Origin of the sequence: Leptospira dzoumogneensis, assembly GCF_004770895.1 — a bacterium.
In the GTDB taxonomy this organism is placed as follows: Bacteria; Spirochaetota; Leptospiria; order Leptospirales; family Leptospiraceae; genus Leptospira_B; species Leptospira_B dzoumogneensis.
In genome coordinates this window covers 229,932-345,274 of the sequence record NZ_RQHS01000019.1, presented here as the reverse complement: position 1 = coordinate 345,274, position 115,343 = coordinate 229,932, and the positions used below count along the sequence as shown (strand labels likewise).

General features: G+C 40.7%; 112 protein-coding genes, 2 rRNA genes and 1 pseudogene (2 of these 115 cut by a window edge). 72 read left to right on the top strand and 43 right to left on the bottom strand.

The genetic code is table 11. The features are described from left to right. Positions 1 to 1,445, bottom strand: the 5' portion of a protein-coding gene (locus tag EHR06_RS15200; RefSeq protein WP_135757777.1) for an adenylate/guanylate cyclase domain-containing protein. Its footprint begins 499 nt before the window's first position; the window shows 1,445 of its 1,944 coding nt (coding positions 1-1,445); its start codon is at positions 1,443 to 1,445; its stop codon lies off the left edge, out of view. A gap of 98 nt (positions 1,446 to 1,543) precedes the next feature. On the opposite strand from EHR06_RS15200, the gene EHR06_RS15195 reads away from it, so the two are divergent. From EHR06_RS15195 to fumC, 13 genes are all read left to right on the top strand, one after another. Continuing rightward, positions 1,544 to 2,800: a pyridoxal phosphate-dependent aminotransferase gene (locus tag EHR06_RS15195; RefSeq protein ID WP_135757776.1), complete on the top strand. Its 1,257-nt coding sequence runs from the start codon at positions 1,544 to 1,546 to the stop codon at positions 2,798 to 2,800. 131 nt (positions 2,801 to 2,931) lie between these two features. Next, on the top strand, positions 2,932 to 5,271 hold the full coding sequence (locus tag EHR06_RS15190) for a hypothetical protein (RefSeq protein ID WP_135757775.1): 2,340 nt from the start codon (positions 2,932 to 2,934) through the stop codon (positions 5,269 to 5,271). 9 nt (positions 5,272 to 5,280) lie between these two features. Further along, entirely contained in the window at positions 5,281 to 6,114 is an 834-nt protein-coding gene (locus tag EHR06_RS15185; RefSeq protein WP_135757774.1) for an Fpg/Nei family DNA glycosylase, read from the top strand. A 57-nt stretch (positions 6,115 to 6,171) separates the two neighbouring features. Next, positions 6,172 to 6,288 (top strand): 5S ribosomal RNA (rrf, locus tag EHR06_RS15180). Between the two features lie 142 nt (positions 6,289 to 6,430). Next, positions 6,431 to 6,592 (top strand): 50S ribosomal protein L34, encoded by a 162-nt coding sequence (gene rpmH / locus EHR06_RS15175; protein ID WP_008589899.1) that lies wholly within the window; start codon positions 6,431 to 6,433, stop codon positions 6,590 to 6,592. Positions 6,593 to 6,601: 9 nt separating this feature from the next. After that, positions 6,602 to 6,922 carry a ribonuclease P protein component gene (rnpA, locus tag EHR06_RS15170; RefSeq protein WP_135757773.1) on the top strand — a complete coding sequence of 107 codons (321 nt, stop codon included), beginning with the start codon at positions 6,602 to 6,604 and terminating at the stop codon, positions 6,920 to 6,922. Beyond that, positions 6,919 to 7,146 carry a membrane protein insertion efficiency factor YidD gene (gene yidD / locus EHR06_RS15165; protein ID WP_135757772.1) on the top strand — a complete coding sequence of 76 codons (228 nt, stop codon included), beginning with the start codon at positions 6,919 to 6,921 and terminating at the stop codon, positions 7,144 to 7,146. The genes rnpA and yidD overlap by 4 nt, the downstream gene beginning before the upstream one ends. A gap of 2 nt (positions 7,147 to 7,148) precedes the next feature. Beyond that, positions 7,149 to 9,002 carry a membrane protein insertase YidC gene (gene yidC / locus EHR06_RS15160; RefSeq protein WP_135757771.1) on the top strand — a complete coding sequence of 618 codons (1,854 nt, stop codon included), beginning with the start codon at positions 7,149 to 7,151 and terminating at the stop codon, positions 9,000 to 9,002. A 22-nt stretch (positions 9,003 to 9,024) separates the two neighbouring features. Further along, entirely contained in the window at positions 9,025 to 9,735 is a 711-nt protein-coding gene (jag, locus tag EHR06_RS15155; protein WP_008590199.1) for an RNA-binding cell elongation regulator Jag/EloR, read from the top strand. Between the two features lie 6 nt (positions 9,736 to 9,741). Beyond that, a complete protein-coding gene (gene mnmE, locus EHR06_RS15150; RefSeq protein WP_135757770.1) occupies positions 9,742 to 11,118 on the top strand; it encodes a tRNA uridine-5-carboxymethylaminomethyl(34) synthesis GTPase MnmE in 1,377 nt (458 codons plus the stop codon). Positions 11,119 to 11,177: 59 nt separating this feature from the next. Next, positions 11,178 to 12,440: a malic enzyme-like NAD(P)-binding protein gene (locus EHR06_RS15145; RefSeq protein WP_135757769.1), complete on the top strand. Its 1,263-nt coding sequence runs from the start codon at positions 11,178 to 11,180 to the stop codon at positions 12,438 to 12,440. Between the two features lie 136 nt (positions 12,441 to 12,576). Further along, a complete protein-coding gene (locus EHR06_RS15140; protein ID WP_135757768.1) occupies positions 12,577 to 14,682 on the top strand; it encodes a hypothetical protein in 2,106 nt (701 codons plus the stop codon). Positions 14,683 to 14,765: 83 nt separating this feature from the next. Then, positions 14,766 to 16,160: a class II fumarate hydratase gene (gene fumC / locus EHR06_RS15135; protein WP_135757767.1), complete on the top strand. Its 1,395-nt coding sequence runs from the start codon at positions 14,766 to 14,768 to the stop codon at positions 16,158 to 16,160. Between the two features lie 89 nt (positions 16,161 to 16,249). Here fumC and loa22 read toward each other — a convergent pair whose 3' ends face one another. Continuing rightward, the gene (gene loa22 / locus EHR06_RS15130) at positions 16,250 to 16,807 is read right to left on the bottom strand and encodes an OmpA family outer membrane lipoprotein Loa22 (protein WP_135757766.1); all 558 of its coding nucleotides are present in this window, start codon (positions 16,805 to 16,807) and stop codon (positions 16,250 to 16,252) included. Between the two features lie 148 nt (positions 16,808 to 16,955). Here loa22 and EHR06_RS15125 point away from each other — a divergent pair, with 148 nt between their 5' ends. The 4 genes from EHR06_RS15125 to EHR06_RS15110 are packed head-to-tail and all read left to right on the top strand — an operon-like array spanning position 16,956 to position 19,414. Beyond that, positions 16,956 to 17,894 carry an RluA family pseudouridine synthase gene (locus EHR06_RS15125; RefSeq protein ID WP_135757765.1) on the top strand — a complete coding sequence of 313 codons (939 nt, stop codon included), beginning with the start codon at positions 16,956 to 16,958 and terminating at the stop codon, positions 17,892 to 17,894. 33 nt (positions 17,895 to 17,927) lie between these two features. Further along, positions 17,928 to 18,269: a YkvA family protein gene (locus EHR06_RS15120; RefSeq protein ID WP_100767623.1), complete on the top strand. Its 342-nt coding sequence runs from the start codon at positions 17,928 to 17,930 to the stop codon at positions 18,267 to 18,269. Between the two features lie 12 nt (positions 18,270 to 18,281). Continuing rightward, the gene (locus EHR06_RS15115) at positions 18,282 to 19,097 is read left to right on the top strand and encodes an inositol monophosphatase family protein (protein WP_135757764.1); all 816 of its coding nucleotides are present in this window, start codon (positions 18,282 to 18,284) and stop codon (positions 19,095 to 19,097) included. Further along, entirely contained in the window at positions 19,094 to 19,414 is a 321-nt protein-coding gene (locus EHR06_RS15110; protein ID WP_135757763.1) for a DMT family transporter, read from the top strand. The genes EHR06_RS15115 and EHR06_RS15110 overlap by 4 nt, the downstream gene beginning before the upstream one ends. Before the next feature lie 2 nt (positions 19,415 to 19,416). Here EHR06_RS15110 and EHR06_RS15105 read toward each other — a convergent pair whose 3' ends face one another. Genes EHR06_RS15105 through EHR06_RS15090 form a run of 4 tightly spaced genes read right to left on the bottom strand, consistent with a single transcriptional unit; the run spans position 19,417 to position 23,867 of the window. After that, the gene (locus EHR06_RS15105) at positions 19,417 to 20,712 is read right to left on the bottom strand and encodes a glycosyltransferase family 4 protein (RefSeq protein WP_135757762.1); all 1,296 of its coding nucleotides are present in this window, start codon (positions 20,710 to 20,712) and stop codon (positions 19,417 to 19,419) included. After that, entirely contained in the window at positions 20,696 to 21,769 is a 1,074-nt protein-coding gene (locus EHR06_RS15100; RefSeq protein WP_135757761.1) for a glycosyltransferase family 4 protein, read from the bottom strand. The genes EHR06_RS15105 and EHR06_RS15100 overlap by 17 nt, the downstream gene beginning before the upstream one ends. Continuing rightward, on the bottom strand, positions 21,766 to 22,866 hold the full coding sequence (locus tag EHR06_RS15095; protein WP_135757760.1) for a glycosyltransferase: 1,101 nt from the start codon (positions 22,864 to 22,866) through the stop codon (positions 21,766 to 21,768). Before EHR06_RS15095 ends, EHR06_RS15100 begins: the two co-directional genes overlap by 4 nt. Beyond that, complete coding sequence (locus EHR06_RS15090; RefSeq protein WP_100708491.1) at positions 22,863 to 23,867, bottom strand: LIC_10202 family protein; 1,005 nt, start codon at positions 23,865 to 23,867, stop codon at positions 22,863 to 22,865. Before EHR06_RS15090 ends, EHR06_RS15095 begins: the two co-directional genes overlap by 4 nt. A gap of 150 nt (positions 23,868 to 24,017) precedes the next feature. Between EHR06_RS15090 and EHR06_RS15085 the strand changes: the two genes are divergently transcribed. After that, positions 24,018 to 24,962 (top strand): GDP-mannose 4,6-dehydratase, encoded by a 945-nt coding sequence (locus EHR06_RS15085; protein WP_135757759.1) that lies wholly within the window; start codon positions 24,018 to 24,020, stop codon positions 24,960 to 24,962. Here EHR06_RS15085 and EHR06_RS15080 read toward each other — a convergent pair. Beyond that, positions 24,959 to 25,684 (bottom strand): SanA/YdcF family protein, encoded by a 726-nt coding sequence (locus tag EHR06_RS15080; protein WP_135757758.1) that lies wholly within the window; start codon positions 25,682 to 25,684, stop codon positions 24,959 to 24,961. The two genes, EHR06_RS15085 and EHR06_RS15080, sit on opposite strands and share 4 nt — an antisense overlap. A gap of 510 nt (positions 25,685 to 26,194) precedes the next feature. On the opposite strand from EHR06_RS15080, the gene EHR06_RS19440 reads away from it, so the two are divergent. The 16 genes from EHR06_RS19440 (at position 26,195) to EHR06_RS15000 (ending at position 41,325) form a co-directional block, all read left to right on the top strand. After that, positions 26,195 to 26,449, top strand: a complete 255-nt coding sequence (locus EHR06_RS19440; protein ID WP_244288619.1) for a hypothetical protein — start codon at positions 26,195 to 26,197, stop codon at positions 26,447 to 26,449. Positions 26,450 to 26,459: 10 nt separating this feature from the next. Further along, positions 26,460 to 26,972, top strand: a complete 513-nt coding sequence (locus EHR06_RS15070; RefSeq protein WP_086447433.1) for an RNA polymerase sigma factor — start codon at positions 26,460 to 26,462, stop codon at positions 26,970 to 26,972. Positions 26,973 to 26,984: 12 nt separating this feature from the next. Next, entirely contained in the window at positions 26,985 to 27,365 is a 381-nt protein-coding gene (locus tag EHR06_RS15065) for a hypothetical protein (protein WP_135757756.1), read from the top strand. Positions 27,366 to 27,483: 118 nt separating this feature from the next. Then, positions 27,484 to 28,854, top strand: a complete 1,371-nt coding sequence (locus EHR06_RS15060) for a cytochrome P450 (protein WP_135757755.1) — start codon at positions 27,484 to 27,486, stop codon at positions 28,852 to 28,854. A 47-nt stretch (positions 28,855 to 28,901) separates the two neighbouring features. Beyond that, positions 28,902 to 29,879 (top strand): M23 family metallopeptidase, encoded by a 978-nt coding sequence (locus EHR06_RS15055; protein WP_135757754.1) that lies wholly within the window; start codon positions 28,902 to 28,904, stop codon positions 29,877 to 29,879. Between the two features lie 16 nt (positions 29,880 to 29,895). Next, entirely contained in the window at positions 29,896 to 31,983 is a 2,088-nt protein-coding gene (gene ligA / locus EHR06_RS15050; protein ID WP_135757753.1) for an NAD-dependent DNA ligase LigA, read from the top strand. Positions 31,984 to 32,091: 108 nt separating this feature from the next. Beyond that, the gene (locus tag EHR06_RS19435) at positions 32,092 to 32,280 is read left to right on the top strand and encodes a cysteine-rich CWC family protein (RefSeq protein ID WP_135757752.1); all 189 of its coding nucleotides are present in this window, start codon (positions 32,092 to 32,094) and stop codon (positions 32,278 to 32,280) included. Positions 32,281 to 32,427: 147 nt separating this feature from the next. Then, complete coding sequence (locus EHR06_RS15040) at positions 32,428 to 34,320, top strand: AMP-dependent synthetase/ligase (protein WP_135757751.1); 1,893 nt, start codon at positions 32,428 to 32,430, stop codon at positions 34,318 to 34,320. 21 nt (positions 34,321 to 34,341) lie between these two features. Further along, on the top strand, positions 34,342 to 35,958 hold the full coding sequence (locus EHR06_RS15035; RefSeq protein WP_135757750.1) for an acyl-CoA dehydrogenase family protein: 1,617 nt from the start codon (positions 34,342 to 34,344) through the stop codon (positions 35,956 to 35,958). Positions 35,959 to 35,985: 27 nt separating this feature from the next. After that, positions 35,986 to 36,417 carry a MaoC family dehydratase gene (locus EHR06_RS15030; RefSeq protein ID WP_135757749.1) on the top strand — a complete coding sequence of 144 codons (432 nt, stop codon included), beginning with the start codon at positions 35,986 to 35,988 and terminating at the stop codon, positions 36,415 to 36,417. Positions 36,418 to 36,435: 18 nt separating this feature from the next. Beyond that, positions 36,436 to 37,977, top strand: a complete 1,542-nt coding sequence (locus tag EHR06_RS15025) for a thiolase C-terminal domain-containing protein (RefSeq protein WP_135757748.1) — start codon at positions 36,436 to 36,438, stop codon at positions 37,975 to 37,977. A 331-nt stretch (positions 37,978 to 38,308) separates the two neighbouring features. Then, complete coding sequence (locus EHR06_RS15020) at positions 38,309 to 38,629, top strand: hypothetical protein (RefSeq protein WP_135757747.1); 321 nt, start codon at positions 38,309 to 38,311, stop codon at positions 38,627 to 38,629. A 144-nt stretch (positions 38,630 to 38,773) separates the two neighbouring features. After that, entirely contained in the window at positions 38,774 to 38,935 is a 162-nt protein-coding gene (locus EHR06_RS15015) for a hypothetical protein (RefSeq protein WP_244288618.1), read from the top strand. Between the two features lie 353 nt (positions 38,936 to 39,288). Next, complete coding sequence (locus EHR06_RS15010; protein WP_135757745.1) at positions 39,289 to 39,543, top strand: hypothetical protein; 255 nt, start codon at positions 39,289 to 39,291, stop codon at positions 39,541 to 39,543. Then, the gene (locus EHR06_RS15005) at positions 39,540 to 40,658 is read left to right on the top strand and encodes a suppressor of fused domain protein (RefSeq protein WP_135757744.1); all 1,119 of its coding nucleotides are present in this window, start codon (positions 39,540 to 39,542) and stop codon (positions 40,656 to 40,658) included. The genes EHR06_RS15010 and EHR06_RS15005 overlap by 4 nt, the downstream gene beginning before the upstream one ends. A 16-nt stretch (positions 40,659 to 40,674) precedes the next feature. After that, positions 40,675 to 41,325, top strand: a complete 651-nt coding sequence (locus tag EHR06_RS15000) for a hypothetical protein (RefSeq protein WP_135757743.1) — start codon at positions 40,675 to 40,677, stop codon at positions 41,323 to 41,325. A 418-nt stretch (positions 41,326 to 41,743) separates the two neighbouring features. On the opposite strand, the gene EHR06_RS14995 is transcribed toward EHR06_RS15000, so the two are convergent. From EHR06_RS14995 to EHR06_RS14945, 12 genes are all read right to left on the bottom strand, one after another. Then, positions 41,744 to 44,101, bottom strand: a complete 2,358-nt coding sequence (locus EHR06_RS14995; protein ID WP_135757742.1) for a PP2C family protein-serine/threonine phosphatase — start codon at positions 44,099 to 44,101, stop codon at positions 41,744 to 41,746. Continuing rightward, positions 44,098 to 45,348, bottom strand: a complete 1,251-nt coding sequence (locus EHR06_RS14990; protein ID WP_135757741.1) for a hypothetical protein — start codon at positions 45,346 to 45,348, stop codon at positions 44,098 to 44,100. Before EHR06_RS14990 ends, EHR06_RS14995 begins: the two co-directional genes overlap by 4 nt. Positions 45,349 to 45,379: 31 nt before the next feature. Next, on the bottom strand, positions 45,380 to 46,531 hold the full coding sequence (gene argJ, locus EHR06_RS14985) for a bifunctional glutamate N-acetyltransferase/amino-acid acetyltransferase ArgJ (RefSeq protein WP_135757740.1): 1,152 nt from the start codon (positions 46,529 to 46,531) through the stop codon (positions 45,380 to 45,382). A 133-nt stretch (positions 46,532 to 46,664) separates the two neighbouring features. Beyond that, positions 46,665 to 48,056, bottom strand: a complete 1,392-nt coding sequence (locus EHR06_RS14980; protein WP_135757739.1) for a HAMP domain-containing sensor histidine kinase — start codon at positions 48,054 to 48,056, stop codon at positions 46,665 to 46,667. Beyond that, positions 48,046 to 48,750: a response regulator gene (locus EHR06_RS14975; protein ID WP_135650161.1), complete on the bottom strand. Its 705-nt coding sequence runs from the start codon at positions 48,748 to 48,750 to the stop codon at positions 48,046 to 48,048. Before EHR06_RS14975 ends, EHR06_RS14980 begins: the two co-directional genes overlap by 11 nt. 238 nt (positions 48,751 to 48,988) lie before the next feature. After that, positions 48,989 to 49,402 carry a hypothetical protein gene (locus tag EHR06_RS14970; protein WP_135757738.1) on the bottom strand — a complete coding sequence of 138 codons (414 nt, stop codon included), beginning with the start codon at positions 49,400 to 49,402 and terminating at the stop codon, positions 48,989 to 48,991. Continuing rightward, entirely contained in the window at positions 49,399 to 49,767 is a 369-nt protein-coding gene (locus EHR06_RS14965; RefSeq protein WP_135757737.1) for a hypothetical protein, read from the bottom strand. The genes EHR06_RS14970 and EHR06_RS14965 overlap by 4 nt, the downstream gene beginning before the upstream one ends. Then, on the bottom strand, positions 49,748 to 50,335 hold the full coding sequence (locus tag EHR06_RS14960; RefSeq protein ID WP_135757736.1) for an RNA polymerase sigma factor: 588 nt from the start codon (positions 50,333 to 50,335) through the stop codon (positions 49,748 to 49,750). Before EHR06_RS14960 ends, EHR06_RS14965 begins: the two co-directional genes overlap by 20 nt. A gap of 50 nt (positions 50,336 to 50,385) precedes the next feature. Next, the gene (locus tag EHR06_RS14955; RefSeq protein WP_135757735.1) at positions 50,386 to 50,778 is read right to left on the bottom strand and encodes a hypothetical protein; all 393 of its coding nucleotides are present in this window, start codon (positions 50,776 to 50,778) and stop codon (positions 50,386 to 50,388) included. After that, entirely contained in the window at positions 50,775 to 50,948 is a 174-nt protein-coding gene (locus EHR06_RS19180; protein WP_167492305.1) for an LIMLP_16695 family PerRB-regulated protein, read from the bottom strand. Before EHR06_RS19180 ends, EHR06_RS14955 begins: the two co-directional genes overlap by 4 nt. 240 nt (positions 50,949 to 51,188) lie before the next feature. Further along, positions 51,189 to 51,833 carry an NUDIX hydrolase gene (locus EHR06_RS14950; RefSeq protein ID WP_135757734.1) on the bottom strand — a complete coding sequence of 215 codons (645 nt, stop codon included), beginning with the start codon at positions 51,831 to 51,833 and terminating at the stop codon, positions 51,189 to 51,191. Continuing rightward, positions 51,826 to 52,995: a ribonuclease D gene (locus tag EHR06_RS14945; RefSeq protein WP_135757733.1), complete on the bottom strand. Its 1,170-nt coding sequence runs from the start codon at positions 52,993 to 52,995 to the stop codon at positions 51,826 to 51,828. Before EHR06_RS14945 ends, EHR06_RS14950 begins: the two co-directional genes overlap by 8 nt. A 40-nt stretch (positions 52,996 to 53,035) precedes the next feature. On the opposite strand from EHR06_RS14945, the gene purF reads away from it, so the two are divergent. Next, the gene (gene purF / locus EHR06_RS14940) at positions 53,036 to 54,502 is read left to right on the top strand and encodes an amidophosphoribosyltransferase (protein WP_100708463.1); all 1,467 of its coding nucleotides are present in this window, start codon (positions 53,036 to 53,038) and stop codon (positions 54,500 to 54,502) included. A 30-nt stretch (positions 54,503 to 54,532) separates the two neighbouring features. Here purF and EHR06_RS14935 read toward each other — a convergent pair whose 3' ends face one another. Together EHR06_RS14935 and EHR06_RS14930 are read right to left on the bottom strand one after the other, a co-directional pair. Beyond that, on the bottom strand, positions 54,533 to 55,537 hold the full coding sequence (locus tag EHR06_RS14935) for a hypothetical protein (protein ID WP_135758068.1): 1,005 nt from the start codon (positions 55,535 to 55,537) through the stop codon (positions 54,533 to 54,535). Next, on the bottom strand, positions 55,521 to 55,994 hold the full coding sequence (locus tag EHR06_RS14930; RefSeq protein ID WP_135757732.1) for an LIC13259/LIC11441 family protein: 474 nt from the start codon (positions 55,992 to 55,994) through the stop codon (positions 55,521 to 55,523). The genes EHR06_RS14935 and EHR06_RS14930 overlap by 17 nt, the downstream gene beginning before the upstream one ends. 163 nt (positions 55,995 to 56,157) lie before the next feature. On the opposite strand from EHR06_RS14930, the gene EHR06_RS14925 reads away from it, so the two are divergent. The 11 genes from EHR06_RS14925 to EHR06_RS14875 are packed head-to-tail and all read left to right on the top strand — an operon-like array spanning position 56,158 to position 68,766. After that, the gene (locus tag EHR06_RS14925) at positions 56,158 to 56,478 is read left to right on the top strand and encodes a (2Fe-2S) ferredoxin domain-containing protein (protein ID WP_135757731.1); all 321 of its coding nucleotides are present in this window, start codon (positions 56,158 to 56,160) and stop codon (positions 56,476 to 56,478) included. Between the two features lie 12 nt (positions 56,479 to 56,490). Continuing rightward, positions 56,491 to 57,522 carry a zinc-binding dehydrogenase gene (locus EHR06_RS14920; RefSeq protein ID WP_135757730.1) on the top strand — a complete coding sequence of 344 codons (1,032 nt, stop codon included), beginning with the start codon at positions 56,491 to 56,493 and terminating at the stop codon, positions 57,520 to 57,522. Between the two features lie 26 nt (positions 57,523 to 57,548). After that, positions 57,549 to 58,091, top strand: a complete 543-nt coding sequence (locus tag EHR06_RS14915) for an LEA/WHy family protein (RefSeq protein ID WP_244288617.1) — start codon at positions 57,549 to 57,551, stop codon at positions 58,089 to 58,091. Further along, positions 58,081 to 58,410 carry an LIC13255 family lipoprotein gene (locus EHR06_RS14910; RefSeq protein WP_135757728.1) on the top strand — a complete coding sequence of 110 codons (330 nt, stop codon included), beginning with the start codon at positions 58,081 to 58,083 and terminating at the stop codon, positions 58,408 to 58,410. Before EHR06_RS14915 ends, EHR06_RS14910 begins: the two co-directional genes overlap by 11 nt. Then, entirely contained in the window at positions 58,410 to 58,901 is a 492-nt protein-coding gene (locus EHR06_RS14905; protein WP_135627742.1) for a hypothetical protein, read from the top strand. The genes EHR06_RS14910 and EHR06_RS14905 overlap by 1 nt, the downstream gene beginning before the upstream one ends. A gap of 21 nt (positions 58,902 to 58,922) precedes the next feature. Beyond that, positions 58,923 to 59,864 (top strand): DUF1175 family protein, encoded by a 942-nt coding sequence (locus tag EHR06_RS14900; protein ID WP_135757727.1) that lies wholly within the window; start codon positions 58,923 to 58,925, stop codon positions 59,862 to 59,864. A 10-nt stretch (positions 59,865 to 59,874) separates the two neighbouring features. Further along, positions 59,875 to 64,494 (top strand): alpha-2-macroglobulin family protein, encoded by a 4,620-nt coding sequence (locus EHR06_RS14895; protein ID WP_135757726.1) that lies wholly within the window; start codon positions 59,875 to 59,877, stop codon positions 64,492 to 64,494. Then, positions 64,472 to 65,146 carry a YfaP family protein gene (locus EHR06_RS14890; RefSeq protein ID WP_135757725.1) on the top strand — a complete coding sequence of 225 codons (675 nt, stop codon included), beginning with the start codon at positions 64,472 to 64,474 and terminating at the stop codon, positions 65,144 to 65,146. The genes EHR06_RS14895 and EHR06_RS14890 overlap by 23 nt, the downstream gene beginning before the upstream one ends. Position 65,147: 1 nt before the next feature. Then, positions 65,148 to 65,864, top strand: a complete 717-nt coding sequence (locus tag EHR06_RS14885; RefSeq protein ID WP_135757724.1) for a YfaP family protein — start codon at positions 65,148 to 65,150, stop codon at positions 65,862 to 65,864. 5 nt (positions 65,865 to 65,869) lie between these two features. Next, entirely contained in the window at positions 65,870 to 66,964 is a 1,095-nt protein-coding gene (locus EHR06_RS14880; protein ID WP_135757723.1) for a penicillin-binding transpeptidase domain-containing protein, read from the top strand. A gap of 2 nt (positions 66,965 to 66,966) precedes the next feature. After that, positions 66,967 to 68,766: a hypothetical protein gene (locus tag EHR06_RS14875; protein WP_135757722.1), complete on the top strand. Its 1,800-nt coding sequence runs from the start codon at positions 66,967 to 66,969 to the stop codon at positions 68,764 to 68,766. A gap of 51 nt (positions 68,767 to 68,817) precedes the next feature. Here the strand turns inward: EHR06_RS14875 and EHR06_RS14870 are convergent, their stop codons facing one another. From EHR06_RS14870 to murA, 4 genes are read right to left on the bottom strand one after another with little or no spacing between them, the layout of a single operon-like run. Next, positions 68,818 to 69,531 carry a hypothetical protein gene (locus EHR06_RS14870; protein WP_135757721.1) on the bottom strand — a complete coding sequence of 238 codons (714 nt, stop codon included), beginning with the start codon at positions 69,529 to 69,531 and terminating at the stop codon, positions 68,818 to 68,820. Further along, complete coding sequence (locus EHR06_RS14865) at positions 69,528 to 70,709, bottom strand: SpoIID/LytB domain-containing protein (protein ID WP_135757720.1); 1,182 nt, start codon at positions 70,707 to 70,709, stop codon at positions 69,528 to 69,530. The genes EHR06_RS14870 and EHR06_RS14865 overlap by 4 nt, the downstream gene beginning before the upstream one ends. After that, complete coding sequence (locus tag EHR06_RS14860) at positions 70,706 to 71,356, bottom strand: 4Fe-4S dicluster domain-containing protein (protein WP_135757719.1); 651 nt, start codon at positions 71,354 to 71,356, stop codon at positions 70,706 to 70,708. Before EHR06_RS14860 ends, EHR06_RS14865 begins: the two co-directional genes overlap by 4 nt. Beyond that, complete coding sequence (murA, locus tag EHR06_RS14855) at positions 71,353 to 72,651, bottom strand: UDP-N-acetylglucosamine 1-carboxyvinyltransferase (protein ID WP_135678621.1); 1,299 nt, start codon at positions 72,649 to 72,651, stop codon at positions 71,353 to 71,355. The genes EHR06_RS14860 and murA overlap by 4 nt, the downstream gene beginning before the upstream one ends. Positions 72,652 to 72,764: 113 nt before the next feature. On the opposite strand from murA, the gene EHR06_RS14850 reads away from it, so the two are divergent. Next, complete coding sequence (locus tag EHR06_RS14850) at positions 72,765 to 74,546, top strand: apolipoprotein N-acyltransferase (protein ID WP_135757718.1); 1,782 nt, start codon at positions 72,765 to 72,767, stop codon at positions 74,544 to 74,546. Here the strand turns inward: EHR06_RS14850 and EHR06_RS14845 are convergent. Both EHR06_RS14845 and EHR06_RS14840 read right to left on the bottom strand, forming a co-directional pair. Continuing rightward, positions 74,543 to 75,694, bottom strand: a complete 1,152-nt coding sequence (locus tag EHR06_RS14845; protein ID WP_135757717.1) for a hypothetical protein — start codon at positions 75,692 to 75,694, stop codon at positions 74,543 to 74,545. The genes EHR06_RS14850 and EHR06_RS14845 overlap by 4 nt on opposite strands. A gap of 115 nt (positions 75,695 to 75,809) precedes the next feature. After that, positions 75,810 to 76,244, bottom strand: coding sequence for an LIC_13246 family protein (locus EHR06_RS14840; protein ID WP_135757716.1), 435 nt, complete (start codon positions 76,242 to 76,244; stop codon positions 75,810 to 75,812). Positions 76,245 to 76,527: 283 nt separating this feature from the next. Between EHR06_RS14840 and EHR06_RS14835 the strand changes: the two genes are divergently transcribed. From EHR06_RS14835 to EHR06_RS14810, 6 genes are all read left to right on the top strand, one after another. Then, positions 76,528 to 77,061 (top strand): RNA polymerase sigma factor, encoded by a 534-nt coding sequence (locus EHR06_RS14835; protein ID WP_135757715.1) that lies wholly within the window; start codon positions 76,528 to 76,530, stop codon positions 77,059 to 77,061. 16 nt (positions 77,062 to 77,077) lie between these two features. Further along, positions 77,078 to 77,410 (top strand): hypothetical protein, encoded by a 333-nt coding sequence (locus EHR06_RS14830; protein ID WP_135757714.1) that lies wholly within the window; start codon positions 77,078 to 77,080, stop codon positions 77,408 to 77,410. A gap of 10 nt (positions 77,411 to 77,420) precedes the next feature. Beyond that, positions 77,421 to 77,774 carry a VOC family protein gene (locus EHR06_RS14825; protein WP_244288616.1) on the top strand — a complete coding sequence of 118 codons (354 nt, stop codon included), beginning with the start codon at positions 77,421 to 77,423 and terminating at the stop codon, positions 77,772 to 77,774. A 134-nt stretch (positions 77,775 to 77,908) separates the two neighbouring features. Beyond that, positions 77,909 to 78,484, top strand: coding sequence for a hypothetical protein (locus EHR06_RS14820; protein WP_135614406.1), 576 nt, complete (start codon positions 77,909 to 77,911; stop codon positions 78,482 to 78,484). Between the two features lie 68 nt (positions 78,485 to 78,552). Next, positions 78,553 to 79,749 carry an NADP-dependent isocitrate dehydrogenase gene (locus EHR06_RS14815; protein WP_135757712.1) on the top strand — a complete coding sequence of 399 codons (1,197 nt, stop codon included), beginning with the start codon at positions 78,553 to 78,555 and terminating at the stop codon, positions 79,747 to 79,749. Between the two features lie 21 nt (positions 79,750 to 79,770). After that, positions 79,771 to 80,403, top strand: coding sequence for a hypothetical protein (locus EHR06_RS14810; RefSeq protein ID WP_135757711.1), 633 nt, complete (start codon positions 79,771 to 79,773; stop codon positions 80,401 to 80,403). A gap of 9 nt (positions 80,404 to 80,412) precedes the next feature. Here the strand turns inward: EHR06_RS14810 and EHR06_RS14805 are convergent, their stop codons facing one another. Next, complete coding sequence (locus EHR06_RS14805) at positions 80,413 to 81,204, bottom strand: response regulator (RefSeq protein WP_135757710.1); 792 nt, start codon at positions 81,202 to 81,204, stop codon at positions 80,413 to 80,415. Between the two features lie 175 nt (positions 81,205 to 81,379). Next, a complete protein-coding gene (gene mazG, locus EHR06_RS14800) occupies positions 81,380 to 82,561 on the bottom strand; it encodes a nucleoside triphosphate pyrophosphohydrolase (protein ID WP_135757709.1) in 1,182 nt (393 codons plus the stop codon). 171 nt (positions 82,562 to 82,732) lie between these two features. Here mazG and EHR06_RS14795 point away from each other — a divergent pair, with 171 nt between their 5' ends. Beyond that, entirely contained in the window at positions 82,733 to 83,251 is a 519-nt protein-coding gene (locus EHR06_RS14795; RefSeq protein WP_135757708.1) for a DUF6580 family putative transport protein, read from the top strand. 57 nt (positions 83,252 to 83,308) lie between these two features. On the opposite strand, the gene EHR06_RS14790 is transcribed toward EHR06_RS14795, so the two are convergent. Then, positions 83,309 to 84,562, bottom strand: a complete 1,254-nt coding sequence (locus EHR06_RS14790; protein ID WP_135757707.1) for an LA_2444/LA_4059 family outer membrane protein — start codon at positions 84,560 to 84,562, stop codon at positions 83,309 to 83,311. 135 nt (positions 84,563 to 84,697) lie between these two features. Here EHR06_RS14790 and EHR06_RS14785 point away from each other — a divergent pair, with 135 nt between their 5' ends. Together EHR06_RS14785 and EHR06_RS14780 are read left to right on the top strand one after the other, a co-directional pair. Next, on the top strand, positions 84,698 to 84,949 hold the full coding sequence (locus tag EHR06_RS14785; RefSeq protein WP_135757706.1) for a cation transporter dimerization domain-containing protein: 252 nt from the start codon (positions 84,698 to 84,700) through the stop codon (positions 84,947 to 84,949). A 69-nt stretch (positions 84,950 to 85,018) separates the two neighbouring features. After that, positions 85,019 to 85,579 (top strand): LOG family protein, encoded by a 561-nt coding sequence (locus EHR06_RS14780; RefSeq protein ID WP_208757807.1) that lies wholly within the window; start codon positions 85,019 to 85,021, stop codon positions 85,577 to 85,579. Here EHR06_RS14780 and EHR06_RS14775 read toward each other — a convergent pair whose 3' ends face one another. The 4 genes from EHR06_RS14775 to EHR06_RS14760 are packed head-to-tail and all read right to left on the bottom strand — an operon-like array spanning position 85,580 to position 89,517. Continuing rightward, entirely contained in the window at positions 85,580 to 86,677 is a 1,098-nt protein-coding gene (locus tag EHR06_RS14775; RefSeq protein WP_135757704.1) for an ankyrin repeat domain-containing protein, read from the bottom strand. Next, positions 86,647 to 87,669: an AEC family transporter gene (locus EHR06_RS14770; protein ID WP_135757703.1), complete on the bottom strand. Its 1,023-nt coding sequence runs from the start codon at positions 87,667 to 87,669 to the stop codon at positions 86,647 to 86,649. The genes EHR06_RS14775 and EHR06_RS14770 overlap by 31 nt, the downstream gene beginning before the upstream one ends. A gap of 34 nt (positions 87,670 to 87,703) precedes the next feature. After that, a complete protein-coding gene (locus EHR06_RS14765; RefSeq protein ID WP_279633356.1) occupies positions 87,704 to 88,891 on the bottom strand; it encodes a M23 family metallopeptidase in 1,188 nt (395 codons plus the stop codon). Further along, positions 88,888 to 89,517, bottom strand: coding sequence for a DUF2889 domain-containing protein (locus EHR06_RS14760; RefSeq protein ID WP_135757702.1), 630 nt, complete (start codon positions 89,515 to 89,517; stop codon positions 88,888 to 88,890). The genes EHR06_RS14765 and EHR06_RS14760 overlap by 4 nt, the downstream gene beginning before the upstream one ends. A 116-nt stretch (positions 89,518 to 89,633) precedes the next feature. On the opposite strand from EHR06_RS14760, the gene EHR06_RS14755 reads away from it, so the two are divergent. Next, positions 89,634 to 90,431 (top strand): SDR family oxidoreductase, encoded by a 798-nt coding sequence (locus tag EHR06_RS14755; RefSeq protein WP_135757701.1) that lies wholly within the window; start codon positions 89,634 to 89,636, stop codon positions 90,429 to 90,431. Here EHR06_RS14755 and EHR06_RS14750 read toward each other — a convergent pair whose 3' ends face one another. Both EHR06_RS14750 and EHR06_RS14745 read right to left on the bottom strand, forming a co-directional pair. Then, positions 90,432 to 91,748 carry a formylglycine-generating enzyme family protein gene (locus tag EHR06_RS14750; protein ID WP_135757700.1) on the bottom strand — a complete coding sequence of 439 codons (1,317 nt, stop codon included), beginning with the start codon at positions 91,746 to 91,748 and terminating at the stop codon, positions 90,432 to 90,434. A gap of 96 nt (positions 91,749 to 91,844) precedes the next feature. Then, positions 91,845 to 94,439 carry a response regulator gene (locus EHR06_RS14745; RefSeq protein ID WP_135757699.1) on the bottom strand — a complete coding sequence of 865 codons (2,595 nt, stop codon included), beginning with the start codon at positions 94,437 to 94,439 and terminating at the stop codon, positions 91,845 to 91,847. Between the two features lie 223 nt (positions 94,440 to 94,662). Here EHR06_RS14745 and EHR06_RS14740 point away from each other — a divergent pair, with 223 nt between their 5' ends. The 7 genes from EHR06_RS14740 to EHR06_RS14710 all read left to right on the top strand — a co-directional run bounded on the left by EHR06_RS14740 (position 94,663) and on the right by EHR06_RS14710 (position 103,382). Continuing rightward, a complete protein-coding gene (locus tag EHR06_RS14740; protein WP_135757698.1) occupies positions 94,663 to 95,367 on the top strand; it encodes a 7-carboxy-7-deazaguanine synthase QueE in 705 nt (234 codons plus the stop codon). Between the two features lie 2 nt (positions 95,368 to 95,369). Then, positions 95,370 to 98,207, top strand: coding sequence for a DEAD/DEAH box helicase (locus EHR06_RS14735; protein WP_135757697.1), 2,838 nt, complete (start codon positions 95,370 to 95,372; stop codon positions 98,205 to 98,207). Between the two features lie 85 nt (positions 98,208 to 98,292). Continuing rightward, complete coding sequence (locus tag EHR06_RS14730) at positions 98,293 to 98,511, top strand: hypothetical protein (RefSeq protein ID WP_135757696.1); 219 nt, start codon at positions 98,293 to 98,295, stop codon at positions 98,509 to 98,511. A 5-nt stretch (positions 98,512 to 98,516) separates the two neighbouring features. Beyond that, on the top strand, positions 98,517 to 98,918 hold the full coding sequence (locus tag EHR06_RS14725; RefSeq protein ID WP_135757695.1) for a type II toxin-antitoxin system VapC family toxin: 402 nt from the start codon (positions 98,517 to 98,519) through the stop codon (positions 98,916 to 98,918). A gap of 212 nt (positions 98,919 to 99,130) precedes the next feature. After that, a complete protein-coding gene (pheT, locus tag EHR06_RS14720; protein ID WP_135757694.1) occupies positions 99,131 to 101,533 on the top strand; it encodes a phenylalanine--tRNA ligase subunit beta in 2,403 nt (800 codons plus the stop codon). A gap of 3 nt (positions 101,534 to 101,536) precedes the next feature. After that, complete coding sequence (locus tag EHR06_RS14715) at positions 101,537 to 102,094, top strand: gamma carbonic anhydrase family protein (protein ID WP_135757693.1); 558 nt, start codon at positions 101,537 to 101,539, stop codon at positions 102,092 to 102,094. Positions 102,095 to 102,227: 133 nt separating this feature from the next. Further along, on the top strand, positions 102,228 to 103,382 hold the full coding sequence (locus tag EHR06_RS14710; protein WP_135757692.1) for a bacteriohemerythrin: 1,155 nt from the start codon (positions 102,228 to 102,230) through the stop codon (positions 103,380 to 103,382). A 7-nt stretch (positions 103,383 to 103,389) separates the two neighbouring features. On the opposite strand, the gene EHR06_RS14705 is transcribed toward EHR06_RS14710, so the two are convergent. The 4 genes and pseudogenes from EHR06_RS14705 to EHR06_RS14690 all read right to left on the bottom strand — a co-directional run bounded on the left by EHR06_RS14705 (position 103,390) and on the right by EHR06_RS14690 (position 106,085). Beyond that, positions 103,390 to 104,016, bottom strand: a complete 627-nt coding sequence (locus EHR06_RS14705; RefSeq protein WP_135757691.1) for an LIC_13215 family putative lipoprotein — start codon at positions 104,014 to 104,016, stop codon at positions 103,390 to 103,392. A 28-nt stretch (positions 104,017 to 104,044) separates the two neighbouring features. After that, positions 104,045 to 104,140, bottom strand: a pseudogene (locus tag EHR06_RS19275) (DUF3052 domain-containing protein); the annotation flags it as partial. 81 nt (positions 104,141 to 104,221) lie between these two features. Next, positions 104,222 to 104,806, bottom strand: a complete 585-nt coding sequence (locus tag EHR06_RS14695) for a cytochrome C oxidase subunit IV family protein (protein WP_135757690.1) — start codon at positions 104,804 to 104,806, stop codon at positions 104,222 to 104,224. A gap of 94 nt (positions 104,807 to 104,900) precedes the next feature. After that, entirely contained in the window at positions 104,901 to 106,085 is a 1,185-nt protein-coding gene (locus EHR06_RS14690) for a hypothetical protein (RefSeq protein ID WP_135757689.1), read from the bottom strand. A gap of 83 nt (positions 106,086 to 106,168) precedes the next feature. Between EHR06_RS14690 and EHR06_RS14685 the strand changes: the two genes are divergently transcribed. The 3 genes from EHR06_RS14685 to EHR06_RS14675 all read left to right on the top strand — a co-directional run bounded on the left by EHR06_RS14685 (position 106,169) and on the right by EHR06_RS14675 (position 108,583). Then, positions 106,169 to 106,963, top strand: coding sequence for an LIC13212 family protein (locus tag EHR06_RS14685; RefSeq protein WP_135757688.1), 795 nt, complete (start codon positions 106,169 to 106,171; stop codon positions 106,961 to 106,963). 353 nt (positions 106,964 to 107,316) lie between these two features. Continuing rightward, entirely contained in the window at positions 107,317 to 107,874 is a 558-nt protein-coding gene (locus tag EHR06_RS14680; RefSeq protein ID WP_135757687.1) for a hypothetical protein, read from the top strand. A 136-nt stretch (positions 107,875 to 108,010) separates the two neighbouring features. Continuing rightward, the gene (locus EHR06_RS14675; RefSeq protein WP_135757686.1) at positions 108,011 to 108,583 is read left to right on the top strand and encodes a hypothetical protein; all 573 of its coding nucleotides are present in this window, start codon (positions 108,011 to 108,013) and stop codon (positions 108,581 to 108,583) included. Here the strand turns inward: EHR06_RS14675 and EHR06_RS14670 are convergent, their stop codons facing one another. Continuing rightward, positions 108,584 to 108,814 (bottom strand): hypothetical protein, encoded by a 231-nt coding sequence (locus EHR06_RS14670; RefSeq protein ID WP_135757685.1) that lies wholly within the window; start codon positions 108,812 to 108,814, stop codon positions 108,584 to 108,586. A gap of 58 nt (positions 108,815 to 108,872) precedes the next feature. Beyond that, positions 108,873 to 110,225: an MFS transporter gene (locus EHR06_RS14665; protein WP_135757684.1), complete on the bottom strand. Its 1,353-nt coding sequence runs from the start codon at positions 110,223 to 110,225 to the stop codon at positions 108,873 to 108,875. A gap of 225 nt (positions 110,226 to 110,450) precedes the next feature. Here EHR06_RS14665 and EHR06_RS14660 point away from each other — a divergent pair, with 225 nt between their 5' ends. The 5 genes from EHR06_RS14660 (at position 110,451) to EHR06_RS14640 (ending at position 113,390) form a co-directional block, all read left to right on the top strand. Continuing rightward, positions 110,451 to 110,678, top strand: coding sequence for a (2Fe-2S)-binding protein (locus EHR06_RS14660; protein WP_008589782.1), 228 nt, complete (start codon positions 110,451 to 110,453; stop codon positions 110,676 to 110,678). Then, the gene (locus EHR06_RS14655) at positions 110,675 to 111,343 is read left to right on the top strand and encodes a RibD family protein (RefSeq protein ID WP_135757683.1); all 669 of its coding nucleotides are present in this window, start codon (positions 110,675 to 110,677) and stop codon (positions 111,341 to 111,343) included. Before EHR06_RS14660 ends, EHR06_RS14655 begins: the two co-directional genes overlap by 4 nt. After that, positions 111,340 to 111,984, top strand: a complete 645-nt coding sequence (locus EHR06_RS14650) for a biosynthetic peptidoglycan transglycosylase (protein WP_135757682.1) — start codon at positions 111,340 to 111,342, stop codon at positions 111,982 to 111,984. Before EHR06_RS14655 ends, EHR06_RS14650 begins: the two co-directional genes overlap by 4 nt. Positions 111,985 to 112,111: 127 nt before the next feature. Then, positions 112,112 to 112,228: ribosomal RNA gene (gene rrf / locus EHR06_RS14645) — 5S ribosomal RNA — on the top strand. 613 nt (positions 112,229 to 112,841) lie between these two features. Further along, complete coding sequence (locus EHR06_RS14640) at positions 112,842 to 113,390, top strand: hypothetical protein (protein WP_135757681.1); 549 nt, start codon at positions 112,842 to 112,844, stop codon at positions 113,388 to 113,390. Positions 113,391 to 113,474: 84 nt separating this feature from the next. On the opposite strand, the gene gcvP is transcribed toward EHR06_RS14640, so the two are convergent. Then, positions 113,475 to 115,343: the 3' portion of an aminomethyl-transferring glycine dehydrogenase gene (gene gcvP, locus EHR06_RS14635; RefSeq protein ID WP_135757680.1), read on the bottom strand. 1,020 nt of this gene lie beyond the right edge of the window; the window shows 1,869 of its 2,889 coding nt (coding positions 1,021-2,889); its start codon lies off the right edge, out of view; it ends in the stop codon at positions 113,475 to 113,477.

Genomic DNA, 115,343 nt, shown 5'->3' with positions numbered 1-115,343 from the left:
AATTTTGTGGAGCCCACAATATCCGTGAACAAGATAGTCTGCACTCCGATATCCAATTGCAGATCCGTGGAAAGAGCCTCTTGGGAGAATAGATCTCTAAAGTCTTGGAAATTGAATAGATCGGTAGGTCTGAGGCAATCTTGGTCTTCTTTTCTTTCTTCGATCACAAAACCTTTTCTGGAAGAAGAAAGATTTTCCAAGATTAGTTTAGGATGGTCTGCGATCTCTATTTGTTCCGGGGTCTCGTCTGTTTTCCAAACTAAGGTTTCATTCGGGACTTCTTCTTTGATCTCTAATAAAGAATAATTTTTTTCTCCGTTCACTCTAAGTCTGTAAACTCCTGGAGAAAGTAGAAGTTTTGAATTATATGTTTCTCCGGAATCCAAATATTTTTGGAATCTGATATGGCTTTTGGTCGCCGGTTCCGCCGCGCAGAACATTCTTTTTTGCACTTCTCTGATAGAAGGATGAACATGAAAAGTGATCTCTATAGAATTCAATTGGTTAGCTTCGAATTGTATCTCACAAACTTCGCAGGTATCTCTTGTAGGAAGATCTCCTAAATGTTGTGCTTCTGTTCTGACTCCTCTACAATGCGGACACACCACATCCCAGCTCATTGTAAATAAACCCAATCTGCATCCGTGTAAAAATACGAGCAGTAGTTCTTTTTCGGGGATCTTCCAAGCTTTGGATAATGATTTGATCCTGATCCGATAAAGATCGGATTCGTCGGCGTCTAAAATATAATTTAAAACTCTATCAACTAGTTCCCTAGGTTGTCCTTCTCGAATATATCCGACTCGTATCTGCTGCATTCTGGCGGGAAAGACCGGATTTTTTTCCGATTTGGATTCTTTGATTATACTTAACGCACTCGGCCCTAGCCAACTATAAGATCTTGTTTTGATTACGTCTTCTACTACACCTTTTAAACCTTTGGCGTAGGCTTTTTCGAGTTGGATCATTCCGAACTTTAAAAGAGTTTTTCCGAGCCAACCTTTAGGGATCCAGCCGAAGTACACGAATAGTCTTGTGGAACCTTCTTCCAGCGGATAAACAAGATATCGGACTCTTACATAGTAAGCGAATCCTTTGGAATAAATGCGTGCGTTATTGAGTTGTTTGCAGTATTCCCACTCCCAGGGAACTTCTTCCCATTCGGCAGGGATACCTGCGTTTTTGGACTTACCGAAAAGTCGGCCGTTGATCTCCTGAAATTTCATTTCAGGAATATCTATCCTTTTATTAAAAGAAGAAGTGTCTATCAGCCAAGGCCATACTTCTTCAGGAGAAACTTCCAGATCGAATTTCCAAAGCTTTTCGATGGGCTCCGCCAAAGAGGTCCATTTTTCGTCCCAAGGATATTTTTCCAAGTAGGTCTGAAGGTCCAAGGTATTCGGATCCAACATATCATTGTAGTCGATGGAATCGATCGTTTGCATCGGTCTCTCCAGAGAGGTTGTTAGGAGAATAAAAAAATTCCTTCCTCTCTTAGATTATCTTTTCGGCAGTTTTGCAAAAAGAAAAGTGGAATAACCTTATGGGCCAAGATTTCCTTTTTTCTGAATTCGGTGCCAGATTCCGTAACCAAACAGGGATCGGCCAATTGATGGAGGACCTGGGCAATCTTTCTCCGGGGACCTCCATGTTGGGCGGCGGAAGCCCAGCCTTAATCCCTGAAGTAGAAGAAGTTTGGAGAAAGATCTTAAACAAATTCTCAGAATCCGGGGCCTGGGATTCTATTTTGGGAAAGTATGAAACTCCCACAGGAAAAGAGGAAACATTAGAAACACTTGCCTCCTTATTAAGTTCCGAAACCGGAACCCCAATCTCTAAGGACCGGATCGCGATCACTAGCGGTTCTCAAAACGCGTTTTATCTTTTGCTAAATTTTTATTCAGGAAGATTCGAGGACGGCTCTTTTAAAAAAATCTTCTTACCCGTTTTACCTGAATACATAGGCTACTTGGACCAGCCTATTAATCCTGACTCTTTCTCTTATTCTTTAGGCAAAGAAGTCGCCACTTCGGAAGACGGATTTCGTTATGAGTTGGACCCTTCTTCTTTTGATAATATAAAAGAGGATCTTGGATGTGTGGTATTGTCCCGTCCTACAAATCCAACCGGAAGAGTTGCGAAGAGGGAAGAATTAGAACAGATCCTTAAGTTTGCGAAAAACAAAAAGATCCCGTTCTTATTGGATAACGCATATGGGTTTCCTTTTCCAGGGATCATTTTTTCGGATGAGAAACTTTTTCATTCGGAAGGAATGGTCCAAAGTTTCAGTTTTTCTAAAATAGGCCTGCCTGGTGTCAGGACCGGTTTCGTTTTAGGAGATCCTGAAATTATAAAAGCATTAAATAAAGCGAATGCAGTTCTGAACTTGGCAGGAGGAAATCTGGGCCAATACATAGCTTTGGAATTTGTGAGATCCGGAGAATGGCTTAAACTCTCTCGAGACATAGTAAAACCGTATTACCTCAAAAAAAGGGAACTTGCAATTTCTTCTATCCGAAGAGAATGGAAGGGAAAGTTAAAGTATAGGATCCACGAAAGTGAGGGTGCCTTTTTTCTTTGGGTCCAATTCGCGGGACTTCGCAAAAAAATTTCCGAAATATATCCCCTATTGAAAGAAAAAGGGGTCATTATCGTACCAGGCAAATATTTCTATCCTGTTACGCGTAACCGAGATAGTTACGGTGAGGATTCCATCCGCATGAGTTTTGCCAGAGAAGATTCGGAAATCCAAGAAGGAATACGAAAAATAGGCGAAATTCTAGGTACTTATACGGATTGATCCGATCTAATTTCAGCCAATATTAAGCGGAATAAAATTGTTTCATTCTCCCTTTCTTTTAAAGATCTTGGTTGGAAGGAAACGATAGAAAATTTCCTAACTCGGATTGTTGTTCCGATACGGTGCAAAACATGGAAACCTTGGAGCAGGAAATATCCTTTGAGGAGCTGGCTTCTAGTCAGAACAAGGCCCCCGACTTGGAGGCCCTGGCACCGGATTATATCTTCTTAAACGATGGAGCCGTTGGACTGTCCGCCACTGCTCGTTGTATCCTGGATGAACTTAGAGACTGGCATAAAAAGACCGAAAAACACGGCTCTAAAAGTGTTCATCCATCTTATCTTCTTACCCTGGATAAACTAGGGGAACTTCTGAACAAATACAGGAACTTAAGCGAGCAGGCAAAATCTCCGCAGTCTGTTGATATGGCTCTTCGCCAAGTGATGGATCTAGAGAAGAGGGGAAGGAATAAATCCGCTCTGGTATATCCGTTCTTGGTCCGAAATGGGAACAAGGTTTTGGCAAGGATCTCGATCGCTTCTCCGCAAAAAGAAGCTAAGACCGATGTTACTCCGTACAGAAAGGCATGTTTTTCTTTTTCAGAAGAAACAATCGATCTTATCTTAAACAATAGAGCAAAGAAGCCCCGCGCATTGGAAGAAGATCGTCCTGGAGCAATGCTTCTTCATAAAAACAAAAGCGGACAGATCTGGTTATATCCTAAACTTGCTTCTTTACAATCCGAGATGGCTAGTCTTCTCAGACGAGGCTTCCAACCTTATAGTTATATTCCTATGAATGATTTCCTCGCCGATTTTGCGAACTATGCAAAGAATAAAGGCGCGGTAGTAGAGATCCTTCCGGACTATCATTTGATCTTGGATGATCTACAACTGAATCCGGACGGTACTTATGTAAATCAACCGGAAGTGATTGCACATTATAGGGCGCAAAGTGATGCTTTGGAAGTATTTGCTCTTACTTATCTCAAACAACTTTCTGAAAGAGCCGGTTATAATTTATTCCGGGCCCGTATCCAAGATTTTGAAACCCTGCATGGAAATGCAGAGCCTGGCAAAAAACAAAGCAGCGAAAAGGTAGAAGCTCTCATCCAACTCGTGGAAGATTTTCCTTTCGATAAGGAAAAAGACGATCTTGGAAAAAGAGTAGCGGAGACCTGCAGGCAGTCCATCGGGATCATCCGAAAATTGATCCAAGAAAAATCTCTATTAAGCGAGAGAAAGATAGAAGGCGCATTCAAAAGTTTGAAGAACCGCCTGAATATCCAGGTCAAGGATCATTCTCAAAACAATCTGACTCTTTATAGATTCGTACCTGAAAAACGTTTGGATGCAGTGGGCATCACAGATCCTGAACTAGTTTCCAAATATACGAACGAGATTATTGCGGACCTAAAAACTAAATTCGGTGTAAAAGAAACCAAAAAAGAAGACGGAACCACCGAGGTCTATGCAGTCGATCCAGGTTATATGGCTGCCGTCCTTCACAAATTAACAGCGGATGCAAAAGTAAGTCCTGCTGCCGAAAAAGAACTCACCATAGCAAAAGAGATCCATGCCTCTTTACTCAGTTCCAAGAACCCTGCGCTCAATTCAATGCTCAAGGCGGATTACGTAATAAAGCTGCAACAAGACGCAGCCCTAATGGAAAGAGAAGTAGAAGATCGCCAGAAAAGTGAAGCACTCGCTAAGAAGGTAAATCTTTCCATGGGACTCTTGGGTTTTGTGGGAACAATGTTATTCTTCTTGATTGCGAGTGTTCATTTTAATGCGGCCGGTGTGATCCTGGTTGGACTTCCTGTTGCACTTGTGATAGGAGGATTACTTGCAGTATTCTTCAGAGACAGAGATAAATCGGATATCGGTCCTGGTGGAGTTCCTAAATCTTCTGGCGGTGGTGGATTTGCAGCGAGTTATTCCGGGATTTCCACAGTAAGCGATTATTATTCCAGCGCAGATGATGACGATGCGGACGAACATTTCGGAAAAGCAGAAAGCCCTAAAGAAAAGAAAGTCAGTCTGATCGCAAAAGGTGCAGAACGTTTTGTATTCCCGAATCGATTCACTAAGATCCAAGATAAGATCCACGATTCCAAATCTATGCGCAAAAAGATCTGGGATAATATTGACAATATCCGACAATCAGTGGCTCATCTTAGAACTGAATCAGACGATGATAAGGTCGCGTCCACTGTAGAATATGCGCTTCTTCAAAACTCAGCTACGATCGCGATCCCGGATGAGATCGTTCCGGTAGGAATGCCAAGCACCATCATTCTAAGTCATACGGACTTAAAGGCTCCTTTGATCAGAGACCAAATCTCCGAGTTCTTAAGGAACGAAGCCCAAAAGAAAAAATACGATAAAAAACTGGTAAAATATTATACTTTCTTAATTAATACCATCGAAGTGGAATATTATAAATATCTTCCTAGCCGTAAAAAGAAATAGGGAATAATCATGCCCGAACTTCCGGATCTGGTTATCATTCGAGAACGTCTTTTAAAAGAACTTCCAGGCGAGATAATCCAAGAGATAGAGATCTTAGATCCTCTTGTGGTTCGTCATCTTAGCGGTGGAAAATCAGAAACTTCGTTTATAGGTTCTACTTTTGAAAGTCTGGAAAGAATCGGGCCCTTTCTGAATTTTAAATTCGGTCCCAGGAATATAGTCATCCATCCGATGCTTGCCGGCCGCTTCTCCTTAGATCCAAAATATAAGAAGAAGGACCTGGCAGTTCGGATCAAATTCCAAAACAAGATCCTGAACTATGCGGATGATGTTCATATGGGAAAAGTATATTTTACGGAACCTGAATACTTCTCCCAGATCCCTAAGTTTTCCGACCAAGGAGTGGACCTTCTTTCCGAAAATTTTACCCAGGAAGAATTTTTAAAAAGAATAGATAAGAATCGCCAGCAAACACGTGTCTTTCTCATGGACCAGACCAAACTCAGCGCCATAGGAAATGCTTACGCTGACGAGGTACTTTTTGATTCTAAGATCCATCCCAAAACTCCATGCAATAAACTTTCGGAAGAAGAAAAGATCCAACTCTATCAGAGCATCAAATCCGTCTTAAATGATTCTATAGATTATATCCGTAAGAAACAGGCCCCTCTGGATTTTAAGGTCCGAGACCATGTAAAAGTTCGAAATCGGAAGAATGAACCATGTCCTCGCTGCGGAACCACGATCCGCAGGGCGAATGTTTTGGGTCACGATTCCTTCTTCTGTCCAAATTGCCAGAGAGTGCCCGGAGAACAGTTCATAGATTGGAATAAAACCCTCTGAACCGGAAATAAATCGCGCTTGACAGTACAAGCAAATTTTTCAAACTGTCCTCAGATTCTCGGTGATTATAGAGAGAGGGTCACACCCGTTCCCATCCCGAACACGGAAGTTAAGCCTCTCATCGCTAATGGTACTGCATGGTTCGCTGTGTGGGAGAGTAGGACGTTGCCGGGTTGCCATTATTTATTCCATTATATTTAATAGTGAAAATCCGTCCAAGAAACGGATTGACCCTTGGTTCTCCGGCAAAAATGGTAACCGGTAAGACTTACCCAGGGTCTTAAGACGCAATCTTAGTAGAGATACAGGGAACCATATGAGAAGAACATACCAACCCAGCCGGATCAAACGTGCTCGTACCCACGGATTCCGCGCCAGAATGGCGACCACCGGCGGAAGAAAAGTCCTTTCCCGCAGAAGAGCTAAAGGCCGTTATAAGTTGACCGTTTCTGACGAAAGAACTGGTAAAAAATTCTAACGAACCCATATAGAAGAGACACTTACATCTAAGAAGGATATCCGGGAACTTTTTGCTTCCGGAAAACGGGTAACCAATTCTCCTCTCACGGTGATTTATCGGGGAAACGGCCTGGATCAAAACAGGTTCTTATACTGCCCCGAACGTTCGGTCGGTAAGGCCGTTCGTAGAAACCGGATACGGAGAAGATTAAGAGCCGCCGTGGCCGAAACGGCAGGCTTTTTTCCAAAGGGTTTCGATATCGCGATACTTGCGAAACCGAGCCTATTCGAAAAAGATCATACCGAACTTCTGGCTTGTTTGGGTCTATTAGCTCGTAGATTAAAATGAACCGACTAGCCATCTTCCTGATCCGATTTTATAAACGTTGGATCTCACCTATTCTTCCGCCTTCCTGCAGATTTCATCCAAGCTGTTCCGAATATGCAATGCAGGCCTTCCAAGAATATGATTTCTTGTCGGCGACTTATCTAAGCACAAAACGAATTTTAAAATGTAATCCACTATTCGCCGCCGGCGAAGACCCTTTACCACCCAACCCTAGAAGGAATTAGGAATGGAAGATAGACAAAACAGACTTTTTCTCGCGTTAATTTTATCCATGGGAGTTTGGTTCTTAGTAACCTATTACTTCAACCCGGAAGCAGGAAAACCGAAACAACAACAGAAGACCGAACAAACTCCTGTTGAAAATAAGGAAAACGTAAAACAGGAAACCAAGGTCGAACCTAAACCTGTTGCTGCGGCTACGAATCCAAAAGATGTAAGAACTTTTACATTCAAAACGGAAGCACATATAGTTGTTCTTTCCAGTTTGGGTGGAAGGATCGAAAAATTCTATATTCGAAACTATAAGAATGTAGAAGGGAACGAGATCAATATCACCAGAGCAGACTTCCAAGAGATCGAAGTAGAAGGTGAGAAGATCAAGGCGATCGAACTTTCCAGAGGAAAAGGTTTCGACTTCAACTTCTCCCATAGAAAAGAAGATGTAGCTACTTCAGAATGGAACCATCTGAATTTTAAAGCGGAAGAGAATAAAGAAGACCAAACTGTTACATTCACTGCTACAGAGAAAGGTGTTCTTCTTAAAAAAGTATTTAGATTCTTCCCTCACGAAAATTATTTCAAAACGGAGATCACAATCTCCAATATCGGAAAAGAAAAACTCTATTTCGGAAATCGCGAAAAACCGGCTTACTTAAGAACTTTCGGAAGTTTGGGACCTCTTCCATTGGAGAGAGAGGCGAATGCTCAGGAACTTTCTAAATTCTTCCGTGTGTATAGAATGGACGGAAGCGAAAAAGACTTCGCTGACGGTGGAGATGCTTGGGGATTCTGGGAAGGAATTCGTAACTTCATCTTCGGGCATCCGAACGGAAACGAGTTTTATAAAGAAGTTTGGAGCAGCGGAGAAGGTGTAGACTATATCGGTTCCGGCAGCCGTTACTTCTTAGCGGCAGCCGATACTTTGAATCACCCTGCAGAAGGAATTCTTTTAGATAATAGAAAGAAAAACGAAACAGGAACTGTTTTAGCTTATTCTAATATCACTTTAGATCCTGGAAAAGAAGAAACTCTTGAATTCGCAAACTATGTTGGAATTAGAGAATGGGACGGGATGTTGTTCAGGGATCCTAAATTGGATCCTTTCAAAAATCCTAAGTCCACTTTTATAGGTTTAAGTGCAGACCTGAACAAATCCTTCAACCAAGGTATTTTTACACCGATCCGAAACGGTATCGTTTGGTTCTTGCAGCAATCTTATAAATACACGATCCCAAGTTACGGTTTCGGTATTCTACTATTTGCATTAGTATTCAAATTAGTCTTCTATCCTCTCAACCAGAAACAGGCAGAGGCAATGAAGAAGATGAGTGCACTTTCTCCTGAACTTAAAAAGTTAAACGAGAAGTATGCGAACGATCCGGCTAAAAAACAAGAGAAGATGCTGGAACTTTACAAAAAGCATAATATGAACCCGCTCTCTCAATTGGGCGGATGTCTTCCTATGCTGATCCAACTTCCTATCTTCTTCGCATTATATGTTGCGTTTGCGGATACGATCGATCTTTGGAAGTCTCCATTCCTTTGGATCTCGGATTTGAGTGAGCCTGATTTTATCTGGACTTCTCCGGCAATTCCGTTCCTTTCTGCGACCGGACTTTCTATTAACTTATTAGTATTATTGATGGTCGGAACTCAGTTCCTTTCTATGAAACTGACATCGGTGCAAACTGACCCGAACCAAAAAATGATGATGTATTTAATGCCTGTTATGATGGTGTTCTTCCTCTGGAGTATGCCGTCCGGACTGACATTGTATTGGACTGTGACTAACGTCCTTTCCATTGCTCAACAGTGGGTAACCAATATTCGTAAGAAAGACGAAACCCCTGTAAAAGTGTGAATTCATATATCGAGGATACGATATGGAAAACTATATTTTCGAAGCCGAAGGAAAAACAAAAGCCGAGGCTGAAGAGATCGCGTTAGAAACCTTAAGACTAGAACCCGGAGACATTCGTTTCGAAACTGTCGAATCCGGTAAGTCTGGATTTTTAGGTTTAACACAAAAAAAACCGGCAGTGGTTCGAGCATTCGTTTCGAACTTCGATATTCCGGCTGAAAAGATCATCCACGGAGTAGTGCTTACACTTCTCCGCAAGATGGGAGTGGAAGCGGAAGTTGTCGGAATGGGAGACGTGGACGGAAAGATCTATATTGAACTTACCAGCCGCGAGTCCGGACTGATTATCGGAAAGAGAGGAGCTACTTTAGACGCTCTTCAATTTTTGGTAAACTTGATGGTGGATTCTAAGATCCGTCACGGTCGTAAGATCGTACTGGATACCGAATCTTACAGAGACAAAAGAGAACTGTCCTTGATCAGATTGAGCAAGTCGGTAGCCTCTTCTGTAGCAAAATCCGGTAAGTCCAAATTACTTGAGCCAATGAATCCTTTCGAGAGAAGGATCGTTCACATGGCTCTTCAAGAGAACGAAAAAGTTTTCACCAGATCGGAAGGGAACGGAACTTATAAAAAAGTTCGCATCATTCCGATGAAAGACAGACACAAGTACAAAGACGTCGTCGATAAAAGTCCTAACGGGGACTTACTCGAGGAAGTAAACGACTACTGATCGGTCGTGGCTGATACGATAGCGGCTATCTCCACAGCTTCCGGGGCCGGTGCCATTGGCATTCTTCGGTTATCCGGACCGGAAGCACTTCCTATCGCCTATAGGCATTTATCCTTTTTTGAAGGAGCCTTTCCACTTTCTTCCATCAAACCTCGTAACGCATACACCTGTCGTTTTGTAGATGGGGAGAAAAAATTAGACCAAGTAGTTTTTATCTATTTCGCAGGACCGAATTCTTTTACCGGAGAAGATCTATGCGAGATACATACTCACGGAAATCCGATCTTACTTAGAGAAGCTTTAGAATGTTTGTTTCGTTCCGGAGCAAGACCGGCCAAACAAGGCGAGTTCACTAAAAGAGCATTCTTAAACGGTAAAATAGATCTAAACGAAGCGGAAGCTATCGGAAGAATTATAGGCGCTCGTTCCAGATTCGAATTGGAGTTGGCCCAAAAGAATGCGTTCGGAGAAATTTCCAGACTCGCTTCGAATCTCAGAAGCCAACTCATCTCTCTCAAAGCGGAATGCGAAGCGGAGATCGATTTTTCCACAGAAGATCTTACATTCGAATCCCTTGAAGAAAGAAAAAAAAGAATTCGTTCTATTTCAGCGATTTGTTCCAACCTTCTCAAAAGATCCAGTGATACGGAAACTCTGCTGGAAAGAAGCAGAGTTGTATTGTATGGAGAACCGAATACCGGCAAGTCCAGTTTGATGAACCTGATCCTGGGAAGAGATCGTTCTATCATTTCCGAAATCCCAGGCACCACTCGAGATTATATCAGTGAGGACTTTTTACTCTCAGGAGTTCCTATCAGACTCATAGATACCGCAGGTGTGAGAGAGACCGGCGATAAGATAGAGAAGATGGGGATTGAAAGAAGTGAGAAAGAATTCTCCCAAGCGGATGTAAGACTTTTCGTGATCGATGTATCTCAGAAGAACGATTGGGACAAGTTTGCAGAAGAGAACAGATCTAAATTAGAAGGCGCCATAGTTGCAGCGAATAAATCGGATATAAGAGATCCAAGCTGGGATCCTGAATATATCTTAAAGAAAAATTATCCTGGCACCGTCCTGGTCGAAGTTTCCTGCAAGTCCAGACAAGGTCTCGATACCTTGGTCTCCGAAATTTCCTTCAAACTACAAGGTTTAGAAAGTTCAGAAGATTATGTCCTTTTGGAAGAAAGGAATAGATTTCATTTTTCTTCTATCACTCGAAGCCTGGAAAACTGTCTTACTTTAATGGAAGAAGGCGCTCCGGCTGAAATTTACATCAAAGAAATAGATTCCGCTTTGGAACAAATCGGAGAAGTAAATGGAAGAGTGGACACCGAAGAAATTTTAGGAAGAATTTTTAGTAAATTCTGCGTTGGGAAATAAGCTCTTTCAGAAATAGAATAGAACCTAGGCCCGATCGTCGAAAAATTGGTTTTATCGTTATGAGAGAAAAATCCCTCGAATATCATTCCCTTCATCCAAAGGGTAAAATACAAGTTGTTCCGACAAAGCCGACTAAAGATTCATTCGACTTATCCTTAGCATACTCACCGGGAGTTGCTTATCCTTGTCTGGAAATTAAAGAAAATCCGGATCTGGTGTATGAATACACCAATAAAGGGAATCTGGTAGGAATTATCACTAACGGAACCGCAATCTTAGGTCTGGGAGATATCGGACCCGCCGCAGGAAAACCTGTGATGGAAGGTAAGGCGGTACTTTTCAAAAAATTCGCTGGGATAGACGTTTTCGACATTGAAGTAGATGCCAAAGATCCGGACGATTTTATTAAAGCAGTCAAGATGCTTGAGCCTACTTTCGGCGGTATCAACCTAGAAGACATTAAGGCACCTGAAAGTTTTTATATAGAAGAAGAACTCATCAAAAGGATGAATATCCCGGTCTTCCATGATGACCAACACGGGACAGCAATTATCACTGTTGCGGGACTTTTGAATGCATTCGAGATCAACAAGAAACGTCCCAGCGATGTAAAGATGGTGGTCTGTGGAGCGGGAGCTGCAGGGATCGCGATCGCAGAATTAGTCCAACATATAGGTATCCGAAAGGAACATATATTCTTAGTGGATACAAAAGGTGTGATCCACACTGAAAGAACGGACCTAAATTCTACCAAACAAAGATACGCTCAGAAAACAAACGCGCGTACTCTTGCAGACGTTATGCAGGATGCGGATATTTTTGTGGGAGTTTCGGTAGCGGACATGGTTACCGAAGACATGGTAAAATCCATGGCTCCGAATCCGGTTATCTTTGCTTTGGCAAACCCTGATCCTGAAATTCCGTATGCAATCGCTAAAAAGGTTCGTCCTGATATTATCATGGGAACCGGAAGAAGCGATATGCCGAACCAAGTGAATAACGTATTAGGTTTCCCATTCATTTTCAGAGGCGCTTTGGATGTAAGAGCCAAACATATTACTCTGGAAATGAAATTGGCTGCGGCTCGTGCATTGGCGGAACTCGCTAGGATGGAAGTTCCGGATGCAGTTAGTCTTGCTTACGGCGGAGAAAAATTCGTATTCGGTCCTGATTATCTGATCCCGAAACCTTTTGATCAAAGGGTATTGTATCATGTGGCTCCTGCAGTTGCAGAAGCAGCAGTCCAAAGTGGAACTGCAAGAAGACCTTATCCAGGAAGGGAAAATTACGTTTCTTTCTTAGAAGGTTTGATGAGGTCTTAAAACGGGGAATCTTTAGAATTTGGCGTCTAAACCCTTAGAACTTGCTCAAGAAAGCATGTATTTGTTTCCGAAAATATTATACTAGCTCGGCTTAAACAAAAAGCCAAATCAAGATCGGAGCAAAAGGGAAGAATTTATGCCCGAAATGGAAAGTAATTCCACGCCCCCGGCTTCGAATCCGCTCTCGGAAGATGGCGTCATTCCGGTAGATCGTATCGATCTGATCCCGGAAGAGGAACTTCGTAACCTTCTTCTCCAAACAACTCCTAAAGCAATGAGGGATTTGGATCTGATCGAGAAGGGAGTGGAGAACTTCTTCTTATTCAATTATTCTCCTTTCGCTCTCGCAAAATTCGAACAGTTACAATTTCTAAAACCCGCGGATCTAAAATATTTCGAAGATAAGAACGGATTCGTTCTCTACCAATATCTATTCGTTTCGGAAGAAACAAAAGAATTAGGATTAGCTAATGTTGCTATCCGTCCAGCTTCCAGAAGAGCGGATCAGATCCAAAAGATCAAGTCGGCTTGTTTAGCTCAGTCTGCGGCCGCGTTTTTACAATTCATCCTCCGGAGAGATATGAATCTAGCGGATAGAAGGTCCGCTGGAGAGTTAAGGGATTGGGTAATAAGACAATACCTGAACACGGATGAGAAAGGAAATCTTTTGGATTTCCAAGATTCCAGAAATCTTCCTTATTCTATGAGGAATGTTAAAACTCTTTCTGTAGAATCTTTTCTACAAAGGAATTTTAAGGTCAGAGAAGATATACTCACTTCTTTAATTTCCCTTTTGAGCAAGAAGCCGAATGAGATCGTTGCATTTTTATCCCAGATCAAAGCGGTCCCGGACGCGTTACTTGCGTTAGAAAAAAGAGGGAGCCGTCCTCCTTTATTAAGACTTCATTTGGAATTCCATGTGATCCAACCTTCTTTAGAAGAACTCGTGGGTGAAACTTCTCTAGATACCAAAAAACCGAATGCAAATGAAGAGACCGAGTTAGAGATCATTTTCGAATTATTTATAGGTTTATCTAGAAAGATCTTAATCTCACTTCTCCCCGGGGAGCAGGTTGGATGGATCAAACCTTCCGGAACCGAACAAGGTCCGGACTATTTAAGAGAATTATCCAAACACCCTGCGTTTACTTCCGGTAAAACTTGGGAAGGCTCCGACATATTTTTACAATCTTTCGATATATTATTAAGTTCCATGTCTTCTCTTTCCAGTTTGAGAAAAGAGTCACTTATCAATTTAGCATTTAGTGATATGGTCATCCGTATCAGAGAATCCAAAGAACCGCTTGTTGTAGATGCCGGTGCTTTAAAGATCAAGGACTCTTCTATCCAAGCAGCAGGCCTGACTAAAACGGAAGTTCTGGATCAGGTGCTGGAAAGATTCAAAACTCGAAATGATATCCTTACTAGAGAAAAAGTAACTGGAGCAGGTCCCGGGATCGTGGCTCTCGCTTTGGAGAATGTGGTTTCTTCTTTTTTAAGTAATAAAGAAAGAAGGACTTCTATCCATACTTTGATCCGCAAGAACGGACAGCCTAAAGGAATTTACGCTTTTCTAAAGGATGTAGTAGAAGGTGTGGATTCCGAAATTGCGATAGATGAGCAGATACGTCTTTCTAAAGCGATTGCAGATTGGGAAAAAGAAACCGAAAAACAAAGACTGAAAGCGATCCAAGATTCCAAATCTATCTTGGTAAAACTTTTGGAATGGATCCTTGGTTTGTTTGGTGTGAATCTTTCTCCTTCTCCTAAAAAAGACATAGAGCCTGCTGACGAATTCCAATCTTCCAAACAAAGTAAGAAGTCTCCAAACAGCGGACCTTCTGCGGAGCCTGAAAAGGAAGCTCCTAAAAAGAAAAAGTCATTGGGAGTCTTAGTAGGTCCTAAGGAAAAATCCACTTTGATCCCGGCGAAAGTCCAGAAAGCGATAGATTACGTGGACCGCAAAAATAACGGAATAATATGGCTGGATGAAGTAGTGAATGCTAGTTCTTCTCCGGAATTCGGAAAAGACAAAGTAGCCGACCTTATGTATTATGACCAGAAGCGGAGATATATCGAGATTCGCTCCATGAATTCTATCCGGCATGTATTTATACGGAAAGAGTTGGAATCCGATTCCGCCTGGTTGGATTCTACCTTGGAATATTTGGAGAATGTCACCGCCAAAAAACCGGAGTTTGCAGCCCTAGCGGATACTCTTCGCAAATTCCGAGACGAGTGATCACTCCAAGTTCTGATTAGGACATTCGTTCCGATCCCGGAAAATCCAACCCGATCAATTCATTACTATTGAACGGAGGATTCATGAAAACTAGAATCGAAACCGACTCCATGGGAGAAATCCAGGTAGACGATTCCAAATACTGGGGCGCTCAAACCGAAAGGTCTCTTCATCACTTTCATATCGGGAACGATCGTTTCCCAAGGGAAATGATCCGTGCTCTTGGAGTTCTTAAAAAATCAGCGGCTATCGTAAACGCTCAGCTTGGTCTTTTGACTGATGAGAAAAAAAATCTGATCGTTCAAGCCGCAGACGAAGTGATCTCCGGAAAATTGGACGAACATTTTCCTCTAAGCGTTTGGCAGACAGGTTCCGGAACCCAAACCAATATGAACTCCAACGAAGTGATCTCCAATCGTGCGATTGAGATTGCAGGAGGAGTAAAAGGTTCTAAAAAACCGATCCATCCGAATGACGATGTAAATAAGGCACAATCTTCTAATGATACTTTTCCTACAGCTATGCATATTGCTGCTGCGGAACAATTAGTGAATAAACTTTTGCCTGCATTAGAACAATTGAAGAATACTCTAAAGAAGAAGTCTGACGAGTTCAAAGATATCATCAAGATAGGAAGAACTCACTTACAGGATGCGACTCCTTTAACTCTTGGACAAGAATTCTCCGGTTACGTAAAACAATTAGAATACAATATTGAAAGAGTGAAGTCCGTTCTTCCTTCGGTATATAGATTGGCTCTTGGCGGAACTGCAGTAGGTACTGGACTAAACACTCACCCTGAATTTGCTGTAAAGGCTGCCGCTCAAATCGCTAAGGAAACCGGACTTCCTTTTACTTCTGCTGAGAACAAATTCGAGGCTTTGGCTGCTCACGATTCTTTAGTAGAAACTCATGGAGTTCTAAAAACGATCGCAGCTTCTTTTATGAAGATCGCAAACGATGTGAGATGGTTGTCTTCAGGTCCTAGATGCGGGATCGGTGAGATCTCTATTCCGGAGAATGAACCGGGATCTTCTATCATGCCTGGAAAAGTGAATCCTACTCAGTCGGAACAAATGACCATGGTAGCTTCTCAAGTGATCGCGAATGATGTAGCTGTGAATATAGGCGGCGCTTCCGGAAACTTCGAGTTGAACGTTTTCAAACCTCTGATCATTCATAATGTTCTGAACTCCATTCGTCTATTAGCGGACTCTGCAGTCTCTTTCGAAGAACATTGTGCGAGAGGAATAGAACCTAATAAGGAAAATATCAAAGAACATTTGAAGAATAGTTTGATGCTTGTGACTGCTCTTAATCCGCATATCGGTTATGATAATGCAGCTAAGATCGCTAAGAACGCTCACAAAAAAGGAACTAGTCTGAAAGAATCCGGAATTGAACTTGGTTTATTGACTTCCGAGCAATTTGACCAATGGGTTCTTCCTGAAAAAATGATCTCTCCAGGTGTGGATTGATAAGGCTTGAAAGTTCTCAAAACCGTATAGGTATAAAAAAAGGCAGTGTTTTCACACTGCCTTTTTAATTCGGATCGAAACCCTACTGATTATTGTTGAACAAACTTGAAGGTTACTCTGCGGTTTTTAGGATCTTTTGCATCTAATCCGGAAACTGGAGAAGAAGAACCTGCGCTCTTAGTAACGATACGATTTGCAGGAATTCCTTGTTTCACTAAGGATTGTTTAACTGCTTTCGCACGAATTTCTCCGTAGAAAACGTTTCCTTTTTTATCGCCTTCTGCTTCTTCAGGTCCTACTTGGTCGGTGTGACCAGTGATCTCTAATGCCCAAGAATCTGGAAGTTTAGAAATTCCGTCTTTAAGAACAGAAATATTAACTTTTGCCCACTCGCTGAAATCTCCCGCGCTAACATCAGCTTTTTTGTAGCTGAATCCTGGACGAGTGATCCCGTCTGGATAGCGGAAGTCTTTAATTTGATTATTGATAGCGTCTGCAGGAGAGTCTACGTTGACGTTACGAGAAGCTGCGGAATTTTGTTCTCCAGGCTCAGGAGCCGCTTGGTCTTTGTTGTCTGCAGAAGAGCAAAGAGCTAAGGAAAAAACCGTTGCACCGATGAGCAGGATATTGAGAATTTTTTTTACCATGTTGTATTCCTTCCTTGATTAGGGTAGGGGTTTATTTCGATGAATTTATCCAAAATATACCTATTCTCGCAAAATGGGAAATCTTTTTTAGACCTCTGTGCGAAAGGGACAGGTTTTCCCTGCTTATATATTTCTTAGGAGAACTATTATGAATCTGGAACTTCATGCCGAAGTTAACGCAGACTCTGAGGGATCCAGACTCGATCGATTTTTAAAGGAGTATCTGGGTGATGAGATCTCCAGAGCTTCCATCCAACATTGGATCGATTCAGGTTGGGTCAAAGATGGATCTGGAAAAATACACCTGAAATCATCTTATAAGGTAAGTCCTGGAGAAAATTTCAATATCTCTGTTCCTCCTAAACCTCCATTGAATTTAACTCCCGTAAAAATGGAGATCGAAGTTTTAAAAGAAACTCCACAGTATCTGATCATTCGAAAACCGGCAGGTATCGCGTCTCATAGTGGACCTGGAGATAGATCGGCTACTTTGGTTAACGGATTGCTCTACAAATTTAGGGAGCTTTCGAGTATCGGAGGAGAGTCAAGACCGGGTATCGTGCATCGTTTGGATAAACCGACGGAAGGAATTATGATCGTTGCTAAGAATGATCAAGCGCATGCGAAACTTTCCGAGTTGTTTAGAAGAAGGAACATTACTAAGAAATATCTTGCCTGGGTCCAGGGCACACTTCCGGAAGGAGAAGGTACGATAGACAGACCTATCGGAAGACATCCAATCGAAAGATTAAAGATGACTGTGACTACTAAAGGTAGAGCCTCGGTTACTCATTATAGGATCTTAAAAACTGCGGTTTCCAAAAATGGTAGAAAGTTCTCTCTGATCGAAGCTGACTTAGAAACAGGAAGAACTCATCAGATCAGGGTCCATTTTCAGAGTCTAAGATGTCCTGTGGTTGGGGACCTTTTATATTCCAGGAACGCCGCACTTTTTGAGAATTATGGACTTTTACTTCTTTCTTATTGGTTAGAATTTAAGGATCCTTTTACGGGAGAAGAAGTGCAGGTTGTTCTAGATCCTCCCCAAAGATTCGAAAATTTCGAAAGTAATTTGGAGAATTTTTAACGGAATTCGGATCGTATATAATAAGTAATACTTATGGAAGAAGATAAAATAGAAAAGATCAAACAAGGTTTTTGGCCTAAAGTAAAGAAGGTCGCGGGAAAGGTCCCTTTTCTTGCGGATGCGATCTCTTTATACTATGCGATGTTGGATCCTTCTACACCCCTGAAAGCAAAACTTACGATCGCGGGTGCACTTGCTTATTTTCTTACACCTTTTGATGCAATTCCGGATATTTTATTTGGAGCAGGTTATATAGACGACGCGGGAGTGGTCGCAGCAGTTTTAGCAGCCGCTTCTATGTATGTAAAAGAAGAACATAAGAAGAAGGCAGCGGATTTTTTAGATTCCAATCCTAAGGGTACCCTGGAGAATTGAAAAACTTCTCCAATGAGCTACCAAAACGAAATCAAGATAAGATACCAACATTTCCTTAACTTCGCCCCGACCATCTCCGAGTTCCTGAAAAAAACTCATGAAAGAGAAGATCTACAAATCTCCTTTAAAGGAAATATAGAATCGGACCTAGTTACGATCGCAGACAAGGGTTCCGAAGAATTGATCGTCTCCGAGATCAGAAAGGCATTCCCTAACGATCATATTTTAGGCGAAGAAGGAAGTAACTACGAAGGAAATTCACAGTTCAAATGGATCATAGATCCGTTAGATGGAACCGTAAATTATTCTCATCGTATTCCTCTCTATTGTTGTTGTATCGGACTAGAAGATCTAGAAACAAGATCAGCAGTGATGGGAATCGTTCCGATGCCGGCATTAGGACATGTTTATCATGCAATGCTGGGAGAAGGTGCATTCAAAGATAAAACTCCTCTCAAAGTTACCCAAACCAAAGAGATCAAAAAAGCACTTTTATGCACAGGCTTTCCTTATGATAGAGAGGAGAAGATAGAACAACTCATGTTCAATCTGAAAAAATTCATCTTAAGATCCCGCGGTGTGAGAAGGACCGGATCCGCAGGTTTAGATATCTGTTGGGTGGCAGAAGGTAAATTCGACGCATTCTGGGAAGAAGATCTGAAACCTTGGGATATGACTGCTGCTGCAGCTATACTTCAGGAGGCAGGCGGAAAATTAAGTACTTATGCGAACAATACATTCCATCCGTACGTGACTAGTTTGATTGCGTCTAATGGAGTATTGCACGAAAAAATGGTGGAGACCTTGCAGGAGTATTTAGACATATGAGTTGGGTTTTCTTAGTATTAGCGGGATTTTTCGAAGTAGGATTTACTACTTGTATGAAACTATCCGACGGTTTTAAGGACTGGAGATACGGCCTAGGATTTTTAGTATTTGCGATTTTGAGCTTTTACTTTTTGAACAAAGCTACTCAGAATATTTCTCTCGGAACTGCTTATGCAGTATGGACCGGAATCGGCGCTGCAGGAACTGTGATCATCGGAATTCTTTCCTTCGGAGATTCAATCAATACTTGGAGGATCTTCTTCCTTTCGACTTTGATATTATCCGTGATCGGATTGAAGTTTTTAGGCGGAGATTGATCTTATTCCGAGTATCTTCTTCTGATACATCTTTCTACGATATGGGCGATCTTTTTTTCCACTATGTCCGGATTGAAGTTCGCCTGAACGTATCTTTTACCATTCAATCCCATCTCTTCTCTTTCTCTGCTATGATTTACTAAATATTCCGCGACCGCGCAAAAGCTGTCTAGATCCGAATAATATAAACCACCGTTACTTCTGAGACAATGCCCTCTTAAAACGTCCGATCTTCCGTTGACTAAGACGGCTTTTTTACGGATCCAAGCCTCCATAATAATAATGGAAAAACTTTCCATTGGAGAAGGATTGATCAGTATATCGGAAGAACGGATGATCTCGTCCTTTGCTTCTTCACTTACGAAACCTAAAGGAGATACATGAGAAAATTTTGATATTCTTTGAAGAAGTTTGGAATCTCCTCTTCCCGCTAGGAGTAGTTTGTCGTTTCGACCGCTTCTTTTCTGCCATTCGGAAAAGTATTGGGCCATCTCCAGCACACCTTTTCCTTCGTCTATTCTTCCCACGTACAAGAACTGGAATGAGTCTTGAGGATTTTTTCTTTCGGAAGTTTTTTTTTCAGTTTCTTCCGGAATTTCCAAATGCATTCCGATCACATTCCCAAGGCTTGGTTCGTATCCGTATAGTTTATGAAATAGATCTTTTTCTTCCGGAGTATTAAAACAATAAGCCGAGTCGTCTTTGAAAAGATTGGAATATACGGATAATTTTGCGGGAGGCTCGTCATGCAATGTTGGAATTACGACGGACTTTTTAGCAACCAAAGGAAGTCCATAGACCATTGGGTAATACAGATAAGAAACGAAAACGAATACATCGTAATCTCTTTCGTTTGTCTCTATGTATTGGATCAGATCAGGACAATATGGACCCTGCATATCCACCCAGATCCTTTCTTTTTCTTCTTGGGAACCTATAGTTTTTCCCGATTCGGAATTTCGAAATAGTTTGTTTGAAAATTTATTAAACTTAGAGATATTCCTTTCTTTATCTACTGAAAACCTTAAAACTCTGATCCGGTTTCCCGGTTCGGGTTCTATCCATTCTCTACTGACCTTCTTCTCTAGATCTTTTCCGAGAAGCACAGGTTCCAGATCTTTGATCGGGATCTGGTTTTTCCAAGTGATATAATCCAAGGAGCGGCTCGCAAGAACAGTCACCTCATAAAACTTGGATAATATTAGAGTATATTGATAGATCAGTTTTTCGGAACCACCTGAAATATGGTCCGAAAAAATAGGAGTAACTACCGCTAATCTTCTACGTGAGTCTAGCAAGGACCGGCCTCAATACTGTTTCTGCGTTGATCTGAGAGAAAGAAGATAAACGTCTTTGTTGGGTCTCAAGGATTAAGTCTTTCCAGCTTCGATCTGTTACCATTTTGTGGGCAAGCTCCACGATCATATCCATTCTTTTTTCTTTAAATAAGATCCCGGCGCCTGAAAGAGTTTCTCCTACCGCGCCGCCGTCGAATGCAAGGATCGGAATATTATGCACCATAGCCTCTAATAACGGAACACAAAATCCTTCATGCTCACTCATGGATAAGAAAAGATCGCAGTTTAGGTACATTGATTTTAATTCTTCGTCGGATAAAAAATCAGTGATGATCACATTCTTTCTCAATTTATAAAAATCGAGCATACGTTCCAATTCTTCTCTGTATAAATACAACTCTTTGGAACTGAATCCTACCATAAAAAGTTGGAATTCAGGACCGTAAGCTTTCAGATAATGGAATGCAAATCGGATCAGATCATCCTGTTTTTTGTTAGGGGCAATTCTTCCTACAAATAAGAAGCGTGGAATATTCGGTCTATTCTTAGGAAAATTTTCCTTAAGAGTTTGTCTTCCTTGGGGAAGTTGGTAAGTGATCGGAAGAACATCCACATTTTCGAAACCCAGATCTACGAGTTCCGATTTATTGTATTCTGAAACTGCGAATACCTTATCGAATTTGTTCCGTAACGATTCCAATTCTTCTCTTCCTTTGCGGAGAAGGTACGTAAGTTTTAGATCGTACTTTTCGAAAAAATGACCCGGTGTTACATTATGATATATTAGGATTTTAGAATTTTTCGGTTTTAGTACGGTTTCCAAAACATCGGAATGGATAGAGTGATGATAAACTATAATATCTTTGCTATTGGAAGAATATGCCTTATACTTTTTTACGAAAGCATCCGTTCCGGGGCCTGTATTCTCCGCATAAATTTCGGAAGAATATCCTATCTTTTTGAAAACGGATTTTAAGGAATTCATTTCATTCGAAATTGCATCCCCTAAATTAAAACCGGCAGCGAATTGATGAACTCCTCTTCTTCTGAAGATCATGAGGCAGCCGCTTCTTTGAATATGAATATTTGTTTTAAAACTCTTCCGTAAGGCATGGAATCATAGTCCATACAAACTTCTCTTCTTTTAGAAGATGCATGAGGACCATCTACAGGGCGGGAAGAAGATTGGGATTCCAATATAAAATGGATCCACTCCGCTAATTTTTCCAAACTGCTTAGGTCTTTTTTTCGGAAAAGATATCCTGCGTCTTTTAATGTTTCCGGAACGGCAGTGCAAGCATATGCAAAAACCGGAATATCATAACTCAATGCTTCCACAAGAGGGATCCCAAAACCTTCGTGTTCGCTCATGCTGATATAGGCATCCATCTCTTCCCAAAATCTGGGTAACTCGGAGTCTTGGACCCCCATTCTGAATTGAACGTTTCCGCCGATCCCAAGTTCTCTTGCCATCTGTTTTAAGTTGGTAAAATAATCTTCGAAAATGTTAGGAACATTTCCGATCAGTAAGATCCTATATTTAGGCTCTATTCTTTTCAGAAAATAAGATAGGAATAGAATATCTTCTATCTTTTTGCTCGGGACCAATCTCCCCACATAACCAAGAGTGTGGCCATTCTTATGATTTCGTTTTTCTCCCTTCCATCCATACTTTCTGACGATTGGAAGAACACTTGAATTTACTATATTCAGATCTTCCAGGTTGGATGCGCTGTATCTGGAACTGGGTAAAAAACGTTCCGTAAATCTTTTCAGTTTATGCAGTTCTAATATGGATTTTTTATAATCCAACTCGAAACTTCTGAAAATATCCTGAGAGACAAAAGGTTTGAAAAACTTAGGCGGGGTTATATTCTGATAACGAACAAATTTTCTGCCGGGAAAAGAAAGAAAAGAATCTATAGGATAACCTGAGCCTCCATATTCCAAAATGTGCATGGAATTAGAGGATAGATTGTTATCGTTACGAAGTTCTTCTGTTTGTAGGGTCTTGATGGAACCATCGCTCAGATCATTTTGACAAACGATCTCTGTCTTGATTCCGGAAGAATTTAGAACTTCCTTTAAACCCTTGATATCGTTCCCGATCCCGTCCTTATCTCTAAATTCGGAAATATGGAGATAAGCATTCATTTTCTGAAACTAAATACCGAGAAACCGTCTCCGGCCTTGGTATCCACTATATTCTTAAAACCTAATTTTTGTAAGAACTCTCTGAATGCAGACTCACTGATCTGAGTCAAAAGGATCGGTTGAAAAGGAGAGACCATTCTATTCGAATAATTGGAATATCTAAAGATGAACTCTGTCCCGCTGGAAGTTTTAGAAGCCAAGGATTTGAAAAGTTTTTCCAAAACCCAATTCGGCAAAAGACATAGATTCGTATTGGAAATAATTTTAGAAGGAAGAGGAGACTCAGGTAGAACTTCTTCAAAGGATAGAAGGGACACTGAATTCGTGATATTTTCTTTGATGTATGAATATTGGGACTTATTCCAAGTAACTGCTTTGAACTCTATCTGAGCCTTTAAGAGTTGTTTTAAGAATTTTCCCCATTCAGGATTGATCGCAAGAACGGAATCCCCGGGATTCAATCTGGAAAGAATAAGAGTTTCACTTTCTTCTAGAGTTTCTTCTTCGTATAAAAATTCGTTGGACCAAACGAATTCAGGGCTGATCTCTTTTTTGAGAGTATAATTTAATTCTACAAACTCGTTATAGAACTTCTCGAATTTACGTTTTAATTTTTCATGATCTCCTCTTAAGAGGATCAATTCATTCAATACGCTGTAGAATGCACGAGTTCTGTTCTCGGAAAGTTTTTTATCTAGAAAAGCATATAGCTCGATCAGTTTGATAAACAACCAACGGATCGGGCCGCGGATGTATTTAAATTTAGGATTAGTGAACTTAGGAGGGGAGATCCCTTTTTCGAATAAATGAGCTGTTTCTGCAGCGTCGAATTCTCTGTATCCTTCAGGGGATTGGGGAGAAAACTTCCAACGAGAAAGACGTTCCAATTCTTCCTTGGAAACTGGTCTTCTCGCAAGCCTGGATTCTATTTCTTCCATGAGCTCGCGGACATTGACCGAGCTGTCCTTGATTTCTATAATATCTGAAGATCTTTCTTCCATGGGGCCCGGACTTTTATTCGATTGTTTTTTTCTTATTCGACAAAACAATCGTATTTTTACTTCGATTTGTTATAGTCCGTCCTAAAACTTTGGCTATCGACAATCACTTAGTTTCGGGCTTCAAGAGCCTGAAAGGCTCTTATAACAAACATGAAATACTTGGTCACAGGAGCGGAAGGTTTTGTAGGATCTTATCTGGTCCGAGAACTTACACAAAAATCCGGGTCCGAACTTCTGGGCCTGGGAATGAATCCCAAAAACACAGAGTTTTCATTTCCTTATAAGGTTTGTGATATCCGAGATATCCAATCACTCCAACAAGTATTCGAGTCCTATTCACCGGATGTATTGTTCCATTTAGCAGGACAAACATTCGTTCCAAGATCCATTGAAAATCCGGAAGAAACATTACTCATCAATGTAGCCGGCACATTGAATATTTTAGAATGTTTTAAACGTTCCGGCAAAAAAGTGAAACTAGTATATGTATCTTCTTCCGAAGTATATGGAAATATAAAAGAAGAACAACTTCCGGTTTCAGAGAACCTTCTTCCAAGCCCTGTGAACCCGTATGCTTCTTCCAAACTTGCCGCAGAAACGTATTGTCTTCAATATTCTCGTTCTTATCAGAATATAGGAACCGTGATCGCAAGGCCTTTCAATCATATAGGCGTTGGGCAGAATCCGAACTTCGTAGTCCCAAACTTTTGCAAACAGGTATTGGAGAATATTTCTAAAAATGTTTCCTCCGAAATTTTAGTAGGGGATCTAACTCCCACTCGAGACTTCTTACATGTAACCGATGTAGTAAAAGCTTATATTCTTTTAGCAGACAAAGGAATAAGCGGAGAAGTTTATAATATATGTTCCGGAGCCGAAACTCCCATCTCCCAAGTTCTAGAATGGATCTTGGAATTTGCGGATTCTAAATTAGTTTCCAAACAAGATCCTGCAAGATTAAGACCTGCGGAAATGAAAAGATCTTTAGGAAATAATTCTAAACTTAAATCTTTAGGATGGGCTCCGGGAGTTTCGGTAAAAGAAGCAGTCCGAGAAATTTTCGAACATATTCGAAAAACAGAATATTCTTCTTAGATTACCGATCCCTTCCAGGTTTTGATCCCGCTTCCTTCTATCGGGAACGGTTTGCCTAAATATTTTGGTGCGGTGTTGGTCAGATTCATATCGATCCAAGCCAAGGTTCTTGCAAAAAATTCTCTGAATCTGCTTGTGGGTCCGCTGATATAGATCCTTCTATCCGATTCATAAGATTGAAGATCCAATCCTATCTTTTTAGAAATGAATGCCGCTCTAGGCTGATGAAATCTTTGGCTCACAAAAATCGCATCCTTGACTTGGAAAATTTCTTTTGCTCTCACCAATGTGTCCAAGGTCCTAAAGCCTGCGTGATCTACGAATACGTCTTTCTCATCCACTCCTCTTTCTAAAACATAAAGAAGCATCGGCTTCACTTCGTTGTAATAGCTGGTTCCGTTATCACCAGAGAGTAGAATTTTACGGACCTTCCCCTGTTTATAAAGTTCGATCGCACAATCCAGACGGTCCTGCAAAACAGGAGAAGGAATTCCTTTGTAAACGGATGCACCCGGAACGATTGCAACAGTTGCAGGTTTGAGAGAACGATAATTTCCCGCATGGGTGCTTCTATTTTCGTAATCCCATTCGATAGAAAGATCTATGGAAGCCGGGATCCCAATGCAGATTGCGGCGGCGAGCAAGAGTGCAAGTCTGATCCTTCCCCTGAAATAGACTCCGGGAGATTTTTGGATTTCCTGGTTTTTTAGTCCAAAGTCCATATTACTTTAAGGGGAGAATACGCCAAAGAACCGGTTCTGGAAAAGGAATTTTCCCTAAAATCCAGGTTTTGTACCAGATTATGTTCTCTTTAAGGAAGACCGGATTTCTTTTTTTCTCGGACCAAAAATTTCGATCGATATTTGGAAACGTGGCGGCTACCTTGGGGTCAAAGGATACACTAGGTTATGAACCGAGTAAGACTCATGAATCTCCTGAATTCATTCGTCAGAGTTGCTCTGGCCGGTGTGTTACTCACGCCGGCGTATCTTTTCTCGGAAGATACCAAAACTAGTTTTCATACTGCCCGACCTATTCGCACCATCTCCTTCTACCGTAATGAAAGAGCTGCCGGAGTAGTTTTCGGTGACCTAGATTCATTTAAAAATCGTTATATTCTTACAGACACACAACTCGAACGTATCGCTGAGCTGAACCGGAGATATAAAAACGAGCATGAAAGATGGCTTCGTAGACTTTCTCCGAAACAGGTCGAACTCGAATTGGTCCTCATGGATGAAAATCCGGACCTTGTCAAAGTTCGACTTCTTGTTAACGCGATTGCAAAGTATACATCCGAAATCCGGATGAATCAAATCGCGCATCGGCTCGCGATCGAAAGGGTTTTATCCTCAGAGCAAAAAAAGAGGGGAAAGGAAAAGGAAATCGTTACCCTACCCGAGGAGCATAGGGAAGCTCCAGGGTTCCCCTTGAATCTGTTTGTTCCCGAGAGAATAATTTTGCCTGTGCCGGGCATCCTGAGATAAGGAAACTAAAATGGACCAAAGAGAATTTGCCGGATTGATAGACAGTACGAAACATATCGTGCTCTCCGCGATTAAAAAGAATTTATACGAAGAGTTTTACGATACCATCGATGATGTTGTCCAAGAAACTTATATCCGTGCTTATAAAAGTTTAGCAGCCAATAAGTTTAGGGGAGATTCTTCCCATAGTACTTGGTTGTATACGATCGCAAGGAACGAGTCCTTGAGAATGAACCAGAAGCGTATGCGCCAGGCAAACCTTGCGATGAAGCTGAAGGAAAAAGCAACTCAAGATTCCATTTTAAACCCAAGAGAAGAATATAACGACTCTGGAATGGATATCGAGCTACAAGATTTGATTTCCAATCTTCCTTGGAAGTATAAGTCTGTGCTTGCATTAGTTTCCGAAGGATACAAAGAGCAACAGATTGCGGAGAAGTTGGGAATTCCAGAAGGAACTGTTAAATCCCGATCTTTCCGAGGCAAACAAATGCTTAAAAAACTTTTTTTTCAAGAGACCTAGAGATAATCCGAAATGGAAGATAAAAACAGAGAAAAGTTAGACCAAGAGATTTTCCGTCGTTTAGAAAGTTCCGAATGGAGTGATAATATCTCTGCAAAAATAATGAGAAGGCGCAAGGTCGCTAGCTTTAAGCGATTCTTTATCTTCTCCTTTAGCGGGCTTGTTATTGTGGGTCTTGGTTTATCTTCTTTTTATTTTCAGCCTGAGGGAGAATCCGAATCCGGAGACTGGCAGGTCTTGATAGAAGAGCAGATCGAAGGAACCTTCGAGGAAGCGGAGACTAGTATGCAGACTCCTGATTTGAATCAGGAGGATACTAGTTCTTCTACCGTACCCTCTTCTTCCTTAATGGACATGGATGCGTTGATCGAAACTTCTTTCGAACGCAGATAGGTTTTTAAAAATAAATACAAACTCAGCTTGCTAATATAGCGGTTGTTACATAGAATTGCGGCAAGGATTGGTTGGGTGAAACTAATCCAAATGTCCTTCTTGGACTAGGAGTACACTCTTGTTTTCCTTGCATGAACCGACTTCAGGTCGCACCAAAAAAAATAAACCGAATCTTCCTCCTGGAGTTTTCGGAATCCGGGCACTTCCTTACGTTTCTAAATTGGCAAAAGATCCTATCGGATTTTTCCAATTGATGCAGTCCAAATTCGGAAATTCAGCAAGATTCGGTTTGAGACAGGTTGTATTTCATTTAATTACTCAACCGGAAGATATTAAAAGAGTTCTTCAAGAGAATAACCAGAACTATCATAAGGGAGTTTTTTACAAAGAACTCGGAAGAATTTTAGGCAAAGGTTTATTGAATAGCGAAGGAGAATTTTGGAAGAAGCAGAGAAAGCTTATCCAACCTTCTTTCCATAAACAAAGGATCTCCGAGTTCGTAGAGATCATGGCCCAGGAAACTGAAAAAACTTCCGAGAGTTGGAAGAAGATTTCCAGTCTGGACATTTCCAAGGAAATGATGCGACTCACGTTTGCGATCGTTGGCAGGACTTTGTTCCGAACAGAAGTGGAAAGTTATGCTGCAAGGATAGAACATTCCTTAAAGATCGCGCTCGAACTGGTTACTAAAAGGATCACTCGTATTTTTCCATTCCCATTCAGTTGGCCTACTCCGGAAAATCTGAAACTCAAACGTGCATTGAAAGATATGCATTCCGTAGTGGATGAGTTGATTGCAGAACGCAAAAAAAATCCTTCTAACGATTTGATCTCTATGCTTCTGGAAGTCCGAGACGAAGAAACCGGGGAGACTATGAGTGAAAGCCAAGTTAGAGACGAGGCAATCACACTTCTTCTTGCAGGACATGAAACGACTGCAAACGCATTGTCTTGGGGATTTTATCTTTTATCTAAACATCCTGAGATCTGTGAAAAAGTAAGGGAAGAAGCAAATAGAGTTTTAGGAGATAAAACTCCCACTTTGGAAGATGTTCAAAAATTGACATACACTCGCAAAGTATTGGATGAGGTTTTGAGATTATATCCTCCTGCTTGGGTGATTGAAAGGACTGCAATGGGTCCTGACAATATTGGCGGTTATGATGTAGAGACAGGAACGAATATTTCCATCTGCATTTTTAATATTCATAGAAATCCGGATTTTTGGGAAAATCCTGACAAGTTTGATCCGGATCGTTTTGATGAAGAAAGATCTGCGGATAGACCTAAGTATGCATATCTTCCTTTTGGAGGAGGACCAAGGATCTGTATTGGCAATATTTTTGCATTAACGGAAGCTACGTTGATACTTGCAATGTTGGTCAAAGACTACAAATTCCAAACAGATCCAAGCCATCCTGTCGTGATGGAACCTTTAGTCACATTAAGACCGAAGTACGGAATTCTATTAAACATAGTTTCAACTTGACTTAGGTCTTTCCCGGCCGAAATCCTTCTATCAGAGGGATTTCGACCATGGAAAAGATGATAAAAAAACGCATCGACCAGGTAAAAGAAAAAGGTCACCAAAGGCTGACGGTTCTTTTGATCCCTCATGGATTCGATAAGTCATTCCACTTCCAAATTTCTATCTTCACAATCTTCTTCTTAGTAGGATTATTGTTTGCGATCGTTGGGATCGCAGTTTTAGGAATTGTTCGTTATAATAATACCAGGATACAGATCAACGCACTCGCTTCCGTTTACGGAAAATACTTCGATGAGTATATCGAATACAGCGAAAAGTTAGGAGATATCCGAGATGATTTCGCAAGTCTGAACGAAAATTTGCAGGAAGTTCATTCTTTGATCGATGGTGAGTCGGATGAATTGCTCAAACTTCCGGATGAGTCAGACTCAGAGGACTTGGCTGCTACCGAATTAAAGGTAGAAGAAGCAGTGGATAAGGATCTAATGCTCGGAAGATCTTATCTTTCCGAAATTTACGGATATCGCTCAGTGAGAGTGTCCATGGAGAAGAACAAGGCTCTTGTGGATTCAGTGTTCAACTTCTTGGATTCAAGATATGGGATCATGAATTCTCTCCCATTCGGTGAACCATTATTATCTTATAATTTAACTTCTTATTATGGAATGAGAAGGTCTCCTACTTTCGGATATATGGAATTCCATGACGGAGTGGATTTGGCAAATGTTCCTGGTACGGACATCACTGCGACCGGAGACGGAAGAGTTTATAGAGCCATTTATTCCAACAGAGGGTACGGAAATCATATAGTGATCGCTCATGCAAACGGATACTACAGTTTGTACGGTCACTGCACTTCTTTAAAAGTAAGAGAAGGTGAATACGTTCATAAAGGACAAAGGATCGCAACTGTGGGAGCCACAGGGAACGTAACAGGTCCTCACCTTCATTATGAAGTATGGATCGGAGAATCGAACCGCACCGATCCTATGGATTATATGAAAGTGGGTTTCGGCCAATATTAATTTTATATAATCTACTATGCCTAAAAAAGCCCCGGCTAAAAAGACCTCCTCTAAAAAAGAGGAGCCAACCGAAGTATCTAAAAAAGTTTTCCTAGATCTGCCAAAGGATCCCAAACAGGCCGCAAAAGAAATGCGTTCTTTGGAAGAACAGATCCGTCATCACCAATATTTATACTACGTTAAGAACACTCCTAAAATAACTGATTATGAGTTTGATCAATTATTTAAAAGGCTCCAAGCTTTTGAAGAAGCGTTTCCTAAATTAGCGGATCCTGCCAGCCCAACTTTGAGCGTTGGTTCGGATCTGGACAAAAACTTCGAAAAGTTTACCCATAAACTTCCGGTTCTTTCTTTAGAAAATACATATAACGAAGAAGAGCTTATGGAGTGGATCCAGAAAACGGGACCGGATGAACTGTATTCAGTCGAGTGGAAAATTGACGGCGCTTCTCTCATGCTATATTATGAAAATGGAATTCTTGCCAACGGTGTGACTCGAGGCACAGGAGGAATAGGAGACGATGTGACCGAGAATATCCGGACAATTCGTTCTATTCCACTCAGATTATCCGAGAAAGTTTCCATTTATTTAAGGGGAGAAGTTTATATGACTTTTCTCGAGTTCGATGAATTTAACGAGGCCTCGGAAGGAAGATATGCGAATCCTCGCAACCTATCCTCGGGCTCTTTGAAGCAGAAAAATTCTTCAGATGTCGCAAAACGACCGCTTAGGATCTTTACTTACGATGCTTTTTTTCCAGGCACGAAAACAAAATTCAAAACTCACCAAGAAGTAATGAAGAAGGCGGAAGATCTCAAGTTCCCTCTTCCGCCCGATACTAAATTACTGAAAGGTTCCGAGATTCCGGCTGCGATCAAAGACTTTAAGAAGAAAAAAGAAAAAGTTGGATTTCCTACAGATGGATTAGTGATCAAACTAAACGATCTTTCTAAAAGAGAATCCTTAGGCTATACGTCTCATTCTCCTCGTTGGGCCCGCGCTTATAAGTTCGATGCTTTGATGAAAGAAAGTAAGATCGTTGGAATCGATTATGCAGTGGGAAGAACAGGAAAGATCACTCCAAGAGCTCAAATCGAACCGATCAGCTTGGCGGGGACTACGGTAACATTCGCAACATTACATAACCAAGATTATATTGATGAGTTGGGAGTAGGGATCGGAGCAGTCGTAAGGATCTCCAAACGAGGAGAGATCATTCCTGCAGTAGAAGAAGTGGTCACTCCTGGAAAAGAAGTTTTTAAGATCCCTCTTCGTTGTCCTTGCTGCGGCACTAAGACTGAAAAGAAACAAGACTCGGTGGATTATTTCTGTCCGAACCCTGAATGTCCGGACAGAGTGAAGAATGGGATCATATTCTATTGTTCTCGCAAACAAATGGATATAGAAGGTTTAGGGGAGAAGCAGGTAGAATTTTTATACGACCAAAAGTATATTAAAGATATTGCAGATCTTTATTCCTTAAAAGGGCATAAAGAAAAGTTAATGGAGGAAGAAGGATACGGAGAAAAAAGCGTATCCATCATCTTAAATGGGATCGAAGAATCCAAGAAGAAGGATTTTAGATTTGTACTTTCTTCCTTAGGATTGAGAGAGATAGGCCCTAAGGTTGCGGAACTTCTGACGGAAAATGGATACGATACGATCGATTCGATCATCTCCGCTGCAAAAGATCCTAAGAAGTTGGAAAATGTATTAGAGATCCCCGGTATAGGCCCTTCTACGATTGAAGCCATCCAGGAGAATTTTACCGATAAAAGAATTCTTTCTCTTATTGATCGTTTGAAAAAAGCCGGACTTAAAATGAAGGCGGATCCGATCGAAAAATCGGACAAACAACCGTTTGCAGGACAAAGCTGGTGTGTATCCGGATCCTTTGAAAATTTCCAGCCTAGGGATAAGGCAATGGATCTGGTCGTTTACTATGGCGGCAAAAAAGTAGGATCTATCTCTTCTAAAACAACTCACCTTTTGGCAGGACCGGGTGCCGGTTCTAAACTGGACAAGGCACAAGAATTGGGAGTGCAAGTAGTCTCGGAAGATGAGTTTTTAAAAATTCTAAAACAAAACGGGATCAAGATCTAAAAGATCTCTTATAAAATTATACGTCGCGTATAGTTTTATCACCTTCTCTCTTTTTATATTCCTATCGCTAAAGGATTGAAAATTCTACACTTTCATTAGTATAGAACTATGACCCAAAAAAAATGCCCTCAATGTTCCGGCATTTTAGAATGCGGAGTGGACCAAGGAACTTGTTGGTGTTTCGATATTCGTTTAGATCAAGACGCCCTCAAGAATATAAGAGAAATGTATGAAGACTGTTTATGCAAAGATTGTTTAACTCGTTTTGAAACGAACGTAGTTAAGCAAAAAATTTGAATAACAGCCGTATAATATGTGAACAATCGTTCAACATATTTCAGTTTTTTTGATCTGAATAAAAATCGATTGAAGCATAGGTCCTTCAACGTAGAGTTTCCGCCGGAAGCAAAAAATCATAGTTTATAAGTGTTCTTAGGGGGAACTTTGGAAACGGATCAAAAATATTTTTATGACATGCTGGAAAGAACGGCATCTAAATTTCCGAATAAGGAAAGTTTTTCCCGCAGGACTAAAGATGGAATTAAAGGAAGAAAATATTCCGAGATCAAATCCTTAACTGATTCTTTAATTGCAGGTCTGATCGAAGAAGGGGTCAAAAAAGATGATAAGATCTTATACCTTTGTGATTCCAGCCAGAACTGGATCATAGGTGATATTGCGATCATCTCCGCCGGCGCAGTCTCCGTTCCGAGAGGAACGGATGTGGTAGACGAAGATATATTATATATTGTTAATCATTCCGAAAGTAAATACGCAATCGTCCAAAAAGAGAAAGATAAACAAAGATTAGTCAACTTAGGTCCTAAACTCCCGAGTTTGAAAAAAGTTTTCGTGATCGAAGACGATATAGGAGATCTAAAACCGGGAGCAGATACGATCCATGGTCTGATCGAAAAAGGAAAAGTTTATCTTTCCAAAGATCCAGGTATTGTTCGCAAAAGACTTCAGGAAAAATCTCCGAACGAACTTGCTACTTTGATCTATACATCCGGAACCACCGGCGCCCCTAAAGGAGTGATGCTCAACCAAACAGGCTGGATCTCTGCCGTGGAAAAAGTGATCGGATTTGTTCAGTTGACTTCCGAAGATTCGGGCGTTAGTCTTCTTCCTCCTTGGCATGCTTTTGAAAGAGCGATCGAATATTGTATTTTAGAGTTAGGTGCCGGGTTCTTGGTTTCCAATATCAGCAACTTGAAAGAGGATTTGAAGGAATTCCAACCTACATTATTCCCTTCCGTTCCAAGGATCTGGGAATCCTTATATAATGGAATTATAAATAAGGTCTCCAAGGAATCCGGTTTGAAGCGGGGAATATTCAATTTCTGTTTGAAGATAGGTAATCTTTGGGCGCTTCAAAAAGGAGTTTTGTTCGGTTACGATTTCAGGATCCAAAAGCCTAATTTTATCGTTGGGGCCTTCTCCAAATTATCCGCATTGGTCTTTCTAATTCTGTTATCACCTTTCAAGTTGCTTGCACTTTTGGTATTTAAACCTATTCATAATGCTTTAGGTGGAAAGTTGAGGGTTTCGGTTTCTGCGGGAAGTGCACTCCCTTCGGTAGTGGATAAATTTTTATCTTCTATAGGATTGATCGTGTTGGAAGGATATGGAATGACCGAAACTTCCGCTGTACTTTCCATTCGTAAGCCTAAGCAGCCTTCTCCTGGAACTGTAGGAACTCCGATCCAAGGATATGAATGTATTCTGAAAGATGAGCATGGCAATTTAGTTTCTCAAGGTGGAAAAGGAAGTCTTTGGGTAAAATCCAAACAGGTTCTTATGGGATATTATAAACGTCCTGAATTGAACGATGTGGTCTTTGATAAGAACGGTTTCTTTGATACCGGGGATATCATGCGTTTCAATTATAGAGGAGAATTGGTATTTGCAGGAAGAGCTAAAGATACTATAGTGCTTGCCGGAGGGGAGAATGTGGAGCCGGTCCCTATAGAGGACCAACTTTTAAATTCTCCTTATGTGAACCAAGTGATGGTAACGGGTCATGAGGCAAAACATTTGGTAGTTTTGATCGTTCCGGATTTCGAAAGATTGAAGGCTGAATTCCCGGATATACCTGAGGATTCAAATGTTTGGAATTCTCATCCTAAAATTAGAGAGATCTTTAAGAAGGAAGTTTCGGATCGAATATCCCGTAAGACGGGATTCAAAGCTTTCGAGCTAATTCCTCAAAATGCGTTCTATGTCATTCCAAGACCGTTTGATCCGGACAAGGAAATGACCAGGACCTTAAAGATAAAAAGAAACGAAATATTAGAAAGTTTTAAAAAAGAAGTTTCCGATCTAACTAAAAATTAGGATCGGATTGGGAGAAAGAACATGTTTTTAAATCCGTATTTAACATCCTCCGATCTGGAGTTTTACGAAACCGTAAAGGACTTTGCTAAAGAAAAAGTATTACCTTCCGTAGAAGATAGAGACGAACACGGTGAATGGGGAGACGGTATCTGGAAGGAAATGGGAAATATGGGCCTACTAGGCATTCCTGTTCCGGAAGAATTCGGAGGCCAAGGCGGGACTTGCCTTCAATGTTGTATTGCTCAAGAAGCGTTTAACGCAGGCTCCCTCGATGGAGGATTCGGACTTTCTTGGGGAGCTCATATGATCATCGGGACTCTTCCGATTCTTTTCCAAGGAACGGATGCCCAAAAGAAAAAATACCTTCCTAAACTTGCGTCAGGAGAATGGATCGCAGGTCTTGCATTGACCGAGCCTGATTCAGGTTCGGACGCTGCAGCGATGAACACATTCGCTACCAAAGTGGATGGAGGTTTCATTCTAAACGGAAGCAAATTATTCATCACCAACGGACCGAACGGACAAGTGTTCATCGTAATGGCAAGAACCACCAAGTCCAGAGGACCGATGGGAGTTTCCGCATTCATAGTTGAATCTCATATGAAAGGTTTTCATGTAAGTAAAGTTCTTAAGAAGTTAGGTCATAATACTTCCATGACTGCAGAACTTTCCTTCCAAGATATGTTCGTGCCTGACGAAAATCTTTTAGGACCTCTAAATTCCGGTTTTGTTCGTATCGGAAAAGGAACATTAGAATGGGAAAGAACGGTTCTAGTCGCTGCAGTTCCGGGCGGAATGGAATTCGGATTAGAGCTTTGTTTGGATTACGCTTGGAAGCGTCACCAATTCGGAAAACCGATCTTATCCTTCTTCGGAGTACAGGAGAAGATCGCACGTAACTGGGCATATCTTTGTGCTTCCAGAAGATTGATCTATTTCGTAGCGAATAAGAAGGATCAAGATCCGACTGCAAGCCTTCCATTCGAAAGTTCCGCATTAAAAGTTTTTGTTACCGAAACCGCAGAAGAGTTAGCAAGCGATGCAGTTCAGATCCATGGCGGAATGGGTTATATGAGAGAATGTCATGTAAGCCGCCAATACAGAGACGTAAGACTCGGTACAATCGGTGGAGGAACTACAGAAGTTCAAAAAAGTATCATATCTTCTACCTATAAAGGTTTTGAAAAGTTGATGGATGTATTACAACAATCCCAACCGGAAGAGATCAGAGCTAAGGCAGAAAAGATCCTAGCAGGTTCTCCGGAAGAAAAAGTATTAACTGCGGCAAAAGAATTACTCAAAGCGGCAGGAGAGCATTCTGATAGAAAGAAAAAACAAGCTTTAGAATTCGGATTTGCCGATCTTGCAGTATTCGTCACCACGGTTCAGTTGGGATTCTGGGACACTGCAAATTCTACTTCGGAATACAAATCGGAAGATAGACTAAGAGATCTAAAAATACTTACCTTCTACGCCGGTTGTAGATTTTTCAAAAGTGTACATTTCTTAAAAGAACTGGATGCGGAAAAAACTAAAAACCTGATGAGACTTTTTTCCGAACTTCCTTCTGTGGAAAAAGAAGTGGCTGATTGTGTAGAGTTCCTGAAAAACGGGGTCTTAGGCGCACAACTCGCTTAATCCACAAAAAAGAATAAGGAAATCGGAATGTACGAAAGAGGAAAAACTTACGACGAAATACAAATAGGGGATAAGGGCAGCTTCACAAAAACGATTACCGAAACGGATATCTATCTGTTCGCAGGGATCAGCGGAGATTTTAATCCTCTGCATGTGGACGAAGAATATGCAAAGACCACTGCGTTCGGAACAAGGATCGCTCACGGCGGGCTTGCTGCTTCTTTATTAGCTCCTGTACTCGGGATGAAACTTCCCGGGTTAGGAACAGTCGCTTTAGAAACATTAACAAAGTTCCGCAAACCTGTGTATCCTGGAGATACGATCACTTGCACAGTCACTGTGAAAGAGAAGATCCAAAGACTGAAAGCAGTCTCCATGAATATAGAGTGGACCAATCAAAAAAAAGAAATAATCGGCAAGGGAGAATGTAAAGTTCTACCTCCTTCTGCCCAAGCTTAGGATTTTCAGGAGTTATACATGAGTTTTCCCGTTCTATTAGGAGTCGCCGACAGTACTACCAAAGATTTTTCGGAAGAAGAATATAAATCGTGGAGCGGGTCTCAAAAAGTTTTTCAACACTATAAAAAATCCGTAAGTACTCTTTTGGATTTTCTTGGAATGAAGAATGAAACATTATCTTCCGAGATCACCGACTTTGTAAGTATAGAAGCAGCCTCTCTAGGAAAAGGAGGCTATGGTCATACGGTTCGTATCGCGAATGAACTCGGATACACCGGGATGAAAGCTCATGTGATAGACTTGGGAGGCGCGAGCGTTACCGGAGCAATCGGACAAGCAAGGACCATCTTAGTAGATAATCCGGATGCGGTAGTGTTAGTTGCAGCCGCAGATATTCCTAAATCGGCATTTCGTCAAATATCCGATCTAAAGATGGTAAACGAAACAGTATGTCATCCTGAATTCGAATTGGATAACGGTGCTACTCTAATCGCAATGTACGGACTCATGATGAAAAGGATGATGTTCGAAGATGGGATCAGCTTGGATGATCTGAAAGAGATCACTCAAAAATTCAGATCCAATGCGATCGGAAATCCAAGAGCATTCTATTATGGACAAGAGATCACGGAAAAACAAATGTCTCGTCCTATTTCCGATCCTTATCCGACTCCAATGATCGCAATTGTAACTGATCATGGATTCGCTACTATCTTAGTATCCGAAAAAAAAGCGGAAGAATGGAAATCAAAAGGCTGGATCAAAAAAGATCTTAAACCTTTACATTTAGTAGGAGCTTCTCACACGGCTCATAGTGAATATTTCATTTTGAAAGGTGGGTTCGATTCTCCTTCTAGGAATTCTGCAGAAAAACTTTTTGCTCAATCAGGTTACCAAAGAGAGGAAGTGGACTACGCTTGGATCTACGATTGTTTTCCCGGGCAGGTAATCCAACAATCCGCTCAATATTTTAAATTGAGCAAAAAAGACGTAGTTAGCGCTCTCAAAACTTCTTCATTAAAACTTTCTAATGGAAAACGGATACCTATCAATCAAATGGGCGGGATACTCAATTACCAAGCTGCAATGTCCATCTCTGCTGCTACAGGGCTCGTAGATATCGCTGTCCAATACGGGCTATATGCTCAGGCAGCAAATATAGGAAACGTTCCGGCACATTCTCCTAAGATATCACTCTTGGGAGGGAATGGTGGAATAGATAGTATCAATTCGATTGCGTTATTCTCATCGGAACGTCCTTCAAGCGATAGAAAATCCAGAACTCCGGAACTTTCTCCTCTCACTTTAAACAAACCGGGTGCGGATATTGGCGAAGAAGGTGTCGTCTGGTCTTCTACAACCGTTAACATGAATCCTGGATTCTCTTGGAAGCCTCCATATTCTTTGGCTCTGATCAAGTTGGCAGAAAATCGTTTCGTTCTTGCAAACATCCATGAGAAGGATGGGACGATCCGTAAGTCCGGGGATGAATTGCAATACGACAGAACTCGGGTAAAAATAGAAAAAGAAGGCCGAAGATGGAAGGCTGTACTTTTATAAACCGATCGTTCGTCTTGCAAAACTAAATAGATTTTTTCTAATATTCTTCGCAGAAATCTGAAAATAAATTGATTAGAATTGTTTTAAGAAGAAAAACTTTTACTTTGTTTTTGGAAAAAAATTTCCGAACTTGAAGTACGTTCCGATTCCATTCCGTCAGATTTTTTCTCGGAAAGTGAAAGCGGCTTCGGATCTAAATGTTCTGAAAACAAGGCAGTCAAAATTTCAGTCTAATACTTGAGGATGACTAGCCCCGGAAAAAACCGGATATCTGAAAAGAAAATGCGAGAACCGTTTCCATGATTTGATCTTTGTGTAAGGGACGATATTCTTGTTTATCACTGCGGAGAACATTCGAACTGGAGAAGTTAGGACCTTCCTTGGGAAAGAAAGGATCTTAGTGCCTGATTCCAAACATATTGAAGCGGCCCGTTCCCTTTCCGCGCATTGGGAAACGGTGGAAGAATGTTTAGACTTACGTAAATATTCCAAATTTTTCTATGTCTCCGAAACGGAAGGTAAATGGCAAAGGGGAGAAGAAGTTTTAATCTCCACAGAAAGACCTATTTCAGACAGACCAGGAAGTAAAAGCCTCTCTATGGATCACGTAGACAGCTACAGAGTACTCGGAATTTTTTTAGAAAAGGAATAAAATCCGAGTAGAATACGAATCGGGAGAAGATAAGGTACGGACCCGAAGTACTCATTAACAATGGTCCAAAAAAAGAAAAAGAAACCCTCGCCTAAAAAGAAGGTAGTTAAACGGGCAAAATCCTCTTCTACGGGGGCAAAAAACGTGCGTATCCCTAGAGATAACGACGTTAAAATGAGCGAAATGGTGGATTTGGCCGCCGAGATATTCGTTCAGACCTTAGAGATCTCCGCTAAAATTCCGGACAAGCTTAGAGCAAGACTGATCAAACAACTAAAGAACGCTGCAAAAGAAGCGTTATCCTGAACATATTCTACCCTGCCTCCAGGGATAGATTTCCGATTTGGACTGAAATTTTTTTCCAAAAACCCCGCTCGAACGAGGTGGGATTCCTTATTTATGTCCGTCGAAATTAATATGGAAACGATGTTTTTAGCAACAGCCCTTTTCTTGATTCTTTTCGAACAATATAAGGAAAGAAAGACCAGAGAAAAGGTTTTTGTAGAACCTTTACGTAACTTCCTTCACCGTTAACCTACGGTCCAAGCGCCGGGCGAAAGGATGCCCCGGCCTTCGTTTTTCTCGCCTCGTTAATGTTGGAACCGGCTTGAATCCTTCCGGATACCAGGGATAATGGCCTTGGGCGGATTTCAACTTCTATGAAGAACAAATTACTCACACCTATCAAAGCGATAGATACCTTCGTTAAATGTAAAAAAGAAGGGGAGCGTATTCCCATTCTGGTTTGGGACAGTTTAAGGACTTACCAAAGATGGAATCAGGTGGAGTTAACAGGACTTCTAAACGCCAGCGCCTATTTTCCTGATATTCTTTTTGAAAAGGATATGGAGAAGAAGATCCAGCACCGTCTGGACGAATTTAATTCCAGGATCGTGGACATTCCCATTAAATGAACCAAACTGCCGAACCTAATATTTTATACCAAGAAGCAAATCCTTACGGATCCTTAACCGCATACTTAGAGGACGACGGAAGAACCGTTTATCTTTATCTACAAGCGGAAGAAAGCCCTGACTTCGCGATCAAATCGGTTTGGGTATGTAATCGGATCGATGCGCCTAAAACAAGAACGGATCAAGATCTAAGATCAGGCCTCGCACCATTCTTAACGGAAGAAGAAGTTACAGATCCTAAAGGCCTGCCTGAGTTCGATCCCAAAGAGATCCATTTCATTTGGTCTGAAGAAGGAAACGGAGTCTCTTTATTTTATAAAGAAGAACTGATCGCATATCTTCCTCCTTGGTCCGGTATCAAAGGATTTCACGGATATTCTAAATTTGCAAAAATGGATACGATCACTGCGTATCCATTAGGTAACACTGAATACGGAGTAATTCCTGATCGTATCAACCAAGACAGAAATTTTTGGGAATATAGATCTACCAAAGGGATTTGGAAGAATATACAAGAGTCCAGACTCGCTTATCTAGAATATGTATTCGGTAAACATGATAAGTATTGGTCCGCTGACGGTGGAAAATATCCACAACTAGGCATCGTAAGATTCGCTCCTAAGAATATGCCCGGTGTTTATATATATTCTACAGTAGGAATGAGCGCACAAAATCTTCCTTCTGTAGAATTGTACAGAAAGGATTACGAAAACTACGCGAGAATAGAGTTAGTTTGCGCAGTGAAAGTTTCAGACGAGGATAGATCCGAAAGTTGGGTCCCGCATCAAATCGGAGAGATCATTCGTTATCCTTGGGTCATTGGTAAATGGTTCGGACATGGACATTCTATCGCAATGAGTAGAAGAGATCCGGAAGCTTTGTACTTAAGTTTTAGCTCACTTGTTATCAGAGAGATCGGAAAAGAAGAAGGTTTCCCTGAATTGACCGATCTGAAGTCAGAAAGAGGAAATCCGATCAAATTTCTGGCTATGATCCCTGTTTCAGAGGAAGAAAGAGTTTTTATAGAAGAAAAAGGCGCAGAAGAGTTCTTTTCCTTATTAGATTCCACTCAATCCAAGTGGATCCATAATCCGGAGAGACAATCTACGATCTGATCGGACAGTTTTTGGAATGAAGACCTTTATCTTTAAACGATCTCTAATTATTCTAGGCTTATTCTCAGCGTTTAGCTTTTTAAATCTAAGTTTAAACGCTCAAGATAAGACTTCTGCAGCGAATATCGAAAAAATTTGGGAGAATATATACTCTCAGGACTTCATCTCCGCTAAAAAACTAGTACAAAAGGAACTTCAATCATCTAATTCCGAGTCATTACAGCTTCTATCTTTAATGGAAATCTGTTTGAACGGTCTAGAAAGATATAAACAAGCGGATGAAAGCCGCAAAAAGATCCTAAACGTTTGGGAAAAGAACCATAAAAAGTCTTATCTAGAAGAGAATTATCCCTTAAATCTCGCTACTTGGACTAGAATGGCAGTGGTTACTCCGAATATTCTAGTATTAGGAGCCGAGTATTACCTTCCTTACCCCGTTAATGCTAAGAAAGAAGGCTTCTATTATCATAAATTCACCGCTTATAACCGCTATAGCAAGCATGCTATTAAGTTTTTTAAGCTAGAGAACTCTCCTAAAACTGAAAAAGAGTATAGATTATTCGAAATTTCAGAAGAAGGAGAGGCTAAACTAATTAAAAATTACGGAAATACACTGCCGGATTTCAGAGATGAGATGAAAGACGTGATGAAATCTCTAAATCTTTAAGAGATCAAACCTAAAGTGTTGTATTTTTACAACAGAATCCGTTAGAAAATCGGAAAATACTAATAAAGAAGGGCTATAAAAGAAAAAACCCGCCTCAAAGAAGCGGGTTTTAAGCTTCATTTCTTCCGTATCAAGTACGGAAGAGATGTTGTTGAAGTTAGTTATTTCTTTTTCGCAACTTTCTTCTTAGCAGCTTTTTTCTTAGCTACTTTTTTCTTAGCTGCTTTCTTGACTGCTTTCTTTTTTGCAACCATTGACGTCCTCCATGTATTAGAACTTTATTGCCCTTCATATAATATGAGAGATCAAGAAAGCTCTTGGATAGTGACATAATTAAGCAATTTACTTTTCATTGTAAAGTATTTTAATTAATTTTAGGAAAAAAATTTTAAGAAGTTGATTTCACACTAAGTGATACTTATTCGGAGACTTCTAGACAAACAAAAGAGATATCATCGCTAGGTTCTTTGTAATTTCTAAACTCTTCTAGTGTTTTTTTGATTAGATCAGCTAGTGATTGAGCATCTTTATCGTGATTTAAGGATAATATTCGTAAAAGATTCTCTTCTCCGAAGATTTCTTCGTTATCATCGAACGTTTCAGTCACTCCGTCTGTGAACAAAACTAATTTATCACCCGGGTTTAAATGAATAGTTAAGATTCTATAATCCGTTGGTAGAACACCTAAAACTCTTTGAGTTTCGTTTCTAAGTTCTATTCTTCCACCTTTTCGAATACAAATCGGAGGTGTATGACCTGCATTTACGAATGAAAACGCTCCGTCGCTAGCGTTATATATACCTGCGATGGAAGTCATGAACTCACTTCCTCTATATCTCTCGATCAAAAACAAGTTAATCGCTCTAAAAATATCAGGAAGAGAAGAAGAATTGCCCAATTGACGGCGAATAATTCCTCTTACCGCAGAAACTAGATAACCTGACCCAAGTCCATGTCCGGATACATCTCCTAAGAATAATAACTGCTTTTTAGGAGAAAGTTTGAGTATATCTAGATAATCTCCTGAAATTCCCACTGCAGGAAGAGTAAAATAGCCTACTTGAACCGATTTTATGGTCTCTAACTCGGGTAAATGAAGAGTTTTATCCAAGACCGCTGCCATATTCAGGTCTCTAACGATCCTTTTTTTCTCTACTTCATCAACTAGTAGAGAGTAGTTTCGGATGAGTAAAGATGCTAATCTAGTACATTCTTTTAAAAATCTAAGCTCACCTAGTGTAAAATTCTTACGATTGATCTTCTCTCCGACTAAAAATACTGCGATTACCTCTTTTCCTTTTTCAAAATTGAATAAAGGATACGCTAGTTGGACTTCCATCTGATTTAAAAATTTAAACACAGACTCTCTAATCCCTAATCCATACGCAAGGTGAGAAGTAATCGTAACCTCGGTATGATCTTCGAAATAGGTCCAGATCTCGGATCCGTAAGGAATTCGAATGAAGTTTAGATTTCTAAGGTCTGTTCCTGAAAATTTATCCGCTGGGATCAATATCTGGAGCTTTTTTACTTCCAAAGCATCCACTAGTCTTCGGATCAAACTATTGATCGTGGCTCTCATAGAGATCGGAGCGCCGATCATTACCGATAATTCTTCTAATGCGGTGTGAAGTTTCGGATTATTTCTAAAACTCCAATAATCTATCCACTTATACAATTTATTGTTCAATGAACCTAAAAAGTAAGCGGCGGCCACCACATAGAATAAATTCCATTCTCTTTGGTGTTTTCCTAAAAACCCTGGATTCCATCTTACAAAAAATTCCAGACCGAATAAATATCCGAAGGTCAGAATTAAAATAGAATATATAGAAGTTAAGGAAGAACTAAAAGCGATCTGGACCGGAACTAAAGAGTAAGTGTAAGTTCCGAATACGATCAAAACAGGGAACAAAATCAAAGCCGCCATCAGATAAGGACGGATGATGAAAAAACTTTTAGTGGATCCGAATTCCGCCATTAAGAACGGAACGATCGTAATTAAGAAGAATGCTAGAACGATACTTAACTTCTTAAAAACCTCCTGAAAAGTCCCTTTATTCCTAAATGTGTGAAATACCAACTGCAGGATACAGATCCCTGCAGAGAATACGTTGAAGTACATTCCGTTCACGGATAAGAATTGGAACAGATCCGGATTTCCTTTTTGAGAAAGGCCTACAAATCCCGCTACTAAGGAGAAAATTACCTGAGGAGCAAACCATCTGGATGGTATTTCTTTTCCTCTTAATCTAAAAGAAACATCTAAGATCAAAAATCCTGTGAAGTATAAGAAGAAGAAAAATGGAAATAGAAAATCGTGGAACGCTAATAAGAAGAAGTTAAATAAGAATAAGGAGGATAGAGATCCGAATAATAGGAAGATATATAAGTCTCTCGTATAAAAGAAAAACCAGATCGCTACTAAGAAATATAATAAAGATAGGAATATATCCGGTAGAAAATCCTTCAATACTTCGAAGGAGGATCTCATATCTAAAGAAAGACTTTTTACTATACTTCCTTCTTTTGCAAAAAAATGAAATGAGTGCCCTGATGATCCGTAATCTATTCCTAGTCGGACTATCTCGTATTCGATCAAGTCTATCCTCATTCCGACTAGATCCGTATGCGATCCGTCTGAAACTGCGATCTTTCCATTTGGATAAAAATAAAAAGGAAGTCTCGCTTCTTTAGAATAAGAGTTCAATAATCCCGAGAACAGGATCAAACTGAATAGGATTACTGAAAGAAATACGATCAGAATATTTCTCACGGCTGTATCCCCAAATGTTGGAATGAAATTATATTACGGTCATTCCAAGTTAAGAAGAGTGCATCTTTGCCTGGAGTTTCTATATTCTCCCAGCCGATAGACGCCAAATTCCTATCCGGTTTAGATGCATCGAATAATTTGAATTTTTTTCCTACGAATCGAAGAGAGATTTTGCCTGTTTCTTTCTCTACCATTCCTGCTGCGAGGTCATACCTTTCCGTCCAAGAAATCTCTTTTAAATTATCTTCTACCAATGATTTGATCTGAAGAACATTCTTTGACTCTCCGTTCAATCTGGAAGAATATAAGGTTCCTAATATATAACAAAGAGCTAAAACGGAAACCGCATTGGTTACACTTAAACGTAAGAATACGAAATAAAAATCTCCGGAAGGACTTTGGAAGAATTCCAGAAGTTCTCCGGGTTCTCTGGACAATAGATCTATTTTAATATCTCCAACCATAGGAGGTTCCGGAGATTCTAAAAACTTGCGGATCTTGCCTGCATTCTCCAATTCTTTTCTGTACTTTTTATTTTCCGCAATTTGAGAAGATAAAATCTGATTATGGACCGCTAATGCACATTTTCCGGCTAAAAAGCCAAGTTCATGTCTTACATTGTCTTTTGGAATATTAGAAACCGCTAAAAATCCAAAAAGTTTTTCTCTGAACACGAATGGAAGAATGAAATTCGCTCTTAAACTTACGAAGTCTTCGTTGATAATTTTGTTTTGGTCCGGTTCACCGATCATAGCTCCGGATCTTTTGTTCAATATATAAGTGAGAAGTGCCGCTCTAGGGTTAATTCCCTCGAATGTGTTTACCTTTCTTTGTTTTTTATGAGCGTATGTATATAATTCGTAATGGACCAGGTCGTTCTTTAAGATCGCTAATTTTCCGAAATTACTATTGGTTAATCTTACTAATTCAGGAAATACGTTTTTGATCAATCCTTCCGAGTCGAATCTTCTGTGAGCGAGCCTGGAAGAACCGGGATCGTCGCTTAAATATTCTGAAACGAATGTAGACTTTAAGAATCCGGAAATTTTTTCTTGGATAGGTAATATCCCGAAAACTCCAAAGACCAAACAGGTTAAGACTGCAATCTCACTAACGAATTCTATTTCCTTAGGAAGAATGTAAATACTGAGTTCATACAAACCTAGAATAACGAATACCGAAAGTAATCGTACAGCTACGGTAATAGCTGAAGAGATAAGTCGCAGATCGGAAAAATAGGTCTTCACGTTTCAGGGATTCGTTAAGGATTCGACAAACTTAGGTTGTGTAGTATGCGTTTTCCTTCACGTAACCTTCGGTAAGGTCGCATCCCCAGAACACCATCTCTTTGTTTCCGGTATTCAATACCACATCGACGAAGATCTCGGAATTCTTTTTTAGATACTCCGATAATTTTTTAAGAGTTTCCGTATCCGCACCTTTGACAGGAAGACCCCCGAAATAAATTTCCAAAGAGTCGAATGGGATAGGTTCATCAAAAACTTTACCTACCGCCATTACCAATCTTCCCCAATTCGGGTCGCCGCCATAGATAGCGGTTTTGATCAATGGAGAATTTAGGATGGATTTTCCGATCTTTCTAGCCTGGGATTCGTCTTTGGATTTTTTAATGCGGACTTCTATCAATTTGGTCGCACCTTCTCCATCTCTCGCCACCTCTTTGGCAAGATCGGTGCATATCTCTAAAAGTGCCGATTTGAATTCGTTTGCATCCACTTGGCCTGCAAGACCATTACTAAGTAAAGCAACCGTATCGGAGGTAGAAGTATCCGAATCTATCGTGATACAATTAAAACTTAAGTCCACACAGTCTTTTAAGATCGGATAAACTTCTCCTTCGATCTGGGCGTCCGTAAGAATATAAGAAAGCATAGTCGCCATATTAGGCTCTATCATTCCTGCACCTTTGGCCATACCGAAGATGACAGCTTCTCCATTAGAAGATTTGATCTTTCTTACGGAAATTTTTTTGCGAGTATCAGTGGTCATGATCGCTTCTGCCACTTCTTCTAAATTACCAGGCTTTAGATTCGATTTTGCCTGAGCACATGCAGGAAGAATTACATTCATAGGAAGTGGAACTCCAATCACTCCTGTAGAAGATGGAAGCACGGAAGTTTCAGCGATACCGAGAGACTTTGCGATCTCTGAACAGATCTGCCTGGAGTTTGAAATTCCTTTTTCTCCGGTAGCGACATTTGAGTTTTTAGAATTGATAACTACTGCTTGCAATACTCCGTCTCGTATATGTTCTTTGCCTACGATAACTGGAGCTCCTGGGAAATTATTTTTAGTAAATACCGCTGCGGCCTTGCAGGGTTTTTCGGAATAGATCACCCCGAAGTCTTTGGTTTTGTCTTTAATGCCAATATTCGTACCGAACGAAAAAAAGCCCTTAGGATAATCCATGTACTAACCTCGATCCCGGAGGAGTCCGGAAATCTTTCGATGATACGGTTATATCACCGACTTCTATATAGAATCTCTATATTCGGTTTAGGGCAGTTTTAGGAAAAGCGTATTACGAGCAAATGCTCGGATTTCAAACTTCTGAAATTTCAGAATACACTAACGGAAGGGTTACCGAGAAGATAGTCCCGCCTTCCGGATTATCGAAAACTTTGACAGAACCGTGATGTAATCTAACAATATGTTTCACGATAGAAAGCCCGAGTCCTGTTCCGCCTTCTTTTCTGGATCTATTCTTATCCACCCGGAAGAATCTTTCAAAAATCCTTTCCTTATCCTCGTCCTTGATCCCGATCCCTTGGTCTATGACCTGAAAATTCACAGAGTCAGGTTCTACTTTTGCGATCTTCAAAGTGATTGTTTTATCATCCGGAGAATAAGAAGAAGCGTTCGAAATTAAATTTAAGAGCATATGTTCCAAAAGAACCCAGTCTGCAGCGATAGTAAGAGGAGTAGGCATGTCCACTACTAACTTTTGTCCCTTTGGAGAAATAACACCGTCCACAGTGAAAGAAAGATTTTCTACCAAAGACTTTAATGTAAATTCCTCAGGTTGAGCGATTGCAGATTGGTTTTCAATCCTAGTGATCGTAAGCATGTCTTCTACGATACGGACCATTCTATCCGTGTTTCTAGAGATCGCGTCTAAAAATCTTTTCTCGTGACTTTCTTCCAAAAGTTTCAAACGACCGAGTAATGTCTCAGTATAACCTTTGATAGAAGTGATAGGTGTTTTTAATTCGTGAGAAGCGTTTTGAACAAACTGCTCTCTTATCAGATAAGATTGTTTTTCTTCGGTGATATTTCGGATTACCCCGATGAACATCAGGATGTTTCCGTTTGTTCTAAGAGGATACATTTTGATCGCGTAAAAATTTTGGCTTAGATCCAGTTCCGTTTTAGGTTCACCCTTTCCGGAAAGATTCTTTTTGATAAAGTCTAGAAGTCTTGGATCTTTGACTGCGTCTTCCACCTTTCTGGAACCTGAATTAGGTTCTATCAAGGAACCGGGAATACTTCTGTTTTGAAAAACGATGGAGCCTTCCAGGTCTACTGAGAATACACCTTCTTTCAAGTTTTGTAATACTGAGTCGAACTTTTCCTTTTCGATGGTAAGATCCACGAATTGGTGTTTCAAACGTCCGGACATCAAATTTATGGAGACTGCAAGATCAGCTAACTCTTGGATCTCAGGAAGACTCAACTCGGAGCCGAAATCTCCCGCGTTGATCTCTCCGGTTTTCATTTCGATCTGGTTAAGCGTTTGAGTTACACTTCTGGCTATAGAGAAGGACATATAAAAAGTCCCAAACATTGCCAATAAGATATAAGCGGAGAATAGAAGTATCTTCAGGTCAGGGTTGATCAAGTCCTCTAAAAAGAGGACTATCCCCGCGACAGCCATAAGGAAAACGAGTAGAAGCCAGTTACTTAAGAGTAGTTTAGAAAATAAGCTACGCCTCATTGAATCTGTAACCGATCCCGCGGATGGTTTCCAACCTCTCCTTCTCTTCTCCTAGTTTGTCCCGGAGTCTTTTAATATTAACATCTACAGCGCGATCCGTCACGTAAATATCCTTACCCCAAACCTTATCTAAAAGTTTATCTCTGGTAAATGCAACGCCTGTATTGGTCATAAACAGATAGAGGATCTTATATTCGATCAATGTAAGATCGATTTCTTCGTTATTGATGAATACTTTATGCGCCTTAGGATTCAGGAAAATTTTGCCGACCGTAATGTTTCCTTCTTGGTCTTGCTCATCTTCTCCTTCTCCCGATCTTCTCAGTACGGAACGAACTCTTGCGATGAGTTCTCTAGTGGAGAACGGTTTTCTAACATAATCATCCGCACCTAGTTCCAGTCCTAAGACAGCGTCTGTCTCTCCGGATTTTGCGGTAACCATGATGATAGGTAGAGAATATTTTTCTTTGATCCTTTTGCAAAGATCCATTCCCCCGATACCTGGGAGCATTAAGTCCAATACTACTAAGTCTGGGATATTTTTTTCGATCCTAGGAAGCACCTCTAAACCGTTTTGGCAGGTGTCTACTTGGTAGCCGTTCTCTTCTAAATGAAATTTGATCAGTTCTGCGATATCCTCTTCGTCATCTACTACGAGGATTTTTTGGCCTGGGCTGCCGGAAGCATTTTTCATAAATTCGCTGAAGCTCTTTCTCCTACGCCTCGGAGGATTTTTGTCGTTAGTCGTCGGGGTGGAGGATCCTTGGATTTGGATAGGTTCCATCCCATCAGATTGTCAGAAAACCGTTACAAAAGGTTTACACAAACATTACAATCGCCGGAAAAAGAATTTTCCGGGCTTATTCTTATGACAACCAGTAAACAAAAAGGAATGTTTCTTTCTGAATTATATAATTAGACGGCGGTTTTGTTCAGTCTCGGTCCTTAATAATTTCGTTTAACTCGCTAATCAGCTTTCTCTGGCGGAAGAGGACATAAAGAACAAATCCTGAAAATAAAGCCAGACCCAAAATATAGACCCAAAGCAGGCCTTTTAATCTGTTTTGCTCTTCTTCAATCGCTTTGATCGTAGTTAGGTGTTCCACTAAGAAAAAATAATTATCGGACTGGGCCCAGGATTTTCTGGCTTCTTCCCTGATCTGTGTGATCAGAACATCCGCTTCCTGTTTGCTCATGTTTTGGATGAGAGGGAAGACGGAGTCTAACTTCATTTCTAGGAATTCTTTCGCAGTTAATTTGGTCTCAGGCTGTTTTTCTTGTGCGGAGATTTGGTTTCCGAAGGTAAGTAATAAAGATAAGGCGATCCCAAAACTGAAATATTTCATTCGTCGAATCCTAACTTGTTTTTCCATTCCTTGGTATAGGGGCTCTTATTTTGCACAAGATAAATCCCTATTAGAACCGTAAAAAGCAGGAACAAAAAGCCGCTAGTAGCTAGAATCGCATGTAAAATCCCTGTTTGGAAGAGAAAATTCCAATCCGTAAAAAGGAGAACTGTTAAAGGAGAAAAAGCCAAGATCAGAATTGTGATCAAGATCAGCCGGATATGCCTCAGATGGATCAAATGAAGCATTACTTTTTTCTTAAGCATGGGTGGTACATCGTCATTCACCCTGCCTTCGGGAGGTTTTACAAAAAAATCCAATTGCTCCCGCAGCTCGTCGGGAAGTTTATCTTTTTCCGTGCTCATCGTCTTTCTTCAGCCAATCGCGTAGGATTTCTTTCCCTCGAAAAATATAACTCTTTAAGGTATTCATTTTCAAGTTTAAATTTTCGGAGATATCTTTATAGGACATATTTTCAAAGTAATGTAACGATATAGGTTTCCGATATAGTTCGGGTAACTTATTCACCAAAGATCTGATCTTTTCAGTGGTTTCTTTTTCTAATACTTCGGATTCTTGAGAGGAGAAATTATCTCCCAGCTTATCGCTGGATAATGTGTCTATAGGAGCGTCTATTTCAGGGTGTTCTTTACGGTATCTGCGTATGATCTCGTTTCTTGCAATGGAGAAGACCCAAGTGGAGAATTTGGATTTTCCTCTAAATGTGGATAATCCTTCGAATGCCTTTAGGAAAACATCCTGAGTAAAGTCCTCTGCTTCCGCTTCGTTACGAAATGCTTTTTTTGCCTGAGAATAAACCATCGCCTCGTATTTTAATACGAGCTGTTCGAATGATTCAAAATCTCCGGCTAGAACTTTTTGAATATTGGCCCAATCCTCCGGATCGCATAGGATGGGTTCTTCCGGTTTCATGGGAGTAATAATAAACCTATTTTAAAGGATCGGATTTGGGAAGAGCCGATTCACTTCCTAGGGGACCATTTATAATAACAGAGAAGACCAAGACCAGTCCCGAGAGGGATCAATCCTCCGAGCATCGCTAAGGATTTTCCTAATACTAGAATGAAAGTAACGGAAAGTGCTACACCGACGAAGGTAAGTATAAGTCCTAAGAAGAATGAATAAAGACGCAGATCAAATTTTTCTTTTTGATAAAGGCCTGCTTTGATGATCGCCATTCTCTGACGATACCACCAAAAGAATAGGAAGAATAATAATAACCATCCGAAGATGATCCCTACGATCGGAATACTATACAGGATCGCTTTGTATTCTCCACCAGGCTGACCGGCTTGGATGGCGATCCTAATTTGTTCTAGACTGCGAAAGAGGGCTTCCTTTTCTTCCGGAGTCATCTGCTAAGAACCGCCACCTTGAGAGAGGAAGTTTCTTTTTTAAAGTATGGGATTTTCTGTTCTATGCCTGGTCTACCGGCGAGAGACTCGTACCAGTCCTCTTCTTTCCAGCTTTCTTTTAAATAACTAGTGCGGATGTCCGAATTAAATAGATCCTTAATTTTGCTCATTGGAATGCTCCTATGTAAAATGCCTTTCGAAGTTCGAATACGAACTTTAAAACTCCCGGAAAAGGGTTTTAAATTATGTCGTATATAATTTCGGTCCACTTTTGGAATCCCTAAAGTGGAAAACCTCGTAGGACTACATTTTTTAGAGACGTAAGGGTTAGAAGAAAAATTGGGAGATGAGACAAAAAAATAGAAAGAAAGAAAAAGTAAAAACCTTGGATCTTTCGTTTTATGCGGAAACTATTCGTACTTTTTCACGTCCAAGAACGGCGCTGAACTCAGATTAGGAGTTCTTAAAATGGGAGAACGATCGAAGCCTGCATGTTCTCTTAAGAAGTCCACAATGATCCTTGCAGTGGCTCCCCATAAAAGTCCTTCCTCGATATCGAAATAGAATACTTCTAATAAAGGTGAGTCAGGTTTCCTTCTTCCCTTAATACTATAAAAAGGGGCCTCCCAAAGTCTGTCTAACTCCAGTATGATAATTCTTTCTACTTCTTCCGGATTGAATTCGAATCTAAAATCTCCGGAGTATTTAGCTAAGAATGGAGTGATATGAAATCCGGTATGAGTGAGCTGTCCTCTGTAATTTCCGATCACGGATAATTCTTTGTCGGGGGCTCCCATCTCTTCTTCCCATTCCCTAAGAGCCGTATGCAGTAGGTCCTTATCTTCTAGATCTTTGACTCCGCCCGGAAAAGAGATCTGTCCTGGGTGAGATGCAAGGTTTGGATTTCTTTTTTGAAGAAGGAAACCATCCTGTCCGTTCTTATGGAACACAGGCATAACCACGGAAGAATGTGCTACATCTTCCGGCAAATTCGGTTCTCCTTCCGGTAGAAGGGGAAGTTCCTTTTTTAGTTTATCTAATTCTAATCTAATCAAATTTCTTTTTGATCGGGATTAAACCGGACAAGGTAGTCTCGTAGGGTTTAGATTGCATTGCTGCTATAATGGAAGGTCCGTAATTTTCTACCTTCCAATTGGAAAAGATACCTAGTTCTTTTAACTCTTCTATAGACTTAGGATTTCTTTTTGCAATCTCCGCGATATTCTTATTAGACGGCATCAAGTTGTGACCCATCCGGCGAATGGACATGATTGTTTCTCTCCACTGCCTTAATCTTTTAAATCTATCAGCTTCTTCCCCTGCTAAATCTTCAGTAGATCTTTTGAATAGATCGTTTTTCTGGATAGGAGGGCCGCTCGGGTTTTTATAAACCTGGTATAAATTTTCGGCGTCTTTTTTGCCTACTATGTCTACGAGTTTATTCAACTCTCCGCGTGACTTGACTAATTCCAAAACCTTGTCATTATTCCAAACTCTGAACGGGGCCTTGTTTAGTTTCTTAGCTTTTTCGTCTCGGAAGCCAAGAGTATCGTGAAGTGCTCTTCTTTCGTCGGAACCTAATTCTAGAACATTGGGGAATTTTTCCAAATTGATGGAAAATCCTTCGAAAGGTTCCGGCTCTTCTTCCGCGATTTTTGCGAACTCGGAAACCGCTTCGTCTAACAATTTACGTTTTCCGAGTTCCTCGCTCATTTTGGTCCAAATGGATTCCAGATAAACTGTGTCCAAGGCTGCGTATTGGAGCTGACTTTTTTCCAGAGGGCGCTTTTCCCAGTTGGATTTTTGCTCCTTCTTCGAAAGTTTGACCTTGTGGTAATGTTCCACAAGATATAACAAAGAGTTCTGTTCTAAGTCTAATAAACGAGAGCTGAACATCGTGTCCGCGATGTTTATAAACTTGAAACCGAAGTCTCTTTTCAGAGCTTTGATATCGTCCGAAGCGGAATGAAATATTTTTAAAATGCTGGGATTCTCGAATAGAGGTCCTAACCCGGAGAGATCATCCAAACGAATAGGGTCAAAGATATAATTTTTACCCTTAGAGGATATTTGGATAAGACAAACTTTGGAATAGTAGGTGTAATAACCGCTGGATTCCGTATCAATAGAGAGGCAATCGGATTGAGAGAGAGTAATCAATGCCAACTGTAAGCTTCGGACGTTGTCTACGACAATATAATCGGATTGTATTTGCATCTAAAAGGCGACCTGGGAGACTAGCGTCGGAAGGGGGACCATGAGTTCGATTCCCAATACGTCCAGTCTACGGACCCTAGTCCGAGATGACAAACCAAAAGAAGAATGTGCCATCTTTGGGATTTTTAATTCTCCCGAAGCGGCCAATTTCACTTACCTCGGCTTGTATTCTATGCAACATAGAGGCCAAGAATCGAGCGGGATCGTTTCCTCCGACGGAGAACATCTCTACCGCTACGCCGGGATGGGATTAGTAGCCAATATTTTTACCGAAGGCAAGATCCGGGAGCTGACCGGAAGCGCGGCCATCGGGCATAATCGTTATTCTACCACCGGTGCGAGCTTTTTAAGGAACGCTCAACCTCTCAGAGTTGAGTCCCATTTAGGGCCGATCGCTCTGGCTCATAATGGAAACCTGGTAAATTCCTGGGAAGTTCGTTCCCAATTGGAAAAAGAAGGTTCCATCTTCCAAACTACAATCGATTCGGAAGTGATCGTTCACTTGATGGCCCGCTCCGGAGAGACGGATCTACTTTCCGCACTTTCTTCCGCTTTAAAAAAAGTGAGAGGTGCGTATTCCCTAGTTGTTCTTACTAAAAACCAATTGATCGCGGTTCGTGACCCGAACGGTTTCCGTCCTTTGGTTATGGGAAGAAGAGACGACGGATCCATCGTATTCGCATCCGAAACCTGCGCATTCGATATCACCGACACCACTTACGAAAGAGACGTGGAACCGGGTGAGATGATCGTTGTGGATAGAACAGGAACCCGCTCCTTCTATCCTTTCCCTCCTGCAAAACCCGCTCTTTGTATTTTCGAATACATTTATTTCGCGAGACCTGATTCCAATATTTTTGGTGAGTCTGTTTACAAAGTCCGTAAGGCACTCGGTAACCAACTCGCTCAGGAATTACCTGTCGAGGCGGATGTTGTGATCCCGGTTCCGGATTCTGCAAACATCGCCGCTCTTGGATATTCGGAAGCTTCCGGAATTCCTTTCCAATCCGGATTGATCCGTTCTCACTATGTGGGCAGGACTTTCATCGAGCCGGACCAAAAGATCCGAGATTTCGGTGCTAAGATCAAATACAACGTAGTGAAGAATGTTGTGGATGGAAAACGTGTTGTGATCGTGGACGATTCCATCATGAGAGGGACCACCAGCCGTAAGATCATTAAGATGATCCGAAACGCAGGTGCTACCGAGATCCACTTAAGAGTTTCCGCTCCTCCTACGGTTTCCCCTTGTTATTACGGGATAGATATTCCAACCCATAATGAATTGATCGCTGCTACTCATACGATCGAAGAGATCCGTAAGTATTTGAGAGTGGATTCCATTGCTTATCTTTCAGTGGATTCTATGCACAAAGCGGTGAATGATCATAGGGGCGGCGGTTTCTGCAATGCTTGTTTTACCTCGGATTATCCTGTGGAATTCCAAAGCGATATGGGAAATCAAAAGAGTTTATTCAAGGAATACGAGGTAGAAGAAAGGGTCTAAATCTTTCCGTTTGATCGGTGTTTTAGATCTTTATTTCACTCTGAAAACTTGCGGCCTTCTTCCGAAGGTGATAAAGTCGGATTCTTCTCCCTTGATATAAGCGGATAATAGGCTTTTTTCTGAAAATCCTATATGGTTCTGCTCTTCTAACATTCCTAAAATTTCCAAAGCAGCGTCCTTATCCAAAGTATTCAGATAATTTAATACTTCTTGGTGAGGGTTCTTTTTGTGGGCTTCTTCTATAATTTTGAGAACTTCTTCCCTTGCTCTTAATAGGGATTCTTTTCTTTCTACAAGTCCTTCCATTGTGGAGAGTATGATATTGATCTCCGGGTCCTCGGAAAATAATTCTAGAAGATGAGGATAGATTCCGGGGAATCGGATCGGGAATTCGTATAAGGAGTCTTCGAGTCCTTTATAGAGTTCCGCTTCTTCTTCTTTATTTAATCCTAAGGATTCTCCAAGCATTAGTAGAGTTTCGATAGGCATGAGTCCTAAAAATCTGGCGGCAAATATATTATCTTTTTTGGTCCTAAGACAGAATAATATAAATTTGGAAATCCTTTCCGGAGGAAGCCCGTTCCAGAATTGTGCCGCTTTCGAATCTAGAAAATTACTTTCCGTTCCAAATACCTTTTTTTCTTTTTTAAGTTTTTGGAATATTTTAAAGTCTTCTTTTACGATCCTATAGAGTAATGAATCGTCCATCTCCAGGATAGTGGACATGACTTGATCCGGAGAAGAGATGGAAAGAAAGTATCTGACTAGATCGAATCCTATTTCGGATCTTGTGGAAAAGTTTTCTAAAATATCGGCAGGAGCTTGTTGGAAGGCGGTGGCACCAACGGAGAAGGAGCTGACTCCTTCTAAAAATTTTTCTAATTTTTCGAAGGCAAAACAAGCCTGTTCACCGGAGTCGTTCCAATTCGATTCCCTGTAAAAATCCCTACAATTTCCGGGACAGGGTTTGGATTCGGAGACTCCCGCTAGACAGGTTCTTTCTTGTTGTCTTTCGTTTTCAGGGAATAAGGTCACCACAATCACGCATATCCGGAGCATATGGATTCAGGATTTTCATACCGGAAAACACCCATGTCTTTTTGACCATCGGACAATAGAAACGGTTTCTTCCAGACTGTAGTCCATGCACTTTCATTGTACTCGCTAAAACTTCGCTGAACTTGGAATAGGCTTCAAAGGATATTCTCACATCCGAAGATTTTGCCCCTTCTAATACGTTTTTCATTTCTAGTGCAGAAGATTCCAAGCCACCTTTCGCCTCCCCCAAAGAATTTAAGGAAGAAATTAATCCGCTTACATCCGGAGAAACGCTCTCCGTTGTTAAGAGAAATTGAATTATCTTATCGTTTTCCGATAAAACTTTTTCGAAAAGTGGTTTTTCTGTCTCTAATACAGGCTTCTCTTCCTTTTTGCAGAAGGAAAGGGAAATCAATAGTGAATATAATAAAATTAGTATTACGGATCGTTTCATCTTATTCTCCAAATATGAGTAAATGCTCGGGAATCGAGCTTCTAAGACCATAAAAAAATCTTTTTTCGGTTCTGGCAACCGTTAGAGCTTCAAACTAATCTCCGAAAAAATGGGTTCAAAGCTTTTGCCTATATAGGAAATTAGGAGGAAAGGCAAGTCCCTAATGTATTTTGATAAGCATGTTTTTGTCTGCGAGAATGTCAGAGCGGAAGGAGAAAGACCTTCTTGTGGTCCGAAAGGATCTCCTCAATTGCTCGCTTATATGAAAAAGAGAGTACAAGAACTTGGATTAAAAGGTAAGGTCCGTATCCAAAAATCCGGATGTTTGGATCGATGCGAGTTGGGTCCTGTACAGGTTTCTTATCCGGAAGGTCTTTGGTTTTCTATTAAGACCCAAGAAGATGCGGAAGCATTCCTACAAAATCATATACTAAAAAATAAACCGGAAGAGATCCGGCATCTGATGTTAAAGGACGAAGAGTGAGAGGGTAATCAAATGGCAAAAAAGTTCGAAATACCAAAGTCGTATCTCGCATACGAATTGAAAGAATACAGCAACGAACCTGGAAGAGCTAAGATCGTTGAAAAAGAACTCAAACCTTTAAAAAAGGGAGAGGTCTTGCTTAAGATCCATTCCGGTTCCATCAATCCATCCGACTTAATGTTCATGAGAGGTCTGTATGGAATTAAGAAAAAACTTCCCGTTGTTCCTGGTTTTGAAGGAAGCGGTGTAGTAATCGCAAGCGGCGGAGGTTGGAGAGCGAATTCTCTCGTAGGCAAACCGGTTGCATGCGTTGCTCCCAATAAAGGTGACGGACCTTATGCGGAATATATGATCACTGATGCGTATTCTTGTTTTACTTTAGGAAAAGATGTGAGCTTAGAACAAGGTGCTTGTTTATTCGTGAACCCGATCACTGCTTGGGCGCTTCTCGACCAAGTCATTCGAGAAAAGCATAAGGCTTATATCCAAACTGCTGCCGCTTCCGCATTGGGAAGAATGTTATTAAGGCTTGCCAATAAAAAAGGGATCCAAGGCATCCAAATAGTGAGAAGAAAAGAACAAGTCGATCTTCTTAAATCTATGGGCGCTGAACATGTATTGGATTCCAGTTCTCCTAATTTTGACAGGGAACTCAGAGTTCTTTCCAATAAACTGAATGCTACCATTTTGTTGGATGCAGTTGCAGGAGAGCTTCCGGGAAGAGCGTTAGCCGCTATGCCTTATGGAAGTAAATGTGTGGTTTACGGTGCATTATCAGAAGAGCCTATCTCTTTCCATGCGGGTCTTGGCATTTTCCAAGATAAGAAGATAGAAGGTTACTGGCTTTCTTCCTGGATGCCTCAGCAGAACCCTTTTAAGATTTGGCGAATCACTTCTGAGATCCGTTCCCTCTTAGGAAAGAAAGAATTCCAAACCGAGATTGCCGCTAAGTTCCCTCTGAAAGAAGCGGACAAAGCGATCCAAGAATATACGAATAATATGACCAGAGGAAAGGTTCTCATTTCCAATGGATGGGAACTTTGATGGGAATTCGATCGCAAAAAGGTCGAATGTTCCGGTCTTGGGCTTTTCTCTTAGGAGCTGGTTTACTTTTCAGCTCCTGCTTATTAGACCTAAGGGAGAATGTCAAAAAACTACAGGCTTGTAAGTTTAGGATCTTGGAAACCAAAACGGAAAGGGTAGAACTACTGCCTTTTCCACCTTCTCCCAAGATCGTGATGACATCTCGATTGGAAATAGAGAACCCGAATGATTCTGCCGTTAAAATTTATAAATTCGATCTTGGTGTGATCACCTCCGGTACTGACGGAAAAGATGCAGAGCTCGCCAGGGTGATTTCGGAAGAAGAAACGGAAGTCCCTGCTTTTTCCAAAACCGTTGTCCAGCTTAGAATAGAAACAAGCTTTGAAAAGAGAGAGAATCAGGATAAACTATTACTCGGAATTTTAGTAGTCACGAACCTAGTCGCGGGAAAAGATCCGAATTTGAGAATGAAAGGAAGTGTGAGATACAAAACCTCTTTAGGAGAAGTGGATCTTCCTTTGAATGAAAAAATACGATTATTACCTAAGAAGCCGGAGCATGAAATTTAACTCTTTAAGTTTTAGAACTGCCTGTAAAAGCCTAATTCTTCTTATAATCTTAGCTTTCGGCTTGCCGGACTGTTCCAATGTGGACGACGATTTTTATACTTTCGGAGAAGCAGGCACTAAGATCATGGTGGCTTACGCCGCAAAAGACGCGGAATGCGGATCAAGCAGACAGATCACTTCTTTGGTTCCTGGAAAACAAAGGAAGAAGGACGTGGACAACTGTGTTGCTTCGGTTGCTTTTGAAAAATGCAGCTTTTGGATCCAAGCGGGAGATCCGGTTCCGTTTGCATGTAAGGCCATCGAGTATAGATTGAAGTGATGGGATGGATCGCTAGACATTTTGATTATCTGATTTTTGCTGCTCTGGCTTTGTCCGGCCTTTCCTATCTTTATATACTTCTTACCAGAAACAGAAGACACGATTCCAAATCGGTAGTTCATTATAATATCCCTTCGGATGAACCTATGAGTTTTGATCCGAATGAAAAACCCAAAAAGAAAGAACCTAAAGTAAATGTACTCGAGGTTTTCGATTATAACGGGATCAAGATCATGCATGAGAATGGTATGTACACCGTGAATCATGCCGGAGAGATCCAAGTTTACGGTTCTTGGCAGGAACTTCCTTCTAGATACCAGGCAATGGTAAAGGAGATGGACAAGTCTTCTATAGGGCAAAAGAAGAAGGGAAATTATTATATGGAAGTTCTAAATGGAACTTACTACGTTATTTTCCCTGACGGCAAAAAACATAAGTATCCCAAGTTCGAAGATATTCCGGAAAAGATCAGAAAGGCATTGGGCTACTGACCTTCTCCGCTTGGTGCTTCCTTGAAGTTTCGGATTTGTTATCTTCTAATATTCGTTCTGTTTGAATGTAATTCTTATTTCGGATCCGTTTTGGATCCGACCGAATTAAGAATGCCCGCAGACGGTAAATCTGTTGCCGTTTTAAAAATTTCGAATCCGATCTTCGGCACACCGGATCATTTCCTTTGGGAAGAAGTTGATCCTGAATTACTCAAACTTCTCTCGAGCGAAAAAAACGAAAGAGAAGAAGTCTTACGTGTGCAAGCTGGGAAGGTTCCGACAAACATCCAGATCCGAACTGTTAAGGGCAAAACCGTCCAGATTTCCCTATTCAGTCGAGATGGGGATTTTGACCAGGATGGATTTCCTGATTCTGCGGAGCTTAGGACTGAATCGGATCGTCAGGCATTTCGGGACTGGTTTGTAAGGATCTCTTTGTCACAATATTTAAAAGAGAATTCCTCCTGGAACCTGAAGGAAAGAGATTGCAGCGGATTGATTCGTTTCGCATATAAGGAGTCTCTAAAGGCTCATACTCAGGACTGGCAAACTCGCACCGGGATCTTATTGGATAAAAATTTACCGGATGTCCGGGAATTTAATTACCCGGATATACCCTATATTGGTAAAAATTTATTTCGGACCGGAGAGGGCAAATTCGGAGAATTTGCAGACGCGGAAAGTCTGGAAAAGTTCCATACTTACTTTGTTTCCAAAGAGTTGGAGTCTGGACTTGCGGGAGATATTCTCTTTTTTAGATCGGATCGTGGTGTCGGAACAAATTTCCATTCTATGATCCTGCTAGAAGGAGAAGGTAAAAATCCCCAGCTTTTATATCATACAGGTTCGGATCGAGGCATCAAATTGATCCGAGCAAAAGAATTGGAAAGAAGTGTGTTGTTTTCCCCGGAAAAGAATAACCGAAATTTTCTTGGGGTTTATAGATTTCGGATTTTAGAATAGGAATTTCAGAATGAGAACTCGTGTATCGGATCGTAAAAAGATAATATTCTCTTTTCTCGCAATTTTGATCTCTGCATTAGGATTATTTTATGTGAAACCGAATTTATTCGGTTCTGCCGCATTTTATCTGGGAACGGACCGAAGTTTCGGCTCAGGTGAAAACGCTTACGTAAACTTGGAAGGGAACGGAACCGTAAATTACGAATTCAGGGTTTATAAGATCGCGGATCCGCAAGCCTTCCTGACCAAAAAAGTAAAAGAAAGATTGGTCCAGGAAAATAATGACGGAGCATTCGGGAACCCGATCGCACTTTTTACAAGAACCGTTGATAAATTCAGGAACGATTTCCGCAAAGTTGCCAGAAAAGAATTCAACTCCAAGACAAGATCCGAACTCAAAAAAACATTAGGGATCGATTATGAAAAACCTAATGAAGAAAAAACTCTCGCGATCCCTGCAATTTTAAAAGACCAAGAGTTGATCGCTACATTCTCCGTTCCGACTGTCACTTCTTTTTGGGCGTATCGCAGGATACCTGTTCCGATCCGAGACAATGGTGTTTATTTGGTAGAAGGCGTTTCCGGATCTCAATTGGCTTATACAATTCTGATCAAATCGGGCTTAAACTTTTTAGTAAAACAATCCGATGCGGAAACTTTCGTTTATGTAGGCCGCAAAGACAGCGGGGAACCGGTTTCAGATGTGGATCTCACTCTTTTCAATTTGGAAAATGGCCAAGCATTCCAAACAGGAAAAACAAGTTCTGATGGAACTTATTTTTATAAAGGAAGAAGTCCGGTTAAAGGATTGGTTCTCGCTCATAAAAATGGAGAATATTCAGTTTCAGACCCTGAATTTTATTCCAGTTCCTTTTATGGAGAAGGCGGGCCAAGAGCTTACATGTATACGGATCGCCCTGTGTATAGACCGGGAGATACTGTTTACTTTAAGGGAATTGTTAGGAACTTCTCCCAAGACGATTATAGAACGATTTCAGGTGCCGGTGTAATTGCGGTTGCAAGCGAGCAGGGAGAAACTTCTATCCCGAGTATTCCTATCAATATCTCAGGAGATAATGGAACTTTTTCAGGCGAATTTGTAGTTCCTGAATCTGAAAATGCCACTCTTGGAAATTATTCTCTTATATTAAATTTCCGTGATAAAACCTTCCAAACTGAATTTGCCGTAGAGGCTTATAAAAAACCTACCTTCCTCGTTTCGGTATCCGTACCTAAATCCAATTATTTACAAAGGGAAGAAGTAAACGCTCTCGTAAAGGCCAGATATTATTACGGCCAACCTGTTGCAGGGCAAGAAGTAGCATATAGAGTATTTCGCAGGCCTAAATTCGATTATTCTCCGGTTGGAACGATCAACTTTGATGCCTCTTCCGATTATTTGGAGCAATCCGGCCAAAGTGATAAACAAGAATTGGTTTTGGATGGAAAAGGAAAGTTAGATCCTAAAGGGCAATATTCTATCAGCTTTAAACCGGATAAATCGGATGCGGATTCCGTTTATACGATTATTGCTTCCGTTCAATCCGAGGACATGACCTTGGATGGATCCGCTTCCTTCTCCGTGAACCGAAGCGCATTTTTTGTTAGGATCTCAAAAGACAATTCAGTTTATGAACCCGGTAAAGAGGCAAAGTTAACGGTAAATCTGATCGCTTATGATAAAACTTTGAGCGAAGTCGAACGCCAGAAAATGGTGGGAAATAGGAATGTAGATCTCATCCTTTATAATAGAGATATTCAATTTGTAAGAGAAGCAAATCGTTCTAAAATTTCTTCTTTGTCTGTGATGACTTCCGCTTCGGGAGTTGGGACCGCTTCTTTTACAATTCCTAAAAGAGGACAATTTATTTTGGTCGCTGAGACCAAAGATCCAAATGGAAATCTTACAAAGTCAGAGACATTCTTCTGGGCTTCTTCCGTTTCCGATTCTATTGAAATTCCTTTCAAAGATATTACTCTAAAGCCCGGTAAGGATATTTATTCAGTAGGGGATACTGCAGAGATCCTTGTACTAAGTCCTGTTTCTAACGGACATATGATCCTGACCTTAGAAGGGAATCGGATCTTCAAAAAAGAAGTGGTGAAGATGAAAGGGAACGCTTTGAAATATGCGGTCCCGATCTCTGCGGAGATGAGCCCGAACTTCACGTTGTCTGCGGTTCAATTTTCCGGAAATGATGTTTATAAAAGCCAAGTAAGAGTGGTTGCTCCTCCGGAGCAGAAGTTCCTAAAAGTGGCTCTGGAACCGGGACGCAAAGTGTATCGCCCGGGAGACAAAGCTGAGATCAAATTGAAAACCACCGGCTTAGGCGGCAATGGAGTTTCTGCAGAAGTTTCTCTCGCGATTGTGGATGAGGCAATTTATCAGATCAAAGAGGAGAAGACACCGAATATAGGAACATTCTTCTACCATCCAAGAAGAAATAACGTGCAAACCACCTTAGCTTCCGCTTATAAGTTTTTCGGTTATTCTGAAAATAAAAGATTAAAACTGGCCTTGGGTAAAAAGGGAGACTCAGTTTATTCTGCGATGAAAAACGAGGACCAGGCGCGGGACCGTTTTAAAGATACAAGTTATTGGAATGCAAAAGTTAAGACGGGAGCTGATGGAACTGCAACAGTTAGTTTTAATCTTCCGGATAATTTGACTTCTTGGAGAGTGACTGCGATCGCAATCACTCCTGATACAAAAGTAGGAAGAGGCCAAACCAGTTTTATTACTAAAAAAGATCTGATGATCTTAGGCGGAATGCCAAGGTTTATTATCAAAGGAGAAACCCAAAAAGTTTCTGCTACGATCTCTAACCAATCACAGACTAAACTTCCGGTCAAAGTTACCGTAAAAGCGGAAGGCGCAAAAATTCTAGGTAACTCGGAAACTACGATCAATTTGGAACCTGGCCAAAATCAATCTCTACATTTTGATGTGCAGACTGTCGCAGATCCTAAGATCAAATCTGCAAAGATCAGTATCCTCGCGGCGGGTGCGGGTTACCAAGATTTACTTAAATCTGAAATTCCGCTTAAGACCTGGGGATTGCCTAAAACTATTTCGGATAGTTTAGGAATGGAAGAAGGAGAACATTCAGGAGTTCTAAACTTAGAGGCGCCTAAAGAATTAGGAGATCCTCGTTTAGAGGTTCGACTCAGCCCTGCTTCCCTGCCTGCTCTAAGACAATCTTTGGATTATCTTGCAGATTATCCTTATGGTTGTGTGGAACAAACTATGAGTAGATTTTATCCTCTTTTATCCGCTCAGAAAACGGGATTCATCAGCGAAAGACTTAGGAAAGAACTTCCTAAGATGATAGATGTAGGACTGAAAAGAGTGTCGGAACTCCAACGAACTGATGGCGGATTCGGTTGGTTCGAAGGTGGAGTGGAAAGTGACGTTCTGATGTCCGCTTATGTGTATAGAGGATTGGCGGTTAGTCAGAAAAATGGCGCCAAGGTTTCTGCTCCGGTTTTGAATCGAGCCAGAGCGTATTTATATGATGTTTTGGGAAAAGGTGATCTTTCTCCGAATGCGAAAGCATATATCATATTCTCCTTAAGCGAAGGTGGAAATTTGGAAGATTCAATCGTGGAAGGTCTGGTAAAGTCTTCTGCCAAGTTGAACCAATACGGACAGGCGCTTCTTGCATTAACATTGGCTAATAAAGGTAAGAAAGCGGAAGCTTCTACCTGGTTCAAAAAAGGTGTAGAGTCCAGTGGATTCGGCAAAAAACCTTTCTTTAAACTTAGTTCTTACGGTAAAAATCCTCGTTGGGAAGAAGACAGGATCGAAACTATTTCGGCACTTTTGAGTGCAGGAGTTCGATTGGGAGAAGATAAGGTTATACTTGCAAATCTTGCTTCTTCTCTTTTATCCAATCGTATCGAGTTAGCTTGGAACAACTCAAGAGATACGTCTGCTGCCGTATTGGCGTTGTCAGAGTTCTTATCTTCCGTTCGTGAATCTGAAACTCCTGCAAATGTGGAGATCGTATTGAACGGAACCAGTTTAAAAACTGTAACTCTTCCTCCTAAATCGGAGCAGGGAGAATTGTATAAGATCCCGATCCCTTCCGAGTTGATACGTTCCGGACCGAATAAGGTAGAAGTTTTGAAAAAAGACGGGCCTGTACTTTATGCGACCGCTTCCTTGTATTACACGGACAGAAGTAAAAAAATACAAGCATACTCCAATGGTATCAAGGTAAAACGAACCTATTATAAGTTAAAAGTGGATTCGAATGATATCACTCCTGTGGAATCCAAAACTTTCCAACCGGGAGACCTGGTCATGGTAGAGGTTTCCGTCCAAAAAGAAGGAGATGCGGATTCTTATTACCAAGTAGAAGATTCTCTACTACCTGGATTCTCTTTCTTACAAAGAGATGCAGAGTATTATGCAGGCGATTTGAAGATGGAATATCTAAGTCGGCAGATTTACGATGACCGAGCCGTTTTCTTTGTAGGAGGTCCTACAAAAGAATTTAAGGTCCGATATTTTATCCGAGCAGAAGTAGGAGGGAAGTATAAGGTAATCCCGGCCAGAGCTTCCTTAATGTATTATTCAGAAGTAACAGGAGCAAGTTCAGACGATGAAATCAACGTTGGTCAATAATATACTCCTGCTTGCCGTATTCCTTTGTGGATCCGCTACATTCGCGCAGACTGTCACAATAGATTCGCCTCATGGAGGTTTCACTACGGAAAGGATCCAAACTGTTTCCGGTTCCGTTACTGGAAATCCTGAAAAGGCGACTATCGTTATTAACGGGATCCCTCAGATGATCCGTCTGCATGGTGGAAAATTTTCCTTAAGCACTGTGGTTGCTCCCGGAACAAATTTGATAGAAGTCAAAGCAGGTAACGCAAGCGATAAGGTTTCCTTCTTCGCTGCCGTTCCCTCTAGAGATATTAAAGTAGTTTTGACCTGGGACACTGCGACTGACGTGGATCTTTGGGTTTTGGATCCTACCGGGGAAAAATGTTTTTATGCAAATCGTTCCACCAAGTCCGGAGGGAATTTGGATGTGGACGTTGTAGATGGATATGGGCCGGAAACATTTACGATGTCAAAGGCGCTGCCTGGAAATTATTCAATACAAGTGCAATACTACGGCGCTTATGATAAACCGATCACCAGAGTGAATGTATATGTAGTATTGAACGAAGGAAAACCGAACGAAAGAAGAAAACAATTCCAGTTCGTGATGACCCGTTCCCAACAAGTATATCATATCGCGAATTTCGAGATAGATCCGGAATCTTAAGATGTTCTTTTCCGATCCAAACCGTTCTTTTGGAAAGTCGAGCCGCAACCTTGGAATACGTTTCTTGGCTGCCTTCGCCGTGATATATTCATTTTCCATAATGTATTTGAGTGCGGAAACGGTATCTATAGATTCTCCTCATGGCGGTTTTACTACTGAAAGAATACAGAAAATCTCCGGAACAGTGGCCGGTATTCATCCGGAAAAAGTCACTGTGATTATCAATGGAATACCTCAGATGGTACCTTTATATGCGGGAAAGTTTTCCTTTAATACCGTAGCTTCTCCCGGAGACAATCTGGTGGAAGTTCGTGCAGGTAAGGCCTATGATAAGGTCAGCTTTTTTGCGAAGGTTCCCTCTCGGGATATCAAAGTAGTTCTGACTTGGGACACCGCGAGTTATACGGATCTTTGGGTAATCGATCCTTCCGGAGAGAAGTGTTACTGGGCCCATACTTCCACTAAGTCCGGAGGAAATCTTGTGTATGATGATGCAACTTTTGCTCCTCAGACTTTTACGATGTCTAAGGCCTTGCCTGGAAATTATGCGGTCCAAGCTCAATACTATGCTCCATTTAATGCGCAGGTAACAAGAGCCAAGGTATATGTAGTTCTATACGAAGGAACTCCGAGAGAAAAAAGAAAACAATACCAATTTACGATGACCAGGGCCCAGCAAGTATATCATCTGGGAAATTTTGAGATAGAGCCGGACTGATCGGAATGAATTCTAAAGTATATTATAAAATCGGAATTTTATTTGCTGTCACTCTTGTTTGTGCGGCCCAGCTCCAAGCAGCTCCTAAATTTTCTTATTCTTATCTGGATGAGGCCGTAAAAGAATTCGAATCTAAAAACTCAGTATCTTCGGTAGTATTGATGGAAATGGATTCCGGAAAAGTGGAATATATTTATAGGCCGGAGATCGCAGTTTCTAAAAAGTTACCTCCCGGTTCTTTAGTAAAAACTTTCTCCACTTTGACTCTGCTGAAATACAAAGATAGACTCGGATTTTCTCCGGAGAAAAAAGTTTTATGCAAAGGTAGATTTTATCCTAAGGAAAGTTTTACTCCTACTAAGTCGGATCTAAACACATTACATTTGCCTCGGGATGAAAATGGAAAAGAATACTTGAGATGTTCCTTAACAAAAGGTCACGGAGAAATGGATCTCAGATCTGCTTTAGTTCAGTCTTGTAATGTATATTTTTTAACGAGTGCTTCTTCCGATCCTGAGCTTTTTTATTCTAAATTGTATGAAGATTGGAGTTTGGGAAAATCCACTCGATCTAGATTGGATCCCTATCTAGAACCTTCTGATACGAATTTTACCTCTATCAGTTCCCTTAGAAAAGTAGCTGCTTCTATCGGAGAAGGTGGACTACAAGTAAGCCCTTTAAAAATTTCACAGTTGTATTCATCTATATGGAAAGAAGGTCCGAGACTTTCTCCTTATTGGGGAGCAGGCCAAGAGCCCGTTCGATCGGAAGAGAATCCTTATTCTGGAAAGGATTTGAGATGGATCACCTCTGTTCTTTCCGAGGTTCCAAAATCAGGAACTTTAAAGGATCTGAATGTTCCTGAAAAAGGAAGTATAGGGATCCTGGGCGGCAAAACCGGGACTGGAACTAAATTTATGCATAAATATGAGACCCATGGATGGACAGTATTATCTTTTCGTAAAGATCGGAAATCGTATGTGCTGACTGTTTTTGTGGACAAAGGATCCGGAGGAAATCAGGCCAAGTCTTTGGCTTCTATTCTTCTGGATAAGATCGATTCTAAAAGTAAAGATTCTGGAATAAAATCAGGTAAATAAGAATGAGAACTTGCATCCAAATTTTCAAAACAAAAATACTTCCTAAGATCAAGAGTCTTTTTTCTAAAGAATCTTTAGAAGATCTTAAGGTCGGATTCAGAGAAAATATATTAAAAGATCCTAAAGTTGGAGTTCCTACGGGAGTAGGAGTCCTATTCTTGGCAATCGGATTCTATCTTTCATTTAAAGGATATTCCATAGATTCATCTATCAAAGATCCTGCTCTTCTCATTCCTAAAAAAGCAAGCCTGCTTGTGGAAGTGTATCGCCCTGAAGAGTTCGTGGAAGATCTGGAAAAAACGAATTTAGGAAGGGAACTTTCCGATGACGGCACTTTCCAAAAAATCCTAACTTTACCTGAACTTAGAAAGATCAGCTCTGTTCTTTATTTGTTAGAAGCAAAAGCCGGAGTGATGACTAAACCTTCCAGACTTGCCGCTTTATTCGATGGACCTGTCGCTGCTGCAACATTCCCTAAGTCCAATTTTTTACTCGTAGGTAAGGCAAGCGCGAGTTCCAAGTTAGGAGTGAGTTTGATCACCTCATTCAAGGGAGAAAAGATTGTAGTTAAAGAAACTCCAAAAGAACAAAAACCGCAAACTCCTCCTCAAACGGAAGAAGGATATTATACTCCTACAGGTTCAGAGACTACACATTCTGCGGATGATTTTGCGGACCAATTCGCTGCGGGTTCGGAAAAATTCGGAAATTTAGAAGCGTTTAAATACGAATTCGGTTCCGGAAAAATTTTAGCGATCGTGTTGGGAGATTTTATCATTCTCACTGATTCGGAAGATCTATTGGAAAAATCTTTAGATCTGGCTTCTTCTGCAAATAACGATTCTTTAGGAAATCAATACGGTTTTGATGTTTTAAGAAAGGAAGCTTCTAAAAAAGAAAATAAGGTCCTGCTCTATGCAGGGACTGATTCTTTGATTGCTCCATTTCTTAAACCTTCCTTCGGAAATTCTGGAGCCGCTTTACTTTTGGGATGGGAGACTGCAAAGAACCTGGAAGGAAAAATTTTTAAGATAGGTGGAGATAAAAACCAGGTAGTTAGCTCCGGCCCTGGTCTCTCAAAAGTTATACCTCGCGAAACGAATTTAGTATTTTATTCGGAAGAATTAAAACCATCCGAAGTTTGGAAATCATTAGAATCTATAAGCGGAGAATGGGAAGAATTCGGAGAAGGTTTAAATTCACTCGGTAAAAATGCAGGGATCCACGAACAATACTTCGGTTCTGAAAAAGGGATCGCTCTCAGTTTTAACGGATTGGAATACAAGTCGGGAATGGTGTATCCAAGGTTCGGGATCTCTTTGCCTGCTTCCGTTCCGGATGATAAACTTTTAAAGGCTATCTTCAAAGTAGGAAATCCAATCAAGGTTTCTTATCAAAATACGAATTTAGAATCTTATCCTTTGAAAAAAGGCGGCTTCTATACTCCTGCTTCTTTGAAAGTGGGAAATTGGAAATACTTGGCTTCCGATAGAAAAAGTGCAGAAGAAACAGTTTCTTCCGGAAATGGAAATCGACCGAACCAAGCGGATCTGTTCTCTTCCGGTCCTGCAAAAGAATTGGCTTATTATCCTCACCATTTAGTGGTTCGTGTTCCTGGAATCCTGGATGATCTCAAAAGTTTTTATTTATATGGAGCGGAAGGTTCTCCTGAATATACTTCCAAAACGATCGATAGAGATGTGCAGCCTATCTTAGATAAATTGAAAGTTTTCGAAAGATTGGTGATTTCTTTCGGTTCGGGTAAAGAGGGAGAAGACTGGGGAAAACTAAAGGTCTTCTAAATCATTCTAAAAGCGGATGTAGGGGCTCCAACACGATATTTGTTCTATAAGTCAATACCTCGACTTTACAAATTGCGAATATATATTTTGGATGTCAGGACTTTGAATTTCCAAAAAGGCGCGAAATCTTGCTTCTCCCTTTGTTTTTAAAAGCCAAGAGCCCCAGAGAAAAAGTTTTTGGTATAAGATCTTTTTCTTGGCTCCACTTTTTGTTCGGATTTCTTTAGAACATTCTTCATCGAATTTTTCCCAGCTCCAAGGAAACTTAAGATCTGCAGATGAAGGTTTAGGATTTGTAGGGTACAAAGATTCACAATAGGATTCCTGCATCCAAAAAGATATTGCCGATGATTTGGATTCCGGGGCTAAAAAATGACAGATCTCATGTTTGATCACCGTATCTAAAATTCCTCTTTTAGCTAAACTTTCCGGATTTTGAAAAAAGAATTTATTAGATTCAGGAGAATAGAACGCTGCAGTAATCCCGGGTTGTCCTGAGTATTTCCTAAAAACCTCGGAGTTCTCTGAAACAAAAATTTGAGCGTCTTGGGGAATTCTTCTTTCTAATCTTTCCGATTCGGATCGGATCTCTGCTGCGAATTTTTCCGCAAAAGTTTCGAGTAATTTTTCAGGGTTTTTTTGTCTATTCCAGTCATCTAAAAAGTAAAATTCGAATCCTTCTACTTTTCTTTTTGCGGATTGGGCGTTCGCGGCTTCAAAGAAGAATATTATAAAAAACAGATATATTATAAAAATAGATCTCAATGGATTTGCCTCAGTTCCGCATTCGGGAAATAAAATCGAAGTATCTCTTCCGATTTTGCTCCTCTAAACGCCATTTCTCTTGCTCCATACTGGCAAAGACCGATCCCATGCCCGAATCCTTTTCCTTTCAAATAAAATCCTCGAGAGCTTGTTTCGATCTTAAAATCGTTACTCTTGGTTTTATTCCAGCCCAATGTTTTACCGATTTTAGATAAGAATTCGGATGCTTGGATATTCTTTTTTCCGGAATAATCCTTATATTCTAAGGAACTTACTCTGGATTCAGAATATTTGGATACTAATTCAGTAATCTGTTTTGTTTCTAAGGCGGATCCTAATTCTTCTCTGGAGATAAAAGTTTCCCAAGAAAAATATGGGGAGTTCTTACATTGAATCTCTCCGCCTTGTGCATCTGAGCCGGATCTATAATATTGCGGGTTCTTAAAATTTTTCCAGAGAACGGAAGGAGAAGATAAATTTCCTCCGCAGGTAGAATGAAAGAATGTTTCTAAAATTTTCCCACTTCTATCTTGCAGAAGTATTTTTTTGGATGGGGAGAAGTGTATATTCTCCTTTCTTAATTTTCCTGAGAACTGGAGGCAATGGGTCAGATCGCAAAGATCATGGCCTTCTTTAGAATGCCTTCCTAGGTTTGCGAGTGCATACGAACGGATCATTGAAGATGCAACAATCGAGTATTCCTGCTTCCAGTTCGGATTTGGATCCTTTTCATTCTTAGGATAAAACAGGTCTCCGAATTCTGAGATCATTCCGATCAGTACATATTCTTCTAATGGAACCGTAAGTATAAGTTTTAATTTTCCTTTGGAGGAGCTGATTTCCAGGTCTCCTCGGTATTTTTTAGGATCCTGGTCTTTTGGAACTTCGAGTTCATATTCTCCGCCAGAAAATAAGATATGTTCCGATCTTGAGCTTTTAGACCCGTCTATAATTCTGATTTGATCTTCTTCCGCTCGGACTAAAATCGTTTTATCTTTTTCTAAACTATTTCTTCCTGAATATTGTATTCTGGAACCTTTAGTAATGATACGAACTGTATCCGGATAATATTTAGATAAAATACCGATCTTGATCTTATTCGGGATCGGATCTGAAATTAAAGAATTAGAGAATAAAAATAAAAACACCAAACCTGAAAGTTTGGAAAGATATCTCATTGTACTTGGATTGCCTTAGGAAATGTGGGACAAGAAGAAACACATAATCCGCAGCCAACACAATCATTCGAAAAACTTGGTTTGTTTCCTTTGAATTGGACTACATTCGGGATCGGGCAAGTGATCGCGCAGGTCTCACAGGTTTTTTCTCCCGTTCTGGAATTGATACAATGTTGGAAGAAACCTTTTGCTTTCCCGAATTTAGGAGATTGATTTTCTTTATAAGGTAAAAGTGCACCTGTTTGGCAAGCGGAGATACATGGATAATCTTTGCATAACATACATGCATTCAGATTCACATCCATATGAGGAAAATGTTTGCCTGTCGTATCGTCAGGAACCGGAAACAGAACTGAATAAGGACAAGCGTAGATACAATCACTGCAAGCAGTACATTTGGAAAAGAAACGTTTTCCTTTTGAGTCCGCTCCGGGAGGAAATTGTAAATTTCTAAAACCTTTAAATTTACTTTTTACGGTTTTAGGTTTTGGGACCTTGATCTGAGTTTTTTTAGGCGGGACCTTTTCCGGTTCTGCTTTTTTATCTTCTACTACAGAATTCCAGGTTTCCGAAATTTCATTAACGCCTTCTTCCATTACGGAAAAAGCTTTTGCTAAGCCTTTCCGGAAGAAGTCTTTTCGGTTCATTCTTCACCTATCCTCTCAATATGAGCGCCTAGAGATCTAAGTCTAGTATCTATGTCCTGGAATCCTCTGTCTATCTGAACGATATTATGGATGGAGCTGGTACCTTCTGCGCAAAGCGCCGCGATGATCATCGCCATTCCTGCTCTGATATCAGGACTTGCCACTTTTTGTCCGTAAAGACGATTCGGTCCGATCACGATCGCTCTATGCGGATCGCAGAGAATAATTTGAGCGCCCATCGAGATTATATTATCTACGAAGAATAATCTAGACTCGAACATTTTTTCGTGAATTAGAACTGTTCCTTTACATTGTGTAGCGGTGACTAACGCAACGGAAGTCATATCCGCAGGGAAACCAGGCCAAGGAGAATCGTCTATTTTAGGAGTGGCTCCATGATAGTCAGGAATGATCTCCATTTTTTGGTCGGAAGGAACTAAAATACCTCCGTCTTGAGGACGAACTTCTATCCCTAAGCGGGAATATACCATGCGGATCATCCGGATATCTTCCAGCTCCACATCTCCGATAAAAATTTCTCCACCTGTGACTGCAGCTAAACTGATAAAACTTCCGATCTCTAAATAATCGGATCCGATCCTATGAGGTTTTTCGGGAGTTTTTAAGGAGCTTACACCTTCGATCGTAAGAATGTTGGATCCGATCCCCGAAATTTTTGCACCTGCAGAAACTAAAAATTTACAAAGCCTTTGCACATGAGGTTCGCTAGCCGCATGACGTAAGATGGTTACACCTTCTGAAAGAACCGCGGCCATGACTGCGTTTTCCGTGGCAGTAACGGATGCCTCGTCCATAAGAAGGTCCGTACCTCTGAGTCTATCACCTTTTATCTCGTAACCGTCCGGAAATACTTCTATCTGAGCACCAAGTGCTTGGAGTGCGAGAAGATGTGTGTCCATTCTTCGTCGGCCGATCTTGTCTCCGCCCGGTCTTGGTAAAAACACTCTTCCGGTTTTGGCAAGGATCGGTCCTGCAAGTGTGACAGCTCCTCTGATCTTGGAACATAGTTCTGCAGGAAGATCGGATTTTAGTTCTCCATTATTACGAAATAAAAACGTACCTTCTCCCTTATCTTCTACTTCCATTCCTAAATGGCGTAGAACGTCCATGAGCATCAGAACGTCTGAGATCTGGGGAATATTTTCGATAATCACTTCGCCGGGAACTAAACAGACAGCGCCTAAAATAGGTAGGGCCTCGTTTTTATTCCCTTGGGGCATTACAGTTCCGTGAAGAGGATTTTTACCGACAATTTTGAAGTATGGAGAGCTCATGATTCGACCAGTGTTATTGGTATACTCATGCCTCCTTCTCCTACGGCAAGCACTTCATCAGAACCTAAATAGATTGACTCAAAAGGTTTTTTTTCCGATCAACGTTGGTATCCATGGATTCTTTTTTACATCGTTTTAGAGAGTTTCAAAAAACACTGTTTTTCGACTTCTTCTGTTTTCTCTGGCTGGGGATATTTGCGTTCTTAGCCTTTGCTCCTTTTTATCTCAGCCATTTAGTTTGGATCGCTCCTTTCGGTCTATTTTGGATCACTCATAAATATTCCGGAAGATATTGGAGATTGTTAGGATACGGTTTCCTATTTGGGGTATTCTTCTATGCGATCGCATTCCATTGGATCCATCATATGGCGATGGTTTTCGGGAATTTCCCCTGGCCTCTTGCATTTATCATTCTTCTCTTGGCAGGAGTTTTGTTCGGAGCTAAGTTCCCGATCTTCTTAATCTCTTACTCCTTTCTTTCCAGAAGAGCAGGTAAACATAGCGTTTGGGTAGCGGGTGTCTGCGGAATGGCTGCGGATATGATCGGTTACCAATTGTTTCCTTGGTATTGGGGAAATTTGGCGGCAGGGAATATCATACTCGCTCAAACTGTGGAGATCACGGGAGTTTACGGACTTTCATTCTTAGTATTCGTAATTTCTTATACACTTTTTGAAACGAATCTGTTGCATCTTCCCGAGATCTTAAGATCCAAAGATAAAAGATCCCATTTTATAAAATTCTGGTCCTTACCATTTGCGTTACTTCTTCTTTTCGTGATCGTTGGCTCTAGTTTGTATATAAAATGGAAGAATGTAACCCCGACTAAAACTCTCGAAGTTCTAGTAGTCCAGCCGGATGCTCCTATGAGTATTCGTGACGAAAGAGGAAGATCTCCTAGAGAAGTGATCGAAGATCTGATGGGCAGAATGGACAAGATGGTGGAGAATGCCGTCCAAAGAGCAGGTAAAAATCCTGACCTGATCGTTCTGCCGGAAGCTGGAATTCCTTATTTTTCAGCGAACCGCGAATTGTTAAAGATCAGAATGGGAGATCGAATCTATTGGCCTAGGTTTGATTCCTTGATGGTTTCATTTGCGAATAGATATAAAGCTACCGTATTCTTTAATGAAATAGACGCGGCTTATAAAACCAAAAGTTCCGGAAGGGAATATCTCAGGTATTTTAATAATAACGTAGTATACGATCCGAATGGTGTCAGAAGACAAGCCTACCAAAAACAATATTTGGTAATGTTTGGAGAGACGATGCCTTTCGAGTTCATGTACGATCTTAGTCCTCAAACCGGAAGGTTCGATCCGGGAGAATCTTTCGATCTTCTACATTATTATTCTGATATTCCTAAAGAAAATCCTACAACCGTTCTGCCTGTTACTTGGGAAAAAACAGAAGGGTTGGATGCTGAATTTGTAAGAAATTATTATTCTCCAACTCATACTGAATTAAAGGACGAAGGTGCTTTTCTTCCTTTGATCTGCTATGAAGTGATCGTTCCTGAATTTGTGAGAAAGTTCAAAGACTCCGGAAATCCTCAGTTCATTGCGAATCTTACCAATGATAAATGGTACGGGACCACTACTGAAAGTGACCAGCATTTCGAGTTAGGAAGATTGAGAGCGATAGAATGGAGAAGGTGGCTGGTCCGTTCTACTAACTCCGGAATTTCAGGTTATGTAGATCATCTGGGACATTTTATAGAAGGCAAATCCACTTCTCTAATGAAAGCGGAAACCAGTTGGCAGCAGATCCAAGTGATCGATTCTCCTCCCGGTTTTTATATTCTATATGGAAACCTGATCCCTTGGATCATGATCGTCCTGACGGCAGTATATTACGGAAATCTGCTGCTTCGTAATAATAGATCTGAAACCTAAGGATTGATCAGGTAATAGGAAAAAATCCCCCGGAAGTTTTTATCTTTCGGGAGATTTCCTTCCGGAATTTGTGCACAATCCAATTTGGAATCGGTGATATAATAAAGCTGATAAGGTTTCGTAAAAAACAATCGAACAAAAAACCTAAGAACTGCGGATATGTTAGATAGAACATAGATCTGTCCGACAGTATGTTTTCTAGAAACTGTTAAACTGCAGGAACCACTTTCATCCAAGTAAAACTTTTCTTTGATCGGAAGATGATAACCTGAAAAAGGTTCCGTCTCCGATTCTAAAACTTCTGACTTCAAAACTTTTGCGGAGAATAACATTTTTCCGGAAGGATCCAATGCACTTACTGTTCTGACTTCTTCTCCCGGAAAGTTTTCGTTCCCTATGAAACCGCCTGCGAATAATCTTTCTCCTGCACTATTGATGGAGCGGTATAATTCCCAGCGCCTGCTGTATTTATACACTTCGTAGTTGGTAAGAAGATGTTCCATTCCACCTCTTCCATTCAGCTCCATTCTATTTCCGTTCAAGATTAAATATCCTTTTGCAGGGACAGAAGAGAATGCCATGTCTGCTTGTACAAAACTATCCTTTTCGGGCAGATGTATTTTACCCCCGGAAAGAGAAACTGCTTTGGACCAGCCGGTTTTATAACTAATAACAAGTTCGGCAGTATCAGTGATCATTTTGATCTCGGGCCCGGCTTCTCCCTTATACACTGAACTATCAAAAATTTCTAATTCTAGATTTCCACTTTCTGCTTTGAGTTCGTCTTTTGAATATTCTCTGGTAGAAAATTGTGTGCCGTTTTCTTTATCGTAAACTACAAGACTCACTCCGCAGTTTTTGGTGCCAGGTCCTAGATTACTCACTATGAATGTGGCAAAGATCCAAGTCTGATCATCCGTAAATGAATAGTTCCAGGCTTGGAAATAACCTTCTTGAGTATAGGGATGAAATCCCATTTCGTGTTTGCTTGTTTTTCTGGCCTGGATCTTTGTCTCGTCTGCGGATAGTTTCCATTCTCCTAAAGCACAAAATATGAGTAAGAAGATCAAAATGGATTTGGGAAGAATGGTTTTAGATCGTTTAAAAGAACAATCGTTCGCCGAAGAATTTTCGGATGAGAAAAACATGGGGATCAATTCCTAACCCTGGTTTTATTCTCCGGCAAGCAATTCTTGTCCGGGTGAAATAAATTTTCCGGATTTTGTTTGGACTTCTAAACGATTGATCCCCTAACTTTTGAAATTAACTACAATCCAAATCTATTTTGTCCTCCTCCGATTTGGATGCAGGCACGCAGGAAGATTCGAAAATATCACTCAAGCATCTAATTTCATAAGAGGGATGATCCTTTACTCCTTTTGCTTTCATTTCGTCCCTTTCCATTCTGATACCATCTATATGTATCCAAGAATCCGATTCCGATTTTCCTCGGGTCTCTATCCGAGCATAGATCAGATATTCGTAATCTCCGAACTTCTTCATAAAAATTTTAGAATATCTAAAATCCGTTCTTACTAATTTTCTTCGGAAGTAACGAAGCTCATTGGATTGGGAACCTTGCAGGGAATCGTAGAATCTATTTACGGAATGTATAATTCCTAAAAAACCCAATTGATCCGTTTTTAATTTCATCCAACCGAAATGTTCTTCTATTTCTTCGCTTCTTTTAGCCTTCATAAAATCCTCCGGGGAAACGGGTTTTGGCCGAAGGAAATGGCTGAAAAAAATTTAGAGTTTTGGAAAAAAATGGGATCTAATAGATAAACTTAGCTTTCTTACATGGGACCTTTGTATCGAACTTCAGGAGTTTTTATGCAGAGCATTTTAATTACGAATGGGTTCTGGTCCGGAATTCTTCCTTTTTGGATCATTTTTTTTCCGTTTCAAACCAATTCTTATTAAAAAAAATCCAAGGAAAATCCCACTGAAACAACTACTTCTCTAAGGAAAGAGAAACACATTGGGATCCTTGGACACGATATACAGACGGGAAAGAGATAGAATCCTCGCATGGGTTCGTTCCAGGGTTGCGGATCCGGAAGAAGCAGAAGATCTTCTTCAGGAATCTTTTTTAACCGCTGTGACCGAACTGGATTCCGCTGGGTCTATCGAATATCTTTTAGCTTATGTGTATGCGGTTCTTCGAAATAAGGTCGGGGACTGGTACAGATTTAAAAAAGCGGGGAAGTATTCTAACTCTCGTTTAGAGCAGGAGTTTTTCTTAGAGGATGCGTTACCTGATAGAGCGGCGGGACCTGAAAAGGAATTTTACAGAAGTCTTGTGCTCCAGGAATTAGCGATCGCTGTAGAAGAGCTGCCTGAAGAACAAAAATCAGCGTTTGTACAAAACGTGTTCGAAGGAAAATCCTTCAGAGAAATTTCGGAAGCCACCGGAATTCCGGAAGGAACTCTCTCAGCACGAAAATCTTACGCTAAGGATTTTTTAGCAAAACGTTTGAAGGACCTAAAGGTTTTCTTTCTGGAAGAGTTTTGAGTTTTGGAGGAAAACCATGCACGGTTCAGACGAGTTTAGACATAGATTAGGGAAATTTTTTCTGATCATATTCTTTATGCCGTTGTTCTTCTTCGGTTTGGCTTATGCGGTTTGGCAACTTTGGAACTGGTTGCTTCCCGATATTTTCGGGATTAAGCAGATCAGTTACTGGCAGGCTTTAGGTTTGTTCGTTCTTTCACATATATTGTTTAAAGGCGGACATTGGTTTGGTCCAGGCCATCACCACGGTCATAGAGAAAGAGCACACTGGAAACGTAGAATGAAAGAGAAGATGAGACACAAACTTCAACAGAAGTTAGATCAAATCGATCGCGAATTAAGGGAGTAAAATTATGTTTATGGAAGTAAATCATATCGGTATCACCTCCCGTGATCCGGAAGTAAGTGCGAATTTTTATCGTGAAATTTTCGGTCTCCCCCAAGAGGAGGAGACCGAAAAAGCCGCGAAAGTTTTAGGCATCGGAAAATCGAATATAGCGATTTATGGAGAGAAGGATGATCCTTCTTCTCCCGTATTTGAGTCCGGCTGTGACTTTGCTATCAGAGTGGATCCGAAAAGTTTTAGAGAGATCGAACAAAGATTATTCTCTCAAAGATTGGAATACGGTGTTCGTAAATCTTCTAAGACACTTTTTCTAAATTTCCAAGACCCGGATGGTTACCTGGTTGAACTCATGTGCGAAGAGGAATAGATCCCGATCTTAATAGGCAGGTTTATTCCTTGGGTACCAAACCTTTCCCCGTAAGTGGTATATAAGAACGGAATTCGGATCTCAAGATAGAGATTGCCAAAAAAGGCCGAGTAAAAAATGTACTCTTTACCCACATGGAAACGGAATTACTGGGCCTGTTCTGGACGGAAAAGATCAAGCTCAGCCAGTACACTATCCAAACCGTAAAGGATCTAAGCGATTCACAGCTGGATCATACCGACGCGTTGGGCGAAACAATTCGAAGATATTTAAACTCCATAGTTGCTTCCGACTTTTTGTTCCGTCTTTCCCTTCCTGTTTCCTTAGGGATCAGTTCTATTCTTCCTATTCCAAGACAAACAGAGTCCGAGGTCGAAAAAGACCTAGTTAAAGTAAGAGACCTGTTCGGTTCTCCGGCGCTTCCCAGCAATTTGAAAGATGTAATTGTTAGCTCCGCAGAAGGTCTGTATTTCGAGGGATGTAATCCTTCTCTTCTTCCCACCTTACAACGCTGGAAAAAGATACTTTTACGTTTAGAAAAGTCCATTGTGGGTCTGGATGGAAAAGATCCTTTAAAATATCGTTATTTTTCAGTCCTGGGTATCGTTTCCCTTCCGGTAGCTATCAATTACTTCTCCACCCAAAACCTATACTATCTCCGAAGCGGAATCTTGAAAATAAAGGAGAATCCTTCTTTCCCGAAGTCCTAAGTCCTTAGAAGATGGAAAAACCTAAGGTTTAAACCTACAATCCATCTGACATTCTAAGGAGAATTCCAATGGCTAAAATTAAGGTGAAAACTCCTCTCGTCGAGCTCGACGGGGACGAGATGACACGTATAATTTGGAAAGAAATTAAGGATCGTTTCATTCATCCTTATCTTGATATTGAATTAGATTATTATGATCTAGGCGTTGAATACCGCGATAAAACCGACGATAAAGTCACCGTAGATTCCGCTAATGCTATTTTAAAATACGGGGTCGGCGTTAAGTGCGCTACAATCACTCCGAACCAAGATCGAGTGGTTGAATACAAACTCAAAAAAGAATGGAAGTCCCCGAACGGGACAATTCGTTCCATTTTGGACGGAACCGTTTTTCGTAAACCGATCATCGTAAACAATATTCCTTCCGGAGTTAGATCCTGGGAAAAACCGATCGTAGTAGGTCGTCACGCATTCGGTGACTTATACAAAGATACCGAACTTTATATTCCGGAAGCCGGTAAAGTAGAGATCGTTTTCACAAGCAAAGACGGAAAAGAAAAAGAAAGAGTTACCATCAACGATTTCGACGGACCTGGTGTAGTGATGGGACAGTTCAACTTGGACAAGTCCATCTATAGCTTCGCAGAAGCTTGTTTCAACTATGCGATCTCCGAAAAGATCAACGTATGGTTTGCGACTAAAGATACCATCTCTAAAAAATACCACGCTCGTTTCCGCGCGATCTTCGAAGAAGTTTCCACTAAAAGAGCTGCAGAACTAAAAGCTGCAGGGATCGAATACTGGTACTACTTAATCGACGACGCAGTCGCTCAGATCGTTAAGAACCCAGGCGGAATGCTTTGGGCTCTAATGAACTATGACGGAGACGTGATGTCCGATATGGTGGCTTCCGGATTCGGATCATTAGGACTAATGACTTCTGTTCTTGTTTCTCCAGACGGAAAATTCGAATACGAAGCGGCACACGGAACTGTGACTCGTCACTACCGACAGTACCAAAAAGGAGAAACCACTTCTACTAACTCTGTAGCTTCTATCTTTGCATGGACCGGAGCTCTTGCTAAGAGGGGAGAATTGGATGGGACTCCTGATGTTGTTTCCTTTGCTCAAAAATTGGAGAAGGCGGTAATCGACACTATCCAAGCGGGAGAGATGACCAAGGACTTAGTCCTACTTACCACAACCAAAGGCCCGAAACAATTGGATACCTTCCAGTTTATGGAGGCGATCCAAAAACGCCTTTAGTGTAAGATGGGAATCTCATCCTTGAAATCTAAAGACACAAACAGAAGAGGGAGCCATTTACGGTTCCTTCTTTTTTTATTTTTGATCACTCCGATTTTCGGTCAAAAACTTAGCTTACCTAAAGATCCGACTCTCCCGAATGAACCAAGTTTGGATGCAAGAGGGGATGCTCCTAATTCTTCCAATTCTTCTAATAATCAAAACTTAGGACCGAATGTGAAGGCTTTCTTTTGCGATGGTAGAACAATCACCGGCACTTGGAAAGCTGCGCCTAAAGAATTCTCATTCAAACATACTAGAGAGAATGTACAATATTCCAAAACCTTAAAGTCCGAAGAAGTATCTAGGATTTTACTTAAGGCTTGGAAACTAGTCCAAGGAAAACCGAATTCTCAAGGAGTTCCTTATAAGGCGGAACCTTGGGAGATACATTATAAAACCAAAAACGGGGAAACATTCGAAAGAATAGGAGAACTCAAAAAGGATTTTGGAGAACTCAAGATCCAAAATGAATTAGGAGAAGCGAATTTGTTTTTCTATTGGATCGATCTATTATTCGAAAACAAAACTTGGTTCTCTAAATTGCCTAAGATAGAAGGTGATATCAGAAGAGAATGCCATCCGGACGTGATCGTCGGGATTGAGTTTCTTTAATCCGCTCGATTATTTCAAAAAATTGCAGATCTCTTGCATATCATAAGGTTTAGAAAATAATTCCACACCGCTTGGGATCTTGTCCCTGGTAAAAGAAGATTCTTCCGCAGCAGAAGTGATCCCTAATCTTATCCGAGAGAAATCCGGATTTTTTTGGACGATGCTGCAGAGTTCGTTCCCATTCATTCCGGGCATGTACATATCCGTAAAGATCGCCTCGAAATCTCCGGGCCTTTCTTCTAAAATTTGGAGGGCATGTTTACCGGAAATTGCAGTTTGGACCTCTGCACCTTTCGATTCTAATAATCTTCTGAATAGCATCAGATTCAGTTCCGAATCGTCTATGATGAGTACTTTCCGTTTTGCTAAACTAGGGTTTTTTTGAGAAGGGTCCTTCTTCTCTTTGATCAGATCTTTTACGATCTCGTCTATTGTGGATTGGAAGGAACTCAATTCCTGGGTTTTTTCTATGAAACCGTCAGCTCCTGCATTATGAGCGATCATTCTATTTTCCTCTGTAAAATCGGAGGTAACGAATATGATTGTTGCTCCGGAAGAAGCGAATTTTTCCTTCTTATCTTTGCTTCTGATCTTTTTGCATAGATCGAAACCTGTCCCGCCTTCTAAATGGATCCCTAATGTGATCAGATCGAATTTTTTCTCTCTGGCAAGTCGTGTCGCTTCTTCCACATGAGAGACTTTTTGGACTTCGAATAAGGATGAGGAGAATTCGGAGGAGATGATCTCAAGGATAACCTTGCTAGTATCAACAATCAGTATTTTCAGTTTTTCCGAAGGCAAACCGGCACCTTCCTGGAGGCCGCCTTTATAAGGTATTTCCTGATTTGCATTCATGTTATTGAAGACGGATAGAACTTTCGATCTAGATTGGAAAAACCGTGTCTTTATTAAGGAAATTTATTATAGACTTTTGATATATGTCTATGTATCCCATAACGGATCATTCTTCTTTCCCTCAAAGCGTTTTGTTGTAATCGCGGATAGATCCTAAGATTGCCTCGTAAATATCTTCCTGGGTTTTGTAAGAATTTCCAGACAAATCTTCCCAGATTTTAGGATTCTTTTCGGATAGATTCAGATAGAAGATGGGTTGTGCCTTTCTGCCCCAAGGGTCTACACTTGGCAATACAGTCATAGATCCGAATGCGGAGAATACCAACGAGTACTCCGCCGATTTGTAGGAAAAATTATAAGTTTTAGGCCAGTCTGTTTCAGTACCTTGTTTCCAAACCAGATAAGAAGAAAGTCCACGAATAAGGTCTGAAACGTTAGACTGTTTTTCTTCCAAAGGATTTTGAGTTCGGTTTGCAGGCTTTTTTGCTTGGTTCCAAAGCTCCTCAAGTTCGTCTAAAGGAGTTTCCGAAAACTTACGGCTTGATTCTCCAAGTTTTGCTTCTATATATTCTATTCTATGTTTGAATTTTATATTGGTCCTGGTAAGAGAGGACTCCGCAGAGACTCCCAGCTTTCTTGCCAGATTTACGATGGTAAAAAGTAGATCTCCCAATTCTTCTTCTATCCTGATTTGATTGGAAGAAGGATCCGAAATTCCTCTGATCTCGTCCAAGAACTCCTGCAATTCTTCATTCAGTTTTTCTTCTACACCTTTGATGTCTTCCCAATCGAAACCCGCCTTGGCCGCTTTCTTCTGGAATTTTTCCGCCTTTAATAGAGACGGAAATGTTTCAGGAACTTCGGATAAGATCGATTTAGCTTTGGAAGTCTTTTGTCTGAGTTGTTTCTCTTTTTCTTTAAATAGATCCCAGTTTGCGACTACCTCGTCTGCGGAAGAGATATCCTTTGTTTCCGGATCGAATACATGAGGATGGCGAAGCACAAGTTTTTCCGCCACATCCTTTGCAATATCTTCTAGACCGAATGCACCTCTTTCGGATGCGATCTGAGAATGAAGTATCACTTGGAATAATAGATCTCCCAATTCTTCCTTAGTATGTTCGTCGTTCCCTTTGAGTATTGCTTCTACGACTTCCTGGGATTCTTCGATTAGATAGGGCACTAAGGTAGAATGTGTCTGTTCCCTGTCCCAAGGACAACCTTCCGGACTTCTGAGTTTGGAAGTTATGTCTTGGAGAAATGCCATCGAGTTCGGATAGTCTTTCGGGTCAGGAGCTTTCATTAAGTACTAGGCTTGATTTTCGATTTTGAATTCCCAGTCTTTTTCCCGGAAATGAAGATTGACTGGGGAATTTAGCCTCTCATCCTATCCGAAAATCCCTGTTTAAACCTAAGTGCTTTTCAATTTAGAGTGCTTATGTTAAAATCGGGTAAAAAGGATACCAGAAAGAACATGTCACTATCTAAAAATTTGGTAGCTTTCGCATTACTCGTATTTGCGGTTCTCAGTCGTTTTCTTCCTCACTTACCGAACTTCACTCCGGTTTTAGCGATATCCATTTTCGCTGGGGTTTATTTCTCTAACCGTTGGTTAGCGATCGCTCTTCCTTTGGGAATTATGCTGATCAGCGACCTAGTAATCGGTCTTCACGATTTGATCCCGGTAATTTACGGATTGTTCGTTGTGTATGCGATCGTAGGAATGAAGATCAAAGATCGTTTAGGTCTTGGTTCTTTGGCGATCACCGGTCTTGCAGGTTCGGTTTCATTCTTCGTAATCACAAACTTCTTCGTTTGGTTGACTTCAGGAATGTATACTTTGAACGTACAAGGATTAGCAGAATGTTATATTGCTGCGATCCCTTTCTTCAAATACAGCCTGCTCGGGGACTTTACTTATGTTTCCGTTCTGTTCGGTTCCTTTTATCTATTGGAAAAGAACGGATTTGTGGCTTCTACCCAAGCAGCTTAATTTTCTGTAATAAGCGAAGCGTCGCAGTTCAAGCGGCGCTTTTCCTTCTTCTCTTTCCTAAATAGTCAAAGTTAAACTTAGATAAATTCCATAGAATTTATCATGCACTTCTTTTCGTAAGGCTGCGCCTGTGGAGATCTGATCTAAAGGTTTGGAGACCTGATTTAGGAATAGTCCATCGCCCGGCGCTCCGGGGAAAACATTCGCATTATAATTATAACCGGAGACTTTTGAGATCAATTCAGTGTATTGGAATCCTAAAGTATATTTTAACCAGCGGCTTCTGAGTAGAGAAAGACCAAAATCGATCTCGTATCCTGTTCTGCTCAGAACGTTCTCTTTCAGTCCGCCTGGAGGGGCAGTATCTAAAATATAAGGTCCAGTGATCCCGTTCAGAATTCCTTGGGTGTTCCTATTATAATGTCCTAAGGTCCTGAAATAATCCGCTTTAAAATGTCCTAATAAGAATGCGTTGAAATTTTTGAAGATCCGTACTCCGATTTGAGGACCTAATCCTCCCGCTTTTTCTTCCGATTTTCCGAATCCATAATTTCCCGGGATCGCTCCGTATTCACTGGAAATGATATCTAGGTTTCTTGCCCCTACTGCTACACCGATCCTTCCGGTTGCCGTATGCATATACCAAGCGAAGTTCAAAGAATAATCCAATCTTCTGTATTGAACGGAATGATATTGGACTGGAGCAAGTGCAGATAATACGGAAGCAGTGTCTACAGTCGTATAAGAAGGTCTGATCTTTAGATCTAAATAATTGAATTCTATTCCGAAAGTTTTGGCAGTATTCAGATAAGAAAGTTTGATAGGGATTGCGGTCTTAGTATTTCCTTGGGGACTGGAATAACCTGTGATACTGTCATTTAACAAGTTCGGATTTACACCGGCACCTGCAGCAGTGGTTTGAGCATTTTGGTAAGCACCTACTGTCGACAGGATCGTATTATAATTATTGACCCCGATATTCTTTTGTCTGGCTAATACCTCGGATTCCCAAGTGGATTGTAATGCTGCGAATTGAATATCTAAGGTAGGTCTGGTATAAGGTTTGGATAATTCTTGGTCGTGAAGTTCGTTTCGGATATCAACCGCTTGTTTTCTTTTTTCTGCAGCAAGTAATGCGAGCCTTCTTCTTTCTGCTTGGACCTGGGATTTACCGGCCTGATATTCCAACTCGTCTGCTTCTTTTTCCAAGGCATCCGGATCCGGTAATTTGCCCTGAGAAAATACGGGGCTGGATACGAATAGAAAGACGCCTAAGAATAAGGATGCGGAAAGTTTCAGAAAAGTCTGCAAGGTCTACCTCTAAGTATTTCGCGTAGCTTTGTAAACGGAAAGACTAAGTATCTTGGACGCAAGACTCCAATTCTTTTTTATAGTAAGAATGAAAAAAGGGAGGAAGTATTTTCCTAAAATCGAAAGTTTTGAGGTATGGTTTTCGACTTTTCGGACGAATACAAAGAAATTGTCCAAAACATTCTTTCGGATCGGTTTCCTCAGGTTTCTAAAATTTACGATCTGAAAGCCAGATCCAAGGGAGAAAGGAAATTTCTTGAGTTCCGATTGGAATTCAAAAAGGAAATCCAGACTTCCGAATATCCTAAGATCTTGGAATTTTTACTAGACGATCTTAAACAAGAATTCCCTTATACGGAGATCCTCATTTATCCGAATCAAGGATAGATCCAAAATCTTTCCTTTGATCTGCTCCTTCTCTCAAATCAGGTTGCCAAACCCAATTCAAAATCGATCCTGACCCAGATGAAACCAGCCATTTGTGTATTCTGCGGTTCCAGACCTGGCAAGGAACCTCGTTATCTCCAAGCCGCAGTATTCTTAGGTCATCTAATGGCCTCCGAAGGGATCGGGCTGGTGTATGGAGGAGCTACCTCCGGTTTGATGGGAGCGATTGCCGATTCTGTTTTAGAAAAAGGCGGGTCTGTGATCGGTGTGCTTCCTGAATTCCTTTCTAGTAAAGAAATTGCTCATAAAGAAATCACAGAACTGATCTTAGTTCCTACCATGCATGAAAGAAAACTTTTAATGTATGAAAAGTCCATCGCGTTCATTGCTTTGCCGGGCGGGATCGGAACCTTAGAAGAATTGGTAGAAGTCACTTCTTGGAATCAACTTGGAGTTCTTTCCAAACCGATCGGTATACTGAACGTAAACGGATTTTTCGATCCACTATTACAACAATTAGATCATATGGTAGAAGAGGGTTTTTTAGATTCTCAAACAAGAGAATGGCTGGAAGTCAGTGCGGATCCGGAAGAACTTTTCGAAAAGATCATCAAAAGAAGCAGGATCTGATTATTTTCCTTCTTCCGGATTCAGGAATTGTTTAAATATCTGATGCAGGGCCGGGCTTTCGGAAGCTTCTGCAAGAGCTAAAGGAGAATTTCCTTCCTTATCTGTGGAATAAGGAGAAGCTCCATTCTTCACTAATAATTCGATCAAATCCGTTTTTCCGGACCTTACTGCGAGTAATAACGGTGTGCGGCCAAGCATATCTCTAACTTCTGCCTCGTAACCATTGCTTAGGATTTTTTCCACAGTGTCCGTTTTTCCTTCGGAAGAAGCTCTGAATAATAAGGTTATCGTGGCTTTATTTATGACCTTGAGAGTATGATGGAATTTCATTCTATCGGCTTCTTCTTTGGCTGTTTTGCCGCTTAGGTTTTTGGCCAAAGGATCTGCACCCAGGTTCAGTAATCTTTCCAAACATTCTACGCTATCGTACAATGCGGAAAGAAGAAGAGGAGTATTCCCGTCTTGGTCCTTATTCTCCAATAAAGAACGAACTTCTTTATTTTCCGAGAATAGATCCAATATTTCATAATCATTATGTAATGCAGTTAGATGAAGGATTGTCCGGCCTTCCGAATTTTTCTTTTTAGGATCTGCACCTTTTGAAACCAGATATTCTGCGATCTCTAAATGGCCCATGTCCACCGCGAGTAGAAGAGGAGAATAACCTTCTCCATTTCTGGATTCGATGTCAGGAGGATGATTTGGCAGATCGAATAAGATCTCTACTAATTCTAATGTTCCGGAGCTGATTGCTCTGGTTAATGGAGTATTTCCATCCATATCCCTGAGTTCGGGATCTGCGCCATAATCCAATAGAATTGTGGTGAGTTCCGCATTTTCGGATTCTAATGCGAGAAGAAGTGCTGTCTCTCCTCTGGAGCTTGTTTCATTCGGATCGGAACCGTACTCTACTAAAAGATTTGTGGCTTCTTTATTTCCTTCTTTGATAGCCCAGTACAAAAGTCCGCAGCCGTACGAATCTCTTAATTCAGGAAATTCTTCCGCGAAACCATCTCTTGTCGCTGCCTCTGATAATAAGGCGCGAAGGGTTCCGTTGTTTCCTGTTTTTACTGCCCGAAAAAGATCGTTCCAGTCCACGCCTGATTCTCCAGGAGGTAATACAATCCCAAGGTCGTTAGAAAAGAAAGCGGTATTCCAATTCCGACTAGGGAAACGGCAAGTCTAGGTGCAAGTCCCCATTCTGCTGCGAGAAGACTTCCCGTGATCATGGGAGCCATTGCCGATTCCATAATTAGTATCTTAAAGTTTCTGAAAAAATCCACACCCATATTCTTTTCGGAATAATGGAAGAATGTTCCGAAACAAAGCCATACAAAGATGGGGCCTATAAGAAGTTTAAATACTAAGCCGAATAACAAAGGAATTCTTATCCTAAAAGAATCGTCTGATTCCCTCTTGGGATTTTCGGCATTTGGTTCTTCGGAATTGATCCGAATGGTCCCGGGAAGTTGGTATCCAACTGAAAAAAGAGCCAAAGGAATGAGGGTGTCCCCGATACTTGAGATCGCGGATTCAAGTTCCGGAGGAACGGAAAGAGGACGAGAAGCCAGAGAAATCAATAACGCGATGAAGGGAGGGAATGTGAATAATGTTTTCCAGAGAGAAGACTTGCTTTCCGAGGATTTGAGTGCGTGTCTTGCCTTTGTTCCTAAATAAGTTCCGGGAATGGCAAGAGTGAGAAATGTTCCAAGCTGGTCTATGATCAGAACTGTAGGAAGTCCATCTTTAGAGTAATAGGACTCTATCAATGGAATTCCTAAAAAGGAAGTATTTCCTAGTCCTGCGGAAAGGCAAAGGCATACGATCGTACTTTCTTTCCAATCCAGTAACTTTCCGAAAAAGCTGAAAAACAAAAATCCGGATCCAAAAAGCACCCAAGGCATCGCCGCGAATGTTAAGAAGTTCCCATCCAGAGAAGCATGACGCAGCGGTCCGAACTCCATACAAGGAAGAGAAACCGAGATGATAAACGAATTGATAACCTTATGGGAATCGGAAGGGAATATTTTTCTAGTGCGGATCAAGATCCCGAACAGAAAACAAAGTCCGATTACTATAAAATTAGACATGGATCGATCCTTTTCACTCGAAAGCGAATTTAGGTCAAGGAAGGATTTGTAGGGATCCTTCCCCGATCTCTTTTTCTTCTAGATAGAATTTGATCTTATATTTTCCTGCGTTCAGAACCGGTTGGATTTCCCAGGCTTCGAAATTGATCCCTCCTGGGATTTTTTCCTCGAAAGTAAAACTTGCCTTTTTCGTTTTTAGGGAAATGAATTCCGCCTTAAAAGTATAAGGCCCTGATTTATAGATCGGGATAGAAAGATAAAATTTACGTTTTGCCTGAAGTTTATCGGGACAAGAAGAAGGTTTATCCGGGTCCGGAATAGAATGACTGATACAAAATTCTTCTATATTTGTGATCGGAAATCCGGGAGGAGTTTTTCCATCCGGGGTCCAGTAAGCATTTTCTTCGCTTAGATATTCTTTTTCTTCCGATTCTGTTTTGAATAAGGTGGCAAAACTTTTTTTTCTCCGGTTCTCTTCCGGTTTATAAACTTCGAAATGTAAATGAGGTCCCGTGCTGAATCCGGTATTTCCGGAGAGTCCGATCTTTTGTCCTGCGACTACTTTCTCTCCAGGTTTTACGAATACACCTTTGGATTTTAGATGTCCATAGATCGCAACTGTTCCGTCCGAATGTTCTATCACGATCCGGTTCGCTTTATCGATCAGCTTGGGGTCTCTTCTTCCTTCCGTAAATTTATCTTCTGTTTCCACTACGACCCCGTCTCTTGCCGCTAAAAGTGGAGTTCCTTCCGGGAGAACAAAGTCGAGAGAATAAGCTCCTCCACCTTTATGTTCTTCTCCGCTATTATAACCTACTGAGATCCAAGACTTTCCCTCGTAGGGAAGAGTGTATACGTAGGTTTCGTCATGTTTTGCGGATAAGTCTCCGTAATAGGCCACTGCCAATACTGCTACCGAAACAGGAGCTTCCGTATTCTCTTTCTTTTTGAAGGTTAGCACCTTCTTCTTCTCCGGATCGTTTAATACGAATGAGACCGGGCTTTGGGGTTCCGTTTCTATATTAGAACCTTCGATTGCAGTATAGACCGTGATATGTGTTCCAGGGATTAGATTTTTTGCTTGGAGATAAACTGAAGTTTCTTGGTTCTCCGTTTCGATTGAAGAACAGATATTTTTTTTATCACAGTTTTCGTTGGTATCTGCAAATACAGGGCAGAAACAAATGGATAAAATAAATACCGCGAAACTTCGGATCATCATGTTCCTCTGGCGCTGCGAAATTCTTTTACCATCAATGATGTGATGCTGTCAAGAGGTTTCACCTGCTGCTTCAATTCAGGAGTTTCATGTCTATCGGAGAAACTATAACAGGAATTTCGGACACCTTTGTCTTTCATCCACCAATGCCTTCCTATCTCTCTTCTGGATTTCGGATCCAAGTCACCTTGGTACATTCTATATTCGTCCCATTCAGGTGGGAAATTTCTTTCCTTTAGGAAGAATGCATACGCGGAAGAAAAACTTTGGGCAGCATTTTGTAGAAGTTCGTTTATATGAAGACAACCTATCGTTTTATCTTCGGGGAACTTTCTCATAATTTTATTATAAGAAATATCTTCTCCGATCAGATAAGAATATGTTTTGATCGCATGAGGACAAGTTTCGTAAGGAACTCTATCTTCCTCCACATCCAGATCCATAATTTTCATAGTGGCTAAGTTCACTAACATGTATAATGTCATGTCGTGATACGGATCCCTTTGGCTGACTTCTATCAGACAACTAGGAGGACTTTCTTCCGGAAACCAATAATATCTGCTTTCGTACCTGCGCTGGAAACCGCAGTCTTTATATCTGATCTTTTGTTTTAATTGGGAAAGTGCCATACATTCTCCTGGTTCCTTTTTTTTCCCAAGAGATAGTCCTGAAAGGATTTTACCGTGTTTTGATTTGCTTTTTTAGCATTCTTACCTAATCTTCTACCTACTTTACGGAATTTGGAATGGGGTCGTTTTTTCAAGATAAGGTTTTTTTAGTCACCGGAGCAAGCTCAGGGATAGGCAGAGCTTTGGCTTCCGAGTTGGAAAAGGAAGGTGCCTTTGTAGGAGTTATCGCGAGAAGAAAAGAAGCCCTTAAGGAACTCAAACTTTCCGCTTCTCATCCTGAGAGGATTTTTGTTTTCCAAGCGGATGTAATGTCCGAATCTGAAATGAAAAAAGTAGTCGAAGAATTCCGTAAAAAATTCAAGAGAATAGACGGCTTTATTCATAATGCAGGGATCTCTATGAGAGGAACTGCGGCCGAGACAGATATAAAAATTTTCAGATCCATTATGGATACGAATTATTTTCCTTTAGTGTTCTTGTATCGACTTTTGGAATCGGATCTTCGCCAAAGCGAAGGGCATGTGGTGGCTATTTCTTCCATACAAGGAAAATTCGCGACTCAATTGAGATCCGGATATGCGGCTAGCAAACATGCGATGCAAGGTTTTATGGATAGTATCCGATTGGAAAACGCCAAAACGGGGATCCACGTTATGACTGTATGTCCAGGCTTTGTAAAAACTGAAATTTCGATTAAGGCTTTAGCGGGAGACGGAACTCCTCATGGAATTATGGATGAAGGTCAGAAGAACGGATTAGAGCCCGAGTCGGTCGCTAAAAAGATCTTAAAAGGAATAGAGAAAAGAAAAAGAGAGATCATTCCTTCCAAATTGAAGGAAAAATTCGGTTATTTTTTAAGCAGGATCTCACCTAAAACTTTGGATAAAATTCTAGTAAAGGTAAGGATTTCCTAATTAGTTCTTCACTTCCGTGATAAGTCTAAGACCTGCTTTTCTATCATTCAATAGATTCGGAATTCCACCGAAATCTCTTGCATAAACTTTAGCTTCTTCTTTGGTTCCAGAATAAGAACCACCTCGTATCACTTTTAAATGTTTTCCAAATCTTCCGGTGTTCGGTCTATGTCCTGGATAAGGTATATAAGGAGAGCTGGTCCATTCTGCAACGTTGCCGCACATTCCGATCGCACCATAAGGGCTTTGTCCTTTGGAAGGAAGTTCAAAAACGGAGACCGTTCCCTTGCTTCCACTTTCTCTAGTATTACAGAGTGCTGAATCGAATTCGTTTCCGAATGGATAGTCTTGCGGCTGGGAGATAAATTCGTAACTTTCGTCCTTTAATAACCTCCAGACGAGTCCTGTCCCTCTAGCTGCCTTCTCCCATTGCCATTCGCTTGGGATCTTTTTTCCGGCCCATTTAGAATAAGCCTCTGCTTCTCTATAAGTTAAGTTGGTGACGGGGTGATATTCTTTTCCTCTAGGAAAATTTCCGTTTTCCCAATGAGGCGGGGGAGGAGTTCCTGATTCCTTTAAGAATTTATTATATTCTTTGTTGGTTACTTCGTATTTATCTATATAAAAGGAAGAAATTTCCTCTAAGCTGCTTCTGTCAGGAACTCCGAATTTAGGATTATAACTGTCGTCCCCGGGATCGGAACCTTGTCCATATAGGAAATATCCCATATGTTCGTATAAGATCTTTCCGTTGGATTCATAACCGGTATGGACGAGCACCATTTCTTTTCCGTCTTTCGGATGAAGAATTACCTTTGCTAAACGATTTCGGACCACATCCGTCGCATCAAATCTAGAGGGATCTTGGTAGAATGTTTCTTCTCCATAAGCACCGATCAAAAGTCCTACACTGATCAATCTTGCAGGTTTACCTTCTGCTACCGAAAAACTCCCTCTCAGTTCTATGGAAACAGGTTTTGTGAGTTTTCCAACTTTTCCGAATTCAACTTCTATGTTCTCGATTTGGAATGTGCCTATTTCTTCCATTTTAGGTTTTCTGAATAAAGGTAGATTCGGTTTTTCGCCGAGGATCCCCCTGATCTCTTCTTCGGAACGTTCCGAAAAGTAGGAATTCCTACCTATCTTGATCTTTGCTTTTCCTTTATTCCTATAAACGGAAAGAACCTCTCCCGTCCAAAGTACTGTCTTTCTGGTATCGGAAGATTGGGTTTCCTTTTCTTCTTGGCTTGTCCCGGTTTCCGAAAATAGAAATAGCAAACAGAATGAAATGAATATGATAACTCTGGTCCTGGACATAGAAGAGTGAGGTCCTCTAAATTTAAAGATCGGCAGAAATTAGGATTTTTGGACGGTTTTTTATGGCTTGGGACCGGCGGAAAGCGGCATTAGAACTTAGGCCTTGGACTTGGGAAAGAGAGTATTCCCTGCTTTTCTCATTACATGGACCAGCTCTTCGAATACGATCGGCTTGGAGATATAATCGTTCATCCCGGCTCTTAAACATAGATCCCTGTCCCCTTGCATTGCTGCCGCAGTCATTGCAATGATATAAGGTTGGGATTCTATAGGCCAAGTATTCCGAATGACCTGAGTAGCTTGTAGTCCATCCATCTCTGGCATATGAACATCCATAAAGATCAGATTGATCTTTTTTTCTCTAAGAGCGATCAAAGCTTCTTTTCCATTCGGAACGATAAACGGTTCATAACCTAATTTTTGGATAATTCTTTTAGCCAGGGTTTGATTGATCTCATTATCTTCCGCCACCATGATCTTGAAAGGAAATTGAGAACTTAAAATTTCTTTTTGGCCGGCAAGATAAGAAGATCTAGTATTCGCCTTTGCCTTAGTTCCTCCCTCCGCTAAAATTTCGGTCACGATCCTTTCTATATCTTTTTTCTTAACAGGTTTACTCAATTCTCCGGAGAATAATTCCCCGGCGACTTCTTTGTCTTTAGGATCCAGGAAAGAAGAAGATAGAAGCACTAATGGAAAATGGAAATTCCTTTTGCGAATCTCTTGAGCGATCTCTATTCCCGTATTTCCAGGAAGATTATAATCTAAGATCCCTAAGTCGGGCATGATGTCCAAATCAAGCAGATTTAATGCTTCTTCTTTTGATTTAGCGGAGAAGGTTATAAGTCCTAAAATTTGCAGCTGATATGCTAGGATCCTGAGGTTGGTAGGGTTATCATCTAGTATAAGAACTTTCTTATTTTCTAATTCTGAGTTTGCCGCTTTTTCTTTGATCTTTGTCTGATTATTTCCTTCTACCTGGATATAAAAGGAGAAGGTTGTACCTATATTCAGTTCACTTTCCACCCAGATGACTCCGCCCATCATTTCTATCAAACGAGAAGAAATAGAAAGCCCAAGTCCAGTTCCTCCGTATCTTCTGGTGGAAGATGTATCTACTTGGTAGAATGGTTGGAATAATTCTTTTTGTTTCTCGGTAGGAATTCCAATCCCGGTATCCCTAATCGCAAATAGTATCGTATATAGATTCCCTTCTAATTTAGAAACTTCTGCAGATAGGAATATCTCTCCTTGTTCGGTGAATTTTAATGCGTTCCCGATGAGATTGATAAAGATCTGTTTTAAACGCAGGCTGTCGCATAAGATCCTATCGGGAACGTTCGGATCCAGATAATAGACCAGATCTATCTGCTTCTGCGCGGCTCGGGATCTGAATAGATCCAAAACTTCTTCGATAGTTTCTATGACTGAAAATTCTCTTATTTCCAGAGACAGGGTCCCGGATTCAATTTTAGAATAATCTAAAATATCATTGATGATATTGAGAAGACTTTCCCCGCTTTTTTGGATGATCTCAGCGTATTCTTTTTGTTCCTTATTCAGATTGGAATCGATCAGAAGTTCCGTCATTCCGATCACTCCATTCATAGGAGTTCGGATCTCATGGCTCATCATCGCCAAAAATTCCGACTTGGCGCGGTTTGCTTTTTCTGCTTCTTCTTTTGCTTTTTTGAGATCGTGTTCATAGTTTTTGCGCACGGAAATATCCGTGAACAAACCGCAGACTGAATACACTTCTCCTTCTAAGTCCACGAGAGGAACGATCACACAATAGAATGTTTTTTCTTCCTCGGAAACGATTAGGTCCAATTCGAAATCCAATGGGCCTTGTTTTTCCAGGGATTTTGCAATGATGGTAGAAATGAATTGAGCCTTCTCTTTCCCGAAAAGGTTTTCCAGTCCCATATCCTTTCTTTTATCTTTACTGTCCAGAAACCGGTTTGCAAATACTTGGTTGTGGAATAGAGTTCTTCCTTCCAGATCCATCATACAAAACGCAGAAGGTAAATTGTCCAAGATGGAAAGAAGCCTGGATTCACTTTCTATCAATCTATCAGTGATCCTTCTCTTTTCTTTGATATCTTTTTGGACCGCAAAGGAGCCGTAACCTACCACCAAAAACGAAACAATAACTAAAGTAAGCAGTGAATAAGCGACTCTGGTCCCTCTCAAAGAATTTGTGGCATTTCTGCTGTTCAGAAGCCTTAATTCTTCTTCCTGCATATTATTTAGCAGCTCTCCGATCTCTATCAGTGTGATCCCTTTTTTGGATTCGAAAGAGGTCGGCTGTTTTTCTGCGGTCGCGATCAGGTTGGAAATTCCCTGGATCCGTACATGTTGGATCTGATTGTCCTTGGTAAGATTCTGTAGTATCTTGATCTCACTTTTTAAGTTGGAAAATAAGGATCTGGTATTTTCGGAGGCAGCGTCCTCAGTATAAGCTTGTGCGATCCCGATCTCTCTAGTGATACTTTTACATTGGTCAATTTCTTCGATGACAGTAAATGTGTGTTCTATTAAAACTCCGGAGTCCTTCAGCTCTATCATTCCATACAAGCTGATCAAACTTGCTATGATCAATAACAAGGTCAGAGAGAAAAAACCGATCAGCACTTTCCATTGCAAGAATTGGGACTTTTCTTTGATTTTTTCTAAAAAGGAAAATTTCATGAAGGAGTTCTAGTACTTTCGAAACGTAATAAGGATCTCAAAAAGGCTTCCAAATTTATTACACGTACATATGTCTTTCAACAAGCTTTTTTCGGGATTTTGATCGCCCCATCTTGACTGGATCGGGCCAAAAATCATTCTGGTATTCTAATAAACGGTTTTTTCTGGATTCTTGTAAAGAAAGCAGGTAAAAATCTTGTACCTTGGAGACCAATTCCTTAGTATGAAATCCGTCGTTCATGAAATTTATCTCTCCGTTTCCGGAGAAGGAATTTCAACAGGTTTGCCCACAATTTTTGTCCGGTTCGCGGGATGTTCTCTCAGATGCGGAATGGACGGGAACCGCAAACTTTGGTGCGACACTCCGTACGCTCTTTCTCCGAATGCGGGGAAACAAATGGAGTTAGAAGATGTGATCTCGGAGATAGGATCCATTTCTTCTTCTCCCACACAAATACTTCTGACGGGCGGAGAACCATTAGAAAATTCGAATAGGATTTTCAGCCAAACATTGGCGGAAAAATTGAAACAGTCCAGGCAAGTTTCGGGGATGTATACGAGGGTGAGGGTGGAAACAAACGGGGCGGAGCCGATCTCCGATTTGGAAAATATGGTCTTTACCCTGGATTATAAACTCCCCGGTTCCGGAATGGAAAACAAAATGATCTTGGACAATTTGGAATTTGTCCGGGATAGAAACGATAATTTGGATGAGATCAAATTCGTAATTAGAGATAGAAAGGATTTTGATAGAACTTTGGAAGTGATAGACGGTTTTAAATTAAGGGGAAATCTTTTGGCTTCTCCCGTATTCGGAGAGCTTTCTCCCGAAATCCTTGTAAATTGGATCAAAGAAAATAATAGAACGGATCTTCGTCTTTCACTGCAGACCCATAAATATATCTGGGGAGAAAAAAGGGGAGTTTGATCTTGGACTCTACTTTGCAGCTCAGTCTAGATTTCGAATCCGATTCCTCCAGCGGATTCAGAGGGGATTCCTGTTATCTCAAGGATGAACCCGAATTAGGAATTGGAAGGATAGAAAGTTCCGACTCAGGAAAATTCCAGATCTATTTTCCATCTTCTGATACCAGAAAAACCGTCTCTGAAAATTCTAACAGACTCAAAATTATAGGATCTTATCCGACTGCATTCACTGAATCTTTTGCGGACCCTGAATTATTGGATCTAAGTCTACAAGCATTCGAGTTAAAGCTCACCCATGCATACGATAAACTTTCCGCGCTATCTAATTCAAGAACCAGACTTCTTCCTCATCAGATAGAATCCACTTTCGTGGTGGTGAATTCTCTCCGGCCTAGATTCATTTTGGCGGACGAGGTAGGACTTGGTAAAACGATAGAAGCAGCTCTCGTAATGAAAGAGCTGATCTTTCGTAGAGGATACAAAAAGGTCTTGGTCGTGGCGCCTTCTCCGCTTCTTGTCCAATGGAAACAGGAATTAAAGAATAAATTTAACGAAGACTTTGAGATCGTTAAAAGGAAGAACTTCTTAGCAACCGGTGAGAAAAACTGGAAAAATTTCAAACATGTAATCACTTCCGTAGACTTTATTAAAAATCCTAAATACGCAGAAGAGATCTTAAAAACAAAATGGGACATCGTAGTTTTCGACGAGGCACATCGTTTAAGAAGGGATTATCATAAAGTTACTAGAGCTTATTTATTCGCGGAGAAGATCGCCAAAAAATGTGAATGTCTACTTCTTCTTACCGCAACACCTTTCAGAGGAAAATTAGAAGAACTGTATTATTTGGTCCATTTAGTGGACCCGAATCTGCTCGGACCATATCATACTTTTATAAACGATTATGTTCTCGGAAATAAGAGCGGCTTAAAAGAGAAGATCTCCAAGGTCCTTTTAAGAAGAAGAAAAGTAGAAGTAGGCGGATTCACCAAAAGATTCGCCAAAACCGTAAAGATAGAATTATCCGATGTAGAAAGACAGTTCTACAACGAGACGACAGAGTATGTTCGCAGAGAATATAATCTAGCGATGAGGACCCAAAACAGGGCAATCGGATTTGTGATGATCGTATTCCAAAAATTATTGGATTCTTCCGTATTCGCGCTTCTTTCCGCGTTGTCCAAACGTAAGTTCATGTTGGAAAATCGACTCCATCGTTTGCAGGCAGTCGGCAATAAATTAGAAGAATGGGACCTGGACGAAACGGAAGGAGTCGAAGACTTCGTTTCCGATCTGGATGAATCCGCTCCTTCCGATCTTGCAAATCTGAGAAGAGAATTATTATCCTTAAACAGGCTCATTCTTTTAGGCAAGAAGATCAAAGAAGATCGTAAAAGCCAGAAACTAAAAGAGACGATTGCAAAGCTCAAAAAAGAAGGACATCCTAAATTTATAATATTCACTCAGTTCAGAAGTACCCAGGACTTCTTGGCTTCTACCTTATCCGAATACAAAGTCACTTTGTTTCACGGATCTTTGAGCGCGGATGCAAAAGAAGAAGCAATCTCTGAATTCAAAACAACCTCTGAAATTTTGATCTGCACGGAAGCGGGCGGAGAAGGACGTAACCTTCAGTTTGCAAACGTCCTATTTAATTACGACTTACCTTGGAGTCCTTTAAAGATCGAACAAAGGATCGGAAGGATCCATAGATTCGGGCAAAAGGATAACGTATTTATCTTTAACTTCGCTTCTAAGGACACGGTTGCAGAGAGAATTTTAGAAGTTCTATCCAATAAGATCAGGCTTTTTGAGGAATCTATCGGAGGTTCCGACGAATTACTTGGAGCAATCGAAGACGAATTAGATTTTCATTCCAGCTTCATGAGATTTGTTACAGGAAACAAAAAGTTAAAAGAAGTAGAAGAGGAAATCGATCAAAGGATTAAGATTGCCAAAAAGGGTTTCGAAAAGCTGGGCTCTTTGGTCACTCCTAAACTATTGGATTTTAATTTAGAAGATTATTATAAAACCACTCTACAGGAAAGATCTTTTACCAACCAACACTTGGAGACCTTTTTTGTTCGTTATGCTAAAAAATATTCGGATCGACTGAACTTTAAACTTAAAACCTTAAAACCTCAGGTCTATGAATTGGATGGTACAAATTACAAAGGGAAGAAGGCCACATTCAATTCGGAACTTGCTTTGGCAGACGATGGATTGGAATTTTTGGCATTCGGCCATCCTTTGATCGAAGAAGCAGTCCAATCTTTCCTAAAAGATAGATCCGGCTGGAAGATCGGATTTTATAGAACTTCCGGCAACTTCTTATACTTCGTATTTATAGTAGAATTCAAATTTTCTTTGGACAGAAAAGAATTGTTCGTTGTGGAGGTAAACCGACGAAGCGGAAGTTCCAAAGTATTGGAAAATCTTCCGGAAACAGTCAGAGAGAATCGATTCAGATCTTCCGAGACCGAACTGCCCGATGATACCGAAAAATATTTCGTGATCGCATGTGAGACCTTGGAATTTACATTAGAAGATAGAAAAAAAGAATTATACGAACAAACTAAGGATCTATTCCAAAAAGAAGAGTATAAGATCCGAAACAGCAACCAAAACACTCTTCGCCAATTAGAAGAAAAACTAATGAGGCAAGAGGCTGCTTTCAAATGGGAAGGAAGACCCGAAAAAAAATCCGCAATGAATCGAACTAAAAACGAGATCCAAAAAGTAAAAGAGGATTTTGAAGTAGAGTTAAGAAAGGTAAAAGTTGGAAAAGAGATTCATCATAGATTCGAACTTTTCCAAGCATATCTTCCTGGATCTGAGTAATAAAGATTCCGCACTTGGAATCAATATTCCATTTATTGAATATAATTTTTCTTGCTTTGAGGCTAAAAGATAGTAAGCTTCGGGCATGAATATAAAATCTGCGACGAAACAAAAATCCAAAAATTTAGCACAAACAAATCGAATGCCAAAAGTAAAACAACCTGCCCAAAGCAACGAGGACCTTAAAAAAGGATCTAACGTACTTTCTATTCCAACCAAATCTGAAAAGATGCGTATCCTAAACCAACTCAAAGGTTCAGTTACTGAATTGTCTGATATTACCCTTCCGATTTTCAAGGATTGAATTGGATGGTTCTATTAGACACACATATCTGGATCTGGTGGGTCTCCGGTTCGGATCAATTGAAACCTGCAGAGAGGCAAATACTCGATTGCTTGTCCGAACCTCCTGCTATTGCTGCGGTGTCTTTATGGGAATTATCTCTTCTTTTCCAATTGGATAGAATATCATTGAACCTTCCGATTTTCGAATGGTTAGACTTAGCGACTAGACCTTCTTTAGTTCAGATCATAGATTGTTCTCCTGAAGTCGCAAAGGAACTTATCAAACTGCCGACGGATATGCACAGAGATCCTGCCGACAGAATGATCCTTGCCACTGCAAAGGCAAATGATCTGGATTTGATTACCCGGGATAAAATTTTAGATCGGTTTGCAAAAATGGACTCACTTAGGATCCAGAATTTATAGTCTGCTTATGGGTTTCAGGGAGAAGCGAATATAGTTTTATATATTCCTGTTCGGCTCTGCTTTTTGGGGAACCTGCAATCAGGGTTTTACTTTTGGTCAGAACGTATTAATAACAGGACAAACTTACGATAGTTTACTGCTGGACACTAGCCCCCTCTATCCGCTTTTGTTAAACTACTCCGCCAGATATTCGGCCTTAGGAGACAGTTTACGTGAAATTATCCCTGGATTGGATTAACGATTTTACCCCTATTAAGGATGTGTCCCTCGAGGATATCCTGAAAAAAATTGCGGCTTCTATATGCGAAGTGGATGGGGTAGAGGATTATTTTTCTCATTTGGAGAAGGTTGTTTTAGTTAAGATCGAATCTTTAGAAAAACATCCTCAGGCAGATAAACTCCAAGTCGCTCAGGTTTCTGACGGAAAAAATAAGATCCAAATCGTTTCAGGTGCTCCTAATTTAAAAGTAGGGGACTTGGTCCCGCTTGCTATTCCAGGTGCGGAGTTGGGAGATAAAAAAATCCTAGAGTCAGAACTTCGTGGAGTAAAAAGTTCCGGAATGCTTTGTTCCGAAAAAGAACTGGGACTATCCGAGGAAGATGCAGGTGTTATGGTCCTGGATGATCCGGAAGCAAAACCTGGTCAGAACTTAAGAGAGTATTTTGGGTTCAGAGATACTATTTTCGATATTGATAATAAATCTATCACACATCGTCCGGATCTATGGAGCCATTTCGGATTTGCAAGAGAACTTGCAGCCCAATTAAATTTACCGATCAAATTCAATCCTTTCGAAACGAACTGGGAATTTTCCAAAGACCTGGCTTCTCCAAAGGTAAAAGAAACGGAATACGCACATTCTTATTATTCATCTTCTATCGAAGGAATCCAGATCAAACCTTCTAACAAAACCGTTCGTTCTCGTTTGAAAAAATGTGGAGTGAGGGTGATCAATAATGTGGTGGATGTTTCCAATTATCTATTATTGGAAGCAGGACAGCCTACACATTTCTTTGATTCGGATAAATTATCCGGACTAGGTGGGATTGAATTAGAAGTGGATTACGCGAAGAAGGATGAAAGTTTCTTACTTCTAGACGAAACTTCTCCTAAACTTGATCCTGAAATTCTGATCATTCGTAATTCTAAAAAAGGTGTCGCCATAGCAGGTGTGATGGGCGGTGCAGATACCGCAGTGGATTCCAATTCCAAAAAAGTAATTTTAGAATCCGCAGTTTTCCCAAGAGAGTTCGTCCGTAAGTCCATTCGGAAAACGGGGATCCGTTCCGAGTCTTCTGTTCGTTACGAAAAAGGGCTCGAAGCAACAACCACTCTTCCGATCATAAAGAGAGCTTTAAATCTTCTGAAAGAGAATGGTTGTCCTGATCTGAAAGCGAGCCTTCCTTCCGGATACATTCATACTGCGGATAAAAAAGTGGAGATCGAAGTCAGCCTAGACTTCTTAAATAAAAAACTAGGAACAGAGATCGATCAATCTACTTCGGATAAGATCTTAAAACAACTTTCCTTTTCGACTGAATGGAAGGGAAATACTGTTAAGGTTCTTGTTCCAAAATACAGGCATAATTACGATATCACCATTCCGGAAGATATAGTAGAAGAGATAGGCCGAACTTTAGGATATGCATCTATTCCGGTTCGCCCATTGGCTTCGGATGTAAAACCTCCCACTCGGAATTTTTCTAGAGAGCTGGAAAAACATTTAAAACGGACCTTCTCCCAAATCCTGGGATACAACGAAGTATTCAATTATTCTTATGCTTCCTCTAAAGATAATTCTTTTGAAGAAGTAAAAGATTCCATTAAGATCCTAAATGCAATGCCGGATGAGCAGGCTTATTTGAGGACTTCTTTATATCCTTCTCTATTGAAAAATATCAGGTTTAATTCTGATCGATTCGAAAAACTGAGAATTTTCGAGTTCGGACGCACTTATAAAAAAGCGGAAGAGCCTTTCAACGAGTCAAAATGGTTTGTTTGGGCGGTATCCTTCGGTAGGAAGTCCAACGAAAAGGATCTAAATGTTTTAGAGTCCGATTTTTTAGAAACAAGGACCGGCATTGAAAAAGTATTAAGACATTTAAACTTAAGAGAGATCGAATGGAAGATAGAAGAAAAAAGTTACTTCCATCCTAAGGCTTCTCTTTCCTTATTTGTTTCCGGTAAAAAAGCGGGAGAGTTGGGATACGCTCATCCTGCCGCTTTGGATACTGCTGATATCAAGAAGAGAGTTATTTTAGGAAGATTTGAGTTCGCTTCCTTATTAGAAGTTTGGACCCAAGATAGAAACAAAAACTATTTTGCTGCTCCTTCTCATTTCCCTCAAACGGAGATAGATCTTTCTTTGGTGATGGATCTGAATGAATCTTCTTCCAAATTCAGTGACTTGGCTGTCCAAGAAAAATTCCCCGAGTTACAGGACGTAAAAGTTACCGTCGTATTTACCGGCGGAAATCTTCCGGAAGATAAAAAATCCGTTTCTTATAGATTTAAACTTTTGAGCCAGGACAAGAATTTAACCCAGGAAAGGATCAAAGAGATTACGGATCGTCTCATCCAGATCGCAAATTCTTCCGGTTATCCTCTTCGTTAAACTATGAAAATTCACGAGACAGCATTCATCCATCCGGCTGCGACTGCATTCGGTATGTTGGAGATGGGACCTCTATCTTCTCTCTGGCCGGGTGCTGTTGTTCGTGCGGATCTGAATGAGATCAAATTGGGTGAAGGTGTTAATATCCAAGATAATAGCACTCTTCATACTGATTCTACCGGAAGCTTATTCATAGATGATTATACATTAGTAGGTCATAATACGATGCTTCACGGTTGTAAGATCGGTAAGGGTTGTTTGATCGGGATCGGTGTTGTCATTTTGGACGAGGCAGTGATCGGAGACGGTGCGATGATACTTGCGGGTTGTATGATCCGAGGTGGTAAAAAAATTCCTCCGAGAGCTATGGTGCTCCCTAAGAACGGGGACATCGTCATTTACGAAAAAAAAGCAAAACCCGAGATGAGTATCGCAGGTTGTTTGGAATACATACAATTAGCGAAAAGATTCCAAGAGAACGTATTCAAACCTTTCACAAAAGAAGAAGAAAATTCTTTTGTAGAAGAAGCAAAGTCTATCATCAAAAGATACGGCATTTGATTTACTTTTTGAATATCTCTCTTCTTTCCATTTGATATAAATCAATTCCTTTCGTTCGATTTCTGATTCGTTCTGAAGCTTACTCACGAATCCTTGTAACAGTTTTCCGTAAAACAGCTATAAGGATGATCTCATGTATGACGAAAGGGTTATAGAAAAAATCAGAGGCATTTGGAAGACATTCGATCTTTCTTTAGGAATTCCTGAAATAGACAAACAACATCTGTGGTTGATCGGGATCCTTGCGGACTTGGAAGATAAACTGGAGTCGGGAACTAGATCCGAATTGGAAGTTACATTTACGAATGCGCTTTCTAAAACCTTGGATTATGCGACGGAACATTTCGCTCTTGAAGAAAAACTTTTAGAGAGTATCGGCTACACAAAACTAGGACAACATAGATTACAACATATGCGGTTTATCACCGCTTTAAGGAACCGTGTCCGTAAAAGTTTCGAAGGAGATTTTGAGAACGCGGTTTTGGATCTTCTTAAAAACCTAAAAAAATGGCTGTTTAGACATATACTGAGCGAGGACAGACAATACGTGGATGCTGCTATGGTCCATGTTGATGATAAAGTAACGGATTGGATGCAGAGGCATTTACATGCGTCCAGTTATGCGGATGAGATTGAAAGATTATACCAGTTGGTTTTGTTCTCCGGAAGACAAGAGGTCTCTATAGAATTCAAAAAACTGGGAGAAGAAAATCTAAAACTGATCTCGGACCTATGGTATCGATATAAACTCAAAACCGGGATCGCGATCGTGGATATCCAACACCTATGGCTTTTACAACTATTGGTAAAAACGGACAAACTATATAAACAAAGATTAAAACAAGAGATAGACGCGGACTCCTTGAGCGCTCAGTTAAAGGAAGCCATCTATGAAACGATAGAATATATCCGTGAACATTTTAATACGGAAGAAGCTATCATGCATAATTTCCATTATATCGGTGAAAAAAATCACCAAAAACAACATGAGAGATTTAATATTCTAATTAACGATATGATAGAAAGAAGTGAAAAGGAAGAGCTGGAATCTTTGGCAATTTTGATCCAGGATTTAAAGGATTGGCTGGTAAGCCATATAGCGATAGAAGATAAAAAGTTATTCTATTTCTTTAGATCCCGCCTTTCAGAAGTAAATGAGTATGTTCGGAATCTGAACAAGGAAGGTAGGATCCATATCTGGAAGGACGCGGTCTCGATCTACAAACTTCTAGTAGACTACGAAGATATTACGGAAGATAAAAAGCCTAAGTCTTTAAGACGCAGTTAATCGAGGGTTATATCTTTTCAGTCAGAGTTTGGATCGTGTTTAAGATCTTTTTATTCTTCTCCGAAAACTCCGACTCAGGCACTGTTCCAGTAAATATATAAACATTTCCTTCTTTGAAAAAGATCCATTGAAGGGTCCGGATCTGTTTTTTTTCCGGAGTGTTTGGAAGAACGAACTTGGATTCAAAAAAGATACATTTCTCTTTTCCGAAACCGCATTTTTGAGGAACCGAAAGTATTTCGTATTCTTTATATATATTCGAATACAATCCGCTGATAGAAGCCACGTAATCTTCTAAGGTTGCTTTGGAATATTTTGCAGGGATCGGTTCCGACACAAAATTGATATTGGTCCTGATCTCGGAACCCTTGTTTTGTTCAGGCTCGAAAAGATAGAACATCACCTTAATATTTTTATCGTTTTGGGATTCTCTTTTATTCTTAGAACGATTCGGATCTGAACTATCTCGGTTTGAATCATATTCTTCATAGATCCATCCTTCGTAATTTAACACTAAACCAAGTTCAGGGATCTCGATTGTTTTTTTGATCTCAGGAACTTTTTCGATACAGGCAAAACATAAAATGATCCCCGGTAGTAAGAAACCTAGACTGTAACGTTCTAATAGGATCATGTTCAAATTTCCGAATATTTGATTGAGTTTAACTTTTTCTTCTTCTGAAAAGTAGGCCGGACCAAACCGAATCGATTGCGCAGACTTTAACGTCTACCAACCCTGTCTTCAAGCCTATTTCTTGCGCTGGAAGGAAAACCTTAGGCTACAAAAAAACCGGCTTGAAGCCGGTTCTTTTGAAATACTCGCATATGCTGTCTTATTATTAGTAAGGGAAGCCGGCGAAAATTTTTGCTCTTGTGTAGATATCCGCTACGGAGAATCCGAACAGAAGAAGTAAGAACAAGAAGCCGGATCCGAAGATCACTCTGTTCATTACGTTATCATATTTAAGGTGCATGAAGTAAGCTAATACTAAGGAAGCTTTGATGGTCGCTACAAGCATAGCGATTACAGTGTTCATTGCTCCGAAGTCAACTTGAGCTACCAATACGGTGATGATAGTTCCAACGATCAGTGCAGCAAACACAAGAGAGTAAGTCTGAACGGAGATCAGATGATGTCCGCCATGACCATGTTCTTCTGCATGAGAAGAAACTGAACCAGGTGCTAGTTTAGTCTTACCTGCTTCGATAGCTTTGATTAAAGCCTGACCGATCATAGTGGACTTATTCTTTTCGAGATAAGCCTTGAGTCTGTCCTCTTCTACGATTTGAGCCAACAAGTTAACGGCAAATCCAGCAACGGTAGCATTTACGATCGCTCCCGCTCCGACAACAAATCCAGTGAAGGGAATCAAGAATCCGATACTTACGATAATATACAGCGCGTAATTGAGAAACAGTTCCATCTCTTTTCCTGAAACCTGAGTAATATCTGCAGGCTGAGTTCCCCGAAGGGATTGGAACCAGTCTCGGAGGCAGGTAAAGAATCACAAGTACATTTCAGGGACCCAGAACTCGGATGCCGCTTTCCGAAACGATTTTGGCCTCTTCCCAAGGATCTTGGTTTTTTTGGGCCGGGAGACGGACCCAAATTAGGTTTTTCTGGTTCGGTCTTCTATAAGGGGAGAAGAATGTGGAAAGTGGAAGAATTTCCCAGCCTGTTTCCTTCTCCCAAATTTTTAATCTAGAATAAGGATCTGAGTTTTGGACTTTGGGTAAGAAAAGAAGAAGATCGTTTCCCTCCTTAGGAAATCTACGTCGAAGCTCCAATAATAAACAGCCCATAGTCCATCTGAAATTGACTTCCGAAATTTTACGCAAAATTTGGATCCCTTTAGAACGATAAAAGAAAGAATCCACGGAACCATATCCTTCGTAGTTTGGATGGAATTTGGAGATCTTAGAAAAACTTTCCGACATTCCGGAAAGATAATTTTCGATTTCAAAAAATTCTCCCATCCAGGTCCCTGAGTATTTTCCTTTATGATCGTTGAGTAGGATCGTACCTTCTTCTATTTTATATTCTCCGTTTTTTGCGGAGAATAATAAGCTAAAATCTTTGGTTCTATCTGCCCAGGTCTCGATCAAAAAAGGTTCTCTTTTTACCTTTAAGAATAGATAGGCTAGATCTTTTAACCCGGAAACATCTCTAAACTTCTGAGCGCCTGCAAATCCAAACTCGGTCTTAAAAACGAATTTTTGATCCGGAGAGAAATGATCTTTTTCCTTTTTTATGAATGTCTCCCAATCTTCTGAATTACGGATGGAATAAGAAATTAGATCTTCATTATGTTCTCGGTTCCAATCGTTTTGGTTTAATTTAGATCCGTACGTTTTTGCGGGATCTGCAAGTGTTTGATCTATCTCTAAATTTCCGGTGTTGGAATTCCAACGGGAGATTTTTCCCCACTCTTCCAATTGGATCTCTTTTTCCTTTTGCAAAGATTGTTTTAGATTTCTGAGAAGAATAGGTTTTGGGATCTGTATTCCCTTCTCCCTCCAATATTTGATCCAATTTTCTTCGGGAGGAGAGTGGGCTAAAATTTTTGCAGAGTCCGGGAAAGAGTTTAAGACTAAAAAAGAGGATTCTAAGACCGAATTCCTGGCCTCTAACTCTCTCGGAAATAATTTTCCAAGTCGGAGTTCTTCTTCGAAATAGGCATTCGGGCGGAAGATTCGAGGCATAATTAGGAAAGAACCCTGAAAAAATCCTTTTTAGGATCAAGAATAGGGTATAGTCTTTTCGATATTTAGAAGGAAGGCATCTAATGAAAACCCTTATCTTTCTTATAATTTCTCTTTTAGCCGTATTCATACAAATAGATGGGGCTCCTAAAATCCTAACGATGGAAGAAAGAGAAATAGAACGCCAGATCGAAGCAATTCGTAAGGCAGGGTTTTCCGATATTGAGATAGATAATTTGCACGCTTCTATCTCTCAAAATATCCATCAGATCAATAAGATCCTTCAGATGGAAACCACCAAAAAAGCGTTACGTTATATCGGTGACGAACCTCAGGAATTACCTCAGTTCTTAAAAACAGACAGGGATAATAAACCTTATCTGGAATTGGATATGGGTTCCGGAGAATCTTTCTGGGACTTCCCTAAAACTTATCTTTATAACGCACGTATCTTTATCTATCCGGGAAGTAATCCTGAAAAATTAGAAAAGATCATTATGCAATTCAAACGTACGAACTCCAACGGAGAAATTTTCGTAAGAGAGATGCGCAGAGTGATCAACGTGGATCCAAAAGGACCTCAGATCGGAAGTGAAGGAAAAAGAACTCCGAACAATAATAAAGAGATCAAATTGGAATATTACTCCAGCCACGATACTGAATTGATCTGGCCGGATACTCCTGTTCAGTCCATGGCTCCTAGTGTGGAGACCAAACTACATGAGGAAACCAATCCACTACCTTATAATAAACAAAAACAGATTATCGTAACGTATAAGAAATACCTTCGTAAGGTGGACAAGAACGTTCGCCATAAACTGAGAGACCTTGAGTTGAACCAGAAAAGACTGGTTTCTAAAATGTTGGAATTCCAATAAGAGGAATTTTACAACTTTAGAATAAGGGGAAGGCGGACCGATCGGTTCGCCTTTTTTTGTTTGAGATATATCAGTATACTGTGGTTCTTCCCCGGCTCCAGAAAAAGGAAAATCTGTGGCAAAACTATCCGTATCTCTTGTCGTAGAAACTTCTTACTAGCTTATCCTTTAGCGCATGACGTTAGTTCCTAGTCATTGGATAACAATTGTTATCTACCTAGGTAAAACAATGTATCCCATAAACAGGGGTAAGGTCGGTATTTTAAGAATATCCAATGGATATGTAATTGGATCAAAAAAATGTTTTCGGTTTCTCGCTTGCCTTTTCTTGGCGAAAAGGATTCTATTTACCGATGGCTATCCATTCCGTGTTCGGTAAATTACAATTCAAACCCGGCGAAGGGGAGATTTGTGTTTTATCTTCTCCTTATGAATTCGAACCCGCACTTTCCAGTTTAGGGGCTCCGGTCGATCGAGCACTAAGGTCCGGAAAAAGATACAGACTCATACTTGCATTCGTTCAAACCGAAGTTGAGATCCGTAATATTGCTTCTATGGTTCCAACTACCTTAATAGACGATGGACTTTTATGGTTAGCCTATCCCAAGAAGACATCCCGTAAATATAATGTATCCATTCATAGGGATGCAGGCTGGGATCCTCTTGGAAAGATCAGTTTCGAAGGTGTAAGATTGATCTCTATAGACGATGATTGGTCCGCACTTAGATTCAGGCATACTTCTCACATTAAAAATATGGAAAGAGACCCAAGCCTTACCGTAAGTGAAGAAGGTAAAAAAAAGACGGTCTCTAAGAAAAAACCCGCTAAGAAGAAAACCGTTCCTAAAAAAGTTTCTCCCAAGAAAAAAGCAGTATCTAAGTCTCCTAAGAAAAAGGCTAAAAAGAAATAAGAAGGATTTGATTTTTTCGGATCCAGCAATTTTTCTTAAATTCCTTTCCGTCTTTTTGCAAAAAGGAGTCTTTCCTGATGTCTATCAGGATAGGTTTCCAAAGATATTCCTTTGGAAAATAAAGCGGTGTATTCTCATGTCAGAGAAGTTTTTGAGCCTTCTATCCAAATTTAGTTTTTATAATATAATCAGTATTCTGCTGTTCTCGGCGTGTACTCCCTCTATTGATAAGACACCGTATAAAGAATTAAGAGAACTCGCATTCGAAACTGAATATGATGATATAGGGATCCAAAACCCGAAGGGTAAAACGGTCGTTTATGGGATCATCATGGACTGGCCTACCCAAAGAGAGATAGTTACTTTAGCCACATTTCTTTCCGGAGACGCGAGTATCTTCTTAACTTCAGGAGCTTCTTTCATCGGCGGTGGAGGAAGAGAAAGTATTAAAAAAAGTTCCGTACGTCTTATCCACAAATATGCGTATCTTTGGAAACAAGGGAAGAAGGTCCGTTGGACCCCGAATCCAGACCTAGATCAGGTCCGATTCTTTTTCTTAACAACCCAAGGCACTTATTATCTGGAAGATACCGTGAGTGAAATAGATTCGGATACTTCTACCCTGACGCCGATCTTTGACGAGGCCCAGGCAGTAATCTCTGAAATACGGATAGAAGCGGAAAAAGAAAAGGACGATGACGACGAGTGATCAACTCGCGGAATCTCTTCTTACGATCAAGTCGCTGATCACTTTTTCTTCTGTGAGATATTTACGATTTAAGTAGGAGATGGCGTAGTTTAGAAATTTAGGAATTTCTTTACCGGCATCCAAAAGATCCAATTTGGTTTGGGTCAATTCGTCCATAGTCGCCAAAGCCAATTTTCTTTGGCTTTGGTGGGATTCGAATTCATCCTCTGTATGGAACTCTGTGCCTGCCACGTTTTAAGTATAAACGAGAAGTTTAAAGATTACAAGCAAAAGCTTGGAAGAAGGAGGACTAATGTCCTCCGTTTCTTTCCCAATCCTTCGCTTTTTCGATCCCTCTTTTTTCATTCACGAATATATTGATGATCAAAGAGATAAAGAAGAACACTGCAACCACTAAGAATGCATTTCTTAGATCGAAAATTTTCTGTAATATACCGATCGCAAAAACTCCGATAGCGGCCGCCAATTTTCCGGAAAGACCCCAGAGACCGAAAAATTCTCCAGACTTGGATTCAGGGGAGAAGACCCCTACAATTGCTCTACTTGCTGATTGAGTGGATCCAACGCCGGAACCTGCAAGAGTTCCAAAGATCACGAACACCCATTGCACAGAGATATCGACACCTAACCCGTTTACAAAACCGGTGATCTCTCTTACGAAATAAATTCCGATCAAACAGAATATCCAGAATACCAAAGTGATATTGAAAGTTCTTTTAGCTCCGATCTTATCCTGAACAAACCCGAAGAATATCGCGCCTATCATCGCGAAAAATTGAAGTAATACGAATAATGCAGCTTCTTGTCCGGATGTGATCTTGATCTCTTGGTTCCCGTATAAGAATGCAAATGCGATCACGATAGCAAGAGCAGCCATTGAGAAAAATAGAGAGATCAAATAGATGACCAGGTCTTTGAAATGTCTTATCGACTTGATACTCTCCGATAATTGTTTAAAACCTATAGTGAGGTAACTTTGCCCCTCAGGTATTTTGATAGCCGGCTGGTATTCTTTCAAAAGTAAGAATGTTGGAATTCCAGCTAACAGGAAGAATAACGCTGTAAGAGGTCCTACAAATCTAAGAGATCCGTAGATCGCAGGATCGATGGAAGGTGCCACAAGAGTCTGGACCAAAAATACGGAAAGAAGTCCTCCCATATACCCGACTCCCCAAGCATACCCTGAAATTTTTCCTAATTCTTCCTTAGGGCCTAAATGAGGCAGGAAAGAAGAGGCAAAGTTTTCTCCGGAAGCGAAGAAGAAGTTGGAAAGAATGATTAAAGCAAAACCTAATTCCCAAGAACCTGGAGTGGATACTAACCAAAAAGCTGCGGTGCTGATCACACAGCTGAGATAACTCCAAAAAAGGAATGTTTTCTTTTTAGCGGAGAAGTCGGAGATAGCCCCGAATAACGGACCGGTCAGTACTACTAATAGATAAGAGAAAAATAAAGCTAATCCGAATAAAAAATTCCCGTCCTCGTATGGATTTGCCGGATTGGAGGAGGTTGGAACGATTACTTCGGCGAAAACTCTGCAGTAGATGACTGTTATGATTACAGTGGTATAACTAGAATTGGCGAAATCGAACATGCACCATCCGAAAATTTCCCTTAAGGGAGCGCGTTTGGTCACTTGCATTCTGTAGGTTTCCTTTATGGAATTTTCCGAATGAGGATGAGCTTCAAAGTCCGGTTGTCAACGAGAAATATCCCTTCTGGAATCCGTTATAGAACCTTTGGGTTCTCAGTCCGTATAGTGGACTAATTCGTTTACCAGATAGAAAAAAATTCTCTTGATCCTGGCCTTCTTATGTTTAGCCTGAGTGATGGTTTTGCTTTCGGCGTCCAATAATTAGAAGGCCTGATGAATTCTTCCGACTTTAGTCAAATAGACCTAAACGCCCTGATGCGACCCAGAAAGGTTTGCGTATGCAACCAAGTATCCGAAGAGGATATTACAAATTCTATCCGCAGAGGGAATGACACTTTGGGTAAATTGATGAGAGACACAAGTTGTTGTACCGGCTGCGGGACCTGCAGAGGAAGAGTTCTCAAATTGCTTTCCGAAACCTTAGCTTCCAAACCTCAATGAGCCGTCCCTTTTTAGCCGTGAATATGGCAATGACCTTGGACGGAAAGGTATGCCGTCCCGACGGAAAATGGTACGGCCTTTCTTCTAGAAATGATAAAAGAAGAATGGACCAGATCCGCTCCGAAGCGGACGCACTCATCCTAGGCAAAAACAGCCTTCTCAACGACGATCCAGTCACTCATCTTAGGTATGTCGAATCGGAGAAGGAGCCGAGGGCCGTTCTACTTGTTAGGACCGGGACATTACCTTCCGATAGAAAAGTATTCCATTTTTCTAAAGTGAAACCGCTCATATTCTGCACTTCTAAAAATGAATCCCAGGTTAGATCCGAATTATCGGAGTTTGCGGAGATACTTCCATTAGAGGGAGAAGATCTGGATCCGGAGATCATCCTGAAAGAATTGGAAAAAAGAGGACATTCCAAAATACTTTTAGAAGGAGGACCAAGACTGAATGATTCCTTTTTCAGAAAAGGACTCGTGGATAGACTTTATCTTACTATAGTTCCGTTCTTTATAGGAAAATCCGGGCTGCCTTCGATCACAGGTGGAGAAGAGGCATATTTTAACTTTGATAAATCGGATTGGAAACTTGTATCTTCCGAACAGATAGAGCAGGAAGTATTTTTGATTTACGATAAACAAAACAACCCTGAAGTCCAATGAGAGAAGGGGATCATTTCTTACATAGATGGTTTTTCTTTGGGATCAGAAGTATTCTGGTATTAGTATTCCTTCTTCTTATCTATTACCAAACTTTTCCTGAAAAAAGGATCTTATTCAGAGAGAATAAATTAGTCTACCTGCCGGAAAACTTGGAGTCGGTTCCTCTCGAAAACGATTGGGTAAGGATAGAAGAATTACCTCCGGGAAGTTTAGAATACTTGGTAGAGGTAGAAGACTATAGATTCTATAGACATAGAGGTTATTCATTAGCGGATATACAGTCTTCTATAATACAAGCGGTCTTTTTTTTCAGAAGATTAAGAGGTGCAAGCACCTTGGACCAACAGCTCGCCAGAACGTTATTTTTATCCAGAGATAAAACATTAACACGTAAACTAAGAGAGATCAGAATTGCCCAGGCCTTGGACGAAGAATTAGGTAAGAAGGGAGTTTTGGAATATTATCTGAATCTTGTGTATTGGGGTCGTGGATTGAACGGGATCTATAGATCTTCCAAATATTATTTTAATAAACATCCAGGAAAACTTCTTCCGAGAGAATTCAAAGCTTTGGTCCAAATATTAAAAAAACCGGATGCATATTCCAGAGAAGAAGTCAGAGCGCTCTCTTTGGAATATTGAAACTGAGATTGATGCCGAGAGGCGGGGGAAAATTTCGAAAATTCGGCTTCTTCTTCCTAAAAACTTCTTCTTTTTCTTTGAAAAAAAGTAGACTTCCGAGGTCCGCCGGGAATACTGGTTATAGATTCTCGGTGATTATAGAGAGAGGGTCACACCCGTTCCCATCCCGAACACGGAAGTTAAGCCTCTCATCGCTAATGGTACTGCATGGTTCGCTGTGTGGGAGAGTAGGACGTTGCCGGGTTTCTACTGTAATCATATAAGGCCGGACTAACCTCCGGCCTTTTTTATTTCCTTTTACATTTGCCCTAAAACTTAAACTCCAATCCTAAACTTAGTCTTATAATACATTTCAAATCTAAGACCGGGGCTTATCTATCCTGATTATTCTGTATCGATCGGAAATCTGGACGCTCAGTATAAAGTTTGGAATACGGCCGATCTATTTAAACACCATTACAAATAGTGAATATGATCCGCTTTTCTTTGCAGATGTAATATCGAGCGTTCGAAAAAAGATATTTCCAAATGAAATTTTTTTCCAAAAATTGCATCTTATTTATTTTGTGAGCTTGACGATTCGAAGACTCGATAGTAGAATGCGGACCGCTCTGAAGGTATGGACCCGGGGAGTTAATGTTAGATTAGATGGGCATTTTATATCCTTATTACGGGTTCCAGTTGATGTACTATGGCGGTTGATTCCTGACTGTGTTTGGTCGGGAGGAATTCCCCTCCCGACCCACCTTTTTAAAACGATTCTAATATAATTTTTTTGAAATATAGGAATATTTCAGATCGCAAATTCTTTTTCGATATAGATCCTTGTCGAACCATTCGATTTAGGAGTCGATAGAATGTATCGTAAGCCGATATATCTTTTAAAATTCATAACTAGTATTCTCTTTGCAGGTCTGCTTATTTTAGGCGGGACTTCTCTTTCTGCAGAATCCCAATGCCAAGGTTTATCCAAAGGTCAATGTGAGTCCGATTCGGATTGTACTTGGGTTTCCGGTTATAGCAAACAAGACGGAACTAACGTAGACGCTTATTGCAGGGCTAAACCTGGAAAGGCTTCCGATTCAGCAGATTCTTCTAAAAAATCTAAGGCTAAGAAGTCCAAAGAGAAGGACGAAGACGACGATAAAGACGAGCCTAAGAAAAAGAAAAAGTCTAAGAAAGACAAGGATGAGGATGACGATAAGGAATCCAAGAAATCCAAAAAAGATAAAGATGATGACGACTCTGATTCTAAGAAGTCCAAAAAATCCAAGAAGGATAAGGACGATGATGATGGAGATTCCAAAAAATCTAAAAAGTCAAAGAAGTCTAAAAAAGACAAAGATGACGACGATGGAGACTCCAAGAAGTCTAAAAAATCCAAAAAGAAAAAGAAAGACGATTAATCCTTAATTTCGTTCTTCTTAAAACAAAAAGACCGGAGCCAAAACCCCGGTCTTTTTTTATTATCTTCCGATATTTAGAAAAAATTAGAGATACGATTCTAAAGGAAGACAGGAACAAACCAGGTTCCTATCCCCATATACGTTATCTATTCTTCCTACATAAGGCCAGAATTTATGCTCTTTAGTCCAAGGTGCAGGATAAGCAGCCTTTTCTCTGGAATAAGCATGGTCCCAATTGTCTGAGATTACCATCGCAGAAGTATGAGGTGCATTTTTGAGAGGATTGTCTTTTGGATCCGCTTTGCCTTGTTCAATTTCTTGGATCTCTGAATGGATGGAGATCATCGCTTCACAGAAACGATCCAATTCTTCTTGGGATTCTGATTCAGTAGGTTCTATCATCAAAGTTCCAGGAACCGGGAAAGACATTGTAGGTGCATGGAATCCGTAGTCCATCAGACGTTTTGCAATATCTTCTACTTCTACACCGCTGGTCTTTTTGAAAGGTCTTACATCCAGGATACATTCGTGTGCAACGAATCCGTTTTTACCTTTGTAAAGTACAGGGAAATAGTTTTCTAAACGTTTTGCAATATAGTTCGCGTTTAGGATCGCCGCCTTAGTTGCATGCTCTAATCCTTCTGTTCCTAAAAGTGCGATGTACACCCAAGAGATCAGAACGATACTTGCACTTCCCCAAGGAGCTGCGGAAACGGCACCATGTTCGTTGCCTGTTCCGTTATCTACAAGAGGATGGCCGGGTAAGAACGGTTTTAGATGTTCTGCAACTCCGATCGGTCCAACTCCTGGCCCGCCACCACCGTGAGGAATACAGAAAGTTTTATGTAAGTTCAGATGGCAAACGTCTGCGCCTATATTCGCAGGTCTTGTGATCCCTACCTGAGCGTTCATATTCGCCCCGTCCATATAAACCTGTCCTCCATTCTCATGAATGATGGAACAGATTTCCTTAATAGGTTCTTCGTACACTCCATGTGTAGAAGGGTAAGTGATCATCAATGCAGCTAGGTCTTTAGAATGTTCTTTAGCTTTTGCTTTCAGATCTTCTAAGTCTACGTTTCCTTCTGAATCGCAGGCAACCACTACTACTTTGAATCCAACCATCGCGGCAGAAGCAGGATTGGTTCCGTGTGCAGAGATCGGGATCAAACAAATGTCTCTCTCCTTATCTCCTCTGCTGATATGATAGTTTCGGATCGCGAGAAGTCCCGCATATTCTCCTTGAGAACCTGCATTCGGTTGCAGTGAAATTCCTGGGAATCCAGTCACTTGTGAAAGCCAAGATTCTAATTGAGAGAATACTGTTCTGTATCCTTCTGTTTGGCTTGCAGGTGCGAATGGATGTATATTGGAAAACTCAGGCCAGGTAACAGGGAACATTTCCACAGTCGCATTCAGCTTCATCGTGCAAGAACCCAGAGGGATCATAGAAGTAGTAAGAGAAAGATCTCTGGATTCCAATTTTCTAATATATCTCAACATTTTTGTTTCTGTATGATGAGAATTGAACACTGGATGTGTAAGATATTTAGAAGTTCTGATAAATTCGTTCGGGATAGAAATTCCTTCTAAGGAAAGATCGATCTTGGAGATCCCGAATACCGAAAGAATATCTTCTAGATCGGAAACTTCTACAGTTTCGTCCAGAGCGATTGAAATTCTGCCATTTCCTAAACTTCTGAAATTGATCTCTTTTTTAGAGGCCGTATCTATATAAGTTTGGGCCTTGGGTCCTAGATCTAAAACGATCGTATCGAAGAAAGTTTTGTTTTGGATGGCAAAACCTGCCTTCTCCAAATTTTTAGCCAATGTTTCAGCCAGTCTATGAACTCTAAAAGCGATATCTTTTAAACCTTTAGGTCCATGATACACGGCATACATAGAAGATAGAACTGCTAATAGAACCTGTGCGGTACAGATATTAGAAGTAGC

Excerpts from the sequence above, each read along its gene's own strand:
- EHR06_RS15185 (WP_135757774.1), top strand. The coding sequence starts at position 5,281 with ATGCCCGAACTTCCGGATCTGGTTATCATTCGAGAACGTCTTTTAAAA.
- EHR06_RS15140 (WP_135757768.1), top strand. The coding sequence starts at position 12,577 with ATGCCCGAAATGGAAAGTAATTCCACGCCCCCGGCTTCGAATCCGCTC.
- EHR06_RS14895 (WP_135757726.1), top strand. The coding sequence starts at position 59,875 with ATGAGAACTCGTGTATCGGATCGTAAAAAGATAATATTCTCTTTTCTC.
- EHR06_RS14785 (WP_135757706.1), top strand. The coding sequence starts at position 84,698 with ATGGTTTTCGACTTTTCGGACGAATACAAAGAAATTGTCCAAAACATT.
- EHR06_RS14725 (WP_135757695.1), top strand. The coding sequence starts at position 98,517 with ATGGTTCTATTAGACACACATATCTGGATCTGGTGGGTCTCCGGTTCG.
- EHR06_RS14930 (WP_135757732.1), bottom strand. The coding sequence starts at position 55,994 with ATGAAACGATCCGTAATACTAATTTTATTATATTCACTATTGATTTCC.
- EHR06_RS14750 (WP_135757700.1), bottom strand. The coding sequence starts at position 91,748 with ATGTCCAGGACCAGAGTTATCATATTCATTTCATTCTGTTTGCTATTT.
- fumC (WP_135757767.1), top strand. The coding sequence starts at position 14,766 with ATGAAAACTAGAATCGAAACCGACTCCATGGGAGAAATCCAGGTAGAC.
- EHR06_RS14975 (WP_135650161.1), bottom strand. The coding sequence starts at position 48,750 with ATGAAAAATGCTTCCGGCAGCCCAGGCCAAAAAATCCTCGTAGTAGAT.
- EHR06_RS14970 (WP_135757738.1), bottom strand. The coding sequence starts at position 49,402 with ATGAAATATTTCAGTTTTGGGATCGCCTTATCTTTATTACTTACCTTC.
- EHR06_RS19180 (WP_167492305.1), bottom strand. The coding sequence starts at position 50,948 with ATGAGCAAAATTAAGGATCTATTTAATTCGGACATCCGCACTAGTTAT.
- EHR06_RS14965 (WP_135757737.1), bottom strand. The coding sequence starts at position 49,767 with ATGAGCACGGAAAAAGATAAACTTCCCGACGAGCTGCGGGAGCAATTG.
- EHR06_RS15110 (WP_135757763.1), top strand. The coding sequence starts at position 19,094 with ATGAGTTGGGTTTTCTTAGTATTAGCGGGATTTTTCGAAGTAGGATTT.
- EHR06_RS15005 (WP_135757744.1), top strand. The coding sequence starts at position 39,540 with ATGAACCAAACTGCCGAACCTAATATTTTATACCAAGAAGCAAATCCT.
- EHR06_RS14675 (WP_135757686.1), top strand. The coding sequence starts at position 108,011 with ATGTCAGAGAAGTTTTTGAGCCTTCTATCCAAATTTAGTTTTTATAAT.
- EHR06_RS14745 (WP_135757699.1), bottom strand. The coding sequence starts at position 94,439 with ATGAAATTTTCCTTTTTAGAAAAAATCAAAGAAAAGTCCCAATTCTTG.
- EHR06_RS15080 (WP_135757758.1), bottom strand. The coding sequence starts at position 25,684 with ATGGACTTTGGACTAAAAAACCAGGAAATCCAAAAATCTCCCGGAGTC.
- EHR06_RS15010 (WP_135757745.1), top strand. The coding sequence starts at position 39,289 with ATGAAGAACAAATTACTCACACCTATCAAAGCGATAGATACCTTCGTT.
- EHR06_RS14730 (WP_135757696.1), top strand. The coding sequence starts at position 98,293 with ATGAATATAAAATCTGCGACGAAACAAAAATCCAAAAATTTAGCACAA.
- EHR06_RS14955 (WP_135757735.1), bottom strand. The coding sequence starts at position 50,778 with ATGACTCCGGAAGAAAAGGAAGCCCTCTTTCGCAGTCTAGAACAAATT.
- EHR06_RS14685 (WP_135757688.1), top strand. The coding sequence starts at position 106,169 with ATGAAAACCCTTATCTTTCTTATAATTTCTCTTTTAGCCGTATTCATA.
- EHR06_RS14905 (WP_135627742.1), top strand. The coding sequence starts at position 58,410 with ATGGGATGGATCGCTAGACATTTTGATTATCTGATTTTTGCTGCTCTG.
- EHR06_RS14825 (WP_244288616.1), top strand. The coding sequence starts at position 77,421 with ATGGAAGTAAATCATATCGGTATCACCTCCCGTGATCCGGAAGTAAGT.
- EHR06_RS14840 (WP_135757716.1), bottom strand. The coding sequence starts at position 76,244 with ATGAAGGCTAAAAGAAGCGAAGAAATAGAAGAACATTTCGGTTGGATG.
- ligA (WP_135757753.1), top strand. The coding sequence starts at position 29,896 with ATGCCTAAAAAAGCCCCGGCTAAAAAGACCTCCTCTAAAAAAGAGGAG.
- EHR06_RS15090 (WP_100708491.1), bottom strand. The coding sequence starts at position 23,867 with ATGGAAGAAAGATCTTCAGATATTATAGAAATCAAGGACAGCTCGGTC.
- EHR06_RS14880 (WP_135757723.1), top strand. The coding sequence starts at position 65,870 with ATGAATTCTAAAGTATATTATAAAATCGGAATTTTATTTGCTGTCACT.
- EHR06_RS14960 (WP_135757736.1), bottom strand. The coding sequence starts at position 50,335 with ATGAAACCGGAAGAACCCATCCTATGCGATCCGGAGGATTGGGCCAAT.
- EHR06_RS14795 (WP_135757708.1), top strand. The coding sequence starts at position 82,733 with ATGTCACTATCTAAAAATTTGGTAGCTTTCGCATTACTCGTATTTGCG.
- EHR06_RS14665 (WP_135757684.1), bottom strand. The coding sequence starts at position 110,225 with ATGCAAGTGACCAAACGCGCTCCCTTAAGGGAAATTTTCGGATGGTGC.
- EHR06_RS15195 (WP_135757776.1), top strand. The coding sequence starts at position 1,544 with ATGGGCCAAGATTTCCTTTTTTCTGAATTCGGTGCCAGATTCCGTAAC.
- EHR06_RS14920 (WP_135757730.1), top strand. The coding sequence starts at position 56,491 with ATGGCAAAAAAGTTCGAAATACCAAAGTCGTATCTCGCATACGAATTG.
- EHR06_RS14885 (WP_135757724.1), top strand. The coding sequence starts at position 65,148 with ATGTTCTTTTCCGATCCAAACCGTTCTTTTGGAAAGTCGAGCCGCAAC.
- EHR06_RS15035 (WP_135757750.1), top strand. The coding sequence starts at position 34,342 with ATGTTTTTAAATCCGTATTTAACATCCTCCGATCTGGAGTTTTACGAA.
- EHR06_RS14705 (WP_135757691.1), bottom strand. The coding sequence starts at position 104,016 with ATGATCCTATTAGAACGTTACAGTCTAGGTTTCTTACTACCGGGGATC.
- EHR06_RS15030 (WP_135757749.1), top strand. The coding sequence starts at position 35,986 with ATGTACGAAAGAGGAAAAACTTACGACGAAATACAAATAGGGGATAAG.
- murA (WP_135678621.1), bottom strand. The coding sequence starts at position 72,651 with ATGAGCTCTCCATACTTCAAAATTGTCGGTAAAAATCCTCTTCACGGA.
- EHR06_RS19440 (WP_244288619.1), top strand. The coding sequence starts at position 26,195 with ATGGATGAAAATCCGGACCTTGTCAAAGTTCGACTTCTTGTTAACGCG.
- EHR06_RS14820 (WP_135614406.1), top strand. The coding sequence starts at position 77,909 with ATGGAAACGGAATTACTGGGCCTGTTCTGGACGGAAAAGATCAAGCTC.
- argJ (WP_135757740.1), bottom strand. The coding sequence starts at position 46,531 with ATGGATTATCCTAAGGGCTTTTTTTCGTTCGGTACGAATATTGGCATT.
- EHR06_RS14845 (WP_135757717.1), bottom strand. The coding sequence starts at position 75,694 with ATGTTTTTCTCATCCGAAAATTCTTCGGCGAACGATTGTTCTTTTAAA.
- EHR06_RS15145 (WP_135757769.1), top strand. The coding sequence starts at position 11,178 with ATGAGAGAAAAATCCCTCGAATATCATTCCCTTCATCCAAAGGGTAAA.
- EHR06_RS14890 (WP_135757725.1), top strand. The coding sequence starts at position 64,472 with ATGAAATCAACGTTGGTCAATAATATACTCCTGCTTGCCGTATTCCTT.
- EHR06_RS14770 (WP_135757703.1), bottom strand. The coding sequence starts at position 87,669 with ATGTCTAATTTTATAGTAATCGGACTTTGTTTTCTGTTCGGGATCTTG.
- EHR06_RS14640 (WP_135757681.1), top strand. The coding sequence starts at position 112,842 with ATGTATCGTAAGCCGATATATCTTTTAAAATTCATAACTAGTATTCTC.
- EHR06_RS14915 (WP_244288617.1), top strand. The coding sequence starts at position 57,549 with ATGTTCCGGTCTTGGGCTTTTCTCTTAGGAGCTGGTTTACTTTTCAGC.
- yidC (WP_135757771.1), top strand. The coding sequence starts at position 7,149 with ATGGAAGATAGACAAAACAGACTTTTTCTCGCGTTAATTTTATCCATG.
- EHR06_RS14830 (WP_135757714.1), top strand. The coding sequence starts at position 77,078 with ATGCACGGTTCAGACGAGTTTAGACATAGATTAGGGAAATTTTTTCTG.
- EHR06_RS14710 (WP_135757692.1), top strand. The coding sequence starts at position 102,228 with ATGTATGACGAAAGGGTTATAGAAAAAATCAGAGGCATTTGGAAGACA.
- EHR06_RS19435 (WP_135757752.1), top strand. The coding sequence starts at position 32,092 with ATGACCCAAAAAAAATGCCCTCAATGTTCCGGCATTTTAGAATGCGGA.
- EHR06_RS15100 (WP_135757761.1), bottom strand. The coding sequence starts at position 21,769 with ATGATCTTCAGAAGAAGAGGAGTTCATCAATTCGCTGCCGGTTTTAAT.
- EHR06_RS14760 (WP_135757702.1), bottom strand. The coding sequence starts at position 89,517 with ATGGCACTTTCCCAATTAAAACAAAAGATCAGATATAAAGACTGCGGT.
- EHR06_RS14680 (WP_135757687.1), top strand. The coding sequence starts at position 107,317 with ATGGCTATCCATTCCGTGTTCGGTAAATTACAATTCAAACCCGGCGAA.
- loa22 (WP_135757766.1), bottom strand. The coding sequence starts at position 16,807 with ATGGTAAAAAAAATTCTCAATATCCTGCTCATCGGTGCAACGGTTTTT.
- EHR06_RS14715 (WP_135757693.1), top strand. The coding sequence starts at position 101,537 with ATGAAAATTCACGAGACAGCATTCATCCATCCGGCTGCGACTGCATTC.
- EHR06_RS14925 (WP_135757731.1), top strand. The coding sequence starts at position 56,158 with ATGTATTTTGATAAGCATGTTTTTGTCTGCGAGAATGTCAGAGCGGAA.
- jag (WP_008590199.1), top strand. The coding sequence starts at position 9,025 with ATGGAAAACTATATTTTCGAAGCCGAAGGAAAAACAAAAGCCGAGGCT.
- EHR06_RS14860 (WP_135757719.1), bottom strand. The coding sequence starts at position 71,356 with ATGAACCGAAAAGACTTCTTCCGGAAAGGCTTAGCAAAAGCTTTTTCC.
- EHR06_RS14695 (WP_135757690.1), bottom strand. The coding sequence starts at position 104,806 with ATGGAACTGTTTCTCAATTACGCGCTGTATATTATCGTAAGTATCGGA.
- EHR06_RS14765 (WP_279633356.1), bottom strand. The coding sequence starts at position 88,891 with ATGATGATCCGAAGTTTCGCGGTATTTATTTTATCCATTTGTTTCTGC.
- EHR06_RS14980 (WP_135757739.1), bottom strand. The coding sequence starts at position 48,056 with ATGAGGCGTAGCTTATTTTCTAAACTACTCTTAAGTAACTGGCTTCTA.
- EHR06_RS14875 (WP_135757722.1), top strand. The coding sequence starts at position 66,967 with ATGAGAACTTGCATCCAAATTTTCAAAACAAAAATACTTCCTAAGATC.
- EHR06_RS15095 (WP_135757760.1), bottom strand. The coding sequence starts at position 22,866 with ATGAATGCTTATCTCCATATTTCCGAATTTAGAGATAAGGACGGGATC.
- EHR06_RS14660 (WP_008589782.1), top strand. The coding sequence starts at position 110,451 with ATGAATTCTTCCGACTTTAGTCAAATAGACCTAAACGCCCTGATGCGA.
- EHR06_RS15190 (WP_135757775.1), top strand. The coding sequence starts at position 2,932 with ATGGAAACCTTGGAGCAGGAAATATCCTTTGAGGAGCTGGCTTCTAGT.
- EHR06_RS15055 (WP_135757754.1), top strand. The coding sequence starts at position 28,902 with ATGGAAAAGATGATAAAAAAACGCATCGACCAGGTAAAAGAAAAAGGT.
- EHR06_RS14945 (WP_135757733.1), bottom strand. The coding sequence starts at position 52,995 with ATGCAAATACAATCCGATTATATTGTCGTAGACAACGTCCGAAGCTTA.
- EHR06_RS14815 (WP_135757712.1), top strand. The coding sequence starts at position 78,553 with ATGGCTAAAATTAAGGTGAAAACTCCTCTCGTCGAGCTCGACGGGGAC.
- purF (WP_100708463.1), top strand. The coding sequence starts at position 53,036 with ATGAGTTCGATTCCCAATACGTCCAGTCTACGGACCCTAGTCCGAGAT.
- EHR06_RS15085 (WP_135757759.1), top strand. The coding sequence starts at position 24,018 with ATGAAATACTTGGTCACAGGAGCGGAAGGTTTTGTAGGATCTTATCTG.
- EHR06_RS14650 (WP_135757682.1), top strand. The coding sequence starts at position 111,340 with ATGAGAGAAGGGGATCATTTCTTACATAGATGGTTTTTCTTTGGGATC.
- EHR06_RS14740 (WP_135757698.1), top strand. The coding sequence starts at position 94,663 with ATGAAATCCGTCGTTCATGAAATTTATCTCTCCGTTTCCGGAGAAGGA.
- EHR06_RS15065 (WP_135757756.1), top strand. The coding sequence starts at position 26,985 with ATGGAAGATAAAAACAGAGAAAAGTTAGACCAAGAGATTTTCCGTCGT.
- EHR06_RS14755 (WP_135757701.1), top strand. The coding sequence starts at position 89,634 with ATGGGGTCGTTTTTTCAAGATAAGGTTTTTTTAGTCACCGGAGCAAGC.
- mazG (WP_135757709.1), bottom strand. The coding sequence starts at position 82,561 with ATGAAAGCTCCTGACCCGAAAGACTATCCGAACTCGATGGCATTTCTC.
- yidD (WP_135757772.1), top strand. The coding sequence starts at position 6,919 with ATGAACCGACTAGCCATCTTCCTGATCCGATTTTATAAACGTTGGATC.
- EHR06_RS14865 (WP_135757720.1), bottom strand. The coding sequence starts at position 70,709 with ATGAGATATCTTTCCAAACTTTCAGGTTTGGTGTTTTTATTTTTATTC.
- EHR06_RS15125 (WP_135757765.1), top strand. The coding sequence starts at position 16,956 with ATGAATCTGGAACTTCATGCCGAAGTTAACGCAGACTCTGAGGGATCC.
- rpmH (WP_008589899.1), top strand. The coding sequence starts at position 6,431 with ATGAGAAGAACATACCAACCCAGCCGGATCAAACGTGCTCGTACCCAC.
- EHR06_RS14850 (WP_135757718.1), top strand. The coding sequence starts at position 72,765 with ATGGATTCTTTTTTACATCGTTTTAGAGAGTTTCAAAAAACACTGTTT.
- EHR06_RS15115 (WP_135757764.1), top strand. The coding sequence starts at position 18,282 with ATGAGCTACCAAAACGAAATCAAGATAAGATACCAACATTTCCTTAAC.
- EHR06_RS14690 (WP_135757689.1), bottom strand. The coding sequence starts at position 106,085 with ATGCCTCGAATCTTCCGCCCGAATGCCTATTTCGAAGAAGAACTCCGA.
- EHR06_RS15070 (WP_086447433.1), top strand. The coding sequence starts at position 26,460 with ATGGACCAAAGAGAATTTGCCGGATTGATAGACAGTACGAAACATATC.
- EHR06_RS15000 (WP_135757743.1), top strand. The coding sequence starts at position 40,675 with ATGAAGACCTTTATCTTTAAACGATCTCTAATTATTCTAGGCTTATTC.
- EHR06_RS14655 (WP_135757683.1), top strand. The coding sequence starts at position 110,675 with ATGAGCCGTCCCTTTTTAGCCGTGAATATGGCAATGACCTTGGACGGA.
- EHR06_RS14910 (WP_135757728.1), top strand. The coding sequence starts at position 58,081 with ATGAAATTTAACTCTTTAAGTTTTAGAACTGCCTGTAAAAGCCTAATT.
- EHR06_RS15025 (WP_135757748.1), top strand. The coding sequence starts at position 36,436 with ATGAGTTTTCCCGTTCTATTAGGAGTCGCCGACAGTACTACCAAAGAT.
- EHR06_RS15120 (WP_100767623.1), top strand. The coding sequence starts at position 17,928 with ATGGAAGAAGATAAAATAGAAAAGATCAAACAAGGTTTTTGGCCTAAA.